This window comes from Streptomyces sp. NPDC002838 (assembly GCF_040295365.1).
Lineage (GTDB): Bacteria > Actinomycetota > Actinomycetes > Streptomycetales > Streptomycetaceae > Streptomyces.
The window spans coordinates 114064-223044 of record NZ_JBEOVF010000011.1 but is presented as its reverse complement, the minus strand read 5'-3'; the positions used below and the strand labels follow the sequence as shown (position 1 = coordinate 223044).

General features: G+C 71.3%; 94 protein-coding genes, 2 pseudogenes and 2 riboswitches (1 of these 98 only partly in view). Of the genes and pseudogenes, 54 read left to right on the top strand and 42 right to left on the bottom strand.

The genetic code is table 11. The features are described 5' to 3' along the window. Nucleotides 1–185: 185 nt before the first annotated feature. Nucleotides 186–1082, bottom strand: a complete 897-nt coding sequence (locus tag ABT063_RS17570; RefSeq protein WP_351058228.1) for a DUF4429 domain-containing protein — start codon at nucleotides 1080–1082, stop codon at nucleotides 186–188. 151 nt (nucleotides 1083–1233) lie between these two features. Here ABT063_RS17570 and ABT063_RS17565 point away from each other — a divergent pair, with 151 nt between their 5' ends. Then, nucleotides 1234–2583 (top strand): hypothetical protein, encoded by a 1350-nt coding sequence (locus tag ABT063_RS17565; protein ID WP_502990837.1) that lies wholly within the window; start codon nucleotides 1234–1236, stop codon nucleotides 2581–2583. A gap of 255 nt (nucleotides 2584–2838) precedes the next feature. Further along, nucleotides 2839–3369 (top strand): DoxX family protein, encoded by a 531-nt coding sequence (locus ABT063_RS17560; RefSeq protein ID WP_351058227.1) that lies wholly within the window; start codon nucleotides 2839–2841, stop codon nucleotides 3367–3369. An 18-nt stretch (nucleotides 3370–3387) separates the two neighbouring features. Here ABT063_RS17560 and ABT063_RS17555 read toward each other — a convergent pair whose 3' ends face one another. Together ABT063_RS17555 and ABT063_RS17550 are read right to left on the bottom strand one after the other, a co-directional pair. Continuing rightward, nucleotides 3388–3651, bottom strand: a complete 264-nt coding sequence (locus ABT063_RS17555) for a hypothetical protein (protein WP_351058226.1) — start codon at nucleotides 3649–3651, stop codon at nucleotides 3388–3390. Then, nucleotides 3638–5071 carry a PspC domain-containing protein gene (locus ABT063_RS17550; protein ID WP_351058225.1) on the bottom strand — a complete coding sequence of 478 codons (1434 nt, stop codon included), beginning with the start codon at nucleotides 5069–5071 and terminating at the stop codon, nucleotides 3638–3640. Before ABT063_RS17550 ends, ABT063_RS17555 begins: the two co-directional genes overlap by 14 nt. Nucleotides 5072–5250: 179 nt before the next feature. Between ABT063_RS17550 and ABT063_RS17545 the strand changes: the two genes are divergently transcribed. Then, a complete protein-coding gene (locus tag ABT063_RS17545) occupies nucleotides 5251–6543 on the top strand; it encodes an ATP-binding protein (protein WP_351058224.1) in 1293 nt (430 codons plus the stop codon). Continuing rightward, on the top strand, nucleotides 6540–7265 hold the full coding sequence (locus ABT063_RS17540; protein WP_351058223.1) for a LuxR C-terminal-related transcriptional regulator: 726 nt from the start codon (nucleotides 6540–6542) through the stop codon (nucleotides 7263–7265). The genes ABT063_RS17545 and ABT063_RS17540 overlap by 4 nt, the downstream gene beginning before the upstream one ends. On the opposite strand, the gene ABT063_RS17535 is transcribed toward ABT063_RS17540, so the two are convergent. Then, nucleotides 7262–7684 (bottom strand): ATP-binding protein, encoded by a 423-nt coding sequence (locus ABT063_RS17535; protein WP_351058222.1) that lies wholly within the window; start codon nucleotides 7682–7684, stop codon nucleotides 7262–7264. The genes ABT063_RS17540 and ABT063_RS17535 overlap by 4 nt on opposite strands. A gap of 109 nt (nucleotides 7685–7793) precedes the next feature. Between ABT063_RS17535 and ABT063_RS17530 the strand changes: the two genes are divergently transcribed. After that, nucleotides 7794–8639 carry a helix-turn-helix domain-containing protein gene (locus tag ABT063_RS17530; RefSeq protein WP_502990836.1) on the top strand — a complete coding sequence of 282 codons (846 nt, stop codon included), beginning with the start codon at nucleotides 7794–7796 and terminating at the stop codon, nucleotides 8637–8639. Next, on the top strand, nucleotides 8636–8884 hold the full coding sequence (locus ABT063_RS17525) for a DUF397 domain-containing protein (protein WP_351058221.1): 249 nt from the start codon (nucleotides 8636–8638) through the stop codon (nucleotides 8882–8884). The genes ABT063_RS17530 and ABT063_RS17525 overlap by 4 nt, the downstream gene beginning before the upstream one ends. A 191-nt stretch (nucleotides 8885–9075) precedes the next feature. Here the strand turns inward: ABT063_RS17525 and ABT063_RS52205 are convergent. Next, nucleotides 9076–10160 (bottom strand): IS630 family transposase gene (locus tag ABT063_RS52205; protein ID WP_502990834.1). Its coding sequence is split into 2 segments (ribosomal slippage): nucleotides 9076–9635 and nucleotides 9635–10160, totalling 1086 coding nucleotides; the frame shifts between segments, so codons are not numbered across the junction. A 113-nt stretch (nucleotides 10161–10273) separates the two neighbouring features. On the opposite strand from ABT063_RS52205, the pseudogene ABT063_RS17510 reads away from it, so the two are divergent. The 4 genes and pseudogenes from ABT063_RS17510 to ABT063_RS17495 all read left to right on the top strand — a co-directional run bounded on the left by ABT063_RS17510 (nucleotide 10274) and on the right by ABT063_RS17495 (nucleotide 14020). Next, nucleotides 10274–10983: pseudogene (locus ABT063_RS17510) on the top strand (hypothetical protein). A 182-nt stretch (nucleotides 10984–11165) separates the two neighbouring features. Next, entirely contained in the window at nucleotides 11166–11543 is a 378-nt protein-coding gene (locus tag ABT063_RS17505) for a hypothetical protein (protein ID WP_351058218.1), read from the top strand. A gap of 626 nt (nucleotides 11544–12169) precedes the next feature. Further along, on the top strand, nucleotides 12170–12628 hold the full coding sequence (locus ABT063_RS17500) for a hypothetical protein (RefSeq protein WP_351058217.1): 459 nt from the start codon (nucleotides 12170–12172) through the stop codon (nucleotides 12626–12628). Between the two features lie 72 nt (nucleotides 12629–12700). Continuing rightward, entirely contained in the window at nucleotides 12701–14020 is a 1320-nt protein-coding gene (locus ABT063_RS17495) for a VanZ family protein (protein ID WP_351058216.1), read from the top strand. A 99-nt stretch (nucleotides 14021–14119) separates the two neighbouring features. Here the strand turns inward: ABT063_RS17495 and ABT063_RS17490 are convergent, their stop codons facing one another. Further along, nucleotides 14120–15187 carry a C40 family peptidase gene (locus ABT063_RS17490; RefSeq protein WP_351058215.1) on the bottom strand — a complete coding sequence of 356 codons (1068 nt, stop codon included), beginning with the start codon at nucleotides 15185–15187 and terminating at the stop codon, nucleotides 14120–14122. A 458-nt stretch (nucleotides 15188–15645) separates the two neighbouring features. Between ABT063_RS17490 and ABT063_RS17485 the strand changes: the two genes are divergently transcribed. Then, nucleotides 15646–15999, top strand: a complete 354-nt coding sequence (locus ABT063_RS17485) for a hypothetical protein (protein WP_351058214.1) — start codon at nucleotides 15646–15648, stop codon at nucleotides 15997–15999. A gap of 22 nt (nucleotides 16000–16021) precedes the next feature. Here ABT063_RS17485 and ABT063_RS17480 read toward each other — a convergent pair whose 3' ends face one another. Then, on the bottom strand, nucleotides 16022–17182 hold the full coding sequence (locus ABT063_RS17480; protein WP_351058213.1) for a C40 family peptidase: 1161 nt from the start codon (nucleotides 17180–17182) through the stop codon (nucleotides 16022–16024). 8 nt (nucleotides 17183–17190) lie between these two features. Continuing rightward, nucleotides 17191–17344: riboswitch (cyclic di-AMP (ydaO/yuaA leader) on the bottom strand. 276 nt (nucleotides 17345–17620) lie between these two features. Between ABT063_RS17480 and ABT063_RS17475 the strand changes: the two genes are divergently transcribed. Then, nucleotides 17621–17914 carry a hypothetical protein gene (locus tag ABT063_RS17475; RefSeq protein WP_351058212.1) on the top strand — a complete coding sequence of 98 codons (294 nt, stop codon included), beginning with the start codon at nucleotides 17621–17623 and terminating at the stop codon, nucleotides 17912–17914. Between the two features lie 75 nt (nucleotides 17915–17989). Continuing rightward, complete coding sequence (gene pcrA / locus ABT063_RS17470; RefSeq protein ID WP_351058211.1) at nucleotides 17990–20476, top strand: DNA helicase PcrA; 2487 nt, start codon at nucleotides 17990–17992, stop codon at nucleotides 20474–20476. 61 nt (nucleotides 20477–20537) lie between these two features. Here pcrA and ABT063_RS17465 read toward each other — a convergent pair whose 3' ends face one another. Both ABT063_RS17465 and ABT063_RS17460 read right to left on the bottom strand, forming a co-directional pair. Continuing rightward, complete coding sequence (locus ABT063_RS17465) at nucleotides 20538–22034, bottom strand: M23 family metallopeptidase (protein ID WP_351058210.1); 1497 nt, start codon at nucleotides 22032–22034, stop codon at nucleotides 20538–20540. Between the two features lie 206 nt (nucleotides 22035–22240). Beyond that, nucleotides 22241–23110, bottom strand: a complete 870-nt coding sequence (locus ABT063_RS17460) for a lipase family alpha/beta hydrolase (RefSeq protein ID WP_351058209.1) — start codon at nucleotides 23108–23110, stop codon at nucleotides 22241–22243. Between the two features lie 434 nt (nucleotides 23111–23544). On the opposite strand from ABT063_RS17460, the gene icmB reads away from it, so the two are divergent. Further along, nucleotides 23545–23961, top strand: coding sequence for a coenzyme B12-dependent isobutyryl CoA mutase small subunit (gene icmB / locus ABT063_RS17455; protein ID WP_351058208.1), 417 nt, complete (start codon nucleotides 23545–23547; stop codon nucleotides 23959–23961). Between the two features lie 141 nt (nucleotides 23962–24102). Here the strand turns inward: icmB and ABT063_RS17450 are convergent, their stop codons facing one another. Further along, the gene (locus ABT063_RS17450) at nucleotides 24103–25725 is read right to left on the bottom strand and encodes a DUF5691 domain-containing protein (protein WP_351058207.1); all 1623 of its coding nucleotides are present in this window, start codon (nucleotides 25723–25725) and stop codon (nucleotides 24103–24105) included. A gap of 103 nt (nucleotides 25726–25828) precedes the next feature. Next, nucleotides 25829–27184 (bottom strand): SWIM zinc finger family protein, encoded by a 1356-nt coding sequence (locus tag ABT063_RS17445; protein ID WP_351058206.1) that lies wholly within the window; start codon nucleotides 27182–27184, stop codon nucleotides 25829–25831. A gap of 156 nt (nucleotides 27185–27340) precedes the next feature. Between ABT063_RS17445 and ABT063_RS17440 the strand changes: the two genes are divergently transcribed. The 7 genes from ABT063_RS17440 to sucD all read left to right on the top strand — a co-directional run bounded on the left by ABT063_RS17440 (nucleotide 27341) and on the right by sucD (nucleotide 38636). Further along, nucleotides 27341–28471 (top strand): ATP-binding protein, encoded by a 1131-nt coding sequence (locus ABT063_RS17440; protein ID WP_351058205.1) that lies wholly within the window; start codon nucleotides 27341–27343, stop codon nucleotides 28469–28471. Next, complete coding sequence (locus ABT063_RS17435) at nucleotides 28468–30891, top strand: DUF5682 family protein (protein WP_502990833.1); 2424 nt, start codon at nucleotides 28468–28470, stop codon at nucleotides 30889–30891. Before ABT063_RS17440 ends, ABT063_RS17435 begins: the two co-directional genes overlap by 4 nt. A gap of 157 nt (nucleotides 30892–31048) precedes the next feature. Continuing rightward, nucleotides 31049–32236, top strand: a complete 1188-nt coding sequence (locus ABT063_RS17430; RefSeq protein WP_351058204.1) for a VWA domain-containing protein — start codon at nucleotides 31049–31051, stop codon at nucleotides 32234–32236. Between the two features lie 247 nt (nucleotides 32237–32483). Then, complete coding sequence (locus ABT063_RS17425; RefSeq protein WP_351058203.1) at nucleotides 32484–33437, top strand: hypothetical protein; 954 nt, start codon at nucleotides 32484–32486, stop codon at nucleotides 33435–33437. 269 nt (nucleotides 33438–33706) lie between these two features. Next, on the top strand, nucleotides 33707–36103 hold the full coding sequence (locus tag ABT063_RS17420; RefSeq protein WP_351058202.1) for a hypothetical protein: 2397 nt from the start codon (nucleotides 33707–33709) through the stop codon (nucleotides 36101–36103). Nucleotides 36104–36549: 446 nt separating this feature from the next. Next, nucleotides 36550–37728 carry an ADP-forming succinate--CoA ligase subunit beta gene (sucC, locus tag ABT063_RS17415; protein ID WP_351058201.1) on the top strand — a complete coding sequence of 393 codons (1179 nt, stop codon included), beginning with the start codon at nucleotides 36550–36552 and terminating at the stop codon, nucleotides 37726–37728. A 23-nt stretch (nucleotides 37729–37751) separates the two neighbouring features. Further along, nucleotides 37752–38636 (top strand): succinate--CoA ligase subunit alpha, encoded by an 885-nt coding sequence (gene sucD, locus ABT063_RS17410; RefSeq protein WP_351058200.1) that lies wholly within the window; start codon nucleotides 37752–37754, stop codon nucleotides 38634–38636. Nucleotides 38637–38696: 60 nt separating this feature from the next. Here the strand turns inward: sucD and ABT063_RS17405 are convergent, their stop codons facing one another. Then, nucleotides 38697–39767 carry a sigma factor-like helix-turn-helix DNA-binding protein gene (locus ABT063_RS17405; RefSeq protein ID WP_351058199.1) on the bottom strand — a complete coding sequence of 357 codons (1071 nt, stop codon included), beginning with the start codon at nucleotides 39765–39767 and terminating at the stop codon, nucleotides 38697–38699. Nucleotides 39768–39863: 96 nt separating this feature from the next. On the opposite strand from ABT063_RS17405, the gene ABT063_RS17400 reads away from it, so the two are divergent. Then, nucleotides 39864–41423, top strand: a complete 1560-nt coding sequence (locus ABT063_RS17400) for a cell division protein PerM (RefSeq protein WP_351058198.1) — start codon at nucleotides 39864–39866, stop codon at nucleotides 41421–41423. Nucleotides 41424–41599: 176 nt separating this feature from the next. On the opposite strand, the gene ABT063_RS17395 is transcribed toward ABT063_RS17400, so the two are convergent. After that, nucleotides 41600–42397 carry a hypothetical protein gene (locus tag ABT063_RS17395; protein ID WP_351058197.1) on the bottom strand — a complete coding sequence of 266 codons (798 nt, stop codon included), beginning with the start codon at nucleotides 42395–42397 and terminating at the stop codon, nucleotides 41600–41602. A gap of 297 nt (nucleotides 42398–42694) precedes the next feature. Between ABT063_RS17395 and purN the strand changes: the two genes are divergently transcribed. Both purN and purH read left to right on the top strand, forming a co-directional pair. Then, complete coding sequence (gene purN, locus ABT063_RS17390) at nucleotides 42695–43324, top strand: phosphoribosylglycinamide formyltransferase (protein WP_351058196.1); 630 nt, start codon at nucleotides 42695–42697, stop codon at nucleotides 43322–43324. Continuing rightward, entirely contained in the window at nucleotides 43321–44892 is a 1572-nt protein-coding gene (gene purH / locus ABT063_RS17385) for a bifunctional phosphoribosylaminoimidazolecarboxamide formyltransferase/IMP cyclohydrolase (protein ID WP_351058195.1), read from the top strand. The genes purN and purH overlap by 4 nt, the downstream gene beginning before the upstream one ends. Before the next feature lie 61 nt (nucleotides 44893–44953). Here the strand turns inward: purH and ABT063_RS17380 are convergent, their stop codons facing one another. Beyond that, a complete protein-coding gene (locus ABT063_RS17380) occupies nucleotides 44954–46834 on the bottom strand; it encodes a protein kinase domain-containing protein (protein WP_351058194.1) in 1881 nt (626 codons plus the stop codon). A gap of 177 nt (nucleotides 46835–47011) precedes the next feature. Beyond that, a complete protein-coding gene (locus ABT063_RS17375) occupies nucleotides 47012–47575 on the bottom strand; it encodes a peptidase inhibitor family I36 protein (protein WP_351058193.1) in 564 nt (187 codons plus the stop codon). A gap of 204 nt (nucleotides 47576–47779) precedes the next feature. Here ABT063_RS17375 and ABT063_RS17370 point away from each other — a divergent pair, with 204 nt between their 5' ends. Next, on the top strand, nucleotides 47780–47836 hold the full coding sequence (locus ABT063_RS17370; protein WP_351058245.1) for a hypothetical protein: 57 nt from the start codon (nucleotides 47780–47782) through the stop codon (nucleotides 47834–47836). Here the strand turns inward: ABT063_RS17370 and ABT063_RS17365 are convergent. From ABT063_RS17365 to ABT063_RS17340, 6 genes and pseudogenes are all read right to left on the bottom strand, one after another. Beyond that, nucleotides 47833–48450: a M23 family metallopeptidase gene (locus tag ABT063_RS17365; protein WP_351058192.1), complete on the bottom strand. Its 618-nt coding sequence runs from the start codon at nucleotides 48448–48450 to the stop codon at nucleotides 47833–47835. The two genes, ABT063_RS17370 and ABT063_RS17365, sit on opposite strands and share 4 nt — an antisense overlap. An 86-nt stretch (nucleotides 48451–48536) precedes the next feature. After that, nucleotides 48537–49931: a protein kinase domain-containing protein gene (locus tag ABT063_RS17360; protein WP_351058191.1), complete on the bottom strand. Its 1395-nt coding sequence runs from the start codon at nucleotides 49929–49931 to the stop codon at nucleotides 48537–48539. Then, on the bottom strand, nucleotides 49928–50668 hold the full coding sequence (locus ABT063_RS17355) for an FHA domain-containing protein (protein ID WP_351058190.1): 741 nt from the start codon (nucleotides 50666–50668) through the stop codon (nucleotides 49928–49930). Before ABT063_RS17355 ends, ABT063_RS17360 begins: the two co-directional genes overlap by 4 nt. A gap of 187 nt (nucleotides 50669–50855) precedes the next feature. Beyond that, a complete protein-coding gene (locus tag ABT063_RS17350; protein ID WP_351058189.1) occupies nucleotides 50856–52454 on the bottom strand; it encodes a serine/threonine protein kinase in 1599 nt (532 codons plus the stop codon). Then, nucleotides 52451–53196: pseudogene (locus ABT063_RS17345) on the bottom strand (FHA domain-containing protein). The gene ABT063_RS17350 and the pseudogene ABT063_RS17345 overlap by 4 nt, the downstream one beginning before the upstream one ends. A gap of 140 nt (nucleotides 53197–53336) precedes the next feature. Then, nucleotides 53337–53945 carry an RDD family protein gene (locus tag ABT063_RS17340; RefSeq protein ID WP_351058188.1) on the bottom strand — a complete coding sequence of 203 codons (609 nt, stop codon included), beginning with the start codon at nucleotides 53943–53945 and terminating at the stop codon, nucleotides 53337–53339. A gap of 277 nt (nucleotides 53946–54222) precedes the next feature. Here ABT063_RS17340 and ABT063_RS17335 point away from each other — a divergent pair, with 277 nt between their 5' ends. The 5 genes from ABT063_RS17335 to ABT063_RS17315 all read left to right on the top strand — a co-directional run bounded on the left by ABT063_RS17335 (nucleotide 54223) and on the right by ABT063_RS17315 (nucleotide 59199). Continuing rightward, complete coding sequence (locus tag ABT063_RS17335) at nucleotides 54223–55077, top strand: bifunctional methylenetetrahydrofolate dehydrogenase/methenyltetrahydrofolate cyclohydrolase (protein ID WP_086602564.1); 855 nt, start codon at nucleotides 54223–54225, stop codon at nucleotides 55075–55077. Then, on the top strand, nucleotides 55067–55534 hold the full coding sequence (locus ABT063_RS17330) for a DUF3017 domain-containing protein (protein WP_351058187.1): 468 nt from the start codon (nucleotides 55067–55069) through the stop codon (nucleotides 55532–55534). Before ABT063_RS17335 ends, ABT063_RS17330 begins: the two co-directional genes overlap by 11 nt. A 257-nt stretch (nucleotides 55535–55791) precedes the next feature. Beyond that, nucleotides 55792–56271 (top strand): helix-turn-helix domain-containing protein, encoded by a 480-nt coding sequence (locus ABT063_RS17325; RefSeq protein ID WP_351058186.1) that lies wholly within the window; start codon nucleotides 55792–55794, stop codon nucleotides 56269–56271. A gap of 337 nt (nucleotides 56272–56608) precedes the next feature. Then, nucleotides 56609–57889 carry a helix-turn-helix domain-containing protein gene (locus tag ABT063_RS17320; protein ID WP_351058185.1) on the top strand — a complete coding sequence of 427 codons (1281 nt, stop codon included), beginning with the start codon at nucleotides 56609–56611 and terminating at the stop codon, nucleotides 57887–57889. A 320-nt stretch (nucleotides 57890–58209) separates the two neighbouring features. Then, nucleotides 58210–59199, top strand: a complete 990-nt coding sequence (locus ABT063_RS17315) for a malate dehydrogenase (protein WP_351058184.1) — start codon at nucleotides 58210–58212, stop codon at nucleotides 59197–59199. Between the two features lie 53 nt (nucleotides 59200–59252). Here ABT063_RS17315 and ABT063_RS17310 read toward each other — a convergent pair whose 3' ends face one another. Then, a complete protein-coding gene (locus ABT063_RS17310; protein WP_351058183.1) occupies nucleotides 59253–60155 on the bottom strand; it encodes a GNAT family N-acetyltransferase in 903 nt (300 codons plus the stop codon). 238 nt (nucleotides 60156–60393) lie between these two features. On the opposite strand from ABT063_RS17310, the gene ABT063_RS17305 reads away from it, so the two are divergent. From ABT063_RS17305 to ABT063_RS17270, 8 genes are all read left to right on the top strand, one after another. Further along, nucleotides 60394–62187 (top strand): AbeC-like domain-containing protein, encoded by a 1794-nt coding sequence (locus tag ABT063_RS17305; RefSeq protein ID WP_351058182.1) that lies wholly within the window; start codon nucleotides 60394–60396, stop codon nucleotides 62185–62187. Next, entirely contained in the window at nucleotides 62174–62527 is a 354-nt protein-coding gene (locus tag ABT063_RS17300; RefSeq protein WP_351058181.1) for a hypothetical protein, read from the top strand. The genes ABT063_RS17305 and ABT063_RS17300 overlap by 14 nt, the downstream gene beginning before the upstream one ends. Nucleotides 62528–63497: 970 nt before the next feature. Further along, nucleotides 63498–64205 (top strand): serine/threonine kinase C-terminal domain-containing protein, encoded by a 708-nt coding sequence (locus tag ABT063_RS17295; protein WP_351058180.1) that lies wholly within the window; start codon nucleotides 63498–63500, stop codon nucleotides 64203–64205. A 184-nt stretch (nucleotides 64206–64389) separates the two neighbouring features. Beyond that, complete coding sequence (locus ABT063_RS17290) at nucleotides 64390–65910, top strand: aldehyde dehydrogenase family protein (RefSeq protein ID WP_351058179.1); 1521 nt, start codon at nucleotides 64390–64392, stop codon at nucleotides 65908–65910. 74 nt (nucleotides 65911–65984) lie between these two features. Continuing rightward, nucleotides 65985–67514: a GMC family oxidoreductase gene (locus ABT063_RS17285; RefSeq protein WP_351058178.1), complete on the top strand. Its 1530-nt coding sequence runs from the start codon at nucleotides 65985–65987 to the stop codon at nucleotides 67512–67514. Further along, nucleotides 67514–68605 carry a quaternary amine ABC transporter ATP-binding protein gene (locus ABT063_RS17280; protein WP_351058177.1) on the top strand — a complete coding sequence of 364 codons (1092 nt, stop codon included), beginning with the start codon at nucleotides 67514–67516 and terminating at the stop codon, nucleotides 68603–68605. Before ABT063_RS17285 ends, ABT063_RS17280 begins: the two co-directional genes overlap by 1 nt. Continuing rightward, complete coding sequence (locus tag ABT063_RS17275; RefSeq protein WP_351058176.1) at nucleotides 68605–70563, top strand: ABC transporter permease subunit; 1959 nt, start codon at nucleotides 68605–68607, stop codon at nucleotides 70561–70563. The genes ABT063_RS17280 and ABT063_RS17275 overlap by 1 nt, the downstream gene beginning before the upstream one ends. A 1-nt stretch (nucleotide 70564) precedes the next feature. Next, on the top strand, nucleotides 70565–71521 hold the full coding sequence (locus tag ABT063_RS17270; protein ID WP_351058175.1) for an ABC transporter substrate-binding protein: 957 nt from the start codon (nucleotides 70565–70567) through the stop codon (nucleotides 71519–71521). 6 nt (nucleotides 71522–71527) lie between these two features. Here ABT063_RS17270 and ABT063_RS17265 read toward each other — a convergent pair whose 3' ends face one another. Genes ABT063_RS17265 through ABT063_RS17255 form a run of 3 tightly spaced genes read right to left on the bottom strand, consistent with a single transcriptional unit; the run spans nucleotide 71528 to nucleotide 73211 of the window. Then, on the bottom strand, nucleotides 71528–72262 hold the full coding sequence (locus ABT063_RS17265; RefSeq protein ID WP_351058174.1) for an isocitrate lyase/PEP mutase family protein: 735 nt from the start codon (nucleotides 72260–72262) through the stop codon (nucleotides 71528–71530). Further along, nucleotides 72259–72660, bottom strand: a complete 402-nt coding sequence (locus ABT063_RS17260) for a carboxymuconolactone decarboxylase family protein (RefSeq protein ID WP_351058243.1) — start codon at nucleotides 72658–72660, stop codon at nucleotides 72259–72261. The genes ABT063_RS17265 and ABT063_RS17260 overlap by 4 nt, the downstream gene beginning before the upstream one ends. Before the next feature lie 44 nt (nucleotides 72661–72704). Beyond that, nucleotides 72705–73211, bottom strand: a complete 507-nt coding sequence (locus tag ABT063_RS17255) for a carboxymuconolactone decarboxylase family protein (RefSeq protein WP_351058173.1) — start codon at nucleotides 73209–73211, stop codon at nucleotides 72705–72707. 47 nt (nucleotides 73212–73258) lie between these two features. On the opposite strand from ABT063_RS17255, the gene pdxR reads away from it, so the two are divergent. Further along, nucleotides 73259–74671, top strand: a complete 1413-nt coding sequence (gene pdxR, locus ABT063_RS17250) for a MocR-like pyridoxine biosynthesis transcription factor PdxR (RefSeq protein WP_351058172.1) — start codon at nucleotides 73259–73261, stop codon at nucleotides 74669–74671. 52 nt (nucleotides 74672–74723) lie between these two features. Then, entirely contained in the window at nucleotides 74724–75224 is a 501-nt protein-coding gene (locus ABT063_RS17245) for a carboxymuconolactone decarboxylase family protein (RefSeq protein WP_351058171.1), read from the top strand. 75 nt (nucleotides 75225–75299) lie between these two features. Here the strand turns inward: ABT063_RS17245 and ABT063_RS17240 are convergent, their stop codons facing one another. The 6 genes from ABT063_RS17240 to ABT063_RS17215 are packed head-to-tail and all read right to left on the bottom strand — an operon-like array spanning nucleotide 75300 to nucleotide 83353. Next, nucleotides 75300–76094 carry an aminotransferase class IV gene (locus tag ABT063_RS17240; RefSeq protein ID WP_351058170.1) on the bottom strand — a complete coding sequence of 265 codons (795 nt, stop codon included), beginning with the start codon at nucleotides 76092–76094 and terminating at the stop codon, nucleotides 75300–75302. A 13-nt stretch (nucleotides 76095–76107) separates the two neighbouring features. Further along, nucleotides 76108–77274: an FAD-dependent oxidoreductase gene (locus tag ABT063_RS17235; protein WP_351058169.1), complete on the bottom strand. Its 1167-nt coding sequence runs from the start codon at nucleotides 77272–77274 to the stop codon at nucleotides 76108–76110. Then, nucleotides 77271–78830: a class I adenylate-forming enzyme family protein gene (locus ABT063_RS17230; RefSeq protein WP_351058168.1), complete on the bottom strand. Its 1560-nt coding sequence runs from the start codon at nucleotides 78828–78830 to the stop codon at nucleotides 77271–77273. The genes ABT063_RS17235 and ABT063_RS17230 overlap by 4 nt, the downstream gene beginning before the upstream one ends. Before the next feature lie 23 nt (nucleotides 78831–78853). Beyond that, nucleotides 78854–80473: an AMP-binding protein gene (locus tag ABT063_RS17225; protein ID WP_351058167.1), complete on the bottom strand. Its 1620-nt coding sequence runs from the start codon at nucleotides 80471–80473 to the stop codon at nucleotides 78854–78856. After that, complete coding sequence (pabB, locus tag ABT063_RS17220) at nucleotides 80470–82707, bottom strand: aminodeoxychorismate synthase component I (protein WP_351058166.1); 2238 nt, start codon at nucleotides 82705–82707, stop codon at nucleotides 80470–80472. Before pabB ends, ABT063_RS17225 begins: the two co-directional genes overlap by 4 nt. 31 nt (nucleotides 82708–82738) lie before the next feature. Beyond that, nucleotides 82739–83353, bottom strand: a complete 615-nt coding sequence (locus ABT063_RS17215; RefSeq protein WP_351058165.1) for a putative antibiotic biosynthesis monooxygenase — start codon at nucleotides 83351–83353, stop codon at nucleotides 82739–82741. Nucleotides 83354–83512: 159 nt separating this feature from the next. Between ABT063_RS17215 and ABT063_RS17210 the strand changes: the two genes are divergently transcribed. The 3 genes from ABT063_RS17210 (at nucleotide 83513) to ABT063_RS17200 (ending at nucleotide 86045) form a co-directional block, all read left to right on the top strand. Beyond that, complete coding sequence (locus ABT063_RS17210; RefSeq protein WP_351058164.1) at nucleotides 83513–84292, top strand: DUF3050 domain-containing protein; 780 nt, start codon at nucleotides 83513–83515, stop codon at nucleotides 84290–84292. A gap of 155 nt (nucleotides 84293–84447) precedes the next feature. Then, on the top strand, nucleotides 84448–84825 hold the full coding sequence (locus ABT063_RS17205; protein ID WP_351058163.1) for a hypothetical protein: 378 nt from the start codon (nucleotides 84448–84450) through the stop codon (nucleotides 84823–84825). A 35-nt stretch (nucleotides 84826–84860) separates the two neighbouring features. Then, on the top strand, nucleotides 84861–86045 hold the full coding sequence (locus tag ABT063_RS17200; protein ID WP_351058162.1) for a glutathionylspermidine synthase family protein: 1185 nt from the start codon (nucleotides 84861–84863) through the stop codon (nucleotides 86043–86045). Between the two features lie 6 nt (nucleotides 86046–86051). Here ABT063_RS17200 and rocD read toward each other — a convergent pair whose 3' ends face one another. Next, complete coding sequence (gene rocD / locus ABT063_RS17195) at nucleotides 86052–87305, bottom strand: ornithine--oxo-acid transaminase (RefSeq protein WP_502990832.1); 1254 nt, start codon at nucleotides 87303–87305, stop codon at nucleotides 86052–86054. Between the two features lie 44 nt (nucleotides 87306–87349). Further along, a riboswitch (ZMP/ZTP riboswitch) is annotated at nucleotides 87350–87449 on the top strand. Here rocD and ABT063_RS17190 point away from each other — a divergent pair. After that, a complete protein-coding gene (locus ABT063_RS17190) occupies nucleotides 87431–88930 on the top strand; it encodes a glycine hydroxymethyltransferase (protein WP_502990831.1) in 1500 nt (499 codons plus the stop codon). It overlaps the preceding riboswitch by 19 nt. A gap of 13 nt (nucleotides 88931–88943) precedes the next feature. On the opposite strand, the gene ABT063_RS17185 is transcribed toward ABT063_RS17190, so the two are convergent. From ABT063_RS17185 to ABT063_RS17170, 4 genes are all read right to left on the bottom strand, one after another. Beyond that, entirely contained in the window at nucleotides 88944–89675 is a 732-nt protein-coding gene (locus ABT063_RS17185; protein WP_502990830.1) for a hypothetical protein, read from the bottom strand. Nucleotides 89676–89724: 49 nt separating this feature from the next. Continuing rightward, nucleotides 89725–90456, bottom strand: coding sequence for a hypothetical protein (locus ABT063_RS17180; protein WP_351058159.1), 732 nt, complete (start codon nucleotides 90454–90456; stop codon nucleotides 89725–89727). A gap of 99 nt (nucleotides 90457–90555) precedes the next feature. Beyond that, nucleotides 90556–91467: a hypothetical protein gene (locus tag ABT063_RS17175; protein ID WP_502990829.1), complete on the bottom strand. Its 912-nt coding sequence runs from the start codon at nucleotides 91465–91467 to the stop codon at nucleotides 90556–90558. Beyond that, complete coding sequence (locus tag ABT063_RS17170) at nucleotides 91454–92014, bottom strand: RNA polymerase sigma factor (RefSeq protein ID WP_351058158.1); 561 nt, start codon at nucleotides 92012–92014, stop codon at nucleotides 91454–91456. Before ABT063_RS17170 ends, ABT063_RS17175 begins: the two co-directional genes overlap by 14 nt. Before the next feature lie 131 nt (nucleotides 92015–92145). On the opposite strand from ABT063_RS17170, the gene trpS reads away from it, so the two are divergent. Beyond that, complete coding sequence (gene trpS / locus ABT063_RS17165) at nucleotides 92146–93159, top strand: tryptophan--tRNA ligase (RefSeq protein WP_351058157.1); 1014 nt, start codon at nucleotides 92146–92148, stop codon at nucleotides 93157–93159. A gap of 233 nt (nucleotides 93160–93392) precedes the next feature. Further along, nucleotides 93393–93977, top strand: coding sequence for a 2'-5' RNA ligase family protein (locus tag ABT063_RS17160; RefSeq protein WP_351058156.1), 585 nt, complete (start codon nucleotides 93393–93395; stop codon nucleotides 93975–93977). Nucleotides 93978–94004: 27 nt separating this feature from the next. Here ABT063_RS17160 and dprE2 read toward each other — a convergent pair whose 3' ends face one another. Together dprE2 and dprE1 are read right to left on the bottom strand one after the other, a co-directional pair. Continuing rightward, nucleotides 94005–94760 (bottom strand): decaprenylphospho-beta-D-erythro-pentofuranosid-2-ulose 2-reductase, encoded by a 756-nt coding sequence (gene dprE2 / locus ABT063_RS17155; RefSeq protein ID WP_351058155.1) that lies wholly within the window; start codon nucleotides 94758–94760, stop codon nucleotides 94005–94007. Nucleotides 94761–94771: 11 nt separating this feature from the next. Beyond that, on the bottom strand, nucleotides 94772–96127 hold the full coding sequence (dprE1, locus tag ABT063_RS17150) for a decaprenylphosphoryl-beta-D-ribose oxidase (protein ID WP_351058154.1): 1356 nt from the start codon (nucleotides 96125–96127) through the stop codon (nucleotides 94772–94774). 142 nt (nucleotides 96128–96269) lie between these two features. Between dprE1 and ABT063_RS17145 the strand changes: the two genes are divergently transcribed. Genes ABT063_RS17145 through ABT063_RS17130 form a run of 4 tightly spaced genes read left to right on the top strand, consistent with a single transcriptional unit; the run spans nucleotide 96270 to nucleotide 99169 of the window. After that, nucleotides 96270–96806: a phosphatase PAP2 family protein gene (locus ABT063_RS17145; RefSeq protein WP_351058153.1), complete on the top strand. Its 537-nt coding sequence runs from the start codon at nucleotides 96270–96272 to the stop codon at nucleotides 96804–96806. After that, nucleotides 96799–97797 (top strand): decaprenyl-phosphate phosphoribosyltransferase, encoded by a 999-nt coding sequence (locus tag ABT063_RS17140; RefSeq protein WP_351058152.1) that lies wholly within the window; start codon nucleotides 96799–96801, stop codon nucleotides 97795–97797. The genes ABT063_RS17145 and ABT063_RS17140 overlap by 8 nt, the downstream gene beginning before the upstream one ends. Then, nucleotides 97794–98273 (top strand): GtrA family protein, encoded by a 480-nt coding sequence (locus tag ABT063_RS17135; RefSeq protein WP_351058151.1) that lies wholly within the window; start codon nucleotides 97794–97796, stop codon nucleotides 98271–98273. Before ABT063_RS17140 ends, ABT063_RS17135 begins: the two co-directional genes overlap by 4 nt. After that, nucleotides 98261–99169 carry a YihY/virulence factor BrkB family protein gene (locus tag ABT063_RS17130; RefSeq protein ID WP_351058150.1) on the top strand — a complete coding sequence of 303 codons (909 nt, stop codon included), beginning with the start codon at nucleotides 98261–98263 and terminating at the stop codon, nucleotides 99167–99169. Before ABT063_RS17135 ends, ABT063_RS17130 begins: the two co-directional genes overlap by 13 nt. Here the strand turns inward: ABT063_RS17130 and ABT063_RS17125 are convergent. After that, nucleotides 99117–100430: a D-alanyl-D-alanine carboxypeptidase family protein gene (locus ABT063_RS17125; protein ID WP_351058149.1), complete on the bottom strand. Its 1314-nt coding sequence runs from the start codon at nucleotides 100428–100430 to the stop codon at nucleotides 99117–99119. The genes ABT063_RS17130 and ABT063_RS17125 overlap by 53 nt on opposite strands. A 91-nt stretch (nucleotides 100431–100521) precedes the next feature. Here ABT063_RS17125 and ABT063_RS17120 point away from each other — a divergent pair, with 91 nt between their 5' ends. The 3 genes from ABT063_RS17120 to ABT063_RS17110 all read left to right on the top strand — a co-directional run bounded on the left by ABT063_RS17120 (nucleotide 100522) and on the right by ABT063_RS17110 (nucleotide 103916). Then, complete coding sequence (locus ABT063_RS17120) at nucleotides 100522–100764, top strand: SCO4848 family membrane protein (RefSeq protein ID WP_351058148.1); 243 nt, start codon at nucleotides 100522–100524, stop codon at nucleotides 100762–100764. A gap of 55 nt (nucleotides 100765–100819) precedes the next feature. Further along, nucleotides 100820–102178 carry a metallophosphoesterase gene (locus ABT063_RS17115; RefSeq protein ID WP_351058147.1) on the top strand — a complete coding sequence of 453 codons (1359 nt, stop codon included), beginning with the start codon at nucleotides 100820–100822 and terminating at the stop codon, nucleotides 102176–102178. Between the two features lie 181 nt (nucleotides 102179–102359). Next, nucleotides 102360–103916 carry an ABC transporter substrate-binding protein gene (locus tag ABT063_RS17110; RefSeq protein WP_351058146.1) on the top strand — a complete coding sequence of 519 codons (1557 nt, stop codon included), beginning with the start codon at nucleotides 102360–102362 and terminating at the stop codon, nucleotides 103914–103916. A 13-nt stretch (nucleotides 103917–103929) separates the two neighbouring features. On the opposite strand, the gene ABT063_RS17105 is transcribed toward ABT063_RS17110, so the two are convergent. After that, a complete protein-coding gene (locus ABT063_RS17105; RefSeq protein ID WP_351058145.1) occupies nucleotides 103930–105396 on the bottom strand; it encodes a sensor histidine kinase in 1467 nt (488 codons plus the stop codon). After that, nucleotides 105393–106082 carry a response regulator transcription factor gene (locus ABT063_RS17100; protein ID WP_351058144.1) on the bottom strand — a complete coding sequence of 230 codons (690 nt, stop codon included), beginning with the start codon at nucleotides 106080–106082 and terminating at the stop codon, nucleotides 105393–105395. Before ABT063_RS17100 ends, ABT063_RS17105 begins: the two co-directional genes overlap by 4 nt. Nucleotides 106083–106249: 167 nt before the next feature. On the opposite strand from ABT063_RS17100, the gene ABT063_RS17095 reads away from it, so the two are divergent. Beyond that, nucleotides 106250–108667 carry an MMPL family transporter gene (locus ABT063_RS17095; RefSeq protein ID WP_351058240.1) on the top strand — a complete coding sequence of 806 codons (2418 nt, stop codon included), beginning with the start codon at nucleotides 106250–106252 and terminating at the stop codon, nucleotides 108665–108667. 62 nt (nucleotides 108668–108729) lie between these two features. Here the strand turns inward: ABT063_RS17095 and ABT063_RS17090 are convergent, their stop codons facing one another. After that, nucleotides 108730–108981: the end of a TetR/AcrR family transcriptional regulator gene (locus ABT063_RS17090; RefSeq protein ID WP_351058239.1), read on the bottom strand. 504 nt of this gene lie beyond the right edge of the window; the window shows 252 of its 756 coding nt (coding positions 505–756); its start codon lies beyond the right edge, outside the window; its stop codon occupies nucleotides 108730–108732.

Sequence of the window (108981 nt, the reverse complement as noted above, 5' to 3'; positions counted from 1 at the left end):
ATGATCGAGTGCCCGTCGGCGCACTCCAGCACGATCCGCGACCGCTGGGCCAGCGCCTGAGCCGTCGTGCGGCGACGCACCCAGCCCTCCAGCACGGCCCGCTGGGCATCGGTCACCGACAACGGCGGAATCTTCGGACCCGGACGACTCATACCGAACCAACGACGAATCTCCGACTCAGGTCACTAGAACCCTCGGAGTACGGCAGCCTTCGTCATCGCGAACTCCTCGTCCGTGAGGACCCCGTCACGGTGCAGCTCGCCCAACTCCCGCAGCCTGCGAAGGAGTACGTCGTGATGGTCGGCCGGCGGCGGTACGGACGCCGCCGGTCGGGGGCGGGCGGCGCGCTGCCCGTCCTGCTCGATACCGGTGCGGGTGGACGGGTGCGGCAGCCGGGCGGTGACCGCGGTGGCGACGAGGGCCGTGAGCAGGTCGCGGCGGGCGCTGCCCCACAGGTCCAGGGCGTACGGATCCTTCTCGGGCGGCAGTTTGGAGAACACCGTCTCCTGGGTCATGAAGCGCAGGAAGCCGTCCTCGTAGCCGGAGTTGGGCAGCCACTCGACCTGGACGAGGTCGCCGATGTTGATGATCCGCGGGCCCGTGGCGCGTTTGACCCGCTCGGAGGTGTCGGACCAGTCGATACGGACCTGGATGCCGTCGAAGGAGACCGTGCCGTCGGAGGAACGCACCGACACCGGGACCGGCGGGCCGGGCAGGAGGTAGGCCTTGGTCGGCTCCTTGGGGATCTGCTCCAGGAGCAGGGCGTTGCGGATCTCCTCGGCCACGTACTCGGCGACTCCGGCGCGGTCGATGTCCACCAGCAGACGGTACGGGTCGGCCGGATCGGGCAGCCGTCCGCCGGTTGCTTGGAGGAGCGGATCGGCACCCTCGCGCAGCCGCATGCGCAGCCGGCCGCGCTTGCGTTCGGGCTCGAAGACGACGCCCGCGACGGCCTCCAGGGGCACGGCAATCTCTCCGTACGTCTGCCGGAACAGCGGCACGGACCGGTGGAGACCCGGCGTGATCCTGACCGTGCTGCCGTCGAAGGCCCAGGTCCCGTCGCGCTGGATGATCTCGGCCATGGACAAATTCTCGCAGCCGGGTCAACACGGCGGGCTCGGCTTCACCCACGCTGAGTGGAGCCGGCGGACGGGGTGGGGTGACGTAGGGCACAATTCGCTGTCGGTGGTGGGGAGTTGTGGAGTGAGGGTCCTGGGAAGGCGGGCGTCGGGCGTGGCGGTGCAGGAGGCGAGACAGGGCGCGGCTGGTGGTGCTCGCGGTGGTGCGTCCGGGGGTACGTACGGCGGCGAGTACGGCGGTGCGTATAGCGGCGCGTATGGAGCTGGGCACGCGGGTGGTTGTACCTGTGGGGACTGTCCGCACGGGGCGCGTGCGGGGCATCGGCGGGCGGTGGCCGAATTCCTGTTGAAGCGGGACCGGTTCGCGGCGGGGCAGGGGCTGCCCGCGGGCGTGGCCCACTCGACGTCCGCCTCCCGGCAGTGGATCTCGGAGGAGCTGACCCAGTCCGCGGAACTCGTCGCCGAACGCGGCCGGGCCGAGGGCGAGGCCTGGCTGGCGCTGCTGTGGCGCCGTACGGCGTGTGCGGTGTGGGCGCTGGTCGTGGTGTTGCTGCTGGCGCAGGCGTTGACGGCGATCGGGGCCGGCTGGACCGCCGCGCGTACGGCTGGGCTGCTCGCGGCGTTCGTGGTGGCCGGGGCGCTGACGGCTGCGTCGTGGTTCCACCGGGCGCGGGGCGGTGCGCTGGCGCCGGTGATCGGTGAGGACAACCGGCTGTCCACGTCGCGTGCGGTGGCGGCGGGTTGGGTGCTGTTCGTCGCGTACGCGGTGTTGGTGCTGGTGGGTCGTCTGGCGGCTGCCTCGGGGCATGCCGAGCGTGACGCGCTGATCTCCGGGCTTGGACTCGCCCGGGGCGCGGGTGTGGTGACCGTGCTCGCCGTGGTGTGTGCGATCGCCGTGCTGGTGCGGCGGGTGGTCGGACTGCGGGTGCTGGGGCAGCGGTTGCAGAAGGTGCGGGCGGATCGGCCGAGGGCCGCCGATCTGTTGACGGACGATGCGGGGCGGGGGACCTTCGCGGACATTCAGTACGTCGTGATCAGCGGTGTGGCGCTGCTGTTCGCGGCGGTGCGGTTGGGCCGGCGGCCGGATCAGTTGCCGGATCTGCCGTGGGGGCTGGCCGTGGTGGTGCTGGTGTCGGCGGGGACGTATCTGGCGGGCAAGTACGCGGAAGGGGGTCGGCCGGTGATTCTGTCCGTGGTGCGGGCGCGGGAGGCCGGTGACCTGGACGGTCCGATCCGCACCGGTGACGACGTCGAGATCCGGGGAGCCGGGTTCGTGCCGCCGGGGGCGCAGGGGGCGGATCGGTTGTCGCGGATGGTCGTGCGCATCGGTGCGGTGAATGTGCGCGTGCCGTTGGTGCCGGTGACCGGTGGTTTCAGCAACCCCACGGATGCGGTCCTGACGGTGCCGGTGCCGGTGGATGTGGAGCCTGGGCGGGTGGAGGTGCAGGTGGTGACTGCGGCCGGGGTGGAGACGAATCGGTATGCGATCGAGGTGACGGAGTGACGGTGCGGGTGCCTGCGGCGGCCTGCGCGGCTGGGTGCGGGTACTCGGTTTCTACGGCCACCTCTTGGCCGACCGAGTCGGGTGGTGGGGTGGGCATAGGCCCGGGGGTCCGGGGGCGGAGCCCCCGGCGAAATCCGCACCCACGCCGGGTGCCTGTCGGAGAATTTTGCGACAGGAGTGAGCGGGTTTCCCCTGTCGTACGTATCGTCTTTTTGAGGGGTCACGGCACGCGCGGGCGAGAGGCGGCTACGAGCGATGACTCACGGCATTCGTACGGACACGCACACCCCCTACCTGAACGGTGGCCGGGACTGGCGGGATGCCGCCACTCGTTACGCCCTGCTCCCACTCCGCGTCTTCCTCGGCGTCACCTTCATCTACGCCGGTTTGGACAAACTCACCGACAGCGCCTTCATGAAGGACGCCGGATCCGGCTCGGTCGGCGACCTGATGCGCACCGTCCGCGATTCCTCGGCCATCCCGGCCCTGGTCGACCTGTCCCTGAAGAATCCCGTCGGCTTCGGCTACGCCATCGCCATCGGTGAGCTCGCCGTCGGTGTCGGCATCCTGATCGGGCTGCTCGCCCGTCTGGCCGCGGTCGGCGGCGCGCTGATCTCGCTCAGCCTGTGGCTGACCGTGAGCTGGGCCACCGAGCCGTACTACTACGGCAACGACCTCATCTACCTCATGGCCTGGCTGCCCCTGGTCCTCGCGGGCGCTCCCGTCCTCTCCCTGGACGCCGCCCTCCGCACGCGGCGACGACAGCGGGCCGGGGCCTACAGGTAACCGGTAACGCCGCCACCGTCACAGGGGCGGCTCCGGCTGTGCCCCGGAGGGGTTCGGCTGTGCCCCGATCGGCTCCGTACGGCCCGGTCCGCGGCGTTTGCGTATGACCCGGGTCAGGACGCCGACCGCGCCTGCCAGGCAGAGGCCGGCCGTGACGAGGGGGATGATCGCGAACCACGGGGTGTCCCAGAGGCCGCCCGCGTCACCGGAGTAGATGACGCCCGCGAGGATGAGGAAGAGTCCGGCGACCAGCTTTCCGGGCTGGAACTCATGACGTAGCACGGCTCACCTCCGCCTGCCCGATGCCGACCCTGAGGTCGAGGTCGAGTGTGCCGGTGCCCTTGCCGCCGGTCGTCGGCGACAGGGTCACCTCCTTGTGCTTGCCCGGCGCCACGTCCACGTCCTTCTCGTCGTCGCCCGGCAACTGGATGTCGCCCACCCCCACGTCCATGCTCACTTTCACGGTCACGTCCGCGGGCACGATCACCCGCAGCTGGCCCATACCGACGTCGGCCTGTGTGGCTACGGTCTGCCCTTCGGCGAGGTCCAGTCGGCTCAGGTCCAGGGTTCCGACGCCGGTGCCGAGTTCGTAGTCCGGCTGGACGTTCGTCGCCGTGGCGGGCCGCCAGGTCGTGCGCTCCCAGTGTGTGCTGATGTCCTTCGGCAGGGCCGCCGAGGTGGCGAGCAGGGCCGCCGTGACGATCGCCAGGAAGATCGACCCCGCCCCGGTCCGGCCCAGGAACGCGCTGACCGCGATGCCGACGCCGAAGACGACGAGCGCGCACGCCAGGCCGGTCTGCAGGCTGGTGCCGAGTGTCTGGTCGTCCCACGTCAGGCGGGTGCCGAGGCCGCCCGCTAGCAGGGCGAACAGGAAGACCCAGCCGCCGATCCAGCGGGGGCCGCGCGGCTTGGGCTGCCGCGCGCGCGGGGGGTATATGTCCTGGCGGCCGCCCCATGAGGCGCCCAGGCCGATGTTGACGGCGGCCGCGAGGTCCCGGTCGCGGGAGTCCTGGGGGCCCCACAGATAGCCCGTGCCGCCCACGTGCGTGCCGTCCTTGACGATGGGGTCGCGCCACCAGGACGGGTAGGCGACGGGCACCGGCGGTGCCTGGGCCTCCGGCGGGGCGTCGGCGACGGCCTGGGCCGCCAGCGGGTCGGTGTCGGGAGCGCCGCGCTGCCGCGACCAGTACCCGGCGCCCGCGAGGAGGAGGGAGAGGACGATGGCGAAGGTGAGCACGCCGCCGTTGCTCAGCAGCGTGAGGAACACCCCGCAGCCGATCAGCGCGAACAGCACGGCCGTCAGCGCCTGGCCGTCGACGCGGCCGGTCAGCAGCTTGCGCACCTCGTTCTCGTCCTCGTCGTCGTACGGGACGAAGAGCCAGGCGAAGCCGTAGAAGAGGAGGCCGATGCCGCCGGTCGCGGAGAGCACCGCGAGGGTGATCCGGAAGATCACCGGATCCATGTCGCACTGCCGCCCGAGCCCCGCGCAGACCCCGGCGAGCATCTTGTGCCGCCGGTCGCGCCGGAACTTGCGGGGCAGCTCGGCCTCGCCGGGCGCCGCCGCGCCGGATCCGTCGGCCACGGTCGGCTGCCCGGCGGGCCCCGGCTCCGCGGTCGGGCCCGGCTGTCCGCCCGCACCCGGGGCCGTCGGCCCCGGGCCCTCGCCGGGCACGGCGTCCGAGGCGTGCTGGTGCTCTGTCATGTGTCCATGGTGACGGGCGCGTCGTCGCTGCGGCAGTCGGTATGACCCTGGCCGGACCCTGATATCTGCCCTGAGCCGGCGCCGGGGAAGCGTTCGACAGGCCTGGGAGGCGAACATCAGGGGAGTCTCCGGGGCCGACCCTGATGCCCGGGCCCTCAGGTCGTGTGAACATCGATGGCATGCCGGAAGCCGCAGCAGCGCCACTCGTCGAACCGCGGCCGCCGCGCAAGCTCTACCGCAGCAGTGACGGACGCTGGCTCGGTGGCGTGGCGCGGGGGCTCGCCGGACACCTCGGGCTGCCCGTGATCTGGGTGCGGCTCGTCTTCGTCGGCCTGTTCATGGCGGACGGCCTCGGCGCCCTGCTGTATGCCGCGTTCTGGTTCTTCGTGCCGCTCGGCGTCGGCGGAGTCGGCGGCCAGCGGCCTCCGTCCCTCGTCACCACCGAGACGTCGCCGGACGGCCGCCGCAAGCTCATCGCCCGCCGGCCGGACAAGGGTCAGATCGTGGCCCTGCTCCTCATGGTCGTCGTGGCCATGGTCTTCGTGGGCAATGTGAATCTCGGCAACGGAGCGCGGGCCTACCTCTGGCCGACCGTCTTCGTCGCCGCGGGCGTCGCCCTCGTCTGGCGCCAGGCGGACAACGCCCGCCGGGCCCGCTGGGTCGAGGTCGGCCGCCGCCGCCGTACGCTCACGCTGCTGCGCGCGGGCGCCGGTGTACTCCTCGTCACCGCCGGCGTCTCCGGCATCTTCGTCCTGCAGGGCTCCGCCGCCCACCTCGGCTCGGTCCTCCAGGCGGCGCTCGCGGTCCTCGTCGGCATAACGCTGCTGGCCGGTCCCTATCTGGTGCGCATGACCCAGGACCTCTCCGAGGAGCGCCTGATGCGCATCCGCGCCCAGGAGCGCGCGGAGGTCGCCGCCCACGTCCACGACTCGGTGCTGCACACCCTGACCCTGATCCAGCGCAACGCGGAGAACGCGGCGGAGGTGCGCCGCCTCGCCCGCGCCCAGGAGCGTGACCTGCGCACCTGGCTCTACAAGCCCGAGGGCACCGGCAAGGACGAGGCCGACGAGCCCACCACCCTCGCCGACGCGGTGCGGCGCAACGCCGCGGAGGTGGAGGACAAGCACGGCGTCCCCATAGAGGTGGTCGTCGTCGGCGACTGCCCACTCGACGAGAGAATCGGCGCACAGATGCAGGCCGCACGCGAGGCGATGGTGAACGCCGCCAAGTACGGTGGCGAGGGCGGCGCCGTCCAGGTCTACGCCGAAGTCGAGGGCAAGACGGTCTTCGTGTCCGTCCGCGACCGCGGCCCCGGCTTCGACCTCGACTCGATACCCGCCGACCGCATGGGCGTTAGAGAATCGATCATCGGCCGCATGGAGCGCAACGGCGGCACGGCGCGGCTGCGCGCGGTGCCGGACGGCGGCACGGAGGTCGAGCTGGAGATGGAGAGGGCGGAGAAGACGTCATGAGCGACCCGACCGAGACCAACGCGGAGGCCACGGAGCCGACGCCTGGCGGCGGCCCGGCCCAGCGGCACGTGCGTGTGGTGCTCGTCGACGACCACCGCATGTTCCGTACGGGCGTACAGGCCGAGATCGGCCAGACCGAGCAGACCGGCGTCGAGGTCGTCGGCGAGGCCGCGGACGTCGACCAGGCGGTCACGGTCATCACCGCGACCCGACCCGAGGTCGTCCTCCTCGACGTCCACCTCCCGGGCGGCGGCGGGGTCGAAGTCCTGCGCCGCTGCGCCCCGTTGATGGCCGACACCGAGCAGCCCGTCCGTTTCCTCGCCCTGTCCGTCTCGGACGCGGCGGAGGACGTGATCGGCGTGATCCGCGGCGGCGCGAGGGGCTACGTCACGAAGACGATCACCGGCACGGATCTGATCAACTCCATCTTCCGCGTCCAGGAGGGCGACGCCGTCTTCTCCCCGCGCCTGGCCGGCTTCGTCCTCGACGCCTTCGCCTCCACCGACGCCCCACCCGTCGACGAGGACCTCGACCGCCTCACCCAGCGCGAGCGCGAGGTACTGCGGCTCATCGCCCGCGGCTATGCCTACAAGGAGATCGCCAAGCAGCTCTTCATCTCCGTGAAGACGGTGGAGTCCCATGTCTCGGCGGTCCTGCGGAAGCTCCAGCTGTCGAACCGGCACGAGCTGACGCGGTGGGCGACGGCACGGAGGCTGGTCTAGTCGATCTCTGGCTGGGCATCCTTAGGCCTGGGGGAGAGTTCGAACCAGACCGTCTTTCCGATTCCACGGGGCCGGGGTTCCGCGCCCCAGGTGTCCGCGAGGGCGGTCACCAGCGTGAGGCCTCTGCCGGACTCGTCGTCCGCCGAGGCTTCCCGGGGCGTCGGCCGGATGTCGTTCGCGTCCGCCACTGACACGCGGAGACGGTCGACCTCCAGGATGCAGCGGGTCCAGATCTCGCGGTCGGGGGAGACCTTCGCGTGGCGGTAAGCGTTCGTCATCAGCTCGCTGAGCAGGAGTACGGCCGTCTCCGTCACCTCGTCCGGGAGCTTCCAGGAGGTGGCCTGGTCGCGGAGGAGGGCTCGGGCTCGGCCCACACTGCGGGCGTGACGGGGCAGCCGCCACTCGACTTCCTCGGGCATGCGCGCTTCGTTCCTTGCGTGTGATTCTCCGTCATTTGCGGTGATCAGGCTGGTCGTTGGCGCGTAGCCTCGGGAGTAGCGGAACGGGTACACAGCGTGCTTGTACACGGTGTGGTGGCGGGAGGCGGTGGGCGCGGTGACTTCCGGGGCGTCTCAGCAGGCTCAGCAGAACTGGCGGTACTGCGGTGGGCAGATCAAGCTGTGGCGGGAGGAAGCGGGGGTTGCCCGGCAGGCGCTCGCCGACGAGGCCGGGTACGACTACGAGTACGTCAAGTCGATGGAGTGCGGGCGGCGCAGGCCGACACTGCGGTTGTTGCAGGTAGCGGATCAACTGTGCGGGGCGCGGGGGAAGTTGGTGGCCGGGCATGAGTTCCTGAAGCCTGAGCCGTTTCCCGCGCGGTCGCAGGAGTACATGGGGATCGAGGCCGAGGCGATCGTTGTTCATCACTATGCGCTTGGGCTGATTCCCGGCCTCTTGCAGACGGGAGAGTACGCACGAGCGCTGATCAGCGAGAGCTGCCCGCCATTGGACGACGAGACGGTGGAGGAACGGGTTCGAGCACGGTTGGCGAGGCAGGAGGCGCTGACGCGCCGCACCAGGACGGTGTACGGCTTCGTCATCCACGAGGCCGCGTTGCGTGCGGAAGTGGGCGGGCGGGAGGTCATGCGGCAGCAGCTACGTCATCTGCTGGCCGTCGGTGCGCTTCGTAATGTGTCCATCCAGGTGCTGCCGTTCGCGTCGGCTCCGCCTGTTGCGCTTGGCGGTCCGTTGATCCTTGTAGAGACCAAGGAGCATGAGCACTACGCCTATGTTGAGGGGCAGGAGACGGGAGCGCTGTACGCCGATGCGGACAAGCTCAACGCCCTGACGCAACGCCATGGCATGATCCGCATGCAGGCGCTTAACGTCGAAGAGTCTGCTCGATTCATCGGGAAGGTGGCGGAGGAGCTATGAGCGCTGAGCTGTCGTGGTTCAAGTCCAGCTACAGCGATGATCAGGGTGGCGATTGCCTCGAAGTCGCCTACACCTGGCGCAAGTCCAGCTACAGCGACTCCCAAGGCGGCGAGTGCCTCGAAGCCGCCACCACCCCCCACACCACCCACCTCCGCGACTCGAAGCTCGGAGCTCGAAGCCCCCGCTTCGCCGTCCCCGCCGACGCCTGGGCCGCCTTCATCGCTTACGCATCCCGCGAGGCCTGAGCCCCGGGCTTCGGGCGTCGAGACCCGAGCTCCTTTTTCAAGGAATGGGCGGAAAGACTCCAACCCACCCTCCCGCCCTCCCCGCGCCCCAACTGCCGTGCACACCAGCACACATGACTTTTCGTGATCGGCTTGCGACACACCGTCGCGACCCTCTAGCGTTCGCGACAACAAACAACCCCGGTCGGGTGTTACTGACGTTGTTGCCGTGATGTCGTCAAGGTGAGGCCGGTTTCGGCGAGGCATCCGGTGATGAGGTTGCTGCGGTACTGGATCTGGCGGAGACCGTGGCGGAGCCTGCTGATGAGGTGGTCGGGGTCGGCGAAGGCGGTGTTGACCTGGCTGCTGCGCCGCAGCAGGGACCAGATGCCCTCGACGGGGTTGAGATCCGGCGCGTAGGCCGGCAGGAAGTAGCAGGTGATCCAGTCGTGGGTGTCGATGAACTCCCGCAGTCGGCGGTCCTTGTGGACGTTGAGGTTGTCCCACACGAGCACAATGGGTGCGCCGAGCTGCTGGTGTGCGGCGATGAGCAGGTCGCGGTAGTCGGTCCAGGTGAAACTGCGTCTGCCGCCGCGCTTGTGATCGAGATGCCGCTTGGGCCGGTAGATCAGCCGTGAGCGTTCACCGTGCTTGTAGCAGGCCAGAGCGGCGATGGAGAAGCGGCGCTGGGAGCGTCCCCGGACCCGGATGAGGGGTGTGCGTCCGCGCCGGGCCCAGGTCCGTGCGGTGGGCGGCGTCATCGAGAAACCGGCTTCGTCTTCGAAGCAGAGCCAGGCGTCGAGCGCCGCCACGGACCTTCCACCTGCGGCCAGGTCTCCTTCACCCAGCCCGCCACGGCCTCCTCGTCGCGCTCGACCGCTCGGCGGGCCGGGACCTGGTGGCTGAAGCCGTGCCGGTGCAGCATCTGCGCGATCGCCGACAGCGTCATGCTCTTGTGGAACTGGCGCCCGATCAGCGTCTTGATCCGCGCCAGCGTCCACGTGTGGTCCGGCCAGCCGTGCGCGACCGGCCCCTTGGCGAGCTCCTGCTCAAGCACGGTGAACAGGGCCTCACTCAGCTTGGGCCGTGACACCGGCCCGGCAGACCGCAGCCCCTCGGTGCCGGCGTCGTGCCAGGCCCGGCGCCAGCGCTGCACCGAGCGCACACTCACCCGTAAGTCCTTGGCGACCTCGGCGTTGGAGGCACCCGCAGCGAAACGCTCCGCGGCCTCCAGCCGGATCCGCTCGCGAAACGCCTGCCGTTCAGGCGTCAGCCCACCACCCTGCGGATATCTCACACAACAGGCATACCGCGACGATCACACATCGTCAGCCCTCAACGACATCACGCCGCAAAGGTCAGTAGCAGCACCCGCCGGGGTCTCACCCCAAGATCGAATCGAGCGATCTCGTGGCTTACGAAAACTCTAGCGCTGCCCTGCCCGTACTCGCAGCGCATCCCATGGCCAAGCCCGGCTACGGCAAACGCTCCGTGCCCGACCAGTCGCCGCCCAGGCCCGCCGACTTCGGCCACCTCCCCGCCCGCGAGGCGTACCTCGCGAGTCTCCTCGATCGGCTCTGCGAGAACGCGGCGATGGACGCCAAGACCATCGCCAAGGCCCAGCCTCTCTACGGGCAGCAGGCCGTTCTCTCGGCGTTCAACGAACTCGGCAGAGCGGGTCATCTGCTTACCTCGCCCTCGCCCAACTCGGCCTTCAGGACCCGCGCCTGGCGCTGTCCTCCGCCGACTGCACAGTCCTCGAACCACTGGCCGCCGACTGGCTGGCGCGCGGGGTGACGCCCGACCACCTGTCACAGGTTCTCGTCGCCGGGCTTCCGGATCACGTGCACTCGCCTCGCGCCTTCGTCCGGCGTCGGCTCATCGACAAGATGCCGCCTGCCCGGCCCACCGCAGTACCGGGCCGAGGACCCCGTGTCCTGATGGAGTGCACCGAGTGCGGCGTACCCGGCCGCCCGGAGGCGCTGCCCGGAGGACTCTGCCGGGCCTGCGAGGGCCGTGACAGGAGTGCATACCGAGAGCCGACGGGGATGCGGCCCCCTGCGGTGCGGGCTCACGCCGCCGAGGTGCGCGCCGCCATCCGCGCTCCGCAGCGCGCCTGAAGACTCGTAGGCCGCCAAGGGCACCTCTTGGGCTTCCACACATCCTTGGTGCGGAGGGAACCATTCCGACACGGTGCGGCATCTGGCCCGGCGTGGGTCTCGTGATGTTGTTCTTCGGGCTGTTCTGCATGGGCGGGTGGGCGGCGGCCATCGCTGCGCTGGTGCATGCCATCGTTGCGCTGGTGCGTATCTGGCCGCGGGACTGGGTGCGGCGCCACGGACACCCGGCGGTACGGCTGATGGTGCCGACGCCCGCGTACCTGCGCCTCGACGTGGCGCTCGCCGTGTTGGCCCTCCTGGTCGACCTGTGGCTCGTGTCGGTGGCCATCGTGATCGGGTCGGACGGCATCTTCACCGAGGACTGGATGGGTTACCCCGGCATGATGGATCCCTCCGGGCAGGAGTATCAGGCCGGGGTGGTGAGCGCACTGCGCACGATGGCGTGGTGGACTTTCGGGATCGCGGTCCTATGCCGGTGCTGGATCACAGCCAGCGTGCAGGTGTGCGTCCTGCCGTTGGCGGCATGGTGGATCGGATCGTTCGACACCTACTACACCTGACATGTGCGGCCGACCAGCGGACCAGGTGATGGCGGCACTGGACGAACTGGGCAGGGATCTTGAGACCGAGGCTGGCGGCCGGACGGGTACGAGCGCCTGATGGCGACGGCGATGCAGGCCGAAGGCGGGGCGAGCGCGGAGGCCGTCCGGGGGATCGTGCACGCCGTGTGTTTCGCGCTGCGCTGGAGGCAGTCATGCACTCGCGTCGGCTGCGGTTGGCGCTGGGTATCCAGGGCGACTGTGTTTGGCGGCTGACCTGCGAAGGGTTGAGGAGAATCTGAGATTCCAGGCGCCCGGCATCAGCCAGTCCGGATGATCACGAATTTGTTTAGCGCGGAGCAGAATTCCCCGAGATCGTTGGACTGTGAGTCGCCTGTGGAGGTGTGCCCCTCGAGGGGGAATCGGCCATGGCCACGCCAATACATATTTTCGAATGATCCAGGCAGCCAATGTCCCATGCGTCTCCGGAGTCACCCGGAGGGGCACGGCGACCATGCGGGTATGGCCCGACGCAAGGCACGGCAGCCCTCGCGCCCGGCCGGATCCGCAGCGTGCCTGCGATATGACCTATCAGGCAATTCGGACTGATGTTGGTCCGGAATACAAGGGGGAAGACAGTGAATTCCATGCGGAACCTGCTCCGGTCCGCTGTGACCGGCGCAACCTTGGTCAGTGCGATGGCAACCATGGGGGTGGCCTCTGCTGACGACGGCTCGTCCACCGGCGATGTGTCCATCCTGACGGCGGGTTGTCCGAGCAGCGGCTACCCGAACCCGGGGAACCCGTCGGAGAGCTGCACGTCCATGAGTAACGGAGCGCTGTTCCACCGCAAGTTCCACCCGAACGCCAGCGTGACGCGCGTCGAATCGAAGTACGTGAAGGTCTCCGGCAGCGCGATTACCGCCAAGCTGGGCTACAACTACAGCGGCACCAACTACTGGGGCTCCACCTTCACCCAGAGTTCCGGCACGACCAAGACGAAGACCTGGGACCGAAGCTACAACTTCTGGTGCAATACCACGGTCGGCCTGCTGAACGTCACTGGTCAGGGGAGCTTCCAGACCCCGATCTCCCGCTGTCAGTAAGTCCATGATGGGTGTGCTCCAGCCCGGCCGCCGGGCTGGAGCACACCCATACCGTGAACAGGAACGATTCCCATGCTCCAGGCTGTGTTCCAGGACCGCCTCGCATTCCTTGCGGGTGTGGTCCTCATGTCCCTTGCGGGGGGAGGCATCGCCTTCTTCGTGGCCAAGCGCCGAGGCGGCGGCCCATGGATGTACGCCCTGTGGGCTGCGGCCGTCGTCGCAGCCTTGAGCGTGACCGTGTTCTTTCCCGGAGGTGCCGGCGCGAGCCGCCAGTGTGTCATCAACCGGAATGTCGCGGAGCCCTTCGCCACCGAGCAGGGGCTTTTGAACGCCGCCATGTATGTGCCCATTGGCCTGTTCGGTGTGCTGGCCACGCGTCGCCTCGTACCCGTCGCCGTAGGCGGAGTACTCATGTCCGTGGGCACCGAACTCACTCAGGCGCTGGCGCCATGGGTAGGTCGCAACTGCGACAGCAGCGACATTCAGATGAACGGCTTGGGCGCGCTTGCCGGGGCAGCAGCCGCATGGATGGCCACCCGTGCCAAGGGAACCTCCCTGCAGTGGGAGCGCGGAGCGAAGCAGGCGGGCCTTGTCACCCTCGGGGCGGTACTGGCCACCGGGCTTGCACTGCAGACCGTCATTAGCCCCATAGTGGTCGACGCGACCAGCCTCCAAGGAGCCAGCTCCGATGAGGAGACCGCGGCACTCAAGGCGGTGCACGCCGCATTCGGGGACCGCTACGCAATCTCCAATGTCCAGCTCCAACCAGGTATCGACCAATCCCGCTCCACCCTGCTCATCACCTTCAAGACCGCAGGCTTCGCGGAGCTGAGCTGGCCCGACGAGAAGCACCTCAACGTCAGTCTGGAAAGCAGCAGCACACCCAGCAGCAACAGCTACGCCATCGACACGGGTGACGGAACAGCCCCGGCTGATGCGGAAGCTGCCTACCGCATCGCCCAGAAGTATGCGAAGAAGCACTACCCGTGGGCCCTGAAGGCAGACCACCAGGAAACACATCCCGTCGGCGACAACGCCGAGTTCGGATGGATCACCAGCTGGCGCTGGCAGTCCGGCGGCGTCCTCATGCCCAGGAGCATCGACGTCCAAGTCAACCGGGCGGGCCGCGTCTCCCAGCTTGACGTACAAGAAGGACCTCAGAAAGTGGACGTCCCCCGTCGGCGCGTCTCCAAACAGCAAGCCGAACAAGCAGCGCGACACGGAGCCGGCGGACAAGCCAAAGCCACGGCTATCACCGTCAGGGCAGTCCAACGCGGAGGCACCTGGCGCGCCGAATGGACCGTTGAGGTGTCCATCTCCGGCAGCGACCCCTACCTCGTGTTCGTCGACGCCGAGACGGCGAAGGTCCACGACGCCGCACCCACCGTCTGACACTAGCGACGCCGCACTGACACAGCTCAACAGCACTCGATGAGCTGTTCGTTGCCCCGGCGCCGGGCAGATTTCGGGCGACTGCGGAGGCCCGCCCGCTCACGCCACCCGCGTAGCCCCCGCAAACGGCATCTCGCTGAGCGGCGCCACCCGCACCGGCGCCGACGGCCTCGGGGCGTGGATCATCTGGCCGTTGCCGATGTAGATGCCGACGTGGCTGATGCCGGAGTAGAAGAACACCAGGTCGCCCGGGCGCAGCTCGGAGCGGGACACGCGGCGGCCGGCGTCGATCTGGGCGTAGGTCGTGCGGGGGAGGGAGATACCGGCGGAGCGGTACGCGGCCTGGGTCAGGCCCGAGCAGTCGAAGGCGTTCGGGCCGGTCGCGCCCCAGACGTAGGGGCTGCCGAGCTTGGAGTAGGCGTAGGAGACGGCCGCCACCGCACGGGAGTTGGGCGCCTGGGACGTGACCGCCCCGGGGGCCGCGAGGCCGTCCCGTGCGGCCGTCGAGGACCGGGAAGCGCGGGACGTGTCGCCGCCCGACCCGAGCAGCGCGCGCTCCTCCGCCGTCAGCTGGGACATCAGCCGTCGTACCGCGTCCAGCTTGCCGTTGATCGTCTTCTTGTGCTGTTTGAGCTCCGCCTGACGCGACTTGAGCGAGGTCAGCTCGATGTGAGAGGCCCCGCGCAACTGCTCGATCTCCCGCAGCTGTTCGCGGACACGGGCCACGGACGAGGCCTGACGGTTGCCCGCCCGTTCGGCGAACTCGGCGCCGTCCAGGTACCGGTCGGGGTCGTCGGCGAGCGCGAGTCGGAGCGCGGGGTCCAGACCGCCGTCGCGGTACTGAGCGGCGGCCATCGAACCCAGCGCGTCCCGCGCCGAGTTGAGCTTCTGCGTCCTGCGCGCCGCCTCGTCCTGCAGCGAGTTCAGCCGCGTCCGGGCCGCCTCCGCCTTCTCCTTCGCGCCGTTGTACTTCTCGGTGGCGACCTCCGCCTCCTGGTACAGCTTGTCCACCTTCGCCTTGACCTGCGCCGGCGTCAGCCGCGGCTCGGCGTGTCCGGTCCCGTCGAAGCCGGTCGCGGTCGCCGCGCCCGCCAGGGCGATGGTCGCCGCTGTACGGGCCTTGTTTCCGCCGGCCGAGCGTTGTCTGGGCTTGCGGTGCGCTGCCACGTGGACTGCACGTCCTTTCGTACGACTCGTACGACCGCCTCGTCCGTACGGCCGTCGAGCGGAGCGGACGTACGGCCGCCCGGAGGCGGATCACGCGTCCGGCGGCGGCCCGCACAGGGGAAGCGGACCGCCGCCGGACCTTCTTGGCGGTGGTGGCCGACTGCCGCCCCTGGCCCGGGCGGCGGTGGGGAGCCGGCCACCTGGTGGAGGACGCTAAACCTCGCCGTGTCGGCGCGGTAACGGGTTGTGCGGAAGTGCCGCGAGCGGACCACCAGGGACCATTTGTGACCGTGATCCCGTGTCGCCGCCGTCGACTTCACGCAGCGCGATGACCGAAGTGCCGATTCAGGGACACGCGCGAGTGAGGGGCTGCTATGGGCCGCATATATGCAAGATCCGGGTAAGGAGGGTGGCCCGGTGTCAGGAGACACAGACGCCCCTGATTAGGCTCCGGCCTCATGGACGTACTCATCCATCTCTTCGTCGGCCTGCACATCATCGGCATCGCCGCGCTGCTCGGCGGCTTCCTCACCCAGATGAAGGCGATGGGTGAGGGAACAGCGCGGTTCAACCCGGCGATGCTGCACGGGGCGCTGACGATGCTGGTCACCGGCGCGATCCTGGTCGGCCTCAACCAGGCCGACGACCAGAGCGTCAACAACGTCAAGATCGGCGTGAAGCTGGCGCTGCTGGTCGTGATCCTCGGCCTCGTCTATGTGAAGCGGGACGACGAGAAGGTGGACAAGGGCCTGTTCGGCCTGGTGGGCCTGCTGACGACGGCCAACATCTTCATCGCGGTGCTGTGGACGTGACGCCGGCCCCGACGCCGGTGTCTCAGGCCGGTCGCACCACGCTGTGGATCGCCGACTCGCCGTCGTAGTAGATCGACTCCTCGCGGACGTACGCGCCCGGCTTCGGGGCGTGGATCATCATGCCGTTGCCGATGTAGATGCCGACGTGGCTGACGTCGTCGTAGAAGAAGACCAGGTCGCCGGGCTGGGCGGCGGAGACGGAGACCGTGGTGCCGGCGTTGACCTGGTCGTAGGTGACACGGGGGATGTCGACGCCGGCGGCCTTCCAGGCGGCCTGGGTGAGGCCGGAGCAGTCGTAGGAGCCGGGGCCGGTGGCGCCCCAGACGTACGGCTTGCCGATCTGGGCGCGGGAGAAGGCGAGCGCCTTCTCGGCCTTGGTGGCGTAGGAGGCGTCGGTCGCGGGAGTGCTGGGGGTGCTGGTGTCGGCGGAGCTGTTCTGCTCCTGCTGGGCCGCGGCCTCCTGCCGGGCCCTTTCCTCCTCCGCCTGCTGCCGCGCGAGCTCCGCGGCCTTGCGTGCCGCCTCCTGCTGCCTCTCCTTCTCGATCGCCGCGAGCCGCGCCTTCTCCTCGGCGGTCAGCTGCGACAGGAGTGCGCGCGCGTCGGCGAGCTTCTTCTGGACGGTCGCCTTGGCCGTCCTCAGGTCGCCCTGCGACTCGGTGAGCGTCTCGAGGCTCTGGGTGGCCTCCTGGCGCTTCTTCATCGTCGCGGACTGCTCGGTGACGTAGTCGTCGACCGCGCCCTTCTGCCTACTGGTCAGGCGACCCATCAGCTGGGTCTGGTCGAAGTAGTCCTGCGGGGAGTCCGCGAGCAGGAAGGTCGAGGTGTCGGGGGCGGAGGCGCCGGTGCGGTACTGGGCGGCGGCGAAGGAACCCAGCTCCTCCCGCGCCTCGTTGAGCTTCTGGGTGCGCTGGGCGACGTCGTCGAGGAGGGTGTCGACGCGCTTGCGCTGCTGCGCGGTCTTCTCCTTGGCCGCGTTGTACTTGTCGGTCGCCGACCCCGCCTGGCGGTACAGGTCGTCGACCTTCTTCTCGACCTCTTCGAGGCTCGGTTTGTCGTCGGCCGGGGCGGCGTTGGCCGACTGGGACAGCAGGGCCACGGAGGTGAGGGCCGCCGTGGCGAGGGCGGGGGTCCGTATGCCTGCTACGCGCGTACCCGAAGGACGCGACTTGCGGTGCGACGCCAAGGGAGGCGACTCCTTCCATGTTCCGCCTACCGAGTTAGCTGTCGGGTTCGGGCGGGTAATTAGGAAGGGTTGCCCTACGGCCCTGCCCCGGAGGCAGTCGGGCCGATTCACCCCAAGTTCGGTGGGTCCCCGGCTCCGGTCGCGCGGCGGCGCTCCGGACTCGGCGGAGGCCGCGCGGCCCGGCGACGTTCGCCGGTGGAGGTCGTACGGCCTGCCCGGCACGGTAGCCAACGCGTGTGGCCCCTGTGAAGGTTGATGTTCGATATGCCCGATACATTTTCGTGACCTAGGGTCAGGACGTCGCGCACCGTGACCAATCCGGAGTGATCTGCGGAGACTTGTGCTTATTTTGGTCGAAGTGATGCCGTCCGCCCGCTTAGGGACGCTAGCTTCCGGTCAGCCTCGGTCCGGTGTCGTGGCGGGTGGGAGGGATACGCCATGGGGTATGCCGCAAAGATCCTCGGCTGGAAGCCGGGCTTCGGCTCGATCAGCGGCCTCGGCTTCAACGACAAGGGCGACCTGTACGTCAGCCGGCTCTTCGCCGGCCAGGTGACCAAGGTCTCGCACGGCAAACGTACGAGGGTGAAGGTGCCGTACCCGGCGGGCGTGGCCGTCGACCCGTACGACGGCAAGGTCTACGTCTCGGCCTGGTCGATCGCGGACCGTGACGGGACGGTCATGGAGGGCAAGAAGACGCCGGGCGGGCAGCTCTGGAAGATCCTCGGCTGCTGAGCCCGCCCTTCGGAAGCGGAGATGTTCTCAGGGCGGCGGCGGGGTGTCAGTGGGGAGCCCTAGACTCGGAGAGCGATGAGCAGCCTCTTTGACGACAGCTTCCTGGCGGACCTCCAGGCCCCCCGCGGCCACGAGGAAGAGCCCCCGCCGCCGCCCGACGACGATCACGTACCGGATCCGGTTCCGGACGATCTGTTCGGCGGGAAGTTCGACGTGCCGCCGGACCGGGACGCCTACTACCGCGACGGCGCCCCGCGCCCGGCCGTGGACGCGGCCGCGCTCCTGGAGGGGCTGAACGAGAACCAGCGTGCCGCCGTCGTGCACCACGGCACCCCGCTGCTCATCGTGGCCGGCGCCGGCTCCGGCAAGACCCGTGTGCTCACGCACCGCATCGCGTACCTGCTCGGCGAGCGGAACGTCCACCCGGGTCAGATCCTCGCGATCACCTTCACCAACAAGGCCGCGGGCGAGATGAAGGAGCGCGTCGAGCACCTCGTCGGCCCGCGCGCGAACGCGATGTGGGTGATGACCTTCCACAGCGCATGCGTGCGGATCCTGCGGCGCGAGAGCAAGAAGCTCGGCTTCACGTCCTCCTTCTCGATCTACGACGCCGCCGACTCCAAGCGTCTGATGGCGCTGGTCTGCCGCGACCTGGACCTCGATCCCAAGCGCTTCCCGCCGAAGTCCTTCAGCGCCAAGATCAGCAACCTCAAGAACGAGCTGATCGACGAGGAGGACTTCGCCGCCCAGGCCACCGACGGCTTCGAGAAGACCCTCGCCCAGGCCTACGCCCTGTACCAGTCGCGGCTGCGCGAGGCGAACGCCCTCGACTTCGACGACCTGATCATGACGACGGTCAACCTGCTGCGCGCCTTCCCGGACGTCGCCGAGCACTACCGCCGCCGCTTCCGGCACGTCCTCGTCGACGAGTACCAGGACACCAACCACGCCCAGTACGCCCTGGTCAGGGAACTCGTCGGCACCTCCGAGCACCCGGTGGACGTCCCGCCCAGTGAGTACGACGTGCCGCCCGCCGAGCTCTGCGTCGTCGGCGACGCCGACCAGTCGATCTACGCCTTCCGCGGCGCGACCATCCGCAACATCCTCCAGTTCGAGGAGGACTACCCGGACGCGACGACGATCCTGCTGGAGCAGAACTACCGCTCCACCCAGACGATCCTGTCCGCGGCCAACGCGGTCATCGAACGCAACGAGTCACGCCGCCCCAAGAACCTGTGGACCAACGCGGGCGCGGGCGCGCGCATCACCGGCTATGTCGCCGACACCGAGCACGACGAGGCACAGTTCGTCGCCGACGAGATAGACCGTCTCACGGACGCCGGCGAGGCGAAGGCCGGCGACGTCGCCGTCTTCTACCGTACGAACGCCCAGTCCCGTGTCTTCGAAGAGGTCTTCATCCGCGTCGGCCTGCCCTACAAGGTCGTCGGCGGCGTCCGCTTCTACGAGCGCAAGGAGGTCCGGGACGTCCTGGCCTACCTGCGCGTGCTGGCCAACCCGGAGGACTCGGTCCCGCTGCGGCGGATCCTCAACGTTCCCAAGCGGGGCATCGGCGACCGCGCCGAGGCGATGATCGACGCCCTGTCCCAGCGGGAGAAGATCAGCTTCCCGCAGGCGCTCAAGCGCGTCGACGAGGCGTACGGCATGGCCGCGCGGTCGACCAACGCCGTGAAGCGGTTCAACACGCTGATGGAGGACCTGCGCACGATCGTCGAGTCCGGCGCCGGACCGGCCACCGTCCTGGAGGCGGTGCTCGAACGGACCGGCTACCTCGCCGAGTTGCAGGCCTCCACCGACCCACAGGACGAGACCCGGATCGAGAACCTTCAGGAACTCGCCGCCGTGGCCCTGGAGTTCGAGCAGGAGTCGGCCGAGGGCGAGGCGTCCGGCTCGCTCGCCGACTTCCTGGAGCGGGTCGCGCTGGTCGCCGACTCCGACCAGATCCCCGACGAGGGCGAGGACGGCTCCGGCGTCATCACCCTGATGACCCTGCACACCGCCAAGGGCCTGGAGTTCCCGGTCGTCTTCCTGACCGGCATGGAGGACGGCGTCTTCCCGCACATGCGCGCCCTCGGCCAGACCAAGGAGCTGGAGGAGGAGCGGCGCCTGGCGTACGTCGGCATCACGCGCGCGCGGGAACGGCTGTATCTGACGCGGTCGTCGATGCGGAGCGCGTGGGGGCAGCCGTCGTACAACCCGCCGTCCCGCTTCCTGGAGGAGATCCCCCCGCAGCACGTGGACTGGAAGCGGACGGGGGCGACCGCGCCGGTGTCCTCCGGTCCGGCGTCCGGGGTGGCGGCCTCGCTGTCCTCCTCCCGTTCGCGCTCGGCGGCGTCGGGCGCGTCGGGCTTCGCCACGCGCCGGGCTTCGGACAAGCCGGTGGCCTCGCTGGCGGTCGGGGACCGGGTGACGCACGACCAGTTCGGACTGGGCACCGTGACGGCGGTGAAGGGCACGGGGGCGAACGCGGAGGCGACGATCGACTTCGGGGACGAGAAGCCGAAGCGGTTGCTGCTGCGGTACGCGCCGGTGCAGAAGCTGTAGCTCGGCCCCGGTGGGCTCCCGTTGAACGGCGGGGGCTCACAAGGGGGTCGCTTACGGTCGCTTACGTCGGGTCGACGCCGTGGCTGCGCAGCCAGGGAAGCGGGTCGATGGCCGAGCCGCCCGCCGGCCTTACCTCGAAGTGCAGGTGCGGGCCGGTCGAGTTGCCCGAGTTGCCGGAATACGCGATCGGGTCGCCGGCCTTGACGGTCGTACCGGAGGAGACCCGGTAACTGGAGAGGTGGCAGTACCACGTCTCCGTGCCGTCCTTCGCCGTCACGATCATCATGTTGCCGTACGCGCTGTTCCACTCGGTACGGACGGTGCCGTCGGTCGCGGCCATCACCGTCGTGCCGTAGGAGACCGGGAAGTCGATGCCGGTGTGCACGGACATCCAGTTGATGCCGGACTGGCCGTAGTAGGCGCTGAGTCCGTGCTGCGCGACCGGCAGCGCGTACTTGGGGCGCAGCCGCTCCTTGCGGGCCGCCTCCGCCGCCGCCTTCTTCTTCTCGGCGAGCTGCTGGGCCTTGAGATCGATGCGCTCCTGCGTACGGCTGACCCGGTCGCTGAAGTCGTGCGCCTCGGCGGAGAGGCTCTCGAGTTGGGAGTCCAGCTTGTTGTTCGCGGCGGACGGCTGCACGGGGCCCGCGGCCGCCGCGGTCGTCGTCGCTTCCTTGCCGTCGCCGGTCAGGGTGCCGACGGAGGCGGCGGCGATCCCCGCGACGCCCATCACACACGCCGAGGGCACAGCCACCGTCAGCAGCGCGGAGCGCTTGGGCGGCGGACGGCGGCGGGAACGTGCCGCGCCGCGAGTGGCCGCGCGGGACGGGGCCGGGACGCTCTCTTCCTGGTCGTCGAGGAGGGGGGCGGCGGCTGCGGCGGGCATGTCGCCGGGGGCGGCCGACTCGCCGTCGTGCGGGGCGGTTTCCCCGAACGTTTCTTCGTACGCGACCTGCTCGAAGGTCGCCTGCTGGTCGAAGGACCCGGACTCGGCCTGCGGCTCGTACTCCTCGGCGGACGACGTGGCGTGGCCGCCGTCGGAGTTCCACTGCGTGGCGTCGTACGCGCCGGTGTCGAAGGCCTGCGTGCCCCATTCCCACTGCTGCGTCGCGTCGGCCGGCCCGCCGGACTGGTCGGGCTGGAGCCAGGCGTTCGCATCCCACTGGCCGCTGGTGTCATGGCCCGTGGCCTGCGACGGGATCGTGGCGAGCGGCTGTTGGCCGGCAGCCCAGGCGGTGGTGTCGTACGTGCCGGTGTCGTAGGCGGCTTGGTGCTGGGCCGCGTACATGTCGTAGTTCGGGTTCTGGTGGTTGCCCGTGGACCACGTCGTGCTGTCGTACGAGCCGGTGCTCTCGCCCGGGAGGCTGCCGAAGAGGGGGTCGGCCTCGAAGGTCGTGGTGGCGTGGCCACCCGTGTCGAAACCGGTGGCGTCGTAGTTGCCGGACGTGGTGAAGTCGCCGTACTGGGCTTCCTGGGTGCCGTACGACGCATAGTGCGACGAGTCGGCGTCGGAAGCCGGAGCCGGGGAGGTCATGGTCCCCGACGGGTGACGGTCGTTCACCAACTTCTCTTTCGCCTCGACAACAGGGGCTGCCAGAGCAGTGCGGTGACTGTACCCGGCGGTACGCGGGCACGACAATCTTCGTCGGGTTTCCCGCGCGCAGGAAACGGGCAATCAGCCGTGTTTCGGGGGACGGCGGGCGCGGGTTTGGCTCTGTGTTCGAAGAATGTTCGATGGCGAACGGGTGTCTGTCGGCTGGACAGGCCCTAGGCCACCGTCAGTCCGCCGGCATGTGCGGCGGCCTCCGCTTCCGTGTGTGCCGTGTCGAGGACCTGTCGTATCCCGGTCGCGACGGCTGGGTGCACGGGCAGGGCGAGATGTCCGATTCCGGTCACTCGCACGTTCTGCGCCATCAGGTCGGGGTGGTCGATGCAGGCCGTCTCCAGGGGGTCCATCAGATGGTCCAAGTCGCTCCAGAAGCTGACGAAGTGCGTACGGCAGCCCGGTGCGGGCCGGGTGAGCTCCTCGAGCAGCGTCGAACCGGGGCGCATCTGGCGCACTATCGGGTGCGCGTTCGCCAACGGCACCACGCGGGTGCCGGAGTGGGGGGTGCCCAGCGTCACGAGCGTCCGGACGCGGATGTCACCGCCGAGGCACTGGACGTAGTACCGCGCGATCAGGCCGCCCAGGCTGTGCCCGACGATGTCGACCCGCTCACTGCCCGTGCGCTCGCAGATGTCCTCTATGTGCCGGCCGAGCAGCTCCGCCGCGGTGCGGATGTCGCAGGTCAGCGGCGAGTAGTTGAGCGAGGCGATCTGCTGCCCGCCGTGCTGGGCGAGGCTGCGGCGCAGCAGGACGAAGACCGAGCGGTTGTCTATGAAGCCGTGCAGCAGGACGACCGGGGGCTTGGCCTGGGTGGGCAGTTGTGCGGCGCCGTCATCCGGGGAGGGCAGCGGCGGCACGGAAGCCCGGCGCTCCTGCGTCATGCCGGAGGGATAGAGGAGGAGATGTCCCGCGAGGATCGCGATCTCCAGGGCGGTCGCCTTCAGAAGGGCCAGGGAGAGTCCCGCCAGCCTGTCCGGAAGAAGCCGCTGGCAGAACGGAAGAAAGGGCAGCACTGCCCTGGTGACCTTCATGGCCGACCTCCTGTCGGCACGCAGGAGGACGGCTCTGTCCCCCGTGTGCCCTCATGGGAGGCCGCGACCGAGGTCGTCGACGGGGCGTGAGTGGAGCGCGGTGCTGGTGTTGCGCCGATGACGTGACGAGGTTCCCTGTCGGTGTGGCGACGAGGCTCCCCGCTGTCGTGCCCTACCTGTGCTGCGTGCCCTGCGTGCCGTCGCGGATGCGTCGCACCGCCGCGGCGCGTGCCATGCGGCGCGGCGGTGCGACGACCTCGTTGCGGCTCCCGAACGTGTCCCATCGTGTGATTTCCCCCTCGGTATCCACCGCGAAACTGCCGGTTGCGGGATGCTGTCGATAACGTTCGTTCACTTTCCCGGCGGGTGCGGTACTTGTCGGTAGGGATGGATGTATCGGTACGGATGGATGTAGTCGCTTCATGGAGGCAGTGATGGGTGTGGCAGCCGGTCCGATCCGCGTGGTGGTGGCCAAGCCGGGGCTCGACGGCCACGATCGCGGGGCCAAGGTGATCGCGCGGGCGCTGCGCGACGCCGGTATGGAGGTCATCTACACGGGCCTCCACCAGACTCCCGAGCAGATCGTCGACACCGCGATCCAGGAGGACGCCGACGCGATCGGGCTGTCCATCCTCTCGGGGGCGCACAACACGCTGTTCGCGGCCGTGATCGACCTGCTCAAGGAGCGGGACGCGGCGGACATCCTGGTCTTCGGCGGCGGGATCATCCCCGAGGCGGACATCCCTCCGCTGAAGGAGAAGGGCGTCGCGGAGATCTTCACACCGGGGGCGACGACCCAGTCGATCGTGGACTGGGTGCGAGCGAATGTGCGGCAGCCGGCCGGGGCTTAGGGCCCTTGGCCGCTGGCGCCCCGCCTGCCCAGCCGCGGGCAGTCGTGCCGCTGGGGCGGCTCCCGACCCACAGAAGACGGCACCCCGTAGCGCCGGGTTGCGCGACCCACCCCTCAGCCGCGGCCCACGTCAGCCCATCAGCTACGGCGCTCCCAACTCCTCGGCCATCGCCGCCCGCAACCGCAACGTAGTGACCAGCCTCTGAAACGCCTCCGCCCAATACCCCCCGGCCCCCGGACTCGCGTCCTCCGACTCGTCCGGCACCGCCAGCAGCCCGTTGAGACGGCCCGCCTCGGAGGGGTCGAGGCAGCGCTCGGCCAGGCCCATCACTCCGCTGAAACTCCATGGGTAACTCCCCGCATCCCGTGCGATGTTGAGCGCGTCCACCACGGCCCGCCCGAGCGGCGCGGCCCACGGCACCGCGCACACCCCGAGCAACTGGAAGGCCTCGGACAGCCCGTGCGCCGCGATGAACCCGGCCACCCACTCGGCCCGTTCGGCGGCATCCAGCGTGCTGAGAAGCTTGGCCCGCTCGGCCAGGGACACCGCGCCGGGGCCGCCGGCCTCGGGTGACGCGGGCGCTCCGAGGAGGGCTCGTGCCCATTCGGCGTCCCGCTGCCGCACCGCCGCCCGGCACCACGCCGCGTGCAGTTCGCCCTGCCAGTCGTCCGCCACCGGCAGCGCCACGATCTCCCGCGGTGTACGGCCGCCGAGCCGGGCCGGCCAGGTGGGCAGCGGTGCCGCCTCCACCAGTTGGCCGAACCACCACGACCGCTCACCCCGTCCGGTCGGCGGCTTGGATACGACACCGTCGCGCTCCATGCTCGGGTCGCACTCGTGCGGCGCCTCGACCGTGAGGGTCGGTATGTCCTTCGTGTGGTCGACGGCCACGCACGCGCCCGCCCTGACCGCCATCCGCGCCGCTAGCGCCGAATCCGGCAACGCCGACAGCAGCTCCGCCGCCGTCGCCCGCACGTTGCGGCTGCGGTCGGTCAGGGACTGCTCCAGGAACGGCTCGTCCTGCGGGCTCAGGCCGGTCCGCAGTGAGTCGAGGAACATCAGCCGGTCCTCGGCCCGTTCCGTCGTCCACGTCGTGGCGAGCAGCTCTCGGGCGGTGGCGGGTTCTCGGGCGCGCAGCGCGGAGAGGAGGGCGACGCGCTCGGCGAACAGCCCTTCCTGCCAGAGCTGTCGGATCGTGTCGGTGTCCTCGGGGCGGGGGAGCGATGTACCGCCGCCCGGTGTCGCGCGCAGGGCGAACCGCCAGTCCGGGTTCAGCCGGGCGAGCCACACGGCACGCGGTCCCGCGAAGGTCAGCGCCGCCGGCCGCAGGTCCGTGCGTCCCCGGGCCGCGTCCAGGAGCGCGGGCAGTATCTCGGGGGGTGCGGCGAAACCGCGGGCGTTCGCCGTCGCGAGCCACTGCGGCAGCAGTTCCATGAGGTCCGGTGCCGTACCTCTGCGGCCACCGCCGCCCGTGCCCGGGCGGTCGGACAGCAGCATCGCCAGCCTGCGGGCCGCCGCGGCGGGCAGCGGAGGGCGCGGGTCCTCGGCCGCCGGTTCGGGCCGCCGGGCCGCCGGCCCCGGTCGCAGCCCGGCCCGCCGCCGTACCGTCTCCACGGCCGCCGCGTCCAGCAGCGCCGCCGGCGCCTCCCGGCCCGGTGCACAGCCCGGCGGTGTGCGCCGCTCCGTGCCGAGCAGGGCTGCCGTGACGAGTTCCTCCCAGGCGCTCGGCGTGGGCGCGGCTTCAGGAGCGGATGTGCTGTTCATGCGGTCCTCTCCGATTCCATTCCGGTTCCTTCCGCGCGCTGCCTGGAAGTCGTTGAAGGCTCACCTGTTTCGGGTGTCCAGTGGGACGGGACACATACGTGGGTCAGCACAACGCCACCGCCTCGCCCACTCCCTCCGTCCAGGCCGTCAGCGGGGCGAAGCCCAGATGGCCGCACTCGCCGAAGACCTTGACGGGCGCGCCGCCGGAGAGGGCGACCAGCCGCCACAGGCCCGGACGGGAACGCGCGGTGGGGGTGAGAGGCAGCGCCCCGTCACCGTCCGCGTCCGCCAGCTGCCAGGAGTCGCCGTCCGGCGTCGGCACGACCCGGTCCAGCGTCACCGGGACGGAGTCCAGCCAGGGGTCGTCCCGCAGCGCCTCGCCGTAGCGGGCGGCCGCCCGGGCCGTCGTCACCCCCGGCGGTCGTATCGCCGCGGGAGCGGGCGGGGTGAACTGCTCGCCCAGGGCCGCGCGCGGCTGTCCGGCGCCCGGGTACGCCGACACCTCGGCCTCCAACGTCAGGCCCACCGGCAGCGCGAGCTCGGGTGCGCGGCCGGCGGCGCCATAGGACAGGAGCAGCGCTGTACGGTCCGACTCGGCGCCGTACAGCCATATCCGGCGGGTCGTCAGGCGTGCGTCCGCCGTGTCGTACTGGGCGAGGACCAGCCAGCGGTCGCGCACCGGCGGGCCGTCCGCCGAGGTGGGCAGGCCGATCCGGGAACGGACCGTCGCCGTCAGCCCCTCGGGCAGCCCCTCTCGACGCAACCAGCCCTGGTCGAGGAGGTGGAGCAGCGCGCACTCCTCCAGCAGCCGCACCGGCCAGCCGGGCCCGGACGACGGGATCGCCCCCAGCTCCCGGACACGAGCAGCCAGTCCGGGCGCCTGGGCATCGACCATGCGGGCCGCCGTCTCCTCCCACAGCCCGTACCCCGCCTGCTCCGCGCCCGCGAGACCGCCGCGCAGCAGGTCCGCCAGCCGCTGCTCCAGCTCCGTCGCCCCCGCCGTGATCCGCTCGGCGCGGCGCTCCGCCCTGCGCCGGGCCGCCTCGGGATCAGCGGACCCGGACGGGGAACCGGCCGCGTCCGCCGCCCGTTTCTCCGTCGCGCGCTGCCTTCTCCCCTCTATCCACTGCCCGGCCCACTCCGGCGGCCGCCCGGGCGGCACCGCCCCGTCCCCGCTCGCCCAGAGCAGCAGCAGCCCGATCGCGTGCTTGCACGGGAACTTGCGGCTCGGGCAACTGCACCTGTACGCCGGGCCGGACGCGTCCGCGATGTCCACGACCGTCTGGTACGGCTTGCTCCCGCTCCCCCTGCACAGCCCCCACACCGTCCCCTCGCCACAACTGCCCGCCTCGGACCACGGCCCGGCCGCGCCGAGTTTGCTGCCCGCTTTGCGTGATGCGGCGTCAGGCGCCAGTGCCAGCACCTGATCCGCGCTCCAGCGCACCCCCTGCTGAGTCATGCCATCGAAGGTAGGTCCCACCACTGACAATCGGTCCCGCGATCGGACCCGGAGCGTGGTTGCGAATGTGTTTCCGCAGGTCAGATCGCGTTGTCAGTGGCGTGGTGCAACGTGGATGCCAGATCCGAACCGGCCGAGCTGGAGGGGGACTCAGCCATGTCTTTGTCTGTGGAACCGACGTCCGTGGACGTGCGCGAGAAAGAGTCGACCGAGGCGTTGCGGCCGCATGCCGAGGACGCCTTCGCCGGCGAACTCGCCGCGCTCGCCGCGCAGGACGACCGTCCGCGCCCGGCCCGCTGGAAGATGTCGCCGTGGGCGGTCGCGACGTACCTGCTCGGCGGCACGCTGCCCGACGGCACGGTGATCACGCCGAAGTACGTGGGCCCGCGTCGCATCGTCGAGGTCGCCGTCACCACCCTCGCCACCGACCGCGCCCTGCTCCTGCTCGGCGTGCCCGGAACCGCCAAGACCTGGGTGTCCGAGCACCTGGCCGCGGCGGTCAGCGGCGACTCGACACTGCTGGTGCAGGGCACGGCCGGCACGCCGGAGGAGGCGATCCGGTACGGATGGAACTACGCGCAGCTGCTCGCGCACGGCCCCAGCCGTGACGCCCTCGTACCCAGCCCCGTCATGCGGGCGATGGCGGAGGGGATGACGGCCCGGGTCGAGGAGCTGACCCGCATCCCCGCCGATGTGCAGGACACGCTGATCACGATCCTGTCGGAGAAGACGCTGCCGATACCGGAACTGGGCCAGGAGGTGCAGGCGGTCCGCGGCTTCAACCTGATCGCGACGGCCAACGACCGCGACCGCGGGGTCAACGACCTCTCCAGCGCGCTGCGCCGCCGCTTCAACACGGTCGTGCTGCCGCTGCCGGAGAGCGTGGAGGCCGAGGTCGACATCGTCTCGCGCCGCGTCGACCAGATGGGCCGCTCCCTCGACCTGCCGACCGCGCCCGACGGCATCGAGGAGATCCGCCGGGTGGTGACCGTCTTCCGCGAGCTGCGCGACGGCGTCACCTCCGACGGCCGTACGAAGGTGAAGTCGCCCAGCGGCACGCTGTCGACGGCGGAGGCGATCTCCGTCGTGACCAACGGCCTCGCGCTGGCGGCCCACTTCGGCGACGGCGTGCTGCGGGCCGGGGACGTCGCCGCGGGCCTCCTCGGCGCCGTCGTCCGCGATCCGGCGGCCGACCGGGTCATCTGGCAGGAGTACCTGGAGGCGGTGGTCCGTGAGCGCGACGGCTGGAAGGACTTCTACCGCGCCTGCCGGGAGGTGAGCGCGTGAGCGGTACCCGGGACGGGACGACGACTGGTGAGGAGCCGGGGAGCAAGTGGCCCGAGGCCGGGCCGTTGCTGCTCGGTGTGCGGCATCACGGGCCCGGGTCCGCGCGGGCCGTGCGGGAGGCGCTGGACGCGGGGCGGCCGCGGGTCGTGCTCATCGAGGGGCCGCCCGAGGCCGACGTGCTGATCCCGTTGGCCGCCGACGAGGACATGCGGCCGCCGGTCGCACTGCTCGCCCATGCCGTGGACGAGCCCGGCCGCTCGGCGTTCTGGCCGCTGGCCGAGTTCTCCCCGGAGTGGGTGGCGATCCGCTGGGCCCTGGAGCACGACGTCCCGGCCCGCTTCATCGACCTGCCGGCCACGCACACCCTGGCGTGGGGGAGGGACAAGGAGACGGAGCCCACCGACGAGGAGGCCGACGCATCCGAGCCCGGCGTCGACGTCCGCGTCGATCCCCTCGGCGTGCTCGCCGAGACCGCCGGATACGACGATCCGGAGCGCTGGTGGGAGGACGTCGTCGAGCACCGAGGAGGGGGAGAGGGCGACGCTTTCGCGCCGTTCGTCGCGCTCGAAGAGGCCATGGGGGCGCTGCGGGAGACGTACGGCAGCGGGGGACACGACCGGGATCTCGTGCGGGAGGCGTTCATGCGGCTCCAGGTGCGGGCGGCACAGCGCGAGTTCGCGGATGCCGTGGCCGTGGTGTGCGGCGCCTGGCATGTGCCCGCGCTGCGGCAGAGGACCACCGTGGCCGCCGACCGGGCCCTGCTGAAGGGGCTGCCCAAGGTCAAGGCGGACATGACGTGGGTGCCGTGGACGTACCGCAGGCTCTCGCGGCACAGCGGATACGGGGCGGGCATCGACTCGCCGGGTTGGTACGGGCATCTGTTCGGAGCGCCGGACCGCCCGGTGGAGCGGTGGCTGACCAAGGTGGCCGGCCTGCTGAGGGACGAGGACCGGATCGTCTCCTCGGCGCACGTCATCGAGGCGGTACGGCTGGCCGAGACGCTCGCCGTGATGCGCGGCCGCCCGCTGCCCGGCCTGAGCGAGACCACCGACGCCGTGCGGGCGGTGATGTGCGAGGGCTCGGACGTTCCGCTGGCGCTGGTGCACGACCGGCTCGTCGTGGGGGACGTGCTGGGGGAGGTGCCGCGGGCGGCGCCGGCGGTGCCGTTGCAGCGCGACCTGGACCGGATCCAGCGTCGGCTGCGGCTCAAACCGGAGGCGCTGGAGCGCGAGCTGGAGCTCGACCTGCGCAAGGACACCGACGCCGAGCGCAGCAGGCTGCTGCACCGGCTGCGGCTGCTCGGGGTCGGGTGGGGCGAGCCGGCCGCCTCGCGGGGCAGCACGGGGACGTTCCGGGAGACGTGGCGGCTGCGGTGGGAGCCGGAGCTGTCGGTGCGGGTCGCTGAGGCCGGAGTGTGGGGGACGACGGTGCTCGCCGCCGCGACCGCCAAGGCGCAGGCGGACGCCGTCGCCGCGCAGAGCCTCGCCGACGTCACCGGGCTCGCCGAGCGCTGTCTGCTGGCCGAACTGCCGGACGCGCTGCCCACGGTGATGCGGATCCTCGCCGACCGGGCGGCCCTCGACGCGGACGTCGGCCACCTCGCCCAGGCCCTGCCGGCCCTGGTCCGCTCCCTGCGCTACGGCGACGTACGCGGCACGGACACCGCAGCACTGACGGAGGTCGCCGCGGGCCTCGCCGAGCGCATCTTCGTCGGCCTGCCGCCGGCCTGCGCCGCACTCGACGCGGACGCCGCCGAGGAGATGCGGCGCCATGTCGACGCGGTGCACGGGGCGGTGGGGTTGCTGGGCGACGTGGGCGATGGCCCCGCCGATGCCCACGGCGGCCTGCGTGGACGCTGGCACGCGGTGCTGCGGGTGCTGGCCGGGCGGGACAGTGTGCCCGGTGTCGTTCGGGGGCGGGCCGTGCGGTTGCTGCTGGACGACGGGGAGCTGGCGCAGGGGGAGGCGGCGCGGCTCATGGGGCTCGTGCTGTCGCCGGGGACGCCGCCGGGGGACGCGGCCGCGTGGATCGAGGGCTTCGTCGGCGGCGGTTCCGGCGGCGGGCTGCTGCTCGTGCACGACGAGCGGCTGCTCGGGCTGGTCGACGCCTGGCTGACCGGCGTGCCGACCGAGGCGTTCACGGACGTGCTGCCGCTGCTGCGGCGCACCTTCTCGGCATACGAGCCGGGTGTGCGCAGGACTTTGGGCGAACTGGTCCGGCGCGGGCCGGGGCAGCGGGGGAGCGGGGCCACGGCCGCGGCCGGGATACCCGGCTTCGCTCCCGACCTCGACCGCGAGCGCGCGGACGCCGTGCTGCCGGTGGTGCGGCTGCTGTTGGGGCTGAGCGGCGCGGAAAGAGGCACTGCGGAAAAGGACGCCGAGGAAGTGGACGCCGACAACGGCCTTGTGGGGGTGGCGTGATGACGACCGACCGGCTGAGTGAGCCGAGGCAGAGGGACAGGGCAGAAGGGGCGGTGGATGCCGTCCGGGGCCGGTACGGATCACGAGCGGAAGACCGGCCGAGGACGACCGTGCCCGTGATGCCGCTCTGGGAGCGGCTTCGTACGGAGGTGCGCGGATGACGACCGAGTCGGTGACCGATCCGATCGACCCGGCGTCGATCGACCCGGCGCAGGAGCGGCTGCGGCGCTGGCGGCTCGTGCTCGGGGGCGACGCGGCCGACGGCACCGGGTGCGCGCTGTCCGGCCGGGACGCGGCGATGGACGGGGCGTTGGCCGCGCTCTACAACAAGGGGGACAAGGGGCAGGCGGGGCGGGAGCGTTCGGCGGGCCTGGGGGCGTCGGCGCCGTCCGTGGCGCGGTGGCTCGGGGACATCCGGACGTACTTCCCCTCCTCCGTCGTGCAGGTCATGCAGCGTGACGCCATCGACCGGCTCGGGCTGTCCACGCTGCTCCTCGAACCGGAGATGCTCGAGGCGGTCGAGGCCGACGTGCACCTCGTCGGCACGCTGCTCTCCCTCAACAAGGCGATGCCGGAGACGACGAAGGAGACGGCACGGGCCGTTGTGCGCAAGGTCGTGCAGGACCTGGAGAAGCGGCTCGCCACGCGCACCCGGGCCACCCTCACCGGTGCCCTCGACCGCAGCGCCCGCGTCAACCGGCCCCGCCACCACGACATCGACTGGAACCGCACGATCGCGGCCAACCTCAAGCACTACCTGCCGGAGTACGGAACGGTCGTACCGGAGCGGCTCATCGGGTACGGGCGCGCGTCCCAGTCGGTGAAGAAGGAGGTCATCCTCTGCATCGACCAGTCGGGGTCGATGGCGGCATCCGTGGTGTACGCCTCGGTGTTCGGGGCGGTGCTGGCGTCCATGCGGTCGATCAGCACCCGGCTCGTCGTCTTCGACACGGCGGTCGTCGACCTCACCGACCAGCTCGACGACCCGGTCGACGTCCTGTTCGGCACGCAGCTCGGCGGCGGCACGGACATCAACCGGGCGCTGGCGTACTGCCAGTCGCAGATCACCCGCCCCGCGGAGACGGTGGTCGTGCTGATCAGCGACCTCTATGAAGGAGGCATACGGAACGAGATGCTCAAGCGGGTCGCGGCCATGAAGACGTCGGGCGTGCAGTTCGTGACGCTGCTCGCGCTGTCGGACGAGGGGGCGCCGGCGTACGACCGGGAGCACGCGGCCGCGCTCGCCGGGCTGGGCGCGCCGGCCTTCGCCTGTACGCCCGACCTGTTCCCGGAGGTGATGGCGGCGGCGATCGAGAAGCGCCCGCTGCCGATACCGGACAGGTGATTTGTCGACCCGATGATGGGTCGCCGACGGGTGATTGACGGCCATTTGTCGACCTGTGCGGGGTGGCAAAACGGATATGAGTGCTCATCGGCACCGGGGGGCTTGCGCAACCTCGGGAGTCCCATGCAAGGATCAACGCCCGTCAGCGGGCGCAGCGTTTTGCTAGCTCCGCATCGAGTACGGCTGCTTCGCATCGCGTACCGACCACCGCGTACATCGTTCCGCCGCACGGAGGACCCTGCCCGTTTTGCTCCTTCAAGCCGCCCTTTCCGGTGCCGCTCTGCGCGTGACGCGTACGGCGGCCGGGCGGCGTGCGCTGCAAGTGGCGCTGCTGGTGGGTGGGTTGTTCGTGCTCGGGCTCCTGTGCGGGGAGCGGGCGCATGCGGCGGACGGCGTGCCGTCGGCTCCGACGGGGAGCGTCCGGTCGTTGCCGGGCAGTACAACAACCGCCGCACGACCCGCTGCGACCGGCGCGGTGGTGGACACTCCGGCCGAGGCGACTGCCAACGATGCGGCTGCCAAGCCCGCTGCGGTCACCAAGGATGATGTGGTCGCCAAGCCCGCTGCAGTCACCAAGCATGTCGTCCGGTCCGTGGACGACCGTGTCGTGCGGCCGGTCGGTGATCTGGGGCAGAGGGTGGCCGAGGGCCTCGCCGACGTACAGGGGAAGGCGCCGCCGCTGCCCACCCTGCCCGAGCCCACCCTGCCTCAGCCCACCCTGCCCGGCTCACCTTCGCGGCCGGGCCTGCCGACCCTGCCTGGTCCGCCCGAACTGCCCGGACCGCCCCTGCCTCCGGTCCACACACTGCCCGCCCCGGTGACGCCCGCGCCGCAGCCGGGCTCTGCGGTGACGTCGCCGGCGGGTGGACCGGTCTCCGACGGACGTTCCGCCGCGGAAGTGCCCCTGACGTACGGACCGCGGTTCGCCGCCGACGCCGCCGAGAGCGGTGTCGCGCCCGCGGCCGTGCACCGGACCGGGCCGGCCGGGCCCGAGCCCGCGCACCAGGCGCCCACCGGGGATCCGGGCGGCGCGCTGGGCGGCAAGTCGGCGGTCGACCACGGCACGCCACGGCACGGCGACGCGCACGCCGTCACCCTCGACCACCGGGCACCGCTGCGGCTCGTGCCCGGCGCCGCCGCGCGTGGCGACGCGGACGGCACCCGGGACAGACACCGGGACATTCCCGTATTCCCCGGCTAGGGCAGGCCTTCCCCCGCTGAGACCTGCCGCGCGGGGGCGGAACAGGTCTGCCCGCCCGTCCGGACACCCCTCCGATCTCCGGACGGAAGCCCCCGGCGCCTCATCCGATTCCGTGGTCCCACAGGGTCCCCCACGCCCCCGACCGCGTCCGGAACCGGCGCCCGGAATGTCCCCAAGCCTTTCCAAGTCCCGCAGCTGCCGACGAGCCGTCCCCGAGAGGGCCCCGAGGAGCTTCGGAACTCCTGAGGATCTAAGGATCTGACGCAAGCATGAACAAGAACATCCGCCGTTCCATCGTCATAGCCGCCGGGGTCACCGGCGCGTGGGCGCTGGGTTCCACCGTGGCCAGCGCGGACGAGCTGCCCGCGTCCGCCGTCTCGATACCGGACGCGACGACCGACCCGACGACCGACCCGACCGCCGCAACGGTCACTGATACGACGACCGGCGTCACCGACACCCTCGGCTCGGTCACCGACACCGTCACCGGCACGGTCGACGGCCTCGTCTCCGACGTGCGGGGCACCGTCAGCGGCGTCGCCGACGGCTCGGCCGTGGACGGTGCCGCCTCGACGGTCACCGACACCGCCGGCACCACCACCGGCACGGCCAAGAAGACGCCCGCCGACGCCGCCGAGCAGGCCCGCCGGTACGTGGACGCCAAGGTCACCGTCCCGCAGGCGCCCAAGGCCAAGGTGAGGGGCGCCGCGGCCATCCAGGGCGCCAAGGCCGCCCGTGCCGCGCAGGCCGAGGCCACCACCGCGGTCGACAGGACCGCCACCACCGTCGGGGCCACCGTCTCCGACGCCAGTGCCCCCCAGGACGAGATCGATTACCTCTTCGGCCCCCTTTCCGTCTTCGCGCCCGAGGTGGAGCAGGCGCTGGCAGCGGCCCAGACGAAGCTCCAGGGCGTGCAGTCGGCGGCGCGTACGCAGGCGCAGGGCGTCGACGGCGTCGTACGGACGAAGGCGCAGCACACGGTCGCGGGCGCGGGCCGCACCGCGGCGGGCGTGACCGGCGCCGCGCGGACCACGGTCGCCGGCGCCGAGGGCCGTACCGCCGGCCCGGCAGCCACCGCACAGGGCGAGACCACCAAGGTCACGGCCGCCGCGGAGGCCACCGTCTCCTCCGTCCCGAGCCATGTCACCGGCAAGGTCGGCGACACCGGCCAGTACGTCGTCGGCACGGTGGGCGGCGTCAAGCAGCAGGCCACGGGCACGGTCGGCGACCTCCAGCAGCGCGCCGTCGGCACGGTGAGCGGCATCGAGCAGCAGGCCACCGGCACGGTCGCGGGCGTCCCCGGCACCGTCACCCCGGTCGTCCGGCAGACGGCGGACGCGGCCGTACCGCCGGTGGTCGTCGGCGCAGCGCACGGCGTGCTGCCGGTCGCCGGCCAGGCGGTGGCGGGCGTCGCCCCGGTCGCCGAGGGCACCGTCGCCGGGGTCGCGCACGCCGCCGACCACACGGTGTACGGCGTGACGCCTGTCGCTGCCGGTGCCGTGGACGGTGTAACCCCTGTCGCCGCCGACCACACGGTGTACGGCGTGACGCCTGTCGCTACCGGTGCCGTGGACGGTGTAGCCCCCGTCGCCACGGGTGCCGTGGACGGTGTAGCCCCCGTCGCCACAGGCGCCGTGAACGGCGTAGCCCCCGTCGCCACCGGTGCCGTCGCCGGCGTCGCGCAGACCGCCGGCCACACCGTCGACGCCGCGACCGCACTCGCGTACGGAGTCGCCGCTGACGTCCAGCCCGCCGCCGGCGGTGTCGTCCAAGGCGTCCAGCCGGTCGCCGGTGGTGTCCTCCAGGGCGTGCCGCCGGTCGCGGCCACCGCCGTGGACGGTGTTCAGCCGGTCGCCGCCGGCGCCGTCACCGACGTGCGGGCCGTCGCCGGCCACGCCGTCACCGGGGTCCCCCCGGTCGCCGCCGGCGCCGTCACCGACGTGCGGGCCGTCGCCGGCCACGCCGTCACCGGGGTCCCCCCGGTCGCCGCCGGCGCCGTCACCCACGTGCGGGCTGTCGCCGGCCACGCCGTCACCGGGGTCACCCCGGTCGTGAACGGCGTCGTCGCGGACGTCCCCCCGTACGCCACCGGCCTCGTCGGCCAGGTCGCCGACGACAGCACGGGCGCCGTACTGCCGCCCGTCGCGAACACCGCCGTGCACGGCGCGATGCCCGTCGCCGGGCAGGCCGTCGCGGACGCGAGCGGGCTGCCGTACGGCGTCGCGGGTGATGTGCAGCCCTTCGCGGGCGGGATCGCCGCGTCCGTGTCGCCGTTCGCGTACGGCGTGGCCGGTCACACGACCGACCTGGCGTACGGCGTGACGAGCGAGGCGGCGCCGTTCGCGTACGGAGTCACCGGTGCCGTCCAGCCCCTCGTCGACACCGTCACCGAGGCCGTCCAGCCGGTCGTCCAGGGCGTCGGCGGCAGCGCCGCCGCGCTGGCGTACGGCGTCGCGGACGACGTGCGGCCCTTCGCGGGCGGGGTCGCCGGTGAGGCCGCTCCGTTCGCGTACGGCGTCGGCGGCCAGGTCGCGCCCTTCGCCGAGGACGTGACCGGGACCGTCCGGGCCACCGCCGACCCGCTGGCCGGCCACGCCGTCACCGGCGTCGAGGGTGTCGGCGAGTCGATCACCCCGGGCTACGGGCACGGCACGTACAGCATCTGACCGCAGCGCGGCACACCGCCGCGGCGGACAACCGGCTCCGTGAGGTCGCAGGCCGGACGGCCGAAAGCCGTCGACTCGTCCGGCCGAAACCTCACGGATGGGGTCGGGTGGTCCCCATTGGGGTGGGGATCACTCGCCCGCACCCCCTGTACCCCTCGTGCAGGGGCTGTTCAACGGGCCTCACCGGGTCAACCCCAGCCCGGTGAGGCCCCTCACATGCGGCACGCCGTGCCAGGGAGTTCGGCATCGTGTGACAGGTATCACCGCTCAGGTGTGACCCGCGATTTAGAGGCCCCCCGCAAGCAGCGATAACCTGCGAGACGGACATGCCGCGCGCTCGGACACCGTGTGCGCCTCCCTTGTGACAGACAGCGGACGTCACGTTGCCCTCGCGGCACGCCCACGCAGACAACGAACCGCGAGATCACTGATAGGGACGGAAGCGCGTGGACCTGTTCGAGTACCAGGCGAGGGACCTCTTCGCCAAGCACGATGTACCGGTGCTGGCCGGTGAAGTCATCGACACGCCTGAGGCGGCCCGCGCAGCCACTGAGCGCCTCGGTGGCAAGTCCGTCGTCAAGGCCCAGGTGAAGGTCGGCGGCCGTGGCAAGGCCGGTGGCGTGAAGCTCGCCGCCACCCCGGACGAGGCCGTCGCCCGCGCGACGGACATCCTCGGCATGGACATCAAGGGCCACACGGTCCACAAGGTGATGATCGCCGAGACGGCTCCGGAGATCCTGGAGGAGTACTACGTCTCCTTCCTCCTGGACCGTGCCAACCGCACCTTCCTCTCCATCGCGTCCGTCGAGGGCGGCGTGGAGATCGAGGAGGTGGCGGCCACCCGCCCGGAGGCCGTCGCCAAGACGCCGATCGACGCCAACGAGGGTGTGACCCCCGAGAAGGCGCGCGAGATCGTCGAGGCCGCGAAGTTCCCGGCCGAGGTCGCCGACAAGATCGTCAACGTCCTGGTCACGCTGTGGAAGACCTTCGTCGCCGAGGACGCGCTCCTCGTCGAGGTCAACCCGCTGGCCAAGGTCGCCTCCGGCGACGTCATCGCCCTCGACGGCAAGGTCTCCCTCGACGAGAACGCCGAGTTCCGTCAGCCGGAGCACGAGGCCCTCCAGGACAAGGAGTCGGCCAACCCGCTCGAGGCCGCCGCCAAGGAGAAGAACCTCAACTACGTCAAGCTCGACGGCGAGGTCGGCATCATCGGCAACGGCGCGGGTCTCGTCATGAGCACCCTGGACGTCGTCGCGTATGCCGGTGAGGCGCACGGTGGCGTCAAGCCCGCCAACTTCCTCGACATCGGCGGCGGCGCCTCCGCCGCGGTCATGGCGAACGGCCTGGAGATCATCCTCGGCGACCCGGACGTCAAGTCCGTCTTCGTCAACGTCTTCGGCGGCATCACCGCGTGCGACGAGGTCGCCAACGGCATCGTGCAGGCGCTGAAGCTGCTGGCGGACCGCGGTGAGGACGTCACCAAGCCGCTGGTCGTCCGGCTGGACGGCAACAACGCCGAACTGGGTCGTCAGATCCTCTCCGACGCCAACCACCCGCTGGTGCAGCGCGTGGACACCATGGACGGCGCGGCCGACAAGGCCGCCGAGCTCGCGGCCGCGAAGTAAGGGATCAAGGGACTCAGACCACCATGGCTATCTTCCTCAACAAGGACAGCAAGGTCATCGTCCAGGGCATGACCGGTGCCACGGGCATGAAGCACACCAAGCTCATGCTGGCCGACGGCACGAACATCGTCGGTGGCGTGAACCCCCGCAAGGCGGGCACGTCGGTCGACATCGACGGCAACGAGATCCCGGTCTTCGGCACGGTCGCCGAGGCGATCGAGAAGACGGGCGCGAACGTATCCGTCCTCTTCGTACCGCCGGCCTTCGCCAAGGCCGCCGTGGTCGAGGCGATCGACGCCGAGATCCCGCTCGCGGTCGTCATCACCGAGGGCATCGCGGTGCACGACTCGGCGGCGTTCTACGCGTACGCGGTCGAGAAGGGCAACAAGACCCGCATCATCGGTCCGAACTGCCCGGGTCTGATCACCCCCGGTCAGTCGAACGCCGGCATCATCCCGGGCGACATCACCAAGCCGGGCCGTATCGGCCTGGTGTCGAAGTCCGGCACGCTGACGTACCAGATGATGTACGAGCTGCGTGACATCGGCTTCTCGTCGGCCGTCGGCATCGGTGGCGACCCGGTCATCGGGACGACGCACATCGACGCCCTCGCCGCGTTCGAGGCCGACCCCGACACCGACCTGATCGTCATGATCGGCGAAATCGGCGGCGACGCCGAGGAGCGGGCCGCGGCCTTCATCAAGGAGAACGTGACCAAGCCGGTCGTCGGCTACGTCGCGGGCTTCACCGCCCCCGAGGGCAAGACCATGGGCCACGCGGGTGCGATCGTCTCCGGCTCGTCCGGTACGGCCGCCGCGAAGAAGGAGGCCCTCGAGGCCGCCGGCGTGAAGGTCGGCAAGACGCCGACCGAGACCGCCAAGCTGGCGCGCGAGATCCTCGCGGGCTGAGCCCGAGGCATCTGGAGAAGGGCCCGCACTCTCACCGAGGGTGCGGGCCCTTCCGCATGCTCAGTGCGCCTGCGGCACCAATCTCTCCGGCCCGCTCACCGTCTCCTCCCGCAGCTTCGCCCGCAGTTCCAGCTCCGCCTCCGACAACGCCCCCGGCGCCATCCGCGGCGGCACCCCCTGCACCGCCTCGCCCGGCGGCACCGACGGTTCGTAGTGCGTCGGCGCCGTCCGCAGCGTCAGCGCCGTCGTACCGATCAGGGCGACGGTGAAGGCGATGGCGGCCCGCGTCCAGAAGCGCGCCTTCCGTTCGCTGCCCGCCCGCACCGTCAAAGGCTTGGCGGTACGCAGCCGGGCCGTGGAGGCCAGTTCGGCCAGTCGCCGGTGCAACTCGGCAGGGTCCGCCAGATCCGGCAGGCGCGCGGCGACCGCCTGCCGCGCGTGCACCAGACGGTTCGCGGTCGCCGGTGTGCTCGCCTCCGTCTCCGCCGCCGTCTCCGGCAGGTCGAGGCCTACACCGTCGTACAGCAGGAGCGTGCGGCGCTGCGGCGGCGGGAGTTTCAGGAGTACGTCGAGCAGCGCGCGGTCGGAGGCGATGGCGGGCGGCGGTTCGGGGTGCCGGTGGCGAAGGCGGAAGCGGTGCCAGGGGGAGAGGGCGCACTCGTACGCCGTCGCCCGCACCCAGCCCGCCGGGTCGCGGTCGCGGGCCACCTCGGGCCAGCGCTGCCAGGCGAGTTGGAAGGCGCGCTCGACCGACGCGCGGGCGAGTCCGCGCCGCCCGGTGAGGAGGTACGCCTGCCGTACGAGGGCGGGGGCGCAGAACGCGTAAAGGGCGTCGAAGGCCTGAGCGGGCGTCAGGAGGGAGGCGGCTTCGGGAGCGGTCTCTTCCGGACGCTCCGTCGCTTCCTCCGGCGCCGACCTCTTCCGCGGTGTCTTCGCCAGCTCGGCCAGCAGGCGCGTGTACGCCTCGCGTCTGCGGCCACGCGGTGTCGTACGGCCGCTCTCCCAAGCGCGTACCGTCTCGCGCGCGACGCCCAACCGCGCCGCGACCTGAGCCTGCGTCAACGACGCGGCCTCCCGCAGGCGTCGGCGCTCGTTGGGCGGGGGGAGCGGGGTGGCAGGACTCTGGGTCACCGGGCGCCCCTTCGTGCGAAAAGGTACATAAACGTATATTGAGCGACACGTCGGTGCTTCGCTTGTTACGACGGGAAAGCGCGTGTCGTTGGGAGCATGGCGGCCATGATCCAGACGACCGCTCGCCGCCCCCCGTTGCCGCCCCCGCACACCCGGCTGCGCGACCGGTCGCCCGGACTGGGCGCAGGCCTCCTGGGCGGCGCCCTCGCGGCAGGGCTGGGGCTCGGAGGGTTCGCGGCGCTCGTGATGGTGCTGTGGATCAGCTCGCCCTACCCCGACAGCGGGCTCGGTGGCGCGCTGCACGTCTCCGCGTCGCTGTGGCTGCTGGCGCACGGCGTCGAACTGATCCGCACCGACACGCTCTCCGGCGTTCCCGCGCCCGTGGGCGTCACCCCGCTGCTGCTGTTCGTGCTGCCGCTCTGGCTGGTGCACCGGGCGGCCCGGGACGCGATCGACGGGGCCGACACGGAGGACGAGGGGCCGCCACCGGTCCCGGCCCGTACGGCGTGGACTGGCGTCGTCCTCGGCTACCTCGGCGTCGGCGCGGTCGCCGCGCTCTACGCCTCGGGCGGGGCGCTGCGGCCCTCGTGGGTGTGGACGTGTCTGTGCCTGCCGTTGGCGGTGGGGGGTGCGGCCGGGGCGGGGGTGTGGACGGCGTACGGCCATCCGCGTGCGGCGTTGGACCGGGTGCTGGTTCTGGCGCCGGCGGGAGTACGGCGTCTTGTCGTCGGGCCGGACGCGTGGGCCCGCGTCGGCACGGCCGTGCGGGCCGCGGGGGCCGGGGTGGCGGTGCTCGTCGGGGGTGGGGCGGGGCTGGTGGGGGCGTCGCTGGTGTGGCACGGGGTTGCGGCGCGGGCGTCCTTCCTCCAGCTGACGGAGGGGTGGTCGGGGCGGTTCGCCGTGCTGCTGCTGTGTCTCGTGCTGGTGCCGAACGCGGCGGTGTGGGCGGCGGCGTACGCGCTCGGGCCCGGGTTCACCCTCGGGGTCGGCCATGTGGTGACGCCGGTCGCCTCGGACTCTGCGCCACTGCTTCCGCCGTTTCCTCTGCTGGCGGCGGTGCCGGACGGGGGTGCCGGGATGCCTCTGCATTGGGCGGTGGTGGGGGTGGTGCCGGTGGTGGCTGGGGTGACGGTGGGGTGGTTCGTGGGGCGTGGGGCGGTCTGGTCGTGGGGGCGGACCGCTGGGGTCGCCGGGCTGGCGGCCTTGCTGTGTGCGGGGCTGGTTGCCGTGCTCGCCGCGCTGGCGGGTGGGCCGCTCGGTGTGGGGGCGCTGGCGCGGTTCGGGCCGGTGTGGTGGGAGGTGGGGGGTGCGGCGCTGCTGTGGGTGGCGGTGTTGGCGGTTCCGGTGGCTGTGGGGGTGCGGGGGTGGCGTTGCCGGGTGCGTGGGGGGCGCGGGAACCGTGGGGAAGGTGGGGTGGCGATCGGGAAGCCGCGAGGGGAAGTGGCCGGGGAGGGTGCCGGCGTTGGTGTGGGTGGGCGCCGGGGGTGGGTGCGGTGGGCCTCGGGCGGGGGGTGGTTCTCTCGTACGAAGGGGGCGGCGAGGTCGGCCTCGGCGCCGACGGGCTCCGACGTGATGCCGTACGTGCCCTACGACGATGCTTGCGAGGCGTACGACTTCCTGCCGGTCGAGGGCGTGGAGCCGCCGAAGGCTACGTGAGGTGCTCGGCGTTGCGGTTGCCGTGAGGGTGTTTTCGCCCCCTCCGCCCCCTCCGCCCCCTTCCCGTCCCGACCCTGAGGGCTGCCGCCCCCAGACCCCCGCTGCCGGCCCTGAACGGGCCTCGTCCTCAAACGCCGGACGGGCTGCATGCAGCTGACGTAAATGGCAGGGCCCCGTCAGCTGTTCGCCCCCAGCACCCCCCGCAGCTCCTCCGGCAGAAGCTCCGAGCAGGCCTGTTTCGCCTGGTTCGTGAGGGCGTCGTTCGTGCAGGTGTAGTAGTCGCTGTAGACCAGCTTCGCGGTGAAGCCCGCGGCGACCAGGGCGATGGCCAGGGACGCCGTGACCAGGCCGCTCACCGCTGCCGTGGTCTGAGGGCGGGCGTTCTGGACGGGGGCCGGGGTGTCCGGGTCGGGGGTGCGGGGCTTGGCGCGCAGGGCGCTGATGCCCCAGTACAGGGCCAGCGCACCGAGCAGCAGTGCCACGTACGGCCAGCTGAAGAGCGCGAAGAAGAAGGCCCACATGCCGCACAGCAGGGCGAACCGTGCGTGGCGCTGAGCCGGGTCCGTCGGGTCCCAGCGCATGCCCGCGCCAGTGCCGCCGCCCTGGCCGCCCTCGGGGCCGCCGCCCGGCCCGCCGCCTCCGCCCGGGCGCTCGCCGAAGCCCCTGGAGGAGCGGCCGGGCTGGCGGTCGCTCCACTGGCTGCCCCACGGAGAACGGCCGCCGTCACCCTGCCCGTCCTGCGAGCCGTCGGATCCCTCGTCGCCGCCCGTCGGACGGCGCGGCTGCCACGGGCGGTCCGGCGTGCCTTCCGGTGGCGGCGCGAACGGGTTGTCGTCCTCCTTCGCCCCGCCCCGCTCGCCGCCGGGCGCGTCCGGAGGTGAGGTGGGGCGCTCCCGCAGCAGCACGCCGCTGTGCTCCCCTCCCTGCACCGACTGTGGGGGGAGCGTGAGGAGTCGCAGACTGCGGTCCGGCATCAAGAGAGCGTCTTCCCCTTGTGGATATCGACTGGATACGGCTGGCGAATACGAACGTCTGGCGTGAGCTGTTACTGCGTGAACGCACCACACACCGACCGCGTTCCCGAGCCCGCTCCTCGCAGACGCTACCTTCCGGCCACGCCCCCGTCCCGTGGGGGCCGCCCGGTGTGCCGGTATCGTTGCTGACGGTCGGCCGCTTCGTAGACTTCCCCGTATCCCGGGGCGCGAAGCATTCGTATGAATATACATATCGCCGGCCGTGCTGAAACGCTCCCCCGAGAAAGGGTCCCCACCGTGGCCGCCAAGCCCGTGGCCAAGCGCCTCGTTGTGCTGGTCTCCGGATCCGGTACGAATCTGCAGGCCCTGCTCGACGCCATCGCGACCGCCGGGCCCGAGGCCTACGGCGCCGAGATCGTGGCCGTCGGCGCGGACCGAGAGGGCATCGAGGGGCTCGCCCGCGCCGAGCGCGCCGGGATCCCCACCTTCGTCCGCAAGGTGAAGGACTACGGGAGCCGGGAGGAGTGGGACGCGGCCCTCGCCGAGGCCGTCGCCGCCCACGAGCCCGACCTCGTCGTGTCCGCCGGGTTCATGAAGATCGTGGGGAAGGAATTCCTGGAGCGGTTCGGTGGGCGGTTCGTCAACACCCACCCCGCCCTGCTCCCCAGTTTTCCGGGAGCCCACGGCGTCCGCGACGCGCTCGCGTACGGCGCCAAGGTCACCGGCTGCACCGTCCACTTCGTCGACGACGGCGTCGACACCGGGCCGATCATCGCTCAGGGCGTGGTGGAGGTCCGGGACGAGGACGACGAGAGCGCTCTGCACGAGCGCATCAAGGAAGTCGAGCGAAGGCTGCTCGTCGATGTCGTGGGGCGGCTCGCCCGCAACGGCTATCGCATTGAGGGACGAAAGGTAGTTATCCAGTGACCGCCACCGCCGAGAGCAACAAGCGAGCCATCCGTCGCGCGCTCGTCAGCGTCTACGACAAGACCGGGCTCGAGGAGCTCGCGCGCGGACTGCACGAGGCCGGCGTCGAGCTCGTCTCCACCGGGTCCACCGCCTCCCGCATCGCCGCCGCCGGCGTCCCCGTCACCAAGGTCGAGGAGCTCACCGGCTTCCCCGAGTGCCTGGACGGCCGCGTCAAGACCCTGCACCCGAAGGTCCACGCGGGCATCCTGGCCGACCTGCGCCTGGAGGACCACCAGCGGCAGCTGGCCGAGCTGGGCGTCGAGCCGTTCGACCTCGTCGTGGTGAACCTGTACCCCTTCCGCGAGACCGTCGCCTCCGGTGCCTCGCCCGACGAGTGCGTGGAGCAGATCGACATCGGCGGGCCGTCCATGGTCCGGGCCGCCGCCAAGAACCACCCCTCGGTGGCCGTGGTCACCAGCCCGGTCCGGTACGCCGACGTCCTCGCGGCCGTCCGCGACGGCGGCTTCGACCTCGCCACCCGCAAGCGGCTCGCCGCGGAGGCCTTCCAGCACACGGCGTCGTACGACGTGGCGGTGGCGAGCTGGTTCGCGTCTTCGTACGCCCCTGTGGACGACTCCCAGTTCCCCGACTTCCTGGGCGCCACCTGGGAGCGAAGCAGCACCCTCCGCTACGGCGAGAACCCGCACCAGCCGGCCGCCCTCTACGTCGACGGCACCGGCGGCGGACTGGCGGAAGCCGAGCAGCTGCACGGCAAGGAGATGTCGTACAACAACTACACGGACACGGACGCCGCCCGCCGTGCCGCGTACGACCACGCCGAGCCGTGCGTCGCGATCATCAAGCACGCCAACCCCTGCGGCATCGCGATCGGTGCGGACGTCGCCGAGGCGCACCGCAAGGCGCACGCCTGCGACCCGCTGTCGGCCTTCGGCGGCGTGATCGCGGTCAACCGCCCGGTGTCGAAGGAGATGGCCGAGCAGGTCGCCGAGATCTTCACCGAGGTCATCGTCGCGCCCGACTACGAGGAGGGGGCCCTGGAGGCCCTCGCCAAGAAGAAGAACATCCGCGTGCTGCGCGCCCCCGACGGCCCGTCCAACCCGGTCGAGGTCAAGCCCGTCGACGGCGGCGTGCTCCTCCAGGTCACCGACCGCCTCCAGGCCGAGGGCGACGACCCGGCCAACTGGACCCTCGCGACGGGTGAGGCGCTCACCGCCGAGGAACTGTCGGAACTCGCGTTCGCCTGGAAGGCCTGCCGGGCCGTCAAGTCCAACGCCATCCTCCTCGCCAAGGACGGCGCCTCGGTGGGCGTCGGCATGGGTCAGGTCAACCGGGTGGACTCCTGCAAGCTCGCGGTCGAGCGGGCCGGCGCGGAGCGGGCCCGGGGTTCGTACGTTGCCTCGGACGCCTTCTTCCCGTTCCCGGACAACATCGACGTCCTGAGCGAGGCCGGCGTCAAGGCCATCGTCCAGCCCGGCGGCTCCGTCCGTGACGAACTCGTCGTCGAGGCCGCGGAGAAGGCGGGCATCACGATGTACTTCACGGGGACGCGGCACTTCTTCCACTGATGGTGGGGGACACGAACGAGTCAGGGCCCGCCGGTCGGTGACCGGCGGGCCCTCGTCCTGCTTACGTCGAACTGCGCAGCGCCGCCCAGGTGTTGGGGCCCACGTCGCCGTCGACGTCCAGTCCCTTGTCGCTCTGGAACAGTCTGACCGCGGACGCGGTGTCCTCGCCGAACTGTCCGTCCACGCCCGAGCCGCCGACGCTGTAGCCGCGCTTGGTGAGCATGCACTGCACCTGGACGACGCGTTGGCCCTTGTCGCCGTAGGTGGTGAGTTCGGAGCCGGAGTAGTAGGTGCACTGGGAGTTCCAGGGCGGGGTGGCGGGTTTCGTCGCGGTCCTGGTCGGCGTGGGAGTGGGAGCGCCGCCGCCGCTGTCGCTCCCGCTGCCACCGCCGCTGCCGGGGGCGGCGGTGGTGTCGCCGTCGGGGGTGGCTTGCGCTCCGCCCGCACCGCCCGCGGATCCGGACGCGTCAACGTCGGCGTCTTCCGACTCCTTCTCCTTCTCCCTCTCCTTCGCCTCCTCCTTGTCGTTCTTCTTCTCCTTGGTGGCGGAGGGCGAGGCGGAGGAGCTGGGCCGGACCGAGGCCGGTCCGTCGTCGAGGGTGGCGTCGGCAGCGGCCGTCGGCGGGGCGGAGGCGGTTTCGTCGAGGTCCGGCCGGGTGAGGAAGAAGGCGCCCGCGGCCACGGCGACCACGGCGATGCCGGCTGCGAGGGCGAGGTAGGGCGCCTTTCGCTTACGGCGGTCGCCGTGCTCGGCGGACGGATGTGTGGTGGAGGGGTCGTACTGCGCGGGCGTCTTTGGACCGCCGTGCTCCGGCGGCGTCGGCGTCCCGTACGCCCCTGGCGGCGTCGCCGAACCGGAAGCCGAACCGGAAGCCGAACCGGAAGCCGAACCGGACGCCGGGCCGGGCGCGGGGGCCGCCACCTGCCACGTCGGCGGACGGAAGTGGCCGGTGTCTTCGGCGGAGGCGTGTTCCAGCAGCTCACAGCCCTGCTGCCGGGCAAGCAGGCGGGCGGCCAGCGGTTCGTGCCAGGAAGAGGTGCGGCCATGACCGGCCGCCGTGGCCGCGCCGGTCAGCTGCTCCGGAGTGGGCCGCCCGGCGGGGTCCTTGGCCAGGCAGGAGGACAGCAGCGCGGCCAACGCGGGGTCGGCGGCCGTCAGTTCGGCCATGACCTCGTGATTGGGCTCCTCGAAGGCGATCCGGTGCATGACATCCACGCCCGTGCCGTCTCCGAAGGGGGCGTGTCCGGTGGCGGCGTAGATGATCGTGCCCGCGAGGGAGAAGATGTCGGAGACGGTGTCGCAGCGGCCCTCGCGCAGGTACTCCGGGGACATGTAGGCCGGTGTGCCGACCCGGTTGCCGGTCGTGGTGATCGCGCTGCTGTCGGCGGCCTGCGAGATGCCGAAGTCGATGACGTGCGCGCCCTGCGGCGACAGGATGACGTTGGACGGCTTCAGATCCCGGTGTACGACCCCGGCGGCGGCCAGCGCCGACAGCGCCTTCCCCAGCTCCGCCACCAGCCGCCACACCCCGGCCGGCTCCAGCGGGCCGCACTCGCGGACGGCGTCGGCGAGGTTGAGGCCGGGCAGGTACTGGGTGGCCATCCACAGCAGCTCGTCCTCGAACCCGGTGCCGAGCAGGCGCGGCGCGTGCGGAGTGACGACGCGCGCGTGCACGGCGGCCTCCCGCTGGAACCGCCGCCGGAAATCCGGGTCCTCGGCGTATTCGGGCCGGATCACCTTCACGGCGGCGAGTCCCGGGGCGTCGTCGGCGGGGCGTGCGAGGTAGACGCGGCCCATGCCGCCGCTGCCGAGTATCCCGAGGGGTACGTAGGGGCCGATCAGTGCCGGGTCCGTGGACCGCAACGGACTCGCGCCGGCCTGCTTCAACGCGGTGGCCCCGGACTCCGGAGAGTACGGCGGCGTCGGCCGTTGGTCTGACATGGGTCCCCCGATGTGCTGCTCTCTCACAACGCGCGCTTGCGTCCCGCCAGTTGACGAAAGGCTACCGTCCCGGGGCGGCGGCGGTCGGAGCGGTGGGCGCACCGGTCGGCCGTCGCAGCCACACGAATGGCCCGCCGGACAACCGGCGGGCCATGGGTCACTTGTGTGCTTGTGTCGTCAGCCGCGGACCGAGCTGGCCTCGTCGTTCTTGCCGCCCATGCTGCTCGCGTAGCCCCTCACGTCGAGTTCCAGCGTCCAGCCGCCGCCGTCCTCGTCCTCGGCCAGGTCCCCGTCGTCCGCGGCGTACTGGTTGTTCCGCCATGACGATGTCTTGTTGTCGAAGCTGTAATCATCGAGGTTCTGCCAGTCGCCGTCCTGGAAGATGAGACGCTTCCCGCCGCCGTCGTTGTGCTCGTACAGGCACACCCACCCGCGTGCGCACGCCGGTACGGCGGCGGCGCCCACCTCGGCGGTGTTGAGTGCCACCGTGTCGGTGGCCCGCTTGTAGCCGGACGCCTTCTCACCGGCCGCCGCGGTGCTGTAGCAGCGGATGTCGTCCTGCGCGAAGACCGCGCAGGTGTGGGCGCCCTGCCAGCCCTTGGACAGGTCGATGGTCTTGCCCTGGTACGAGGCCAGAGCCCCGTGACCGCCGGACGGCTGGGCCTGTGCGGCTCCTGTCGTGACGACTAGCCCCAGGGTGGCCGTCGCGATCGCTGTGGTCATCCAACGTGCTGTGCGCATGTCGCTCCTTGTGTGGTTCTGGGCGCCCATCCCCCGTGGCGGCGCATGCGTCACTGTGGCGGTCGTGGCAGCGGAGCAGTACCTGCAATGTTTCAGGGTCGTGCCGGGAGTTCGGTCCGGCGGGGACTGCGTCGAGGTCGCCCCTGACCTCCCCGACCTCGTCCCGTCCGCGTCCGCGACTCCAAGAACGCCAAGGGCCCAGGCCTGGTGTTCCCCCACCAGGGCTGGGCCCTCTTCCTCGATTCCCTCCGGGCGTCCTAGCAGTTCTTGCTGACGACGTCCTTCCAGGTGGTGCCCGTCCCCGTGTACCTCTTGCCGTTGAAGTCCACGGGCTTGCGGTTGGCCTCCGTCGGGATGCCGTTCGTCTTGTAGCGCTGCTCGTAGTGCAGGTGCGCCCAGCCGCCGCCGTTGCTGCCGGTGGCACCGATGCGGCCGATCCTGGTCTTTGCGGTGACCCTGTCGCCCTTCTGGACGTACTTGTCGTGCTTGTCCTTGAGGTGGTAGTACGCCGTGTACCAGCCGCTGCCGTGGTCGATGACGATGACGTTGCCGGCGCCCCGGTCCCAGAAGGTGCGGGCAACCTTGCCCTTGTAGCCGGGGTACACCGCCTTGCCGGACGATCCCGTGTTGCCCTTCACCACGATGTCCAGGGCCGGGTTGTGGCCGCTGTCGTAGGTGTCGAGCCGCCAGTGCGTGTTGCAGGCGAACGGCATCTGGAACTTGGGCTTGGCCGCCGCCGCGACGTCGGCCGCCTGGGCCGAGGTCGGTGCCGCCGTGGCCGTACCGGCAGACTCCAGGCCGAACGAGAGCGCGAGCGCGCCGGCCGCGAGTCCCACGGCCGTCTTGCGGCGTCGGGCCAGGTCTGTGGTCTTCATCAATGTCTCCCCGTTGTCCTTCTTCGTTGCGGACACGTCAAGCATCCGGTGGTGGTCGCGGTCGCGGTAGCTCGAAAGTTGTAGGTTCAGCAGTCGTGCACCCATTCGTGGGAGCGGATCACCAGGCCACCGGGATCAGGGAAATTGACCTTCTGGAGTTCCTGGATGCATCCGAACGGCTTCTTCCTGTTGGCCTCGCGGAAGAGCTCGACGTCGTTGTGCGGGTCCCCGGTGTAGCCGTTGTTGAAGGCCGACCTCGGCCTGGTGGTCTTCGCCCAGTCGCAGGTGATGATGCCGCCGATCCAGTCGTCGTCGTACTCGTACCAGGCGCACATCTCGCCCTGTCCGTCCGGCTTCGTGAAGAAGCAGACGTCGCCCTGGTCGCAGCGCGCGTACCCCTGCGGCGCCGGTTCGCGCAGGGCGAGGAGGCCGGCGGCGGCCAGCGACACCGCCGCGACCGTCGCGAGCGAGCCGAGCACGGCCGGATGCGGGCCGCGCCTCGGCTTCAGCCGGGGCAGCCGCGGGGAACGGGCTGCCCCGGCCGCGGCCTCGACCCGGCGGAGCAGGGCCTGCGCGGTGTGCGGGGCCCGGTCGGCGTGGGTGGGGGCGAGGCAGTCGGTGACGATCTGCCGCCAGGCGTCCGGGAGTTCGGGCGAGAGACGGAGCTCGTCGCGGCCCTTGGCGTAGCGCTGGACCGTTTCCCGGCGGGCGACCGGGTTCGTCCCGGGGAACGGCAGGCTGCCGGTCAGCACCAGGTGGGCGATGATGCCGAAGGCCCAGATGTCGGCGGTGGGACGGGTCTGATGGCCGTGGTCGCCGACCTCGGCCCACAGGAGTTCGGGCGGGGTGTAGTCGGAGGTCGTGAACGCGGGGGAGTAGGCGTGGCTGCCGTCCAGCTCGGCGGCCAGGTTGAAGTCCGCGAGCCGGACCGAACCGTCCGCCATCAGCAGCACGTTGGCGGGTTTGAGGTCGCCGTGGACCCAGCCGGCATGGTGGAGGTGGGCCACCCCCTCGCAGATCTGGGCGACCAGGGACGGCCCGCCGGGGACGGCGACGGCACGGTCGGCCGCGGCGTCCCCTCGGCCCCGCAACCGGGTCGGCAGCTGGTCGAGCAGCTGGTCGAGGGAGCCCTCGGCGCGTTCCAGTACGAGGACGGTGGCGCCGTCGATGCCGGGGCGGGCGGGGTCGTCCACGGTCAGGGTCTCGTACATGCGGATGAGGCGGGGACGCTGCAGCCTGCGCAGCAACTGGGTCTCCCGCTCGGCGAGTTCCCGCAGGTGGTGCAGCTGGCGTGGAGTTCGGGTTCCCGTGGGCAGGAACTTCAGCGCGGCCTCGGCCGGCAGGCCCTCGGCGGGCTCGGCGCACCGGGCGGCGTACACGCTGGCGAAGGCCCCGGACGCGATGGGTTCGCGTACCTCCCAGGCACCGACGCGGTAACCGCGCGGGACCTGCACGGTGTGCGGCGACGACTCGATGCTCATCGGATCGCCTCCGCTTTCCCGCTCAGCAGCGCCAGGTCGGCCTCCTGTACCAGGTCGAAGCGCAGGGCCAGGGAGACCAGGCGCTCCTTCTTGCCGTTGAGGCGGGGGCCGCCGCACGGTGCCGTGTCCGGAGCCGGTTTGAGGCGCAGCTTGACCGCCAGGTAGTCGATGTTCCACGCCACCGACGCACGGGAGACCGACGGCCACAGCGGGCGGAGTCGCTCGACGAGCTCTTCGGCCGTGGGCAGGGGGGCGTGCGGCTCGCGCAGGCGTGCGGAGCACAGGGCGACCAGGACCTGGAAGTACCGCTTGCCGCGGTCGAGCGGGAAGGCGGACGCGGTGGGGGCCCCGTCCCTCGGGCCGGTGCCGTCCAGATAGTCGTGGCGCGGAGCCCAGACGTCGAAGCTCAGCAGCTCGCTCCCGGCGGGCAGGACCACGCGCGAGAACTCGAAGGGCACCGGGGCGTCGAGCCGGCCCGGCGGGACCTTGATGTGCTCGCCCGCGCCTTCCGGGTTCTCTACCACGTACGTCTGTGCGCTGCTCAGATTGCTGAGCCTCCAGTAGGCGCCCACGGCCGTGATCTCTCCGGCCTCCCTGGAGACGCCCTCGTGCGGGATGACCAGGTGCGGGCCGTACGGTCGTGGGGTGCGGCCGAAGACCAGGGACTCGCTGGGCTCGAGGTGAATGTGATCGTCCGGGTGCGTGCTGTACATGGGCACGACAATGATGCTGTGCATGACTGCTTCCTCCCCCGACATGAACTCGAGCCAGGCTAGGAAGGGAGGGCGCGGATGCCTCAAGAGCACGCAAAGATGGCGTGTCGTGTACGAATGGTGCGATGTTTTGCGATAAAGGCGAGTCCTGTCACCGGAGTCGTGAGGATGCCGTAGGCATGACCGCAGCGGTACCTCAGACCTCTCAGGGTCACTTCTTCCCGGCCGGCGTGTACTCCTTGAGGTAGTGAGCGACGCGGGCGGCGTAGTCGCGGTACTTCGGGGGAACCCCGCCCGCGTCGTTCACACTCTGGGACGACGTCCGGTAGGCGGCCGCCAGCAGCACCCGGCGGTCGCCGGACAACCCGCTCTGGTCGAGGCGCGGTTCGATGAAGCAGAGGTAGCGGCCCACGGCCGGGATGGACTCGGCGGGGGTGAGGGGAGGCTTGGGGGTCTCCTTCGCGGGGACGCCGTCCGCGCGGATGTACCAGCGCAGGATGCTCGGGCTCCAGCGGGCGATGCCGTACTCGCCCTCCTTGCCCGCCGTGGGGTCGGAGAGGCCGGGGTCGAAATTGCTCTCCGCCTTCAGCAGCGCGGCGATCAGCGCGGGCGTGACCTCCGGCTGGACGCAGTCGTGGGCCGCGTCGACGATCAGGCGGCGGTAGGCCACCGGGACGCCCTTGTCCGTACGGAGTTCGGAGGCGCCGTAGGCGGCGGGCGTGACCTTCGCCGTCCCGGTCGCGGCCCCCTTGGCGTCGCTGCCGCCGGAATCGGCCCAGGTGCTGATGCCGTAGCCGAGGACGGCCACGGCGACGGTGGCGGTCGCCGCGGCCAGGGCCGTCGTACGGCGGGAGCGGCGGCGCGGGAGCAGGGCGCGCGGCAGTCGGGGGGAGCGGGCCGTGCCCGCGGCCGCCTCGACCCGCCGGAGCAGGACGTCGGTGGAGACGCGGTCGGCGTGCGTACGGGCCAGGCAGTCCCGCACGATCTCCCGCCAGGTGTCCGGGAGTTCGGGCGACAGGCGCAGCTCGTCGGTGCCGCGGGCGTAGGCGGCGGCCGCGTCCCGGCGGGCCGTCGGGGTGCCGCCGGGCAGCGGGAAGGAGTCGGTCAGCAGCAGATGTGCCAGGACACCGAAGGCCCAGACGTCGGCCGAGGGGCGGATACGGCGGCCGCGCTCGCCGATCTCCGACCACAGCAGTTCGGGCGGGGTGTAGTCGGGGGTGGAGAAGGCGGGGGTGTAGGCGTGCGTGCCTTCCAGCTCCGCCGCCATGTTGAAGTCGGCGAGCCGGGCCGAACCGTCCTTCATCAGCAGCACGTTGGCCGGTTTCAGATCGCCGTGCACCCAGCCCGCGCGGTGCAGCTGGGCCAGCCCCTCGCAGATCTGCGCGAGGAGGGTAGGGCCGGCGGCCGGGCGGGGCGAGGCGGCGAGCAGGGCGGACAGGGAGCCTTCCGCCTTCTCCAGTACGAGGACCGTGGCGCCGTCGAGGCCGGGGTGCCCGGGGTCGTCGACGGTGAGGGTGTCGTACATCCGGATCAGCCGCGGACGCCTGAGCCTGCGGTGCAGCTCCACTTCCCGCTCGACGAGTTCGCGCAGGTGGGCCAGCTGGCGGGGGGTGCCCGTGCCGGTGGGCAGGAACTTCAGGGCCGCCGTGCGCGGAAACCCCTCCGTGCCGTCCGTGGGCGACTCCTCCGTGCCGTCCGTGCGCCGCCCCACGTACACGCTGCCGAACGCCCCCGTCGCGATCGGCTCGCGCACCTCCCAGGCGCCCACCCGGTATCCCTTGGGGACCGGCACGGCGTAGGGCTCGCTCACCGTGACTCCCGGGTGGCCGGGGCCGTCAGGACGACGAGGTCGTCCTCCCGGACCAGGTCGAAGCGGAGCGCCAGGGACACCAGCGACTCCTTCTTGCCGTTGAGCCGCGGTCCGGTGTCCGCCGTCTCCGGACCGGGCTTGAGACGCAGCTTCACCGCCAGGTAGTCGATGTTCCACTGGACGTTGGTGCGTGAGGCGGCAGGCCAGCCGGGACGCAGCCGCTCGACGACCTGGTCGACGGTGGGCAGCGGGGCGTGCGGCTCGCCGCGCAACCGCGGCTCGCACAGGGCGGCCAGGACCGCGAAGTAGCGCTTGCTGCGGTCGACGGAGAAGGCGGGCGCGGTGGTGTCGCCGGCGAGGCCGCCCTCGGCGCGCAGGTAGTCGTGGCGCGGCGCCCACACGTCGAGCGCCAGCAGGTCGCCGGCGGCGGGCAGGACCACGCGCGAGAACTCGAACGGCACCGGCGCCTCCAGCCGCCCCGGCCCCACCTTGATGTGCTCGCCCGCGCCCTCCGGGTTCTCCACGACGTACGTCTGGTGGCGCAGAGGTTGCTCAGGGTCCAGAAGGCGCCCTGTGCGGTGATCGCGCCGGCTCTGCGGGACACCCCGTCGTGCGGAACGATCAGGTCGTTGTCGTGTGCGGAACGGCCGAAGGTGAGCCGCTCGCCGGGCGCGAGCCGCAGCTGTGGGCGGTTGGGCTCGTCCTCCGTGGTAGGCGGAGGTACCACGATGATGCTGTACACGGTGCGTCTCCCCGTCCCCGCAGGTCTACGAGTCAGAGTGGGCGACGCACCGGTGCCGTGTCACGGCGTGACACGGCACCGGGGAAAGGATGGCGAGAACACATCGTCACCATCCGTCATACTATGTGGTGAATCCGTGGTCACTGTGAGCGGATCACGATGGACGAGCAGACCTTGTCGGCGAACGTCTGACGCTTGGCGTCCCAAGCCGGCCACAGCCAGCCGAGGTAGCACGGCAGGCTGTCCAGGAAGTGCGCCAGCCGGCGGACGAAGGCCATGCCGACGCCGAGCGGCTGTCCGTCGCTCTCCCGCACCAGGCGAATGCCGACCGCCTTCTTGCCGATGGTCTGGCCGGTACGGCCCTCCTGGATCAGCATCCAGATCGCGACGCCGATGACGCCGAGGCCGCCGATCAGCGACAGGAACCCGGTCTGAGCGCTGATGTCGATGGCGACGAGGATGTACGGGATCATGATGACGAGGCCGTCCACCAGGGTGCCGAGGAAACGCTGGCCCCAGTTCGCGTACGGAGGCTGGCCGCCGTAACCCGGCTGCTGCGGATAGCCGTAACCCGCCGGGGCCTGGGGCGCCTGCGGGTAGCCGTAGCCCTGCTGCGGCGGGACGCCCTGCGGGGCCTGCGGGTAGCCGTATCCGGGCGGCTGCTGGCCCTGCTGGGGGTAGCCGTATCCGGGCTGCTGCTGCGGGTCCTGCGGCTGACCGTAGGGGTTGTTGGGCGTGCCGAAACTCATGGCGAGATTCCTCCGTTACGCAAAGGGGGGGACGATGCGGATTGTGCGGAGGAACGTCACGATATGAGCGGTTTGCCCCCCGAACATCAACCGCGATACTGCGCCACCATCGTTCTCCGAGAGGCGAGTTGTTGTCCAGCCGCAGTCCGGATGTGTTGTGCAAGTGCAACATGCCTGATCATGGACGGATCGTGACGGCGTACGAGCGGACGGGCGCGATGCCGCCCCGTGGGGCCCGGATTGGAACCCGGGCCCGGTCATCCGCGAGGATGGGTCCATGACCGCCCAGATTCTCGATGGCAAGGCCACCGCAGCCGCGATCAAGTCCGATCTGACCGCCCGCGTGGCGGCGCTGAAGGAGAAGGGCGTCACGCCCGGCCTCGGCACGATCCTGGTCGGGGACGACCCCGGCAGCCAGAAGTACGTCGCCGGCAAGCACCGCGACTGCGCCCAGGTCGGCATCGCCTCCATCCAGCGTGAACTGCCGGCCACGGCGACGCAGGAGGAGATCGAGGCGGCCGTACGCGAGCTGAACGAGGACCCGGCCTGCACCGGCTACATCGTCCAGCTGCCGCTCCCCAAGGGCATCGACGAGAACCGCATCCTGGAGCTGATGGATCCGGACAAGGACGCCGACGGCCTGCACCCGATGAACCTCGGACGGCTCGTGCTGAACGAGCCCGCCCCGCTGCCCTGCACCCCGAACGGCGTCCTGACCCTCCTGCGCCGCTACGGCGTCGAGATCAAGGGCGCCGAGGTCGTGGTCGTCGGCCGCGGCGTGACCATCGGCCGCCCGATGCCGCTGCTGCTCACGCGCCGCAGCGAGAACGCCACGGTGACCCAGTGCCACACCGGCACCCGTGACCTGTCGGCGCACCTGAAGCGCGCGGACATCATCGTCGCGGCCGCCGGCTCGGCCCACCTGATCCGCGCCGAGGACGTCAAGCCGGGCGCGGCCGTCCTCGACGTCGGCGTCTCGCGCAGCGCCGAGGGCAAGATCGTCGGGGACGTCCACCCGGACGTCGCCGAGGTGGCCGGCTGGATCTCCCCGAACCCCGGCGGCGTCGGCCCCATGACCCGGGCCCAGCTGCTCGTCAACGTGGTCGAGGCGGCGGAGCGCAGTGTCGGCTGAGAGCGACTCCGAGGAGCTGGAGGTACGGGACCCGGTCAGCGCGCCCGACGCCGAGGGCACGCCACGGCGTGTCACGCGCCGCTTCCCGCTGTTCACCCGGGACACCGCGCGCCCCGAGGGCGGCGGCCGGGCGGCACCCGGCGAAGCCCCGGCGCCCGCCCGGCAGTGGCCGGTCCTCGCCGTGCTGTCCATGGCCGGCCTCGGCCTGCTGCTGACCGCCCTCGACCTGTTCCGGTACGGCACGCTGCTGATCGGCGTCGCGCTGCTGACCGGCGGTGCCCTGCGCTGGGTCCTGCCGGACGTCGGCATGCTCGCCGTGCGCTCCCGCTTCACCGACATCGTCACGTACGGCGTACTCGGCCTGGCGATCGCGCTGCTGGCGATGATGGTGCAGCCGGAGCCGTGGCTGGTGATCCCGTTCCTGAAGGACACGCTGCACTTCACGGTCAGCAGTTAGGGCGTACGGAAGCATTACGGCGGCCCGTCCTCTCCCCCGAGTAAGGACGGGCCGCCGCCGGGATCCACACTCCTGTACGGGAACTTCCTGTTCAACGGCTGTCAGTCTGCTGTGGCACGGAAGTGACCGTTCCGCTACGGTGTCCGCGCCCTGCCACAGCCGCGCCCGAACCGGGAACCGATCAGCCCTGTGACGTCGTCACTTGCTCAGGATCAGGCTCAGGAACGGGCGGGGCGGGCGAGGCCGTGGAGGTGGGGATGGGCGGCTGGCAGCCGTTGCCGGACGATCTGCCGCCGGAGGTGCGGCACTTCGTGGAACAGTTGCGGCTCCTGAAGGACCGCACCGGGCTCAGCCTGGTCGCCCTCGGCGCCCGCACCGCGTACAGCAAGTCCTCCTGGCACCGCTATCTCAACGCCACCCAGCCCCCGCCCCGGCAGGCCGTCGTCGCCCTGTGCCGGATCGCCGGCCTCGCCGACACGGACGCCGAACGCTTCGGCGTGCGCTGGGAACTGGCGGTCCAGTCCTGGCCCCGCCCGGCGACGGCGCCCGCGAAGCCCGCCGACGGCCAGGAGTCCCCCGGGGAACAGGAGTACGAGGACGATCCCACGCTGCCCTGGTGGGACACGCCACCCGAACAGAGCGGTCGCGGACCGGGCGGGCGGCTGCTGTGGTCCGCCGTACTGTTGCTCCTCCTCACCCTCCTGCTCGGGCTCGTCGGCGCCGTTGCGTTTGGGTGAGCCGGACACTGCCGTGACGGGCGGTATTTCCGGTGTGTCATACCTGTGTCGATGTATTGACAAGTTCGCGGATTTGACACGAAGTGGTTCGACATCGGGGTTAGCGTGGCCCATCTGCCGGTCGAGGGGTGGACCTCGGTGTGAAGGGCGTGCAACGGTGCATGCTCGCTATCGCCACGCTCCGGTGCGCCCCCACCCCGGGAACTGAGATCCTGAATGGGCGCATCCCTGTGGGTAGCCACAACGGGGACTCGGCAGAGGGCACCACGCAGAGGGCACCACGCATGGGGACAAGCGGGGAAATACCAGCACAACCGGGGGGAAGAGGGGGGTTGCAATGCCTCGTTGGAGGGCCTTGCCGGAGGAACTCGATCCGCAGGTCAGAGAGTTCGCGAGCCAGCTGCGGCGGCTCGTGGACAGAAGCGGCCTGAGCATCGCGTCGGTGGCCGACCGCACGGGTTACAGCAAGACGTCCTGGGAGCGTTACCTCAACGGCCGGCTTCTCGCACCCAAGGGCGCGATCGTCGCCCTGGCCGAGGTCACCGGCACCAATCCCATCCATCTGACGACGATGTGGGAGCTCGCCGAACGCGCCTGGAGCCGCTCGGAGATGCGCCACGACATGACCATGGAGGCCATCCGGATCTCCCAGGCGCGCGCCGCGCTCGGCGAGTTCGGCGCGCCCGCGCCGCCGGCGAGCGCCAAGGGCGGCAGTACGGCCCGCAAGAGCGGCAGCGCCACAGTCACGCCCGGCATCGCCGGACCGGCAGGCGTCGTTCCGACCGTGCCGGCCCAGCCGACGGCCCCGGAGACCCGGGACGCGGCGGGCGACGTACGGGAGGTCCGGCCGCCCGGGGTGAGCTCGGGCAGCCCGAAGGGTGGTTCGTCGAGTGCTTCCCCGGGCGCCAACTCGTGGGGGATGGCGGGCTATCAGGGGCCGTCGCAGGGCAGCGGCCGTGCGGCCGGATCTGCCCGGTCTGCCGGATCCGCCGGGTCGCCCGGGTCCGCCGGTACGGTCGGATCCGCGGCGTCGGCCGACGGTCCGGTCCGGACCCCGGCGCCGTCGAGCCCGTACGGCGAACCCCCGCAGGGTCCCCGTCACGGCGGTGAGCGCTCCCACGGGGCGGGCGGCAAGCGGCGGCTGACGATGTTCCTCGCGGGCGTCGTCGGTGTGCTCGTCGTGATCGGGGCCGCGTTCTTCCTCACGAACGGCGGGGGCGACAAGAACGAGGGCGCCGCCAAGTCGCCCTCACCGACCGTCAGCACCGAGGCCGATCTGCCGCCCGGAGTGAAGTGCAGCGGTGACTCCTGCACCGGCAAGGACGCGGAGAGCATGGGGTGCAGCGGCGATCTGGTGACCACCGCCAAGACCGCGACCGTCGGCACGACCGTCGTCGAGGTCCGCTACAGCGAGACCTGCGGCGCGGCGTGGGGGCGTATCACCCAGGCCGCGGAGGGTGACGAGGTCCGGGTGACGGCCGGCAAGGCCACGCAGAACGGGAGCACCACCGGGGCGGGGGACGCGATCGCCTACACGCCGATGGTGGCCGTGAAGGACGCCGGTGAGGCGAAGGCCTGCGCGACGCTGGCCTCGGGGCAGGAGGGGTGCACGAAGTAACCGGGCGACCGGAGAAAGAATTCGGGGGAGGGCGCATGGCCGCCTCAATCGCGGGCACGCGACCGTTACCCCCACGGGAGTCCGGCAACCGGTACCCCCAAACGGCGGCCGCCTTCGTCCCCCCTCTCCCGGACGGGCGGCCGCCACTTCATGTCCGCCGAGTCGAGCGACCGCGACTTGTGGGGTGGGCCACACGGCCCCGGACGTCCGGGATCCCGGATGCGCGATAGCCTGACCGCTGGATCTCTCTTGACGCCAAGAGATCGATCAAACGTCCGGGGCAGGGACGCCCCACCGCCAGCTGTCATACGGAGAACGCCATGACCCGCACTCCCGTGAACGTCACCGTCACCGGCGCGGCCGGCCAGATCGGTTACGCCCTGCTCTTCCGCATCGCCTCCGGCCAGCTGCTCGGCGCGGATGTGCCGGTCAAGCTGCGCCTCCTGGAGATCACCCCGGCGCTGAAGGCCGCCGAGGGCACGGCCATGGAGCTGGACGACTGCGCCTTCCCGCTCCTGCAGGGCATCGACATCACGGACGACCCGAACGTCGCCTTCGACGGCGCCAACGTCGCCCTCCTCGTGGGCGCCCGCCCGCGCACCAAGGGCATGGAGCGCGGCGACCTGCTGGAGGCCAACGGCGGCATCTTCAAGCCCCAGGGCAAGGCCATCAACGACCACGCCGCGGACGACATCAAGGTCCTCGTCGTCGGCAACCCGGCCAACACCAACGCGCTGATCGCCCAGGCCGCGGCCCCGGACGTACCGGCCGAGCGCTTCACCGCGATGACCCGTCTGGACCACAACCGCGCGCTGACCCAGCTCGCGAAGAAGACGGGCTCGACGGTCGCCGACATCAAGCGCCTGACCATCTGGGGCAACCACTCCGCCACCCAGTACCCCGACATCTTCCACGCCACGGTCGCCGGCAAGAACGCGGCCGAGGTCGTGAACGACGAGAAGTGGCTCGCCGAGGACTTCATCCCGACCGTCGCCAAGCGCGGCGCCGCGATCATCGAGGCCCGTGGCGCCTCCTCCGCGGCCTCCGCCGCCAATGCCGCCATCGACCACATCTACACGTGGGTCAACGGCACGGCGGCCGGCGACTGGGCGTCCATGGGCATCCCGTCGGACGGCTCCTACGGCGTTCCGGAGGGCCTGATCTCCTCCTTCCCGGTCACCACGAAGGACGGCAAGTACGAGATCGTCCAGGGCCTGGACATCAACGAGTTCTCCCGCGCCCGGATCGACGCCTCCGTGAAGGAGCTCGAGGAGGAGCGCGAGGCGGTGCGCGGCCTCGGCCTCATCTGAGTCCCTGAGCCCAGTGAGAGCTCCCCTCGGCGCACCCGGCCGAGGGGAGCTCTTCATGTGCGGGCGGTCAGCCGCTTCTCGAACCAGTGGTGGGCGTAGACGTGATCGACGTACGCCGGGATCTCCGCGTACCCGCACGCCCGGTACATCGCCTGCGCTTCGGTGAGCACCGCGTGCGTGTCGAGGCGTACGACTGTCCAACCGCGCCGCGGCGCCTCCCCCTCCAGCGCGCCGAGCAGCCGTCGGGCGAGCCCCAGGCGGCGGGCGTCCGGGTGCACCCACACGTGCCGGATCTCGCCCACGCCGGGTTCCAGGCGCCGTAGCGCCCCGCAGCCCATCGGGCGGCCCTCCTCGTACGCGACGAAGAAGGCGCCGGCGTCGCCGGAGACCTCCTCCGGCCGTACGAGATCGGACTTGTCGAAGCCCTCCGGGAAGCGGGCGTCGATGTCGGCGGCGTAGGCGTCCAGGCAGGCCCGGGCGTCCGGGGAGGCGCCGTCGACGAGTTCTACGGTGATGCCGGCGAGGCGCAGCAGGCGCTGTGCGGTGGCCAGTGCCCCGGTCAGTTCGGTGCGCTGGCCCGGGGCGAGGCCTTCGAGCAGCCCGGCGGCGAACGCGCCCGCCCGGCGGTTCTGCTCCTTGACCTCGGCGCGTCCGGCGGGGGTCAGCTCCACCCGCCGCAGCCGGTTGTCACCGGGGTGCACGCTCATCCGGACCAGGCCCTGCGCCTCAAGGGCCTTCGCCATCCGGCTGAGATACCCGGCGTCGAGGCCGAGCCGGGTCCTGAGCTCGCGCAGGGACGCCCCGGACGCGCTCTCGTGGATCTCGAACAGCAGCCGGGCCTCGCCGAGCGGGCGGTCCTGGCCGAGGTAGTGGTCGTCGAGGACGCCGACGCGGCGCGTGAAGTAGCGGTTGAACCGGCGGAGGGCCGCCACCTGGTCTGTCGACACTGGCTCCATATTCCTTTGACTGTAGTCAAAGAAATCCGGTGCGTCTACGGTCCGGGCCGATTGTCAGTGGCGGGCCGTAACTTTGTGTGAGGGCGTGAAGACCTCGTACGCATCGGACATGCGCGGACACCACGCGTGACATTCCGGTTCCGCTGGTCCTTCCCGTCGCTCTATGCTGATGGTTTGCCAACAGCCAGCTTCCGACAGCACTGTGACCAAGGGTTTTTCCACGCATCGGGGGAGTCGCGTGAGCACCGCATACGTGCCGCAGCAACCACAGCCGACACCGGCCGGCACACCGCCGACACCGGCCGCGCCACCGCAAGCGCCCACACCGCCGCACGCCAGCGAGGCGACCCGGCTGCTGTGCGCGGGTGCCTATATGGACGCCGGTTACCGCGACAAGGTCATCGAGGAACTGCACCTCAACGAGCAGCGGATCGTGGCGCCCTCGCTCGGCTTCGACGCCGCCCGCGTGCTCGCGCACGCCCTCAGGGCCCGGCGCCAGGAGCTGACGTGGGCCGCGGCGATCCTCGGGCTGTGGGTGGTCGGCACCGCGCTGACCGGTGGCCTGCTGGGCCTCTTTTTGGGCCCCAGCCTGTATCTCGCGGTCGCCGCGCTGATCCGGGGCCGCAGCGAGCAGCCGCCCCTGTACCGCAGGGTGCCCGCCTTCCTGGTCCGCTGGTGGGGCCGCCTGGCGTTCGCGTTCCTGCTGGTCGTCACGGTGATCGCCGCGTTCGGCGGCTCGGACGACAGTTCCTCGTACGGCTCGTCCTACGACTCGTACGGCTCCTCCGGCCTGTACGGCGACAGCTTCTCCGACTCGCCGGGCTTCTCCGACGTGCTGTTCGTCGGCTCCGGCGGCCTCGACGACCTGGTCGAGCCCTGGCAGGCTTGGGCCACGCTCTTCATGTTCGCGCTGATCGCCCTGTGCCTGGCCGGGCAGCGCGGCCAGTTCGCCCGGGTGATGGGCGCCGAACTGTCCCCGCAGCGCTTCCCGGACGCCGCCGCCGATCCCGCAGAGCAGGCCGAGGGGCAGCGGTTCCAGCGGCTGAAGGGCCGCATCCGGCTCGAGCAGCACGCGCCGCTGATCATGTATCACGAGGCGCGGCCGTTCTGCGGGGCGGGCGCGGCCTACGACACCTGGGTTCTCGCCGTCGAACTCAGGCCCGACAGCACGAAGAAGGAGCAGCAGCCGCTCGGCAACCGCGCGGTCCTGGAGAAGATCCGGCCGCTGCTCGAACAGCTGCGGCTGCCCGCCGAGTTCGCCGGCCACACCGTGCGCGACCGGCTGCGCTGGCTGGAGATCGACGAGTGCGTGTTCCTTCCCGCCGAGGGGCTGCGCCGGCGCGAGGACGCGCCGTACACCCCGCAGGCCTTCGAGGAGCACCGGGCGCGTGCGGTGGAGGAGGGCGGCGAGAAGCGCCGGCACTTCCTGCGCATCCGCGTCGGCGGCTGGGAGGAGGAGGTGGTCGTCACGGTCTTCGTGCGCATCCACACCCAGGGCCGCATGCTCATGCTGGAGGTGGCCCCGCACGTACTGACGCCGGTGCGTGAGGACTTCAAGGACGCCGACCGTACGGCCCACCGCTTCCGCCACAACAGCGCGCTCGGCAAGGCGGCCTGGGCGATCGCACGCGTGCCCGGCTCCGCGGCCCGCTCCCTGATCACGCTGGGCAAGGGCCTGACGCACGTCTGGCGGCTGCTCACCGGGGGGTACGCGGGGTCGCTGCCCGAGGGGCCGGCGCTGTCCGTGCGAGAGCTGGGCTCGCTGCCCGTCGGGTCCCTCTTCCAGGAGATGGATGTCGCCCGCTACCTCAAGGGCATCCAGGACCGGGTGGCGAACGGGGTGCGGGCCGCGCTGGCCGACGCCGGCTACCAGACCGGCGAGTTCGTCCAGAAGATTGTGAACATCAGCAACGGCGGCGTGAACATCGGCCGGATCGAGGGCAGCACCTTCGCCGTCGGCAGCCATGCCTCCGCCACCTCCACGAAGGGCGGCTCCGCGCCGCAGAAGGGATCCACCGATGGCAACGGATGAGCCGAACGTCAGCATCGGCGACGTCTCGCACAGCACCTTCGCCATCGGCAGCCACGCGCGCGCCGAGAGCCACCACGGCACGGCCGTACCGCGCGACCCGGCCGCCGAGGAGCTGCTGAAGGCGGTGCGCGAACTGCGCGCCGACCTCACCCGGATGCGGGCGAGCGAGGAGACGGCCGCGCTGGACACCGCGCTCGCCGAAACCGAGGACGAGATCAACCGCACCGGCCAGGCCGCCCAGTCGCGCCTCGACCGGCTGCGGCAGCTGCTCCACGACTCCCAGGCCCTGGTCGGCCTGATCGCGTCGGCCGGGGCCGTGGCCGGACTGCTGGGGATGTGAGAGGGGCGGCATGAGCGGGGGAGCGCGGTACTGGAACGAGGAGACCCAGCGCTGGGAGGACGACGACGGCACACGCCCCGCACCGACTCCGGCGACACCGCCCCCGCCGACCCGCCCGGGCTTCGCGCCGACGTGGCCACCGGGGGTGGGGGCGCCGGGCGCGGGAACGCCGGTCGAGGGGGAAGCGGGGGCGGGGTCGGAGCAGGCGGTGAGCGGCCCGGACGAGGGGTCGACGCAGGCGCCGGGTGACCCCGGCGCGGGGTCGGCGCAGGCGGCAGATGGCCCGGGCACGGGGGCTGCGCAGGTGGCAGATGGCCCGAGCGTGGGGTCGGCGCAGGCGTCGAGTGGCCCCAGTACGGCGCAGGCGTCAGGTGTCCCGGCCTCCGGGTCGGACCCTGCGGATTCGTCGGCCGTACTACCTCAGGCCCCCGCTTCGGGCGAGCCCTCGGCTTCGCCCTCCGAGTCCGGTGGCGGTGGGGCGTGGCCGTGGCCGGCGACACAGGCGTCGGGTGGCCCGAGCGTGGGGTCGGCGCAGGCGTCAGGTGTCCCGGCCTCGGGGTCGGACCCTGCGGATTCGTCGGCCGTACGGCCCCAGGCCGCCGCTTCGGGCGAGCCCTCGGCTCCGCCCTCCGAGTCCGGTGGCGGTGGGGCGTGGCCGTGGCCGGCGACGCAGGCGTCGGGTGGCCCGAGCGTGGGGTCGGCGCAGGCGTCAGGTGTCCCGGCCTCCGGGTCGGACCCTGCGGATTCGTCGGCCGTACTACCTCAGGCCCCCGCTTCGGGCGAGCCCTCGGCTTCGCCCTCCGAGTCCGGTGGCGGTGGGGCGTGGCCGTGGCCCGCGGCGCAGGTGACGGGTGGTCCGGCCTCGTCGGGGCAGGAGGCCGGTGGTAGTGGTGCCTGGCCTCCCGCTCCGTGGCCGAGTGGTTCCTGGCCGCCCGTCGACCAGCCCGCCGCGCCCGCCCCGGCACCGGGGATGAGCCGTAGGCTCGTGTGGTCCGTGCTCGTCGGGGCCGCCGCCGTCGGTGTCGCCGTGAGCCTGGTGCTGACCCTCGTGGTCGGTTCCGGGGACGACAAGGACGAGCCGTCCGTCGCGGCGAGCGCGACGCCGACGTCCGGGGTCTCGCAGCAGAGCGACCCGGAGCCGGCGCCGACCGAGGAGACGGTGTCGCCGTCCGTGACGGGTCCGGAACTCCCCGCGGGTTACGAGGAGTACGAGGACGCCGAGGGCTTCCGGATCGCGATACCCGAGGGCTGGTCGCGCAGCACGGTGGACTCCCAGTTCGGCATCGCCGTGGTCAACTACCGCAGCGCGGACAGCGAACGCCGGCTGCAGGTGTACCAGGTGGCGGAGGAGTCGCCGGACGCCTCCTTCGAGCTGTACCTGTCCGAGGCGACCGCCAAGCCGGACGGCTTCCAGCAGCTCTCCCTGCAGAATCTGGACGACGCCGGGTTCACCGGCTCACGGCTGGAGTACCTCGCCGACAGCATCAGGGGCGAGCCCGACATCGGCACCTGGCACGTCTACGACGAGCGTTTCGTGGCCCTGGACGGCAACATCTACGCCATCGCCGCCTACGGCCCCGACGCGGACGGCCGGGACGACGAGCTGGAGCTGCTCACCACGGCGCTGGACTGGTTCTGCCCGCCGATCGGGTCCTGCGACCCCGCGAGCGTGGACTGACTCACACGTTCCGGCCCCCAATGTGCACCTTTTGTTCCATTTGCCCGTATGTCCAGTGAGACAGCGCACTTTAGGCCACGGATCGCGCATGCAATCCGAAGCCGGGGGCAGGCGCTCACGGTCCCGATGAGTGACACGTGTGTGACACAGGGGCACTGAACAGGAACGGAAGGCAAAACCGATCATGGCGGACAGAGTGGAACTCCAGGCGCGGAAGACCATCCACGCGGGCGGGGAGTGGCGTGAAGCCGTCTCCGGCGCCACACGCGAGATCCTCGACCCCGCGGACGCCCTGCCGTTCGCCGTGGTCGCGGAGGGTGACGAGAAGGACACCGACCTGGCGGTCGCGGCCGCCCGGCATGCCTTCGACGCCGGCGACTGGCCCCGCACGCCCGTCGCCGAGCGCGCCGCCCTGCTGCGCCGCGTCGCCGACCTCCTGGTCCGCGACCGCGAGGAGCTCGGCCTGCTGGAGAGCAGGGACGCCGGCAAGACCGTCGAGGAGGGCCGCGTCGACATCGACTGTGTCGCCGACGCCTTCCGCTACTTCGCCGACCTCGTCGCCGCCGAGGCCCCCGGCCGGGTCGTCGACGCGGGCTCGCCGGACATCCACAGTGTCGTCGTGCACGAGCCCGTCGGCGTCTGCGCGCTGATCACGCCCTGGAACTACCCGCTGCTCCAGGCCAGCTGGAAGATCGCCCCCGCGCTCGCGGCCGGCAACACCTTCGTGGTCAAGCCGAGCGAGATCACCCCGCTGACCACGATCGCCCTGCTCGACCTGCTGGCGGAGGCGGGCCTGCCCGCCGGGGTGGCCAACATCGTCACCGGCCCCGGCCACTCCGTCGGCGCCCGCCTCGCCGAGCACCCCGACGTCGACCTCGTCTCCTTCACCGGCGGCCTGATCAGCGGCACGAAGGTGGCCCAGGCCGCCGCCCCGAGCGTCAAGAAGGTCGCCCTCGAACTCGGCGGCAAGAACCCCAACGTCGTCTTCGCCGACGCCTGCGCCACCGACGAGGCCTTCGACACCGCCGTCGACCAGGCCCTCAACGCGGCCTTCATCCACAGCGGCCAGGTCTGCTCGGCGGGCGGCCGGCTCATCATCGAGGAGTCGGTCAGGGACCGCTTCGTCACCGAACTCGCCCGCCGGGCCGAGAAGATCCGCCTCGGCCGGGGCACGGAGGACGGCGTCGAGTGCGGCCCGCTCGTCTCCGAACAGCAGCGAGCCAAGGTCGAGGCCTACGTCGCCTCCGCACTGGAAGAGGGCGCGGTACTGCGCTCCGGAGGCCAGCGCCCCGAGCCGTCCCCGGAGCGGCCCGCCACCGGCTACTTCTACGAGCCGACCGTCCTCGACCACTGCCACCGCGAGATGAAGGTCGTACGGGAGGAGGTCTTCGGACCGGTCCTCACCGTCGAGACCTTCCGCACCGAGGACGAGGCGGTCGCCCTCGCCAACGACACCGAGTACGGCCTCGCCGGCGCCGTCTGGACCGCCGACGCCGGCCGGGCCCGCAGGGTCGCGGCCCGCCTGCGCCACGGCACCGTCTGGATCAACGACTTCCACCCCTACCTCCCCCAGGCGGAGTGGGGCGGCTTCGGCAAGAGCGGAGTGGGCCGCGAACTCGGGCCCGCCGGACTCGCCGAGTACCGCGAGAGCAAGCACGTCTACCAGAACCTCGCGCCGAAGCCCGTCCGCTGGTTCGCCGGCTGATCCCCGCACCCCCGACCTCCGTCTCGCCGAACTTCGCCGAGTCTCGTCGAGCAAGCCCCCTGGAGTAACCCCCCATGCCCGACCACACCCATGAGTACGACTACGTCGTCATCGGCGGCGGCACCGCAGGCTCCGTCATCGCCTCCCGCCTCACCGAGAACCCCGACGTCACCGTCGCCGTCATCGAGGGCGGCCCCAGCGACGTCGGCCGCGACGACGTCCTGACCCTGCGTCGCTGGATGGGCCTGCTCGGCGGCGAGCTGGACTACGACTACCCGACCACCGAGCAGCCGCGCGGCAACTCCCACATCCGGCACAGCCGCGCCCGCGTCCTCGGCGGATGTTCCTCGCACAACACCCTGATCGCCTTCAAGCCGCTGCCGTCCGACTGGGACGAGTGGGAGGAGGCCGGTGCCCAGGGCTGGGGCGCGGTGCCGATGGAGGCGTACTTCGCGCGCCTGCTCAACAACATCGTCCCGGTCGACGAGAAGGACCGGAACGCCATCGCCCGCGACTTCGTCGACGCGGCGCAGAAGGCGCTCGACGTTCCCCGGGTCGAGGGCTTCAACAAGAAGCCGTTCAACGACGGCACCGGCTTCTTCGACCTCGCCTACCACCCGGAGAACAACAAGCGCTCGTCGGCGTCGGTGGCGTATCTGCACCCGGTGATGGACGAGCGCGCCAACCTGACGATCCTCCTGGAGACCTGGGCGTACCGTCTGGAGCTGAACGGCGAGCGTGCCGAGGGTGTGCGCGTGCGCACCAAGGACGGCGAGGAGTTCGTCGTACGGGCTCGCAACGAGGTCGTCCTGTGCGCGGGCGCCGTCGACTCCCCGCGTCTGCTGCTGCACTCCGGCATCGGCCCGAAGGCCGACCTGGAGGCGCTGGGCATCCCCGTCGCGCTCGATCTGCCGGGCGTCGGCGAGAACCTGCTCGACCACCCCGAGTCGGTGATCGTCTGGGAGACGCACGGCCCCATCCCGGGGAACTCCGCGATGGACTCCGACGCGGGCCTGTTCGTGCGCCGCGACCCCGAACACGCGGGCCCCGACCTGATGTTCCACTTCTACCAGATCCCCTTCACGGACAACCCGGAGCGCCTGGGCTACGAACGCCCGCCCTACGGCGTCTCGATGACCCCGAACATCCCCAAGCCGAAGAGCCGCGGCCGGCTGTACCTGACCAGCGCGGATCCATCCGTGAAGCCGGCCCTCGACTTCCGCTACTTCACCGACGAGGACGACTACGACGGCCGTACCCTCGTCGACGGGATCAAGATCGCCCGTGAGATCGCCAAGGCCGAGCCGCTCGCCGGCTGGCTCAAGCGCGAGGTGGCCCCGGGCCCGCAGATCACGGGCGACGAGGAGCTGAGCGAGTACGCCCGCAAGGTCGCGCACACCGTGTACCACCCGGCGGGCACCTGCCGTATGGGCGCCGCCTCGGACGAACTCGCCGTTGTCGACCCCGAGTTGAGGATCCGCGGTCTGGACGGCATCCGGATCGCCGACGCCTCGGTGTTCCCGGCCATGACCGCAGTGAACCCCATGATCGGGGTGTTGATGGTCGGGGAGAAAGCCGCCGACCTGATCGGAGGTGGTGCGTGATGACTACGACCCGGAAGACGGACCAGAACGAGAACCGGACCACGACCGGGACCGCGCCGGTCTTCTCCGTCGAGGGCCTGTGGAAGGTCTTCGGACCGAAGGCGGACCGCGTCCCCGCCGATGCCGAACTGGCCGCGCTGAAGCCCTCCGAACTGCGCGCCCGCACCGGCTGCACCGCCGCCGTCCGGGACGTCTCCTTCGACGTGCGCAAGGGTGAGGTCTTCGTCGTCATGGGCCTGTCCGGCTCCGGCAAGTCCACCCTGGTGCGCTGTCTGACCCGGTTGATCGAGCCGACCGCGGGCACCATCGCCATCGACGGCGAGGACGTCCGCGCCATGGACAAGTCCCGGCTGCGCGAGCTGCGCCGCCACCGCGCCGCGATGGTCTTCCAGCACTTCGGCCTGCTCCCGCACCGCACGGTCCTCGACAACGTGGCGTACGGCCTGGAGATCCAGGGCGTAGGCAGGTCCGAGCGCCGCGAGCGGGCCGCCCAGGTCGTCAAGAAGGTCGGCCTGGAGGGCATGGAGCAGCGCAGGCCCGGCCAGCTGTCCGGCGGTCAGCAGCAGCGCGTCGGCCTGGCCCGCGCACTCGCCGTCGACCCCAAGGTGCTCCTCTTCGACGAGCCGTTCAGCGCGCTCGACCCGCTGATCCGGCGCGACATGCAGGAGGAGGTCGTCCGGCTGCACCGCGAGGAGGGCCGCACGATGGTCTTCATCACCCACGACCTGAGCGAGGCGCTCAAGCTGGGCGACCGCATCGCCCTCATGCGCGACGGCGCGGTGGTCCAGCTGGGCACGCCGGAGGAGATCGTGGGCTCGCCGGCCGACGACTACGTCCGCGAGTTCGTCCGGGACGTCCCGCGCGAGCAGGTCATGACGGTCCGTACGGCCATGCGCGCCGGGGACTGCGGCACAGCGGACCACCCCGGGGCGCTGGCCGCCGACGCGGTGGTGGCGGAGGCGATCAAGGTCGTCTCCCGCAGCCGCAAGCCCGCGTGTGTCGTGGAGGACGGCCGGTGTCTGGGGGTCGTCGATCACGAACGGCTCCTGGACGTCGTAGCCGGAACGGAGCTCCGCAAGGAGGCGGTCTGATGGCGACGATCACCGCGTCCGCGCCCCTTTCCCTCCCCGGCATCCTGAAGCACCGGGCCGTCCACAAGCTGCTGCTGATCGCCGTCGCCGCGGCGATCCTCGTCCCGCTGGCGAACGCCCGCTGGGCCAGCGGAAGCTGGCCCGGCGCGCTCACCGTCGATGTCTCCGAACCGCTGGCCAAGACCAGCGACTGGATCATCGACAACCGCGACAGCCACCCGCTGTTCCTCTACTTCTTCGGCCACATCAGCAACGCGGTCGTGCTGTCCGTACGGGCCGTCTACTTGGTCCTCCTCGCGGCGGGCTGGGCGGGCGTCACCGCCTTCGCCGGGCTCGTCGCCTGGCGGGTGGCCGGGGTCCGGCTGGCGCTCGGCACGACCGTCGCCTTCCTGGCCTGCGGCCTGCTCGGCATGTGGGTGCCGACCATGCAGACGCTCGCGCTGATGGTCGTCGCCGTCCTCGCGGCGGTCGTCGTCGGCGCCCTGCTCGGGCTCGCCGCCGGGCTGTCCGACCGTATGGACCGGATCCTGCGTCCGGTCCTGGACACCATGCAGGTGCTGCCGGCCTTCGCCTACCTCCTCCCGGTGGCCCTGGTCTTCGGCATGGGCGTGCCCGCGGCCGTCCTCGCCACCGTCGTCTACGCCGCCCCGCCCATGGCCCGCCTCACCTCGCTCGGCCTGCGCGGCGCGGACAAGGAGGTCCTGGAGGCGGTCGAGTCGCTGGGCTCCACGGCCCGCCAACGGCTGCTGACCGCCCGTATCCCGCTGGCCCGCAAGGAACTGCTCCTCGGCGTCAACCAGACGATCATGATGGCGCTCTCCATGGCCGTCATCGCCTCGATCATCGGCGCGGCCGGCCTCGGTGACCGTGTCTACCAGGGCCTCGCCACCGTCGACGTCGGCGCCGCCCTCGCCGCGAGCATCCCGATCGTGCTGCTCGCCGTGATCCTCGACCGCCTCACGGGCGCGGCCGGCGAACGGCTCGGCGCCACCGAGCCCGACAACCGCCGGCTGCGCGGCCGGGCCGGCTGGGGCGTCGCCGCCGCGGTCACCGTGGTCGTCACCGTGGCGGTCCGCCTCCTGCAGGGCACGGACTGGCCGACCGGCTGGGTCGTCGGCATCGCGGAACCGGTCAACACCGCCAAGGACTGGATGGTCGACCACCTCTACACCGGCGTCCCCGTCGTCGGCGGCACCGCCGAATGGGCCGGGCACTTCACCACCTGGGTGCTCGACCCGCTCCGCGACGGCCTGCAGGGGCTGCCGTGGTGGTCGCTGCTGCTGATCGTCGCCGCCCTGTCCTGGGTGATCGGCACCTGGCGCACCGCGCTCACCGCGGTCCTCGCCCTGGCCGCGATCGGTGTCCTGGGCGTGTGGGACAAGTCCCTCGACACGCTGTCGCAGGTGCTCGCCGCGGTCGCGGTCACCGTCGTCCTCGGCTTCGCGATCGGCATCGCCGCCGCGCGCAGCAGGCGCTTCGAACGCCAGTTGCGTCCCGTCCTGGACATCCTCCAGACGATGCCGCAGTTCGTGTACCTGATCCCGGTCGTCGCGCTGTTCGCCGTGGGCCGTGCCCCCGCGGTCGCCGCCGCGGTCGTCTACGCGCTGCCCGCCGTCGTACGCATCACCACGCAGGGTCTGCGCCAGGTCGACCCGAGCGCGATGGAGTCCGCCCGCTCGCTCGGCGCGACCACCCGCCAGCAGCTGTTCCAGGTCCAACTGCCGCTCGCCCGGCCCGCGCTGCTGCTCGCCGTGAACCAGGGCGTCGTCCTGGTCCTCGCCGTCGTCGTGATCGGCGGCCTGGTCGGCGGCGGCGCCCTCGGCTACGACGCCGTGTTCGGCCTCGCGCAGGGCGACCTGGCCACGGGCCTGGTGGCCGGTGCCGCCATGGTCTGCCTCGGCCTGATGCTCGACCGGGTGACGCAGCCGACCGAACGCCGCCCGAAGAAGGGAGCGTGACATGCGATTTCGTACGACTGCCGTAGTGGCCGGCGCGTCCTCGCTCCTGCTGCTGACCGGCTGCGGTGCCGCCGACATGACCAAGCAGGCCTCGCCCTTCGCCAACGCCCAGGGCGCCAAGACGGTGACCCTGTCGGTGCAGTCCTGGGTGGGTGCACAGGCCAACGTGGCCGTCGCCCAGTACCTCCTGGAGCACAAGCTCGGCTACCGCGTGGACACCGTCCAGATCGACGAGGTGCCCGCCTGGGACGCGCTCAGCCAGGGCCGGATCGACGCGCTCATGGAGGACTGGGGCCACCCCGAGGAGGAGCAGCGGTACGTCGACGAAAAGAAGACGATCACCCGCGGCGGCGACCTCGGCGTCACCGGGCACATCGGCTGGTTCGTCCCGACGTACTTCGCCAAGGAGCACCCGGACGTCACGAACTGGAAGAACCTCAACAAGTACGCCTCGCAGCTGCGTACGGCGGAGAGCGGCGACAAGGGCCAGCTGATGGACGGCTCGCCCTCCTACGTCACCAACGACAAGGCGCTGGTGAAGAACCTGGACCTGGACTACCAGGTCGTCTTCGCCGGCTCCGAGGCCGCCCAGATCACGCAGATCAGGCAGTTCGCGAAGCAGAAGAAGCCCTTCCTGACGTACTGGTACCAGCCGCAGTGGCTGTTCAAGAAGGTCCCGATGACCGAGGTGAAGCTGCCCGCCTACAAGGAGGGCTGCGACGCGGACCCGGAGAAGGTGGCCTGCGCCTATCCGCACACCCCGCTGCAGAAGTACCTCAACACGGACTTCGCGAAGAACGGCGGCAAGGCGGCCGCCCTGCTGAAGAAGTTCAAGTGGACGACCGAGGACCAGAACGAGGTCTCCCTGATGATCGCCGACCAGAAGCTGTCTCCGGAGGAGGCGGCGAAGAAGTGGGTGGACAGCCACGAGTCCACGTGGAAGGCGTGGCTGTCCTGAACATCCCTAGGGCCTGAGGCCGGCGGCGATCTCCCGCAGTTCCGCGGTGGCCCGGCGCTGGAGCCCCGGCCCGAACGTGACGCGAGTGGCCCCGAGTTCACCGAGTTCGGTGGGCGAGGGGCCCTCGCCGTCCAGCCGGGCGCCGACGTTGATCGGCCCCTGGATCCCGGCCCGCAGCAGCGGCAGTACGGTCGTCGGGGCGCCGATCGGATAGACGCAGTCGGCGCCCGCGGCGACGTACAACGCGGCCCGCTCGATGGCCTGTTCGGCGGCCTGCTTGGGGTCGGTGAATCCGACCGAGAAGACGTCGACGCGCGCGTTGACGAAGAGGCGGTCGCCGGCGGCGTACCGCACCTCGGCGAGCCAGTCGGCGTGCTGCCGCGGGTCCTTGAGGAGACCCCCGTCGGAGTCCTCAAGGTTGCACCCGACGGCACCCGCCTCCCACAGCCGCTGCACCAGCTCCTTCGGCGCGAGCCCGTACCCGCCCTCGACGTCCGCCGACACCGGCACGTCCACGGCCCGTACGACCCGGGCGACCGCCGCGAACATCTCGTCGGCCGGGGTCGCCCCGTCCTCGTACCCGAGGGAGGCGGCCACCCCCGCGCTGGGCGTCGCGAGCGCCGGGAACCCGGCCTCGACGCACACCCGGGCACTGGCCGCGTCCCAGGGGCCGGGCAGGACGAGGGGGGCGCCGGGGAGGCGTCTGCGGTGCAGGGAGCGGAACGTGTCGACCTTGCTCACGGCTGGTAACCCCCCGGCGGGATCCTGCGGGCGACCATCACCCGGTTCCAGTTGTTGATGGCGGCGATCAGCCCGACGAGATGGGCGAGTCGGGCCTCGTCGAAGTGCTTGGCGGCCCTCTCGTACACCTCGTCGGGCACGAAACCGTCCGTCAGGACGGTCACCGCCTCCGTCAGCGCGAGCGCGGCCCGCTCCCGCTCGTCGTAGACGTCCCCGGCCTCCTCCCAGGCGCTCAGCAGATCGAGCTGCTTCTCGCTCACCCCGTGCTCGCGGGCGATCGTGAGGTGCATGTCGAGGCAGAAGGCGCAGTGGTTGAGCTGCGAGGCCCGGATCACCACGAGCTCGGCGAGCGCGGGGTCGCCGAGCCCCTTCTTCGCGGCGGCGCTGAGCGCGGACATGGCCTGCCCGACGGCCCGGTCGAGGAGCCCGGTCCGCGTCGTCGTCACTTGTACTGCCCCGGCTCGTAGTGCCCCGGCGCCATACGGAAGGTCACCCCGAACCGGTTCCACGCGTTGATCACCGCGATCGCGGAGATCAACTGCGCCAGCTCGGCCTCCTCGAAGTGCTTGGCGGCCTTCTCGTACACCTCCTCGGGCACGAAACCGTCCGTCAGGACGGTCACCGCCTCGGTCAGTTCCAGCGCCGCGAGTTCCTTCTCGGTGTAGAAGTGCCGCGACTCGTCCCAGGCGCTGAGCTGGATGATCCGCTCGACGCTCTCGCCGGCCGCGAGCGCGTCCTTGGTGTGCATGTCGATGCAGAGGGCGCAGTGGTTGATCTGCGAGGCGCGGATCTTCACCAGCTCGTAGAGCTTGTGGTCCAGGCCCTGCTTGGCGGCCGTGTCGAGGCGGATCATCGCCTTGTAGACCTCGGGGGCGAGCTGGGCCCACTGCATCCGGGCCGGCCGTTCGGGTGCGTACTCTCCGGTCGTCGTGTCGTGGTTCGTAGTCATGCCCTCGACCCTAGGAGCGAAGCTACCCAGGGGTATGGTCCACTTCCATGCCAAGATCTTGGGCCACTCTGGGCGTCGACCTCCACCTCGAACCGACCGGTCCGGGCCTGCGGCGGGGTCTGACCGACGCCCTGCGCGAGGCCGTCCGCACCGGCCGGCTGGCCCCCGGCACCCGGCTGCCGTCCTCCCGCGCGCTCGCCGCCGACCTGGGCATCGCCCGCAACACGGTCGCCGAGGCCTACGCCGACCTGGTCGCCGAGGGCTGGCTCACCGCCCGGCAGGGCTCGGGCACGAGCGTGGGGGAACGTCCGGTGTCGCCGCCGGCCGCCGGACCGGCAGTGGGTGGTGGCCGCCAGGCGTCCCAGCCGGTGTACGACCTCGTCCCCGGCACCCCGGACCTGTCCGCCTTTCCCCGCACGGCCTGGCTGAAGGCGGCCCGCCGCGCACTGGCGGTGGCCCCGCACGACGCCCTCGGCTACGGCGACCCGCGCGGCCGCGTGGAACTGCGCACCGCCCTGGCCGGCTACCTGGCGCGGGCCCGCGGTGTCCGCACGCACCCGGACGGCATCGTCATCTGCTCCGGCATCGCGCACGGGCTGAGGATCCTCGGCCAGGTGCTGCGGGACCGGGGGCTGACATCGCTGGCCGTGGAGTCGTACGGGCTCGACGTGCACTGGAGGCTGCTGGAGCGGGCGGGGCTGCGGACGCTGCCCCTGGGGCTCGACGAACTCGGCACCCGCACCGAGGAGTTAAGGGCGGACGAGTCGGCGGGTGTGCGGGCCGTGCTGCTGACGGCCGCGCACCAGTTCCCGATCGGCGGGGCGCTGCACCCTGAGCGGCGGGCCGCGGTGGTGGACTGGGCGCGGCGCGGCGACGGGCTGATCCTCGAGGACGACTACGACGGGGAGTTCCGCTACGACCGCCGGCCCGTGGGCGCCCTCCAGGGCCTCGACCCCGACCGGGTGATCTACCTGGGCACCGCCAGCAAGTCACTGGCCCCGGGGCTGCGTCTGGGCTGGCTGGTCGTGCCGCCGTCGATCGCCGCCGAGGTCGTCACGGCCAAGGGCGGGGTGGACTGGTCGTGCGGGGTGCTGGACCAGCTGACGCTGGCCGAGTTCATCACCTCGGGCGCCTACGACCGCCACGTCCGGGCGGCCCGCCTGCACTACCGGCGCCGCAGGGACGCGCTGGTGGCCGAACTCGCGCGGCGAGCCCCGTCGGTCCGCCCCACCGGCATCGCGGCCGGCCTGCACGTGGTGCTCCGCCTCCCGCCGGGCACCGAGCAGGCGGCGCTGCGAGCGGCGGCCTGGCAGGGGCTGGCGGTGCACGGACTGCACCGCTACCGGCACCCGAAGGCGACCGTCGAGCGGCGTGACGCGCTGGTCGTGGGGTACGGGACGCCGCCGGACCACGCGTGGTCGGGGGCACTGGACGCGTTGTGCGCGGCATTGCCCGAATAGCGATTCACTCGTTTCCCATTCCGTGATTCATTTCGGTGGATAGAGTCACCCCATGAGCAACAACGACTCCATATCCCGCCCGGCCCTGTCCCGCGTGGCCCTCAAGAAAATCACCCCCGATGTGTCCGCGGCGATGGGCTCCCTGCACGCCGCCGCCGTTTCCGCGGCCCGGGACGCCAAGGTCGAACCGGAACTGCTGGAACTGGTCAGGATCCGCGCCTCGCAGATCAACGGCTGCGCGTTCTGCCTCGACATGCACACCAAGGACGCCCGCGCCCAGGGCGAGACCGAGCAGCGCGTCTACGCCCTGAACGCCTGGCGGGAGACCCCCTTCTTCACCGAACGGGAGCGCGCGGCACTGGCGTTGACCGAGGCCGTGACCCTGGTGCACGACGGTCACGTCCCGGACGAGATCTACGCCGAGGCCGCGGAGGTCTTCGACGAGGAGCAGATCGCGGCACTGATCTGGGCGGCCACCGTCATCAACGCGTACAACCGGATCGCCATTGCCACGCGGATGGTGCCGGGGGCTTACCAGCCGGCACAGAAATAGCTCTGCATTCGGGCAGCGGTAATCGCGCCGGGTCGAATTCGATTCGATCCGGCGCTCTCTCTGTCCGCCCGATTCTTATGTCTCCGGCAGTGGCTCCATAACGTCGTCCAGCCATTCCCGCCAGTCCGGGGCGCGCACGGCGGGCGCCGCCTCCAGCGGCCGTCCCGTCCAGCCCGTCACGGGCCGGATTCCGTGCAGCGCGTTGACCAGCCACACCTCACGGCCGTCCAGCTCGGCCACGGTCCGCTCGCGGTGGGCGACGCGGAGGCCGGAGCGCCCGGCCCGCTCCTGGATCAGTCCCACGGTCACTCCGGGCAGCACGGGCAGCCCCGGCGGGGGCAGGCAGAGGGTGTCGTCCTCCCACCACAGCACGCTGGCGGTGGCCGCCTCCAGCACCGCACCCGAGGGCGAGATCAGCACCGCCTCGTCGGCGCCCTCGCCGGACGCCCGCCGGCGGACCCCGGCCAGGGTGTCCAGGTCCGGTCCTTTGCGGCGGGGCACGGTACGCGGATCACGCTGCCCCGCCGCCCAGACCCGTACGCCGGAGCCGAGCGGCGGCGCGTGCCGCAGCAGCAGCCGCAACTCGAGGGATCCGGAGACGAGTTCGACCCGGGGGAACCACTCGCCCGTGCGCGGCAGCGCGGCGGTCATGTCCTGCCAGAACTCCACGAGCCGGCGCGGCGACGGCCCACCGCACTCGCCGCAGGCCCGCAGGAAGCGCTCCCGGTGCCGGGCGAAGCCGCGTACCCGGCCGTCGCGCACCAGCCAGGAGTCCGCGACGAGCAACCGCCCGCCGCCCTCCGGCGTGGGGGACAGGCCACCGGCCGGCGTCCAAGCCGACAGGCCTTCCGCGGCCACCGGTTGTGCCATCACACGTTCCTCCTCAGTACTTGCCCGCCACGGCGGGCGCCCCGCCCCGCGGCCCGTACGGCGCGTGCTCCAGCCACGACCCGCACCACGGCAGCACCGGCGCGAGAGCCGCCGCCGCCCGCTGCTTGACGCGGACGGTCCGGCGCCGTGGCCGCAGGTGGTCCAGGGCGGCTCCGGCGGCCTCGCTGTTGAACAGGGCGGCCGCGCGCCGCACTTCGGCGAAGTCGGCGACCGTCCCCGTGGCAACGGCTTCCGCCGCCGCTGCCGCGTCGGCGATCCCGCTGTTCATGCCCCGCGCCCCGAACGGCGGGAAGAGATGCGCCGCCTCACCGACCAGCAGCACCCGCCGGTGCGGATCGGTGAACGACGCCGCGACCTTCCGCAGGAAGCGGTACGTCGACACCCACAGGATCCGATCCGCGTACCCCTCTCCCACGACCGCGGGCAGCCACCGGCGTACGGCCTCCTCGGTGCCGTACGCCTCCTCCCGGTCGTCGTCACGGCACTGCAGGTCGACCTGGAAGCCCCCGGTGAACGGCACCCGCATCACGCTGCGCCCGCCCACCCCCGGATGCTCGTAGTGGAAGACCCGCTCCAGCGGCAGCTCGGCGCCCTCGATGTCGGCGACGTCGACGACCACGTGGAAGCCCTCACCGCGACTGCCCTCCATGGCGATGCCGAGCTCGCGGCGGACCGTGGAGCGGGCGCCGTCGGCGGCGACGGCGTACCCGCCGCTCCACACGCGCCCGTCCTCGCCGGTCAGCAGGACCCCGGTCTCCGTGGCCTCTACGGCCGTCACCCGTGCCTCCCACACGAACTCCACCCCGGCCCGCTCGCAGGCCGCGCGCAGGAAGCGTTCGGTGTCCACCTGGCGCAGGCTGGTGAAGGGCGGGGTGCCGGACGGCGGCGGGAAGGTGCGGGAGTACACCTCGCGGCCCCGGTACAACGTCCGCTTGGTCTGCCAGGTCCGGCCGTACGACGTGATCTCGGCGGCGAGCCCCGGGTACATCCCGTCGAGCAGGCCGAGGGTCTCCCGGTGCACGAACAGGGCCCGGCTGCCCGGCCGTTCACGGTCCTTCGGGTCGGCTTCCAGCAGGACGACGTCGAGCCCGTGCGCCCGCAGCGCGAGCGCCGCCGACAGGCCCACGGGGCCGGCGCCGACCACCACGACCGGGTTCACGTGCGGGCACTTTCGGTCAGCATGCGGGTGATCTCCACCCGCTTCACCTTCCAGGTGGCGGTCATCGGCAGCTCCTCGAACCGCCACTGCCGCGGCTCCGCCATCGCGGGCAGGCCGGCCGTGGCCTCCCGCCAGCGTTCCGGGTCCAGCGGCCGCTCGCCCCGCACGCACACCACCGGCACCGGCTCGCGGTCCACGCCGGGCACGATGACGACCTCGCGCAGCTCCTCCAGGCGGGACATCAGCGTGTCCTCGACCTCCAGATTGCTGTGCACGGCGTCAATCTGATCAATCTCACGGTCGATCAGATGCAGGGTGCCCAAGCGGCTCTGGTACCCCATGTCCCCCATCTGCCACCACTCACCGTCGAGTTGGCGCTCGTACTGCTCCCGGGCCCCGAGGTAGGTGACGATGCGGCCCCTGGTACGGGCCTCGATCCGGCCGGTTGTCCCGGGCAGGGCACGCCTGCCGTCGGGGTCGGTGACGCGGAGGCGGGTGAAGCCCGGTATCCCGATCCCGACCCGGCGGCCGTCCGCGCGGGCGGCGCTGCGCCGGGTGAACCACTGGAACGCGACCGGGCCCGTCTCGCTCTGCCCGTACAGCTGGATCAGCCAGGGCGTACGACGCCGGGAGGCGCCCAACAGCCGCCGTACGGTGCGCGGATGGATCGCGTCGAACGTGGAGCCGTACGCCCGGACCCGGGACAGTGGCGCGCCGGGCGCGTCGGCCAGCTCCTCCCACAGGACGAAGGTGTTGGGGTGCGTCTCGACGATCCCGGGGCGGTGCCGGGTCAGCAGCGGACCCACGTTCGCCGGGTCCGGGTCGGTGATCAGCACCATCGGGCTGCCGAAGTGCAGCAGGACGCCCAGCAGATGGTAGAAGCGCGAGTGCACGAAGGACATGTGCAGCGCCGCGGTCTCGCCGCGGGTGGGCCAGCCCATCGCCTGCTGCGGTACGAGCCGGTTCCACATGGTGTTCGGGCAGTGCACGGCGAGCTTGGGGACGCCGGTGGTGCCCGAGCTGTGCGTGATCAGGGAGGGCTCGCGAGGGTGCAGTCGTACGGGTGCGGGCGGTTCTGCGCCGGCGAACTTCTCCAGGGGGACGGCGCCGGGGGCGTCGTCGACGGACAGGGTGTGACGTACGAGCCCGGCGACGTCCTTCAGCGGCCCTTCCAGCTTCGCCCGGTCGGTGATCAGCCACGGCTGCTGGAGCCGTTCCAGCAGCTGTGCGACGACAGGGCCGGACAGTCCGGGCGACAGCAGTGCGGGGACGGCGCCGATGCGGGAGATCGCGCAGGTCAGCAGCATGATGTCGACGTTGTCCGTCTTGTGGACGACGACCTGTTCCGAGGGCCGTACCCCGGCCTCCCACAGCCGGCCGGACAGCTCCTCCACGACGTCGGCCAGCACCCGGTAGGTCAGGTCGACCCCGAGGGACGGGTTCACGTCCAGCGGCCGGTCCAGGGTGACGAAGACGGCTCCGTGGCGGTCGGCCGCCCGCCGGAACATCGGGCCGAGGTAGAAGCCGCGGTCGGCGAGCAGAGGTTGTTGCGGCATGGTGCCGTTCCTTTCTGGCATGGTCACCACGCGCCCTGTCGAACCAGGTGGCGGCGGAGCTTTCCGGTCGGGGTGCGGGGCAGGGACGTGACGAAGGCGACGCTTCTGGGGACCTTGAAGGCGGCCAGGTGCTCCCGGGCCAGCCGGATCAGGTCGTCCTCCAGGCCGGACGGCAGGGGCGCGGCCGGAACGACGAAGGCGCGCAGCCGGCTGGCGCCGTGTCCGTCGGTGACGGCCGCGACGGCGACCTCCCGCACCGCCGGGTGGGTCCGCAGCACGGCCTCCACCTCCAGCGGGGAGACGGTGATGCCGCCGACCATCTCCATGTCGTCGACGCGGCCCAGATGCCGGAACGTGCCGTCCGGCTCGCGCCGCGCCCGGTCATGGGTGGCCAGCCAGCCGCCGACCAGGGTGCGGTCCGTCTCCTCGGGCCGGTTCAGATAGCCGGGCGTCACCGTCGGCCCGCGCACCCACATCTCGCCCTCCGCGCCGTCCGGCACCGGCCACCCGTCCCGGTCGCGCAGCTCCACCTCGAAGCCGGGCACGGGACGTCCGACCGTGCCGGGGTGGTTGTGGTCGAAGCTGTTCGCGCAGAAGGCGTGCCCCGCCTCGGTGGAACCGATCTGCTCCAGGACCGGCGCGCCGAGCAGCTCGGTGACCTGTCTGCCGAGTGCCGCCGGCAGGCCCTCGCCGGCCGACACCGCGGCGCGTACCGAGGCGAAGCAGGCCTCGTGCCCGCTGCCCCGGTCGGTCACCAGCGCGGCGTACGCGGACGGCACGGAGTAGAGCAGGGTCACCCGGTGCCGGGCGACGAGTTCGTCCACGGCGGCCGGGGTCGGACGCCGGTCCACCAGCACGGCGGACGAGCCCGACAAGAGCGGGAAGACGAAGGCGTTGCCGAAGCCGTAGGCGAAGTACAGCTTCGACACCGACAGGGTGACGTCGTCCTGGGTGATCCGCAGCACCCGCCGGCCGATGAGGTCGTGGTACGTCCTCGGGTCGCCGTGACCGTGCACGACCCCCTTGGGGCGGCCCGTCGTGCCGGAGGTGTACTGCACGTACAGGGGGGTGTGCGCGTCGACCGGGTGGGCGGCGGTCGGCTCGGCGGCGGGGGCCAGCGCGAGCAGCTGATCGGCGCCGAGGCGCGGCCGGCCGGGGAAGCGGTCCGGCCCGTCCTCCAGGCCCGGTCCGGTCACGCACAGCACGGCGTCGGTGTCCCCGGCCATGAACGTGTGCTCGGCGGCGGGGAGTTCGGGGTTGACCAAAACCGCCACGGCCCCGAGGCGGGCGGCGGCGAGGAAGGCCGTCACCCAGGCGATGCCGTCGGGCAGGGCGAGCAGCACTCGGTCGCCGGGGCGCACTCCGTGGTCGGCGAGCACGGTGGCCGCGCGGGCCGCGAGACCGTGCACCTCGCCGTGGGTCCAGACCCGGTGGCCCTGGTGGAAGGCGGGCCGGTCGGTCCACCCGCGCCGCTCGGCGAGTGCGGTGAGATGCGCCGCGAAGTTGCCGGGGGCGCCGGCGTCGGCCGGGGACGGCTCCGGGGACAGCGTGGGTCGCGGGGTCGTGGACCGTGGGGCGATGGATCCTGGGGTCGTGGACTCGTGGGTCGTGGATTGGTGAGTCGTGGACTGGTGAGTCGTCATCGCGCGGGCTCCCCGGCGGAGGGCCGCTCCTGTCGCGGGCCCACAGGGAGCGCGGCGGCCGTCCGTATCGCGGTCTGCTCCCGCTGTTCCCGTATCCGGTCCGCCGTGTGCTGGTGGAGGGCCCGCATCTGGGCCGCCGTCTTCAGCAGCATCTCGTCGTACTCCGCGGCCGGATCGGAGTCGAGGACGATCGCGCCGCCCGCGCCCAGGTGCATCAGACCGTCGGCGAGTACGGCGGTGCGGATGACGATGCTGAGATCCGCGCCCCCGCCGCACCCCAGGTAGCCGAGGGCGCCGGAGTAGACGCCCCGGGCCTCGGTCTCCAGGGAGTCGATGATCTCCATGGTGCGCAGCTTCGGCGCGCCCGTCATCGAACCGCCGGGGAAGCAGGCGCGGACGCTGTCCACCGCGTCCGTACCCTCGCGCAATCGGCCCTCGACCGTGGAGACGAGCTGGTGCACGGTGGCGTACGTCTCGGTCGCCATGAGCCGGGGGACGCGCACCGTCCCGGTCCGGCAGACCCGGCCCAGGTCGTTGCGGAGCAGGTCGACGATCATCAGGTTCTCGGCGCGTGTCTTGGCGTCCGCCGCCAGCGCGTCCCTGAGCCGGGCGTCCTCCTCGGGCTCCTCGCTGCGGGGCGCCGTGCCCTTGATGGGCCTTGCCTCGGCCACACCGTTCCGGGTGATCCGCAGGAAGCGCTCGGGGGAGGAGCCCGCGACATCGAGGTCGCCGAACCTCAGGAAGGCCGCGTACGGCGCCGGGTTGACACGGCGCAGCACCCGGTAGAACTCGTACGCGTCGGGCGGGGCCGGTAACCGGGCGGAGTTGGTCAGACAGACCTCGTAACTCGTGCCCGCTCGCAACTCCCGCTGACACGCCTCGATGTCCGCGAGATACGTCGCCCGGTCGCGGACCAGCCACGGCTCGGCGGCGTCGGGGTCGGCCTCGCCCGGGAGGGGCTGTCGCGGCTGGTCCGTCTCCGCGGACACGAAGGTGAGCTGGGCCAGCGCGCTCTCGAGCCAGTCGGCGGCCTCCCGCGCGGCCCGCGGGGTGTCCTCCGCCAGGCAGACCGCGTAGGTGAACCCCTCCTGGTGGTCCACCGCGATCAGCCGGTCGGCGAACAGCCAGCACGCGTCCGGGAGTTCGGAACGGTGCCGGTTCGGCGAGCCGCAGTCGGCCTTCGTCTCGTAGCCGAAGTAGCCCACATAGCCGCCGGTGAAGTCGAAGGGCAGCCCGTCGGCGTCCACCCGGCGGTTGGCCAACTGCCGCTTGAGATAGTCGAAGACGCTCGCCCGGACCTTGCGCGGGGGCCGCCCCACCCGCTCGATCTCGCAGCGGCCGGCCTCGACGTCGTACCGGACGAACTCGGCGAGCGGTCCGCTGCCGTCGCCGAAGAACGAGAACCGGGACCGGCCCGGCTCGACCAGCGAGCTGTCCAGCCAGAACGCCCGCTCGGAGGCGGCGTACATCCGGGTGAAAGCGGCCTCCGCGTCGACCGCGGTGGCGATGCGTCGGGTGTGCAGCCGGTAGCCGGGACCGCCGGCGCGCCGGGGGCGGGGGATGGTCGCGGTCGCCGGTGCGGCCGCTGTGGCCGTGCGGCGGGGGACATCCGCGGGCGCGGGCACCGCGGTGTTCTTCGTCCGGAGTTTGCGTGCCCGCTCCGCCGTGAGGTTCCGGAAGTTCACGAGCATGCGGTGGCCGTACTCGGTGAGGACGGACTCCGGGTGGAACTGCACCCCCCACAGGGGCCGGCTGCGGTGCCGCAGTCCCATGAGGACGCCGTCCTCGGCCCACGCGGTGGCCTCCAGGGCCTCGGGCAGCGGCTCGCGCACGGCCAGCGAGTGGTAGCGGACCGCGGTGAAGTCCTGCGGCAGCCCCTGGAACAGGTCCTGTCCGTCGTGCCGGACGGTGCTCAGATGCCCGTGCCGGGGCTCCGGGGCGGGAGCGATCCGGCCGCGTTCCCCGAGGGCGATGCCCTGGTGGCCCAGGCAGACGCCGAGCACGGGGATCGGGGACTCGGCGAGCACGCGGGCACTGATGCCGAAGTCGCGGGACTCGGCCGGACTGCCGGGACCGGGCGAAATCACCACATTGTCGAACCCGACAAGGTCGGGAATTCTGTCCACGGCGGCGTCATTGAGGACCACCACCGGTTCCTCGCCGTTGACCTCGGCGATCAGCTGAAACAGGTTGTACGTGTACGAGTCGTAATTGTCGATGAGCAGGGTCTTCAACCCGCCCACCTCCCTCTTGTCGTTCCCGGGCCTACGCCGTCCGTCGTTTGTGCCGTCCGCGAAGAGCCTGGAGCTGTGGATACAGCCAGTTCCGGAAGAAACGCTGAAGGCGCGGCATGAGAATCCAGGTGACGATGGCCGTCACACATAGACACAACAGCAGCGTACGGAACAGTGCATTGAGGTCGCCGAGATAAGGAAGCACGGTCAGATTGAACAGGAGCACCGGCGGGAACACCGCGCTCATATTCACGAACCACAGTTTCCATTTCTTCGGTGGAGCCGGCGGGGCCGGCGTGGTGGTCTGGGAGGCGAACCACGCCCTGGAGCCCCGCACGCTCCGGCGGTCCGTCTGCCGGGCGAACCCCTCCGCCCGGGCATCCCACTGTGCCCGGACGGCCGAGACCTCCCAGGCCTGGGCCGTGCCTTCGCTGGCGAAGCGATACACCACATGCCATTCCGCCTCTCGGTCGACAAGGACACCACCCCCCAGAAAGCCCGGCTGCTGCGCGCTCGCGCCCAGCATGGCCCACCCCCAGGAGTGGAAGTCGGCCTCGTGGCCCGGCACCACGTGATAGGCCACGGTGACGGTGACGGGATTACTGGTCACGTCGTCGGATACGGAGCGCGCACTCCGGGCGTTCAACGTTCAACGAAGATTTTTTCGGTCCGGATGCGGTGTCGGGTGTGGTAAGTATTACGCAGTTCTTACGGGATCCTCAAAGCGCTTGCCGAGCGGTGCGAACAGTGCTCACAATCGGCGTTCGATCCGCCGGAAAAGCGGCGGAAAAAGCGAAGGAGAATCATGTCCCGCTACGACTGGAACATGACTCATGATGGAATCGACCGGGCACGCGCCGCAATCGAACCGGTACGGAAAGAAGTCACCGCCCATTCCATCTATCAGCGGATCGACAGCCGCACGCGCATGGCCACATTCATGGCGCATCACGTCTTCGCCGTATGGGACTTCATGTCGCTCCTCAAATCCCTCCAGCGGGATCTGACCTGTGTCGACGTGCCCTGGGTGCCGCGCGGCTCGGAGGTGAGCCGGCGGCTGATCAACGACATCGTGCTGGTCGAGGAGAGCGACGAGCTGAACGGCGGCTTCACCAGCCACTTCGAGCTGTACCGCGCCGCCATGACCGAGGCGGACGCCGACACGACCCCGATCGACACCTTCCTCGCGCTCCTCGCGCAGGGCCACGACGTGCCGTCCGCCCTGCGGACCGCCCAAGTCCCCCCGCCCGCAGCCGAGTTCGTTCGCACCACCTTCACCATCATCGCCGACCGCCCCCTGCACTGCCGGGCGGCCGCCTTCGCCTTCTCCCGGGAGGACCTCATCCCGGACATGTTCGACCAGGTGATCAAGAAGGAAGGCACGGACCGCTTCCCGCTCTTCTGCGACTACCTCGCCCGCCACATCGAGGTCGACGGCGAGGAACACACCCCCATGGCCATGCAGATGGTCGCCGACCTCTGCGCCACGGACGACACGCGCTGGGCGGAGGCGGTGGAGACGGCGACTCTCGCGCTGGAGGCCAGGTCGCGGCTGTGGGACGGGATCGCGGGGGCGATGCGCTGACGGGGGCGTGGGCGATGGCCTGAGGGCACGTGAGCCATCGCCCGGGAACGGGGGTGCCCCACAGGTGTGCTCACGCCGATCCCTATGCTGACCACGGCCGACGCACGACTGCGGTCGGCATGCGACGGGGACCACGGGGACACGGGGAGACACACATGGCAGACGCACGCCGGCAACTTCGCTCAGGCACGGTCGCACTCGGCGGCGTAGGCCTGCTCGCCGCGGCCCTGACGGCCTGCTCCTCCGACCCGGACAAGCGCTGCGTCGACCGCGACAGCTACAACCTCGCCAAGGGCTACGAGGTCGTCGCCGACAAGAACTGCAAGTCGGCCACCACCGTCGACGGCGCCTGGTACTACGGCGGCAAGAAGAGGGGCGACTGGGTGAAGAACGGCTCCTTCACCAAGTCCGGCAAGGGATCCGGCAGTTCGAGCGGCGGCAGCGGCACGGGTGGCAGCGGCGTCGACCGCGGTGGCTTCGGCGGCGGCGACGGTGACGGCGGCGGCAGCGGCAAGGGCAGCTCCGGCGGCTGACGAGAACCCCCACAGGACCCTGGATCCCGGACCCCATGGAACGCCACACCATCGAGCCCCGCCCCGGCTGGCAGCAGACCGTCGAGGAACAGGGACTCATCTACCCCCTCACCCGCTATCCCGACGACTCCCTGCGCCCCTACTGGGACGAGAGCGCGTACTACGCCTTCACCCTCCCCGAGGTCGAAGTGCTGGAGGAGGTCGTCGAGGAACTCCACCGCATGTGCCTCACCGCGGCCGGGCACATCGTCGCCGAGAACCGCTTCGCCGACCTCGGCCTCACCGACCCCCGCGTGGCCGAGGCGGTCGCCGAGGCCTGGCGCCGCCGCGCCGAACTCCCCTCCCTCTACGGCCGCTTCGACCTCCGCTACGACGGCACGGGCCCCGCGAAACTCCTGGAGTACAACGCCGACACGCCCACGTCCCTGGTCGAGGCCGCCTCACCCCAGTGGTTCTGGATGGAGGAACACTTCCCCGGCGCCGACCAGTGGAACTCCCTCCACGAGCGCCTGATCGCCGCCTGGAAGAAACAGGCCGTCTTCCTCCCGCCCGGCAACCCCCTGTACTTCGCCCACTCCTCGGCCGACGAACTCGGCGAGGACCTCATGACGGTCGCCTACCTCAAGGAGACCGCGGAGCAGGCGGGCCTGGACACCGACTGGATCTCCATGGAGGAGATCGGCTGGGACCCGCTGTCCGGCCGCTTCGTCGACAACCAACTCCGCTTCATCCGCAGCTGCTTCAAGCTCTACCCCTGGGAGTGGCTCACCACCGACCGCTTCGCCGCCCACGTCCTCGACACCCTGGACAACGGCGGCGGCACGGGTACGACGCTGTGGATCGAGCCCGCCTGGAAGATGCTCCTGAGCAACAAGGCCCTGCTCGCCATCCTCTGGGAACTCCACCCCGGCCACCCCAACCTCCTCCCCGCCTACCTCGACGGCCCCCGCGAACTGGCGGCGACCACCGGTTACGTGGCCAAGCCCCTGCTGGGCCGCGAGGGCGCCGGCGTAACCGTCCACGAGCCCGGAGCGGCCCCTGTCATCCGCGACGAGCCCTGCTGTTACCAGGAGTTGGCCCCGCTCCCTTCCTTCGACGGCAACCACGTCGTCCTCGGCACCTGGGTGGTCGAGGACGAGTCCGCGGGCCTGGGCATCCGCGAGTCCTCCGGCCTGATCACGGACGAGTACGCCCGCTTCCTGCCGCACGTAATCCTCTGAAAGGAGTCAGGGGGCCAGTACGGCACGCAGCTGGGCCAACCCCCAGTCCAGGTCCTCCTCGGAGATGATCAGGGGCGGCGCGATCCGGATCGTCGGCCCGTGCGTGTCCTTCACCAGGACACCCCGGTCCATCAGCTTCTCGGAAACCTCCCGTCCCGTGCCGTACGCCGGAGCGATGTCCACGCCCGCCCACAGCCCGCGCCCGCGCACCGCCGTCACCCGTCCCGACCCCGCCAGCTCCTTCAGCTCCCGGTGCAGATGCTCGCCGAGCCGGGCGGCCCGCGCCTGGTACTCGCCCGACCGCAGCATCGCGATCACCTCCAGCGCCACCGCACAGGCCAGCGGATTCCCGCCGAACGTCGACCCGTGCTCCCCGGGCCGGAACACCCCGAGCACCTCGGCGCTCGACACCACCGCCGACACCGGCACGACCCCGCCCCCCAGCGCCTTCCCCAGCACATACACGTCCGGCACCACCCCCTCGTGCTCGCACGCGAACGTCCGCCCCGTCCGCCCCAGCCCCGACTGGATCTCGTCCGCCACGAACAGCACGTTCCGCTCGCGCGTCAGCTCCCGCACCGTCCGCAGATAACCGGCCGGCGGCACCAGCACCCCCGCCTCGCCCTGGATCGGCTCGAGCAGCACCGCGACCGTGTTCTCGGTCAGCGCCGCGCGCATCGCCGTCACATCCCCGTACGGCACGATCTCGAAGCCCGGCGTGTAGGGCCCGTAGTCCGCCCGCGCCTCGGCGTCCGTGGAGAAACTGATCACCGTCGTGGTCCGCCCGTGGAAGTTGCCCCCCGCGACCACGATCTTCGCCATCTCCGCCGGCACGCCCTTGACCCGGTACCCCCACTTCCGCGCCGTCTTCACCGCCGTCTCCACCGCCTCCACGCCGGTGTTCATCGGCAGCACCATCTCCATGCCGCACAGCTCGGCGAGCTCCTCGCAGAACGCGGCGAACCGGTCGTGATGAAACGCCCGGGAGGTCAACGTCACCCGCTCCAACTGAGCCTTCGCCGCATCGAGGATCCGCCGGTTGCGATGCCCGAAGTTCAGCGCCGAATACCCGGCCAGCAGATCCAGATACCGCCGCCCCTCCACATCCGTCATCCACGCCCCGTCCGCCGTGGCCACGACCACCGGCATTGGACGGTAGTTGTGCGCGCTGTGGGCCTCGGCGGCCGCGACGAGCGTCTCCGTACGGTTCACGGCATCTCCCTGAGCTGACGGTGACTTCCTTCCTATAGTCGCTCGCATGGTGGACTCGGTAACCGGGCCGCCCGGCGTGCCCGGTAGGCTGATCAGCGGGCCGTGACTGGCGCGCTGGGATGGGACCAACCATCGGGGAGCGGCCCCCTGGACCATGTCCAGCACCGAGTGCCGTGCGCCTGGGCCGTGCCGTGAACGCCGAACACACCGTCCGGAGGTCGCCCATGTCAGCCGAACCCCTCTCTCCCGAGTCCACCGCCTTCCGTGCCGCCCTCGACGTGATCCGCGCCGTCGAGCCGCGCGTGGCCGACGCCATCGGCCAGGAGGTCGCCGACCAGCGCGAGATGCTCAAGCTGATCGCCTCCGAGAACTACGCCTCCCCGGCCACCCTGCTGGCGATGGGCAACTGGTTCAGCGACAAGTACGCCGAGGGCACCATCGGCCGCCGCTTCTACGCCGGCTGCCGCAACGTCGACACCGTCGAGTCCCTCGCCGCCGAGCACGCGCGTGAACTCTTCGGCGCCCGCCACGCCTACGTCCAGCCGCACTCCGGCATCGACGCCAACCTCGTCGCCTTCTGGTCCGTCCTCGCCCAGCGCGTCGAGGCCCCCGCCCTGGAGAAGGCCGGCGTCCGCCAGGTCAACGACCTTTCCGAGGCCGACTGGGCCGAGCTCCGCCAGGCCTTCGGCAACCAGCGCATGCTCGGTATGTCCCTGGACGCCGGCGGCCACCTCACCCACGGCTTCCGCCCGAACATCTCCGGCAAGATGTTCGACCAGCGCTCCTACGGCACCGACCCCACCACGGGTCTGATCGACTACGAGGCGCTGCGGGTGTCGGCCCGTGAGTTCAAGCCGCTGATCATCGTGGCCGGCTACTCCGCCTACCCCCGTCTCGTGAACTTCCGTCTCATGCGCGAGATCGCCGACGAGGCCGGGGCGACCTTGATGGTGGACATGGCCCACTTCGCGGGCCTGGTCGCCGGCAAGGTGCTGACCGGCGACTTCGACCCGGTCCCGCACGCCCAGATCGTCACCACCACCACCCACAAGTCGCTGCGCGGCCCGCGCGGCGGCATGGTCCTGTGCGACGACTCCCTCAAGGACCAGGTCGACCGCGGCTGCCCGATGGTCCTCGGCGGCCCGCTCCCGCACGTCATGGCCGCCAAGGCCGTCGCCCTCGCCGAGGCCCGTCAGCCCTCCTTCCAGGACTACGCCCAGCGCATCGTCGACAACTCCCGCGCGCTGGCGGAAGGCCTGATGCGCCGGGGCGCCACCCTCATCACCGGCGGCACCGACAACCACCTCAACCTGATCGACGTCGCCTCCTCCTACGGCCTCACCGGCCGCCAGGCCGAGGCCGCCCTGCTCGACTCGGGCATCGTCACCAACCGCAACGCCATCCCCGCCGACCCCAACGGCGCCTGGTACACCTCCGGCATCCGCGTCGGCACCCCCGCCCTGACCACGCGCGGCCTGGGCGCCGCCGAGATGGACGAGGTCGCCGGCCTCATCGACCGCGTCCTCACCACCACGGAGCCCGGCACCACCAGCAAGGGCGCCCCGTCCAAGGCCCAGCACGTCCTCGACCCGAAGATCGCGGACGAGATCTCCCGCCGAGCCACAGACCTCGTCTCCGGCTTCCCGCTGTACCCGGAGATCGACCTCGGCTGACGCTCCCGGGGGCTTACAGGTCGATCAACTCCTGTCGTGGTTCCTCCCGCGGCGGTCCGGCTCCCGGCCGGGCCGCCGCGCGGCGTATCAGCAGCGTCCCGCCGACACCGGCCCCGAATCCCACGGCGAGGCCCGGCACCGCCCACCAGACGCCATCCGGTCTCCACCGCCCCCGATCCTCACCCGCCCCACTCCCCACCACCCGGTCGCCCGCCGTACCGAGCAGCTCCGTCCGGCTCAGCCGCTCCCATACCGAGCGCGGCGCCCGATGCCAGCGGATGTCGTCGTCCGCCACGTCCGGTGCCCAGTCCATGCGCACCCAAGGCGTGCCGTCCTCCGCCACGAACAACTGGTCCTGCCGCTCCATCGCCACATCACCACCGGGCGCGGAGTTCGTCTGCGGCCAGCCCCCGACACCCGTCAGCCCCCACACCACGGTCATCCGCACCGGCGGATACCCACCCTCCGCCCACGGCTCCGGCACCCGCTCCGTCCCGGTGTAAGTCGGCTGCAACAGCTGCCAGAGGCGAGCGAAGTCCGCCTCGCCGGAGCGCACCGCCGTCGTCCGGCCCGAGCCGCCCGCGACGACCACCGCCACATCCGGAACGTCTCGATCAGGGCCCGGCCCCTGCCTCACCGCGTCGGCCGCCGCAGCGGCCGCCGGCATTCCGAGCAACGCCCCCGCCATCGACACCGGCACGAAGATCGCCAGTCGTGCCCTCGCGCGTCTGCGCCGAGCTGCCATCAGTCCCCCCAGGTCTCCCACGTCGTCCCGCATCCCCTCTTGCGCGCCCTCACACATCCCGCAGCTCTTGCCGAGGCCCCGGCTCCCGCCGCAGGCGGTTCCACGGCTTCCGCAGGGCGTACGGCCGCAGAACCAGCGCCAGCGCCGCTCCCGCTGCCGCGCCGGGCAGAGCCCACCACCACTCCATGTCGTCGTCTGCCGCAGGCGTGCCGGTCTGCACGGTGGCGGTCGTCGTGTCGGGCGGGTCGGTCGCCGTGTCGCCCGTTTCCCAAGGCGCGGGGTAGATCCCGGACACAGCGCCCTCGTTCGAGGCCTTGCCCATCACGCCCACCTTCTTGAGCAGGGCACGGAGCCGGTCGGGCTGCTGGGCACGGTGCCAGTGGCCGTTCACCGTCTCGGTCAGGTTCGCCGCCGTGTGTATCCAGACGTCGTCGGCGTCCGTCAGCGGGAAAACCCGGTCCAGCCGCCAGGGCGACACGTCGTGCACCATCCATGTGACGTTGATCTGCCGGGCGGCGGTCAGTGGGGCCTCGGGCGGCTTGTCGCGCGTGCCCGTGCCCGGCTGGCCGAGCAGCCGCTCCAGCTCTCCGTACTCCTTGTCGGAGTAGTACAGCGAGGCCGTCTCCGTGCTCTGCGGCGACACCAGGAGCACGCTGGTCGGCCCGCCGGCCGACGCGGAGGAAGCCCCCCACACCATCAGCGCGAGTGTCACCGTCAACGCCCCGGCCAACACCGCCAGTTCGCGACATCGGCCGCCCCTGCCGCCCACCTTCTCGCGCATCCGAACCCCCTACCGGACGATCCCCATGCGACCCGCCCGCGAGCCGCCTGTCACTTCTGGTACACCGCCCGACCCGCCGGGGTTCCCACTCCGCCCGCACTACTTCGAGGACGGCCCGTCCGGCTCGTCGAGCGACTTCGCGATCTCCACCGCCCGCGCCTTCGAAGCCACCCCCTCCAGCCGGAGCGTCACGTCCTCGCCGCCCACGTCATGGGTCCACAGCAGCGTCGGCCCGGCCGTCCGCTCCTTGCGCGTGTACTGCTCCCCGTCCGCGCCCACCAGCCAGAAACTCAGCACGTGCGGGCGCGGGAACCACAGGGCGGGGTCCCCCATGCCGTTGTCGGAGGTGTCGTCGCCCAGCTCCAGCCACTCCGGCTGCTCACGCGCGGCCTTCGCGAAGGTGACGTCCAGGCCCGCCGCGAACTCGTCCAGCCGGATCACCCGCCCCCGCTCGTGCCAGCACAGACTCACCAGGAACCGAACCCGGGGCTCATCGGTCACCGTCACCGCGTCCGGCACGCCCAGCGTCCGAGGCACCAGCGGCTCGAACCCGGCCCGCCGCTCGGCCTGCGCCATCGACAGCGACCGCCCGCAGCCGGGCACCTCGGCGCCGCTGGAGGGCGTCGCCGACGGGTCGTACCGCACCTCGACGCCACCGAAGTCGAACCAGTCGAGGACCGAGGCCCGCACCGGGGGCGTGAGCGCGAGCACCGTCAGCAGGCCGCACAGCGTCGCGGTCAGCGAGCGCCACCGGGTCCGCGTCCAGTGCCGGACCGTCCGCAGCCGCTCGGCGGCCCTCGGCGGCTCGGGCACCGGGACCGGCACCCCCTCGGCGAGTATCTGCTCCAGCACTCGCTCCACCATCGACTCGGATCCGGCGGCACCGGGCGGCCGGTCCAGGGACCGTCCCAGGGCCCGCAGCTCCTCCGGCAGGCGGGGCGCCGGGTCACGCCGACGCCTCGCGTCCCCACGTCCGTCGCCGTCACTGTCGTACGACTCATTCACGCTCATCACCCCCTTCCCGAGGCTGAAAATCCGGCAGCAGCCCGCCCAGCTTCCGCAGCGCGCGATTCAACCGGGACTTCACCGTCCCCCGGGGCCAGCCCAGCGCCTGGGCCGTCTCGGACTCGTCCATCTCCAGCAGATAGCGATAGGTGACGACCAGGCGGTGATCCTCGCTCAGCTTCTCCAGGGCGGCCTGCAGGGCCGCGCGGCGCTCCGTCTCCAGCGTGGCCACCGCCGGGTCCGCCGATTCCGGTATCAGCGGCTCCGCCCCCGCGAACGCCGCCTCGCGGCCGGCGAGCGTGCGCTGGCGCGCCGCCGTCCGCACTGTGTTCCTCGTCTCATTGGCCACGATCGACATCAGCCACGGTCTGAACGCCGAGCCCTCCTTGAAGCGGCCCAGCGCGCAGTACGCCTTGACGAAGGCCTGCTGCACCACGTCCTCCGCGTCCGCACCCGCCCCGAGCGCGGCGGCCGCCCTGAGCGCGAGGCCCGTATGGGCCCGCACCAGCTCCGCGTACGCCTCCGGCTCTCCGGCGCGTACGCGTGCGATCACCGCGGCCTCATCGACGATGCGGCCCCCCTCCCGCGTCCTCACACTCTTGTTACACCGGAGAAGACGAATCGGTTCCCACCTGTTTCCGACCAGTTCCGGAGCGCCCCCCGACACCTGAGAGAATGGTGGGCATGGCCTCTGATCGACCTCGCGTGCTCTCCGGAATCCAGCCCACCGCAGGCTCGTTCCACCTCGGCAACTACCTCGGCGCCGTGCGCCAGTGGGTGGCCCTGCAGGAGTCCCACGACGCGTTCTACATGGTCGTCGACCTGCACGCGATCACGCTCCCGCAGGACCCCGCGGACCTGCGCGCCAACACCCGTCTGGCCGCCGCCCAGCTCCTCGCGGCCGGTCTCGACCCGGAGCGCTGCACGCTCTTCGTCCAGAGCCACGTCCCCGAGCACGCCCAGCTCGCCTGGGTCATGAACTGCCTCACCGGCTTCGGCGAGGCGTCCCGCATGACCCAGTTCAAGGACAAGTCCGCCAAGCAGGGCGCGGACCGGGCGTCCGTCGGCCTGTTCACGTACCCGATCCTCCAGGTCGCGGACATCCTGCTCTACCAGGCCAACGAGGTCCCGGTCGGCGAGGACCAGCGCCAGCACATCGAGCTCACCCGCGACCTCGCCGAGCGCTTCAACGGCCGCTTCGGCCAGACCTTCACCGTCCCGAAGCCGTACATCCTCAAGGAGACGGCGAAGATCTACGACCTTCAGGACCCGTCGATCAAGATGAGCAAGTCGGCGTCCACGCCGAAGGGCCTCATCAACCTCCTCGACGAGCCCAAGGCGACGGCCAAGAAGGTCAAGAGCGCGGTCACCGACACCGACACCGTCATCCGCTACGACGCGGAGAACAAGCCGGGCGTCAGCAACCTGCTCACGATCTACTCGACCCTCACCGGCGAGGGCATCGCGGACCTGGAACAGAAGTACGAGGGCAAGGGCTACGGCGCGCTCAAGACGGACCTCGCCGAGATCATGGTCGAGTTCGTGACGCCGTTCCGGGAGCGCACCCGGCAGTACCTGGACGACCCGGAGACGCTGGACTCGATCCTGGCCAAGGGCGCGGAGAAGGCGCGTGCCGTCGCCGCGGAGACGCTCTCCCAGGCGTACGAGAGGGTGGGCTTCCTGCCCGCCAAGCACTGAGCCCGCACCGCGGCACACGGCCGGAAACGCGCCTGGCACACGGTCGGAACACATCCGGCACACGGCAGTACCACCGCACAGCGCTGCACATCACTACGGTTGCGCCTGCCCGGAGCACAGCCGTGGCCGTACAGTCGATAGCCGGACGGCCGCCACGCGCGGCCGCCGGGACGCACGGACAGCACCAGCAGGACGCATCCACAAGACGCGACACCAGGACGACAGGAGACGACGTGGGGACCGTAACGATCGGCGTGTCGATCGCGGTCCCGGAGCCTCACGGCAGCCAGCTCCAGCAGCTGCGCGCGGGCTTCGGCGACGCCGCGGCTCACGGCATCCCCACGCACGTCACGCTGCTGCCGCCGACAGAGGTCGACGCCTCGCTGCTGCCCGCGATCGAGGCCCATCTCGCCGAGGTCGCCGCCGCCGGGCGTCCCTTCCCGATGCGCCTGTCCGGCACGGGTACGTTCCGGCCCCTGTCGCCCGTGGTCTTCGTCCAGGTCGTCGAGGGCGCCGAAGCCTGCGCCTGGCTGCAGAAGCAGGTCCGCGACGCCTCCGGACCCGTGGCACGCGAACTGCAGTTCCCGTACCACCCGCACGTCACGGTGGCCCACGGCATCGACGACGCGGCCATGGACCGTGCCTTCGAGGAACTCGCCGACTACGAGGCCGAGTGGCCGTGCACCGACTTCGCGCTGTACGAACAGGGCGCCGACGGCGTATGGCGCAAAATGCGCGACTTCGCCTTCAGCGGGGCGGTCGTGCCGCCGCAGGCGGCACACGTGGAGCGCGACTCCCTGCCCACCGGCCAGCTGTAACCACGGCTACACCGGCTGTACCTCCGGTTACAGCGGCAGCCGCCGAAACACCCCCCGAGGCACATGCCGCAGCGCCGCCATGACCACCCGCAGCGCACCCGGCACCCACACCGTCTCCGAGCGCCGCCTGAGCCCCAGCTCGATCGCCGTCGCCACCGCCTCCGGCGTCGTCGCGAGCGGTGCCTCCTCCAGCCCCGCCGTCATCTTCGACCGTACGAACCCGGGGCGTACGACCATGACGTGCGCGCCCGTGCCGTGCAGGGCGTCGCCCAGGCCCTGGGCGAAGGCGTCGAGGCCGGCCTTGCTGGAGCCGTAGATGAAGTTGGAGCGGCGGGCCCGTTCGCCGGCGACCGAGGAGAGGACGACCAGGGAGCCGTGGCCCTGGGTCTGCAGCGCGCGTGCGCTGACCAGCCCCGCCGAGACCGCGCCCGTGTAGTTGGTCTGCGCGACGCGTACCGCGGCCGCCGGGTCGCGCTCGTCGTGGGCCTGGTCGCCGAGGATCCCGAAGGCGAGCAGGACCATGTCGACGTCGCCCTCGGCGAAGACCTTGCCGAGCGTGGTCTCGTGGGAGTCGGGGTCGAGCGCGTCGAAGGCGATGGTGCGCACGTCGGCCCCGAGAGCGCGCAGTTCCGAAGCGGCCGTCTCCAGGGCGGGGGACGGGCGTCCGGCCAGCCACACCGTGCGGGTGCGGCGGGCGATCAGGCGGCGGGCGGTGGCCATCGCGATCTCGGACGTGCCGCCGAGGACGAGCAGGGACTGGGGGATGCCGAAGGCGTCCTTCACGACAGGAACTCCTAAAGGTTGAGGCGACGGGCCAGGTCGGACACGAACACCCCGCGCGGGTCCAACTCCGCGCGCAGCGCGCGGAAGTCGTCGAGGCGCGGGTACATCGCGGCCAGCAGGTCGGGGCGCAGGCGGGAGTCCTTGGCGAGGTAGACGCGGCCGCCGGCCGTCGCGACCTCCTCGTCGAGCTCGTCGAGGAAGGCGCCGAGGCCGGGCAGGTTCGCAGGGATGTCCAGGGCCAGCGTCCAGCCGGGCACCGGGAAGGAGAGCCAGCCCGGGTCGGCGTCCCCGAAGCGCTTGAGGACGGCCAGGAAGGACGGGCAGCGGTGCCGCGAGATGCGGCGCACGATCCGGCGTACGGCGTCCTCCTGGCCGTGGCTGACGACGAACTGGTACTGCACGAAGCCGCCGCGGCCGTAGATCCGGTTCCAGTGGGGCACCCCGTCCAGGGGGTGGAAGAACGTGGAGAGCTTCTGGAGCTCGCCGGTACGCGCGCGTGGGGCCTTGCGGTACCAGAGCTCGTTGAACAGGCCCACGGTCGTCCGGCTGAGCAGGCCCTCGGGGAGGGACGCCGGGGCGGCCGGGAAGCGGGAGGTACGGAAGGCCAGCGGGTCCCTACGCGCGCGCGTGCCCTTCGGCAGCGCCTCCAGGGGCGCGTGGTCGCCCCGGGTCAGCACCGCGCGGCCCATCGCCGCGCCGCGCGCCAGCAGGTCGATCCACGCGACCGAGTAGCGGTGGCGGTGGTCCGTGGCCGTCAGGCGCGCCATCAGGTCGTCGAGGTCCCGCGCGCGCTCGGTGTCGACCGACATCAGCGCGGTCTCGACCGGCTGGAGCCGGACGGTCGCGGTGAGGATCACGCCGGTCAGGCCCATGCCGCCGGCGGTCGCGTCGAACAGGGGCGTGTCACGGCCGACGGTGTGGATCTCCCCGTCGGCGGTGAGGAGTTCCAGTGACAGGACGTGGCGGGAGAAGGAGCCCGACACATGGTGGTTCTTGCCGTGGATGTCCGCGCCGATCGCGCCGCCGACGGTGACGTAGCGGGTGCCGGGCGTCACCGGCACGAACCAGCCGAGCGGCAGCAGCACCTGCATCAGCCGGTGCAGGGAGACCCCCGCGTCGCACAGCACGGTCCCGCCGTCGGCGTCGATGGCGTGCACGCGATCAAGACCCGTCATGTCGAGAACGGACCCACCGGCGTTCTGCGCCGCGTCCCCGTAGGCCCGCCCCAGGCCCCTCGGAATGCCTCCGCGGGCCCCGCACTCCCGGACGGCGGCCGCGGCCTCCTGGTACGTCCGTGGACGGATCAGACGGGCGGCGGTGGGAGCGGTGCGGCCCCAGCCGGTGACGGAGACGATGTCGGCAGGCATGTCGGTGACCGTATCGCCGGTAAGGGAGTGATTAGTTTGGAAACATCCGCGACATCCACCTCCTCCCCGAAATGGGTGATTAATGGGATGTCGCTCAATATTGCCGGAGTTCGGGCGGTTTCGCGGTGAACAGTGAGTCCACATGGACGACTTCCCCGACCCCTACGACCTCGATGCCCTCGACGGCATGGACCACCGCATCCTTTCCGCGCTCCGGGCGTACGGCCGCGACCCTCGCGTCGCGAGCGCCGCGCGCGCCCTGTCCTGGGCGGGCGAGCACGGTGCGCTGTGGCTCGCGGCGGGGCTCACGGGAGCCGCCGTGGACGGTGCGAGACGCGGCGCCTGGCTGCGTGGCACGGCGCTCACCGCGAGCGCGCATCTCGTCAGCATGGGCGTGAAAAGGGTGGTGCGCCGTCCGCGCCCGGCGCATGTCGTGCCCCTCGTGCGCACCGCCGGCCGGCACTCCTTCCCGAGCTCGCACGCGACTTCCGCCGCGGCCGCCGCCGTCGCCTACGGGGCGCTCGGCGCGCGCGTGATCCCGCCGCTCGCCGCCGCGATGTGCCTCTCGCGCCTGATCGTCGGCGTCCACTACCCCTCGGACGTGGCGGCGGGCGCGGCCCTGGGGGCGCTCACGGCGCGCATCGGGGCGCGCTGGATGAGCGGAGGCGTCCATGACTGAGACAGCGCCCCTCACCAGCACCGCCCACACCCGGGAGGCGGCGCTCCACGAGCAACGCACGCCCCCGCGGCACACCCCACCACCCCGAAGAGGCACCCTCCGCGCGCTCCGTACCCTCTTGGCAGGCCTCCTCAGGACCGCCCGCCCCAAACAGTGGGTCAAGAACATCCTGGTCGTCGCCGCCCCGGCCGCCGCCGGCCAGCTCTTCACCCGGCACGCGCTCACCCAACTCGCGCTGGTCTTCGTCCTATTCACCGCCTGCGCCGCCGCCGTCTACCTGATCAACGACGCCCGCGACGCCGACGCGGATCGCGCCCACCCCACCAAGCGCCACCGCCCCGTCGCCGCCGGACAGGTCCCCGTCCCCGTCGCGTACGCCGTCGGAGCCGCCCTCGGCCTCCTCGCGCCCACCGCCGCGGCCTGGCTGGTCTCCCCGGCCGTCTCCGCGCTGCTGACGGCGTACCTGGGCATGCAACTGGCGTACTGCGTCAGCCTCAAGCACGTCCTGGTCGTCGACCTCGTCATCGTCACGACCGGGTTCCTGATGCGGGCGATGATCGGCGGACTCGCCCTCGGCATCCCCCTCTCGCGCTGGTTCCTGATCACGACCGGGTTCGGCGCGCTGTTCATGGTGTCGGCCAAGCGCTACTCCGAAGCGGTCCAGATGGCCGGAAAAGCGGGCGCCACGCGCGCGTTGCTCACCGAGTACACCCCCGGCTACCTGCGCTTCGTATGGCAGCTCGCGGCCGGTGTCGCCGTCCTCGCCTACTGCCTGTGGGCCCTTGAGGAGGGCGGCGTGCCGCACACCAGCGTGCTGCCCTGGCGGCAGCTGTCCATGGTCGCCTTCATCCTCGCGATCCTCAGGTACGCCGTCTTCGCCGACCGCGGCACGGCCGGCGAACCCGAGGACGTCGTCCTGCGCGACCGCGCGCTCGCCCTGATCGGCCTGGCGTGGCTCGCGATGTACGGCCTGGCGGTGGCCAATTGGTGAGCACGCGCGCGTGGGCGAGCCGACGCGCACCGCACCGCACGCGCGCGTGGGCAACCGAGACCCGCCGTGAACTCCTCGGCTTCGCCACCGCAGGCCTCCTCGCCTACGCCACCGACCTCGCCCTCTTCACCTACCTGCGCGGCCCCGCCGCCCTCGACCCCCTCACCGCCAAGTCGCTCTCCTTCGTCGCGGGCTGCTCGGTGGCCTACGCCGGCAACGCGCTCGGCACCTACCGGCACACCCACCCCAAGGGCCTGCGCCCCTACGCCGTCTTCTTCGCGGTGAACATCGCGGGGGCCGCCGTACAACTCCTGTGTCTCGCCATCAGCCACTACGGCCTCGGCCTCACCTCCCAGCGCGCGGACACCGTCTCCGGAGCCGGAATCGGCATGGCATTGGCGACTGTCCTGCGGTTTTGGGGCACTCGGACATTCGTCTTCCGCACGGAGGGCAGAGTCGGATCATGGACTGGCTGAAAAAGCTCCCCGTCGTCGGGCCCCTGGTCGCCCGGCTGCTGGCCACGCACGCGTGGCGGTCGTTCGAGCGCCTGGACCGGGTGAAGTGGACACGACTGGCCGCCGCGATGACGTTCACCAGCTTCGTGGCGCTCTTCCCGCTGCTCACCGTGGCCGCCGCCATCGCGGCCGCCACGCTGAGCACGGAGCAGCAGCACACGCTGGAGGACAAGATCACCGAGCAGGTGCCCGGCATCTCCGACCAGCTGAACATCGAGGGCCTGGTGCAGAACGCCGGCACCGTCGGCCTCATCGCGGGCGCCGTCCTGCTGTTCACCGGCATCGGCTGGGCCGGCTCCATGCGCGAGTGCCTGCGCGCGGTGTGGGAGCTGCCCGAAGAGGAGGAGAACCCGGTCCTGCGCAAGGCCAAGGACACCGGGATCCTGCTCGGGCTCGGCGGCGCCGTGCTCGTCACGCTCGCCGCGTCCGCCGTCGCCTCCGCGATGGTCGGCTGGATCACCCGTCAGATCGGCCTCGACGAGGGCGGCTGGGGCGGCGTCCTGTTGCAGATCGCCGCGTTCCTCGTCGCCGTGCTCGCCGACTTCCTGCTCCTGCTGTACGTCCTGACGCTGCTGCCGGGCGTCGAGCCCGCCCGCCGTCGCCTGGTCGTGGCCGCGCTGACCGGCGCGATCGGCTTCGAGCTGCTGAAGCTGCTGCTCAGCGGCTATCTGCAGGGGGTCGCCGCGAAGAGCATGTACGGCGCGTTCGGCGTGCCCGTGGCCCTGCTGCTGTGGATCAACTTCACCGCGAAACTGGTGCTGTTCTGCGCCGCGTGGACGGCGACGCAGAGCAAGGAGGACGAACTCACGGACGAGGACGACGACGTACCAGATCCGGCAGCGGCCAGCGACGGTTGACCAGGAACGCGCCGCCCGCGAGCAGCACCAGCAGCCCGCCGGTGATCCCCAGCGCGATCCCCATGCCGCCGGAGCGGCCGTCGGCCGTGGCGCTCGCCACCGGCTTCGACGCGCCGCCGGACGAGGCCCGGCTCCCGCCGGATTCCGCGCCCCCGGCCTCCCCGGAGGGGTTCGCCCCCGGCTGGGCGCTCGGCTGCGCGGCGCTCTTCGGCGGCACCAGCTCGCCCACCGGCGCCACCTTGCCGGCCGCCTTGAAGCCCCAGTCGAAGAGCCGGGCGGTCTCCTTGTAGACCTCGTTGTGCTCGTCCTTCTCCGGGTTCATGACCGTGACGAGCAGCACCTTGCCGTTCCGCTCGGCGACACCGGTGAAGGTGGCGCCGGCGTTGGTGGTGTTGCCGTTCTTGACGCCCGCGATGCCCTGGTAGACGGGCATGCCGGAGTCGCCGGTCAGCAGCCGGTTGGTGTTCTGGATCTCGAAGGACTCGCGGGTGGTCTTGCCCTTCTTGTTCTTCGCCGTCCTGCCCGGGAACTTCGCCCGGACCGTCGAGCAGTACTCCCGGAAGTCCTTCTTCTGCAGCCCGGAACGGGCGATCAGCGTCAGGTCGTACGCGGAGGAGACCTGGCCGGGGGCGTCGTAGCCGTCGGGGCTGACCGCGTGCGTGTCGAGGGCCTGGAGCTCCTCGGCGTGCGCGTTCATCTCCTCGACGGTGTTGTCGACGCCGTCGTTCATCTGCGACAGCACGTGCACGGCGTCGTTGCCGGAGCGCAGGAAGACGCCGAGCCACAGGTCGTGGACGGTGTAGGTCTCGCCCTCCTTTATCCCGACCATGCTGGAGCCGGAGCCGATGCCCGCCAGATCGGTGGGGACGACCTTGTGCTTCTCGGTCTTGGCGAACTTCGGCAGCACGGTGTCCGCGAACAGCATCTTCAGGGTGCTCGCCGGGGGCAGCCGCCAGTGCGCGTTGTGCGCGGCCAGCACGTCGCCGGACTCGGCGTCGGCGACGATCCACGAGCGCGCGGTCAGGTCCTTGGGCAGCACCGGGACCCCGCTCGCCAGGTTGACCTGTGTCCCGGCCTGGCCGAGGCGTGCGCCGCCCACGGCCGACATGTTCGCCGGGGGAGTGGCCGACGGGCTCTTCGAGGGACTCGGTGAGGGCTTGGGAGCCGCGTAGGAGACGGGCGCGGTCAGCGCGAGGGACGACAGGACGGCGGCGGAGGTGACCAGCAGGGTTCGCCTGGCGGTCTTCTTGGGTGCGGACACGGTCAGGAACGTACCTTCCACAGGGCGTGAAGTCCCGCCCGGCTCCTCACCCCGGCCACGGATCCGGACACGCTCCGGTGATACTGAACGTATGAAGCTCAGCCGCCCCGTCTCCTGGTTCCTGCTCGCTTTCGGGGTGTGGAGCTGGGTCATCTGGATCACTTTCGTCAAGAACCTCGTCAAGGACGGCAGCGGGCTCGCGTTCGACGACGCGGGTGACCCGACGGCGTACTTCTGGGTGCACCTGCTGCTCGCCGTCGTTTCCTTCGTATTGGGGACGGCTGTCGGGGCCATCGGGTTGCGCGGTCTGCGCGCACTGCGCCGCACGTCATAGCAACTGCGCCGGACGGCACAAGAACTCGAGAACACGAAAGAGGGGGTACGACCGCATGGTGGTCGTCTTCGCGCTCGTCGCACTGGCCGTGCTGAGCGCACTGGTGGCGGGCAACTGGTACGTGTGGCGAAGACTGTTCCGCGACACGACCCGGGGCCCGGGTCTCGTGCGTCGTGCGGGCGCGGTGCTGGTGGCGGGCGGCTGGGTGATGGCGATCACGGCGCTCGTCTCGGGGCGCGCCGGCGCGCCCTTCTGGCTCCAGCAGGTGCTGGCCTGGCCGGGCTTCCTGTGGCTGGCCATGTCGATCTACCTGCTGCTGGCGCTGGCGGCGGGTGAGGTCGTACGACCGCTGCTGCGGCGGTACCTGGAACGACGGGCGCGGGCCGGGACGGCCGTACAGCAGCCGGAGCCGGTCCCGGCGGGAGCCGTCGCAGCCGGGGCGGCCACGCCCACCGTCGAGCAGGGCCCCGAACCCGCCCCGGAGCCGGAAGCGGCATCGGAGCCCGGTCCGGCCGCGGAATCCGGACTGGCCGCGCAGCCGCCGTCGGAGCCGGATCCCGCATCCGCCACCCCACCGCCCCCGGCCCTCCCCTCCCGCCGCCTCTTCGTCTCCCGGGTCGTCGGCGGTACCGCGGCCGCCGTTGCCCTCGGGACCGTCGGCTACGGCACGTACGGCGTGCTGAACGGCCCGACGGTCAAACGGGTCACCGTCCCGCTGGCCAAGCTCCCGCGCGCGGCGCACGGTTACCGGATCGCGGTGGTCAGCGACATCCACCTGGGCCCGGTCCTCGGCCGTGGCTTCGCCCAGAAGGTCGTCGACACGATCAACTCCACCCAGCCCGACCTCATCGCGGTGGTCGGCGACCTGGTCGACGGCAGCGTGAAGGACCTGGGTCCGGCGGCAGCCCCGCTGGCGCGGCTGACGGCCCGCCACGGCACGTACTTCGTCACCGGAAACCACGAGTACTTCTCCGGCGCCGAACAGTGGGTCGAGGAGGTACGGCGGCTGGGCATGCGCCCCCTGGAGAACGCCCGCGTCGAAATGGCGCACTTCGACCTCGCCGGCGTCAACGACGTGACGGGCGAGGACGAGGGACAGGGCCCCGACTACACCAAGGCACTCGGCGACCGGGACCGGGCACGCGCGTGCGTGCTCCTCGCCCACCAGCCGGTGCAGATCCACGACGCCGTCGACCACGGTGTCGACCTCCAGCTCTCCGGCCACACCCACGGCGGCCAGCTGTGGCCCGGCCACTTCATCGCGGGGGCCGAGAACCCGACCCTGGCGGGCCTGGAGCGCTACGGCGACACGCAGCTGTACGTCACCCGCGGCGCGGGCGCCTGGGGCCCGCCGACCCGGGTCGGCGCGGAGTCGGACATCACGGTGATCGAACTGGCGTCGAGGCAGGCGTGAGCGCGGAACCCGACCCTGCGAGAGCACTGTGAAACCCGGTCGAAACCCGCTTGCGTAAGGTCTTTCCCAAGTCGAACAAAACTCCCTTCCCCCCGGCGAAACACCTGTGTTTAGGTGATCCGCGCCACTAGGGCGTGGCATATGCGCTATGGCTCAAAAGGAGCCTGGGGAGGGCAAACCGATGCGGTCGGTCCGCACGCGGATTCTCGCGACACTGCTCGTGCTGGCGGCCGTGGGCGTCGGAGCCTGGCAGCTGTTGCCGTCGGGGAACGACAACGGCAAGACGATCACCGTCGGTACGACGGACGCGGTCACGTCGCTCGACCCGGCCGGTGCCTACGACGCCGGCTCCTGGGCGCTGTTCAGCAACGTCTTCCAGTCACTGCTGACCTTCGAGTCGGGCAGCGCCACCCCCGTGCCCGACGCGGCCGAGAGCTGTGCCTTCGCCGGCAGCGACCTGGAAACCTACCGCTGCGAACTGCGCAAGGGCCTCGCCTTCCCGAGCGGGCGCGAGATGACCGCCGAGGACGTGAAGTACTCCTTCGACCGCGTCAAGAAGATCAACTCCGAGGTCGGCCCCGCGTCCCTGCTGACCACCCTCCGCTCGGTCGACGCCAGCGGCCTGACCGTCACCTTCCACCTCTCCTCGCCCGACGCCACCTTCCCCTTCAAGGTGGCCACCGGCGCCGGATCGATCGTGGACCGCACCAAGTACCCGGCGAACGGCCTGCGCACCGACACCGGCGTCGACGGCACCGGACCGTACGAACTGACCGCGTACACCAAGGACAAGAAGGCCTCCCTCGTCCCCAACGCGCACTACAAGGGCGCCGTCAACGACACCGGACAGCCCGTCGAGCTGCGCTACTACGCCGACGCGAACCAGCTCGACAGCGCCTGGAAGGCGAGGCGGGTCGACGTCGCCACCCGCCAGCTGCCGCCCGAGGTCCTCGCCGGACTGAACGCCAGCGACCCGAACCAGCGCGTGTCCGAGGCCGACAGCTCCGAGACCCGCAACCTGTACCTCAACACCCGCGCCGGCTCGCCGCTGCACGACACCCGGGTCCGGCAGGCCATGGCCTGGCTGTTCGACCGCGACCGGCTGGCCGCCACCGTCTACGACGGCACGGTCGATCCCCTGTACTCGCTGATCCCGACCGGCATCACCGGCCACACCACGTCGTTCTTCGACCTCTACCCCAAGCAGGACGCCAAGAAGGCCCGGGAGTTGCTCACCAAGGCCGGCGTGACCCTGCCGGTCCGCTTCACCTACGGCTACGCCAAGGGCCGTGGCGCCGCCGCCCCGGAGGCCGCGGAACTCAAGCGGCAACTGGAGGCGGACGGCCTGTTCAAGGTCACCGTCAAGGCCTACGAATGGACCGACTTCCAGAAGCGGTGGGCGTCCGGAAAGCTGGACGCGTACGCGGTCGGCTGGGTGGCCGACTACCCGGACCCGGACACCTTCGGCGCGCCGCTCGTCGGCACCGACAGCACCATGAACACCGGCTACAGCAGCAAGACCGTCGATCAGCTGAGCCGGGCCAGCCAGCAGTACCCCGAGCGCGGCGAGGCCGCCGACGACTTCCGCGAGTTGCAGCAGGCCGTCGCCGTCGATGTGCCGGTCATCCCGTTGTGGCAGGCCAAGGAGTACGTGGTCAGCAGCGAGGCCGTCGGCGGCGGCCAGTACCTGTCGGACGGCACCGGAGTCTTCCGGCTCTGGCGCCTCACCTGGATCTGACACCGGACGTTCGTTACGACCGTACGGCCGCCCGCCCCGGCAGCGTGACCGTCACCGCCAGCCCCTCGCCCGGCGCCGTCCGCACCGTCACCTCGCCGCCGTGCGCCCGCACCACCCCCTGCACGATCGCCATGCCGAGCCCGCTGCCCGCACCCCCGCCGGCCCGGAAGAACCGGTCGAAGAGCCGGGCCGCGTCCTCCGGGCCGAGGCCCGGCCCCTTGTCCGCGACACACAGCCGTACGACACCGTCCGCGCGCTCCAGGCCGAGCCGCACCGGAGCGTCGGCCGGTGTGTGCGTGCGCACGTTGCCCATCAGGTTGCCGAGGACCTGCCGCAGCCCGGACTCGTCGGCGTGCACCAGCAGGGAGCCGTCGGCGTCCACGGTGATGGGCCGGTCGGGCTGCTGCACCCGCAGGTCCTCGGCCGCGTCCCGCACCAGGCGGCTGATGTCGACGTTGCGGAACCGCAGTTCGGGCTGCTGGTCGAGGCGGGCCAGGGTGAGCAGCTCGTCGACGAGCCGACCCATACGGTCCGTCTCCGCCAGCACCCGCCCCCAGGCCCGCTTGCGCTCGTCCGGATCGGACAGCATCCCCTTGTCGTAGAGCTGGAGATAGCCGCGTATCGCGGACAGCGGCGTGCGCAGCTCGTGCGAGGCGTCGGCGACGAAGCGGCGCAGCTGGGTCGCGCTGCGCTCGCGCGTGCGGTACGCCGACTCCACCTGGTGGAGCATGGAGTTCAGGGCGAGGCGCAGTTGCTCGACCTCCAGGGTGGCCTCCCGGCTGGAGGGGACGCGCCGCGTCAGATCGCCCTCGGCGATCGCCGACGAGGTCTCCACCATGTCCTCCAGGGGCCGCATCCGGCGCCGGACGCTGAACATCGTCAGGCAGGCCAGCAGCGCGAGCAGCAGGGTGCCTATGGCGAGGTCGAACTTGACGGCCTTGGCGACGCCCGTGTGAAGACCCTCGGACGAGGTGGCGAGCAGGATCTGTGTGCCGTCGGCGAGCCGGGTGCCGGTCACCCGGTAGTCGGCGCCCCGCACGGTGACGTCGTGCGGCTCGGGATCCTCGATGAGAGTGCGGGGGTCGTCGACGGCGTCCGCCAGGCCGCGCTGGGAGTCGGTCGGCTGGAAGCCGAGGATGCCGACGGGCCGGCCCCCGCCGTCGACCGCGGCGAAGATCGTGTCGGGCCGCGGCTGTTCCTCCGCAGCCTCCGGCGCCAGCCGGTCGCGCACGAAGCCCAGCACGCTCAGCGAGTCGATCTGCCGCAGGGTCAGCTGCGAACCGCTCAGCGAGTCACGGGTCTTGGTGAGCTCCGTGTCGATCTGGTCCAGCAGGTAGTACCGCATGCCCATCACGCTCACGACGGTCGCCGCGACGATGCCGAGGGCGAGCAGCACCACGTTCGCCAGCGTGAGCTTGCCGCGCAGCGAGTGGATGCCGCGCTCGGAGCCCAGTGTCCAGGGCAGCCAGGGAACCCTCATGCCAGCCCGTATCCCACACCCCGACGGGTGGTGATCACCGGCGGTCCCAGCGTGTCGAGCTTGCGCCGCAGATAGCTGATGTAGGTCTCGACGACGGTCGACTCGGGCGGGGTGTGCTCGTACTGCCAGACATGGCGCAGGAGTTGCTCCTTGGACACGATCCGGCCGCCGTTGCGCACCAGGAAGCGCAGCAGGGCGTACTCGGTGGGGGTGAGCTCGACGGAGCGGCCCGCGCGGTGCACCGAGTACGTGGTGTCGTCCAGTTCCAGATCGCCGTAGCGCAGTGGTGGGCGCTGTGGGAGGACGTCGGCCGGGCGGGTGCGGCGCAGCACCGCCGTGATCCGCGCGACGACCTCGTCTATGTTGAACGGCTTGGTGATGTAGTCGTCGCCGAAGCCCAGGGCGCCGACGATCTCGGCGGGCGAGTCGCGCGCGGTGAGGAAGACGAGCGCCAGGTCGGGGCGCCTCGCGCGCAGTTCCCGTCCGAGCGCCCGGCCGTCCCCGTCCGGGAGCATGACGTCGAGCAGCGCCGCGTCGGGCCGCGTGCGCTCGGCCAGCGCGAGCGCCTCGCGGACGGTGCCCGCCGTCATCACCTCGAACCGGTGGTAGCGCAGGGCTATGGCGAGCACGTCCGCGATGCTCTCCTCGTCCTCCACGACCAGCACGGTGCCTGGAGCCGTCGTCATGGTCCCCAGTATCGGCACGACCACTGACAGTGGGGCCGGTTCGCGCTTTGGAGTTCCTTGAGAGTCATGCGCGTCGCATGTCCACCCGCGCGTGCCGCCCCAATTCTGTTGCCCAGGACCTGGGGGACCGACCGACCCGACGATGAAGGGGTTTGAGCGTGGCGACATTGGCGCGGTGGTGCTATCGGCACCGGCTGGTGGTCCTGTTGCTGTGGGTGGGGGCGCTGTTCGGCCTGGGCGCGGCGAGTTCGACCGCGGGCACGAACTACGCGGACGTCTTCTCCCTGCCCGACACGGACTCCAAGAGCGCGTACGACCAGATGAAGAAGGCTTTCCCGGAGCGTGCCGGCGACACCGACACGGTGGTGTGGAAGGTCGAGGAGGGATCGGTGCGGGACGCCTCCGTACGGTCCCGGATCGAGCCCGCGCTGCGGGAGATCGGCGGGATGAAGGGGGTCGGCGAGGTCGCGAGCCCGTACGGCGCCCGGGGCGGGGCCCAGATCAGTGAGGACGGGCGGATCGCGTACGCCCAGGTCACCTTCGCCGAGCAGGCGGATGCCGTACCCAAGGACCTGGTCCAGGACGTCGTCGACACCGCGCAGGACGCCGCAGGCGACGGCCTTCAGGTCGAGCTCGGCGGCCAGGCCATCACCCGCGTCGAGGAGCCGCCCACCGGCACCGCCGAGCTGGTCGGCATCCTCGCGGCGGCCGTCGTGCTGTTCCTGGCCTTCGGCTCGCTGTTCGCGATGCTGCTGCCGATCCTGGTGGCGCTGTTCGGCGTGGGCACCGGCATGTTCTCCACGCAGTTGCTCAGCCATGTCACGAACGTGCCCGAACTCGCCTCCCTGCTTTCGACATTGATCGGCCTCGGCGTGGGCATCGACTACGCCCTGTTCATCGTCACCCGCCACCGCCGCGGCATCCTGCGCGGCATGGACCCGGAGGAGTCCGCGGTCACCGCCCTCAACACCTCGGGCCGGGCCGTGCTGTTCGCGGGCGGCACGGTGTGCATCGCGCTCGCCGGGATGCTGGTGACGAACCTGCGCTTCCTGGACGGTGTGGTCATCGGCACCTCCCTCACGGTCGTGCTGAGCGTGCTCGCCGCCGTCACCCTGCTGCCCGCGCTCCTCGGCCTGCTCGGCCACCGCGTGCTCAGCCGCCGCCAGCGCCGTCGGCTGGCCGCTCAGGGCCCGGAGCCGGAGCGCGCGAGCGGCCTCGCCGCTCGCTGGTCGGCCTCGGTCGAACGCCGTCCGCGCTCGGTCGCCGCCCTGGCCGTCGTCCTGATGGCCGTCCTGGCGCTCCCGCTGCTGTCCCTGCGCCTCGGCACCGTCGACCAGGGCAACAACGAGGAGTCGACGACGACCAGGAAGGCGTACGACCTGCTCGCCGAGGGCTTCGGCCCCGGCTTCAACGGCCCGCTCCAGGTGGTGGTGAACGGAGACGGCGCGGACGGCCTGGTCACCTCGATACGGCAGACGGAGGGCGTGGCGCAGGCCGCCGCGGCACCCCCGGCGAACGGCGTCACGGTGATCCAGGTGGTCCCGACCACCTCACCGCAGGCCGAGGAGACGGACCGGCTGATCGACGCCCTGCGCGACGACGTCATCCCGGACGCGGGCGTGGAGGCGCACGTGGGTGGCGTGACCGCGGTCTCGAAGGACTTCGCGTCCGTGACGGCCGACCGTCTGCCGCTCTTCATCGCGACGATCATCGGCCTCGGCTTCGTCCTGCTGCTGATCGCCTTCCGCTCGGTCGTCGTACCGCTGACGGCCGCCGTGATGAACCTGATCGCCGCCGCGGCCTCCTTCGGCGTCCTCGTCGCGATCTTCCAGTGGGGCTGGGGCCTGAACCTGCTCGGCCTCGGCCAGGAGGGCCCGATCGCCGCCTTCCTGCCGATCATCATGCTGTCCCTGCTCTTCGGCCTCTCCATGGACTACCAGGTGTTCCTGGTCAGCCGGATGCACGAGGAGTGGGTGCACACGAAGGACAACGCCCGAGCGGTGCGGGTGGGGCTGTCGGAGACCAGCCGCGTCATCAACTCCGCGGCCCTGATCATGGTCTGCGTCTTCCTCGCCTTCGTCCTGAGCGGCGACTACGGCGCGGCCATGGCGGGCGTGGGGCTCGCCGCCGCGGTCGCGTTGGACGCGTTCATCCTGCGTACGGCACTGGTGCCGGCCGCGATGCACCTGCTCGGCAACTCCAACTGGTGGCTGCCGGCCTGGCTGGAGAAGCGGCTGCCGCATCTGGCGGTGGAGCCGAAGGAGGAGGCGGTGGCGGCGGAACCGCCTGCTCCGCAGGGCCCCGCCTCCGCCATCCACGGCTTCGTCCGTACGGCCGACGGCGAACCGGTGGAGGGCGCGGCCGTGGCCCTGCTGTCGAAGGGCGGACGCCGACTGGACCGGGTCGTGTCGCTGGCCGACGGCTCGTACATCGTCTCGGTCCCCGCGCCGGGAACGTACCTGCTGGCGACGACGGCGACGCCGTACGCCTCCCGCGCCCGCCAGGTGCTGGTCGGGGACGGGCCGTTGGTCTACGACGTCGAGCTCGCGGATGTCGCCGAGGACGAGGTGGACGCGGTGAACTGAGCCGTCGGTCGGACAACCTTGCGTCGGTCCGCCCCTCGGGTGACCGGCGCAGGGTTCCGGCCTCAAGGAGTCGAAGTGCGCGCCGCCGGATCCGGCATCGCCTTCGTCATCCCCGGCAGAAAGTCCGTGAACAGCTCGTGCACCTCCCGCACGAGCGGCCGCAGCACCCGGAACCGCGCCAGCGACACGCCCCGCGCGGTCAGCCGGGCGCCCCGCTCGGCGAGCCGGTAGGTGCGCTCACGCCCCTCGGTCCGATCGAAGATCCAGTACAGCACGAGCCCCATCTGGGCGAGCCACATCAACTCGGGCAGGAT

What these genes read in the sequence shown, in the direction of transcription:
- rocD (WP_502990832.1), bottom strand. Translation starts at nt 87,305, where the DNA reads ATGCGAGCGACTATAGGAAGGAAGTCACCGTCAGCTCAGGGAGATGCC.
- ABT063_RS17255 (WP_351058173.1), bottom strand. Translation starts at nt 73,211, where the DNA reads ATGACTACGAACCACGACACGACGACCGGAGAGTACGCACCCGAACGG.
- ABT063_RS17200 (WP_351058162.1), top strand. Translation starts at nt 84,861, where the DNA reads ATGGAACGCCACACCATCGAGCCCCGCCCCGGCTGGCAGCAGACCGTC.
- ABT063_RS17295 (WP_351058180.1), top strand. Translation starts at nt 63,498, where the DNA reads ATGAGCCGTAGGCTCGTGTGGTCCGTGCTCGTCGGGGCCGCCGCCGTC.
- ABT063_RS17500 (WP_351058217.1), top strand. Translation starts at nt 12,170, where the DNA reads ATGCGGAACCTGCTCCGGTCCGCTGTGACCGGCGCAACCTTGGTCAGT.
- ABT063_RS17185 (WP_502990830.1), bottom strand. Translation starts at nt 89,675, where the DNA reads ATGGCAGCTCGGCGCAGACGCGCGAGGGCACGACTGGCGATCTTCGTG.
- ABT063_RS17460 (WP_351058209.1), bottom strand. Translation starts at nt 23,110, where the DNA reads ATGAAGGTCACCAGGGCAGTGCTGCCCTTTCTTCCGTTCTGCCAGCGG.
- ABT063_RS17110 (WP_351058146.1), top strand. Translation starts at nt 102,360, where the DNA reads ATGCGGTCGGTCCGCACGCGGATTCTCGCGACACTGCTCGTGCTGGCG.
- ABT063_RS17120 (WP_351058148.1), top strand. Translation starts at nt 100,522, where the DNA reads ATGAAGCTCAGCCGCCCCGTCTCCTGGTTCCTGCTCGCTTTCGGGGTG.
- ABT063_RS17335 (WP_086602564.1), top strand. Translation starts at nt 54,223, where the DNA reads ATGACCGCCCAGATTCTCGATGGCAAGGCCACCGCAGCCGCGATCAAG.
- icmB (WP_351058208.1), top strand. Translation starts at nt 23,545, where the DNA reads ATGGGTGTGGCAGCCGGTCCGATCCGCGTGGTGGTGGCCAAGCCGGGG.
- ABT063_RS17375 (WP_351058193.1), bottom strand. Translation starts at nt 47,575, where the DNA reads ATGCGCACAGCACGTTGGATGACCACAGCGATCGCGACGGCCACCCTG.
- ABT063_RS17230 (WP_351058168.1), bottom strand. Translation starts at nt 78,830, where the DNA reads ATGCCGCAACAACCTCTGCTCGCCGACCGCGGCTTCTACCTCGGCCCG.
- ABT063_RS17380 (WP_351058194.1), bottom strand. Translation starts at nt 46,834, where the DNA reads ATGTCAGACCAACGGCCGACGCCGCCGTACTCTCCGGAGTCCGGGGCC.
- ABT063_RS17495 (WP_351058216.1), top strand. Translation starts at nt 12,701, where the DNA reads ATGCTCCAGGCTGTGTTCCAGGACCGCCTCGCATTCCTTGCGGGTGTG.
- ABT063_RS17225 (WP_351058167.1), bottom strand. Translation starts at nt 80,473, where the DNA reads ATGACGACTCACCAGTCCACGACTCACCAATCCACGACCCACGAGTCC.
- ABT063_RS17535 (WP_351058222.1), bottom strand. Translation starts at nt 7,684, where the DNA reads ATGCCCGAGGAAGTCGAGTGGCGGCTGCCCCGTCACGCCCGCAGTGTG.
- ABT063_RS17130 (WP_351058150.1), top strand. Translation starts at nt 98,261, where the DNA reads ATGGACTGGCTGAAAAAGCTCCCCGTCGTCGGGCCCCTGGTCGCCCGG.
- ABT063_RS17145 (WP_351058153.1), top strand. Translation starts at nt 96,270, where the DNA reads ATGGACGACTTCCCCGACCCCTACGACCTCGATGCCCTCGACGGCATG.
- ABT063_RS17210 (WP_351058164.1), top strand. Translation starts at nt 83,513, where the DNA reads ATGTCCCGCTACGACTGGAACATGACTCATGATGGAATCGACCGGGCA.
- ABT063_RS17400 (WP_351058198.1), top strand. Translation starts at nt 39,864, where the DNA reads ATGGCGGCCATGATCCAGACGACCGCTCGCCGCCCCCCGTTGCCGCCC.
- ABT063_RS17290 (WP_351058179.1), top strand. Translation starts at nt 64,390, where the DNA reads ATGGCGGACAGAGTGGAACTCCAGGCGCGGAAGACCATCCACGCGGGC.
- sucD (WP_351058200.1), top strand. Translation starts at nt 37,752, where the DNA reads ATGGCTATCTTCCTCAACAAGGACAGCAAGGTCATCGTCCAGGGCATG.
- ABT063_RS17205 (WP_351058163.1), top strand. Translation starts at nt 84,448, where the DNA reads ATGGCAGACGCACGCCGGCAACTTCGCTCAGGCACGGTCGCACTCGGC.
- ABT063_RS17430 (WP_351058204.1), top strand. Translation starts at nt 31,049, where the DNA reads ATGACGACCGAGTCGGTGACCGATCCGATCGACCCGGCGTCGATCGAC.
- ABT063_RS17360 (WP_351058191.1), bottom strand. Translation starts at nt 49,931, where the DNA reads ATGAGCATCGAGTCGTCGCCGCACACCGTGCAGGTCCCGCGCGGTTAC.
- ABT063_RS17260 (WP_351058243.1), bottom strand. Translation starts at nt 72,660, where the DNA reads ATGTCCGCGCTCAGCGCCGCCGCGAAGAAGGGGCTCGGCGACCCCGCG.
- ABT063_RS17285 (WP_351058178.1), top strand. Translation starts at nt 65,985, where the DNA reads ATGCCCGACCACACCCATGAGTACGACTACGTCGTCATCGGCGGCGGC.
- ABT063_RS17365 (WP_351058192.1), bottom strand. Translation starts at nt 48,450, where the DNA reads ATGAAGACCACAGACCTGGCCCGACGCCGCAAGACGGCCGTGGGACTC.
- ABT063_RS17115 (WP_351058147.1), top strand. Translation starts at nt 100,820, where the DNA reads ATGGTGGTCGTCTTCGCGCTCGTCGCACTGGCCGTGCTGAGCGCACTG.
- ABT063_RS17355 (WP_351058190.1), bottom strand. Translation starts at nt 50,668, where the DNA reads ATGCACAGCATCATTGTCGTGCCCATGTACAGCACGCACCCGGACGAT.
- ABT063_RS17445 (WP_351058206.1), bottom strand. Translation starts at nt 27,184, where the DNA reads ATGACTCAGCAGGGGGTGCGCTGGAGCGCGGATCAGGTGCTGGCACTG.
- ABT063_RS17420 (WP_351058202.1), top strand. Translation starts at nt 33,707, where the DNA reads ATGAACAAGAACATCCGCCGTTCCATCGTCATAGCCGCCGGGGTCACC.
- ABT063_RS17550 (WP_351058225.1), bottom strand. Translation starts at nt 5,071, where the DNA reads ATGACAGAGCACCAGCACGCCTCGGACGCCGTGCCCGGCGAGGGCCCG.
- ABT063_RS17175 (WP_502990829.1), bottom strand. Translation starts at nt 91,467, where the DNA reads ATGAGCGTGAATGAGTCGTACGACAGTGACGGCGACGGACGTGGGGAC.
- ABT063_RS17100 (WP_351058144.1), bottom strand. Translation starts at nt 106,082, where the DNA reads ATGACGACGGCTCCAGGCACCGTGCTGGTCGTGGAGGACGAGGAGAGC.
- ABT063_RS17340 (WP_351058188.1), bottom strand. Translation starts at nt 53,945, where the DNA reads ATGAGTTTCGGCACGCCCAACAACCCCTACGGTCAGCCGCAGGACCCG.
- ABT063_RS17570 (WP_351058228.1), bottom strand. Translation starts at nt 1,082, where the DNA reads ATGGCCGAGATCATCCAGCGCGACGGGACCTGGGCCTTCGACGGCAGC.
- ABT063_RS17275 (WP_351058176.1), top strand. Translation starts at nt 68,605, where the DNA reads ATGGCGACGATCACCGCGTCCGCGCCCCTTTCCCTCCCCGGCATCCTG.
- ABT063_RS17450 (WP_351058207.1), bottom strand. Translation starts at nt 25,725, where the DNA reads ATGAACAGCACATCCGCTCCTGAAGCCGCGCCCACGCCGAGCGCCTGG.
- ABT063_RS17240 (WP_351058170.1), bottom strand. Translation starts at nt 76,094, where the DNA reads ATGGCACAACCGGTGGCCGCGGAAGGCCTGTCGGCTTGGACGCCGGCC.
- ABT063_RS17440 (WP_351058205.1), top strand. Translation starts at nt 27,341, where the DNA reads ATGTCTTTGTCTGTGGAACCGACGTCCGTGGACGTGCGCGAGAAAGAG.
- ABT063_RS17540 (WP_351058223.1), top strand. Translation starts at nt 6,540, where the DNA reads ATGAGCGACCCGACCGAGACCAACGCGGAGGCCACGGAGCCGACGCCT.
- dprE1 (WP_351058154.1), bottom strand. Translation starts at nt 96,127, where the DNA reads ATGCCTGCCGACATCGTCTCCGTCACCGGCTGGGGCCGCACCGCTCCC.
- pcrA (WP_351058211.1), top strand. Translation starts at nt 17,990, where the DNA reads ATGAGCAGCCTCTTTGACGACAGCTTCCTGGCGGACCTCCAGGCCCCC.
- ABT063_RS17105 (WP_351058145.1), bottom strand. Translation starts at nt 105,396, where the DNA reads ATGAGGGTTCCCTGGCTGCCCTGGACACTGGGCTCCGAGCGCGGCATC.
- trpS (WP_351058157.1), top strand. Translation starts at nt 92,146, where the DNA reads ATGGCCTCTGATCGACCTCGCGTGCTCTCCGGAATCCAGCCCACCGCA.
- ABT063_RS17320 (WP_351058185.1), top strand. Translation starts at nt 56,609, where the DNA reads ATGCCTCGTTGGAGGGCCTTGCCGGAGGAACTCGATCCGCAGGTCAGA.
- ABT063_RS17315 (WP_351058184.1), top strand. Translation starts at nt 58,210, where the DNA reads ATGACCCGCACTCCCGTGAACGTCACCGTCACCGGCGCGGCCGGCCAG.
- ABT063_RS17545 (WP_351058224.1), top strand. Translation starts at nt 5,251, where the DNA reads ATGCCGGAAGCCGCAGCAGCGCCACTCGTCGAACCGCGGCCGCCGCGC.
- ABT063_RS17395 (WP_351058197.1), bottom strand. Translation starts at nt 42,397, where the DNA reads ATGCCGGACCGCAGTCTGCGACTCCTCACGCTCCCCCCACAGTCGGTG.
- ABT063_RS17560 (WP_351058227.1), top strand. Translation starts at nt 2,839, where the DNA reads ATGACTCACGGCATTCGTACGGACACGCACACCCCCTACCTGAACGGT.
- ABT063_RS17485 (WP_351058214.1), top strand. Translation starts at nt 15,646, where the DNA reads ATGGACGTACTCATCCATCTCTTCGTCGGCCTGCACATCATCGGCATC.
- ABT063_RS17310 (WP_351058183.1), bottom strand. Translation starts at nt 60,155, where the DNA reads ATGGAGCCAGTGTCGACAGACCAGGTGGCGGCCCTCCGCCGGTTCAAC.
- pdxR (WP_351058172.1), top strand. Translation starts at nt 73,259, where the DNA reads ATGCCAAGATCTTGGGCCACTCTGGGCGTCGACCTCCACCTCGAACCG.
- ABT063_RS17270 (WP_351058175.1), top strand. Translation starts at nt 70,565, where the DNA reads ATGCGATTTCGTACGACTGCCGTAGTGGCCGGCGCGTCCTCGCTCCTG.
- ABT063_RS17325 (WP_351058186.1), top strand. Translation starts at nt 55,792, where the DNA reads ATGGGCGGCTGGCAGCCGTTGCCGGACGATCTGCCGCCGGAGGTGCGG.
- ABT063_RS17280 (WP_351058177.1), top strand. Translation starts at nt 67,514, where the DNA reads ATGACTACGACCCGGAAGACGGACCAGAACGAGAACCGGACCACGACC.
- ABT063_RS17300 (WP_351058181.1), top strand. Translation starts at nt 62,174, where the DNA reads ATGGCAACGGATGAGCCGAACGTCAGCATCGGCGACGTCTCGCACAGC.
- ABT063_RS17245 (WP_351058171.1), top strand. Translation starts at nt 74,724, where the DNA reads ATGAGCAACAACGACTCCATATCCCGCCCGGCCCTGTCCCGCGTGGCC.
- ABT063_RS17180 (WP_351058159.1), bottom strand. Translation starts at nt 90,456, where the DNA reads ATGCGCGAGAAGGTGGGCGGCAGGGGCGGCCGATGTCGCGAACTGGCG.
- ABT063_RS17525 (WP_351058221.1), top strand. Translation starts at nt 8,636, where the DNA reads ATGAGCGCTGAGCTGTCGTGGTTCAAGTCCAGCTACAGCGATGATCAG.
- ABT063_RS17475 (WP_351058212.1), top strand. Translation starts at nt 17,621, where the DNA reads ATGGGGTATGCCGCAAAGATCCTCGGCTGGAAGCCGGGCTTCGGCTCG.
- ABT063_RS17140 (WP_351058152.1), top strand. Translation starts at nt 96,799, where the DNA reads ATGACTGAGACAGCGCCCCTCACCAGCACCGCCCACACCCGGGAGGCG.